The 97658-nt window shown below is 63.9% G+C and carries 90 protein-coding genes and 1 other RNA gene (1 of these 91 running past the window's edge); 24 read left to right on the top strand and 67 right to left on the bottom strand.

Features of this window, described 5'->3' with window-relative positions; all coding sequences use genetic code 11:
- From EN818_RS15220 to EN818_RS15210, 3 genes are all read right to left on the bottom strand, one after another.
- Positions 1 to 1656 (bottom strand): potassium transporter Kup (locus EN818_RS15220; protein WP_095808106.1); only part of this gene is annotated, 1656 nt, incomplete at its 3' end.
- A gap of 146 nt (positions 1657 to 1802) precedes the next feature.
- Complete coding sequence (locus EN818_RS15215) at positions 1803 to 3719, bottom strand: potassium transporter Kup (protein ID WP_095808107.1); 1917 nt, start codon at positions 3717 to 3719, stop codon at positions 1803 to 1805.
- Positions 3720 to 3811: 92 nt separating this feature from the next.
- Positions 3812 to 4552 (bottom strand): pyridoxine 5'-phosphate synthase, encoded by a 741-nt coding sequence (locus EN818_RS15210; protein ID WP_135904672.1) that lies wholly within the window; start codon positions 4550 to 4552, stop codon positions 3812 to 3814.
- Positions 4553 to 4755: 203 nt separating this feature from the next.
- Between EN818_RS15210 and EN818_RS15205 the strand changes: the two genes are divergently transcribed.
- A complete protein-coding gene (locus tag EN818_RS15205; RefSeq protein WP_095808109.1) occupies positions 4756 to 5157 on the top strand; it encodes an STAS/SEC14 domain-containing protein in 402 nt (133 codons plus the stop codon).
- A gap of 9 nt (positions 5158 to 5166) precedes the next feature.
- Here EN818_RS15205 and EN818_RS15200 read toward each other — a convergent pair whose 3' ends face one another.
- From EN818_RS15200 to EN818_RS15150, 11 genes are all read right to left on the bottom strand, one after another.
- A complete protein-coding gene (locus EN818_RS15200; RefSeq protein ID WP_095808110.1) occupies positions 5167 to 6294 on the bottom strand; it encodes an ATP-dependent RecD-like DNA helicase in 1128 nt (375 codons plus the stop codon).
- Positions 6295 to 6440: 146 nt separating this feature from the next.
- A complete protein-coding gene (locus EN818_RS15195; protein WP_095808111.1) occupies positions 6441 to 6791 on the bottom strand; it encodes a nitrile hydratase accessory protein in 351 nt (116 codons plus the stop codon).
- Entirely contained in the window at positions 6778 to 7437 is a 660-nt protein-coding gene (gene nthB / locus EN818_RS15190) for a nitrile hydratase subunit beta (RefSeq protein WP_095808112.1), read from the bottom strand. Before nthB ends, EN818_RS15195 begins: the two co-directional genes overlap by 14 nt.
- An 11-nt stretch (positions 7438 to 7448) precedes the next feature.
- The gene (nthA, locus tag EN818_RS15185) at positions 7449 to 8054 is read right to left on the bottom strand and encodes a nitrile hydratase subunit alpha (protein ID WP_095808113.1); all 606 of its coding nucleotides are present in this window, start codon (positions 8052 to 8054) and stop codon (positions 7449 to 7451) included.
- Positions 8055 to 8121: 67 nt separating this feature from the next.
- A complete protein-coding gene (locus EN818_RS15180; protein ID WP_095808114.1) occupies positions 8122 to 11286 on the bottom strand; it encodes an efflux RND transporter permease subunit in 3165 nt (1054 codons plus the stop codon).
- On the bottom strand, positions 11283 to 12545 hold the full coding sequence (locus EN818_RS15175; protein ID WP_095808115.1) for an efflux RND transporter periplasmic adaptor subunit: 1263 nt from the start codon (positions 12543 to 12545) through the stop codon (positions 11283 to 11285). The genes EN818_RS15180 and EN818_RS15175 overlap by 4 nt, the downstream gene beginning before the upstream one ends.
- A 262-nt stretch (positions 12546 to 12807) precedes the next feature.
- The gene (locus EN818_RS15170; protein ID WP_095808242.1) at positions 12808 to 13404 is read right to left on the bottom strand and encodes a LysE family translocator; all 597 of its coding nucleotides are present in this window, start codon (positions 13402 to 13404) and stop codon (positions 12808 to 12810) included.
- Between the two features lie 117 nt (positions 13405 to 13521).
- Positions 13522 to 14094 carry an acetolactate synthase small subunit gene (gene ilvN, locus EN818_RS15165; RefSeq protein WP_095808116.1) on the bottom strand — a complete coding sequence of 191 codons (573 nt, stop codon included), beginning with the start codon at positions 14092 to 14094 and terminating at the stop codon, positions 13522 to 13524.
- Positions 14095 to 14173: 79 nt separating this feature from the next.
- A complete protein-coding gene (locus EN818_RS15160) occupies positions 14174 to 15955 on the bottom strand; it encodes an acetolactate synthase 3 large subunit (protein WP_095808117.1) in 1782 nt (593 codons plus the stop codon).
- A 260-nt stretch (positions 15956 to 16215) separates the two neighbouring features.
- A complete protein-coding gene (locus EN818_RS15155) occupies positions 16216 to 16806 on the bottom strand; it encodes an HD domain-containing protein (protein ID WP_095808118.1) in 591 nt (196 codons plus the stop codon).
- Positions 16803 to 17954 (bottom strand): gamma-butyrobetaine dioxygenase, encoded by a 1152-nt coding sequence (locus EN818_RS15150; RefSeq protein WP_129553875.1) that lies wholly within the window; start codon positions 17952 to 17954, stop codon positions 16803 to 16805. Before EN818_RS15150 ends, EN818_RS15155 begins: the two co-directional genes overlap by 4 nt.
- Before the next feature lie 135 nt (positions 17955 to 18089).
- Here EN818_RS15150 and EN818_RS15145 point away from each other — a divergent pair, with 135 nt between their 5' ends.
- Entirely contained in the window at positions 18090 to 18944 is an 855-nt protein-coding gene (locus tag EN818_RS15145; protein WP_095808120.1) for a LysR family transcriptional regulator, read from the top strand.
- 138 nt (positions 18945 to 19082) lie between these two features.
- Positions 19083 to 20912, top strand: coding sequence for an ATP-binding protein (locus EN818_RS15140; RefSeq protein ID WP_095808121.1), 1830 nt, complete (start codon positions 19083 to 19085; stop codon positions 20910 to 20912).
- 187 nt (positions 20913 to 21099) lie between these two features.
- On the opposite strand, the gene EN818_RS15135 is transcribed toward EN818_RS15140, so the two are convergent.
- Positions 21100 to 21891, bottom strand: coding sequence for a GGDEF domain-containing protein (locus EN818_RS15135; RefSeq protein ID WP_095808122.1), 792 nt, complete (start codon positions 21889 to 21891; stop codon positions 21100 to 21102).
- A 122-nt stretch (positions 21892 to 22013) separates the two neighbouring features.
- Positions 22014 to 22955 (bottom strand): tRNA (adenosine(37)-N6)-dimethylallyltransferase MiaA, encoded by a 942-nt coding sequence (gene miaA / locus EN818_RS15130; RefSeq protein WP_095808244.1) that lies wholly within the window; start codon positions 22953 to 22955, stop codon positions 22014 to 22016.
- Here miaA and serB point away from each other — a divergent pair.
- Positions 22945 to 23832 (top strand): phosphoserine phosphatase SerB, encoded by an 888-nt coding sequence (gene serB, locus EN818_RS15125; RefSeq protein WP_095808243.1) that lies wholly within the window; start codon positions 22945 to 22947, stop codon positions 23830 to 23832. The genes miaA and serB overlap by 11 nt on opposite strands.
- On the top strand, positions 23829 to 24392 hold the full coding sequence (locus EN818_RS15120) for a GNAT family N-acetyltransferase (protein ID WP_095808123.1): 564 nt from the start codon (positions 23829 to 23831) through the stop codon (positions 24390 to 24392). Before serB ends, EN818_RS15120 begins: the two co-directional genes overlap by 4 nt.
- Here the strand turns inward: EN818_RS15120 and EN818_RS15115 are convergent, their stop codons facing one another.
- From EN818_RS15115 to EN818_RS15080, 8 genes are all read right to left on the bottom strand, one after another.
- On the bottom strand, positions 24393 to 24653 hold the full coding sequence (locus tag EN818_RS15115; protein ID WP_095808124.1) for a toxin-antitoxin system HicB family antitoxin: 261 nt from the start codon (positions 24651 to 24653) through the stop codon (positions 24393 to 24395).
- On the bottom strand, positions 24650 to 25075 hold the full coding sequence (locus EN818_RS15110; protein ID WP_095808125.1) for a putative toxin-antitoxin system toxin component, PIN family: 426 nt from the start codon (positions 25073 to 25075) through the stop codon (positions 24650 to 24652). Before EN818_RS15110 ends, EN818_RS15115 begins: the two co-directional genes overlap by 4 nt.
- Positions 25076 to 25130: 55 nt before the next feature.
- The gene (locus tag EN818_RS15105) at positions 25131 to 26642 is read right to left on the bottom strand and encodes a DegQ family serine endoprotease (protein WP_095808126.1); all 1512 of its coding nucleotides are present in this window, start codon (positions 26640 to 26642) and stop codon (positions 25131 to 25133) included.
- Between the two features lie 259 nt (positions 26643 to 26901).
- Positions 26902 to 27087 (bottom strand): DUF2065 family protein, encoded by a 186-nt coding sequence (locus tag EN818_RS15100; RefSeq protein ID WP_095808127.1) that lies wholly within the window; start codon positions 27085 to 27087, stop codon positions 26902 to 26904.
- Between the two features lie 5 nt (positions 27088 to 27092).
- Entirely contained in the window at positions 27093 to 28058 is a 966-nt protein-coding gene (locus EN818_RS15095) for a protease modulator HflC (RefSeq protein ID WP_095808128.1), read from the bottom strand.
- Positions 28058 to 29170: an FtsH protease activity modulator HflK gene (gene hflK, locus EN818_RS15090; protein WP_135904670.1), complete on the bottom strand. Its 1113-nt coding sequence runs from the start codon at positions 29168 to 29170 to the stop codon at positions 28058 to 28060. The genes EN818_RS15095 and hflK overlap by 1 nt, the downstream gene beginning before the upstream one ends.
- A gap of 246 nt (positions 29171 to 29416) precedes the next feature.
- Positions 29417 to 29935 carry a dihydrofolate reductase gene (locus EN818_RS15085; protein WP_095808130.1) on the bottom strand — a complete coding sequence of 173 codons (519 nt, stop codon included), beginning with the start codon at positions 29933 to 29935 and terminating at the stop codon, positions 29417 to 29419.
- On the bottom strand, positions 29935 to 30945 hold the full coding sequence (locus EN818_RS15080) for a DUF4424 domain-containing protein (protein ID WP_095808131.1): 1011 nt from the start codon (positions 30943 to 30945) through the stop codon (positions 29935 to 29937). The genes EN818_RS15085 and EN818_RS15080 overlap by 1 nt, the downstream gene beginning before the upstream one ends.
- Positions 30946 to 31076: 131 nt before the next feature.
- Here EN818_RS15080 and cobF point away from each other — a divergent pair, with 131 nt between their 5' ends.
- Positions 31077 to 31841 (top strand): precorrin-6A synthase (deacetylating), encoded by a 765-nt coding sequence (cobF, locus tag EN818_RS15075; protein WP_095808132.1) that lies wholly within the window; start codon positions 31077 to 31079, stop codon positions 31839 to 31841.
- A 124-nt stretch (positions 31842 to 31965) separates the two neighbouring features.
- On the opposite strand, the gene EN818_RS15070 is transcribed toward cobF, so the two are convergent.
- The 6 genes from EN818_RS15070 to EN818_RS15045 all read right to left on the bottom strand — a co-directional run bounded on the left by EN818_RS15070 (position 31966) and on the right by EN818_RS15045 (position 36649).
- On the bottom strand, positions 31966 to 32307 hold the full coding sequence (locus EN818_RS15070; protein WP_095808133.1) for a winged helix-turn-helix domain-containing protein: 342 nt from the start codon (positions 32305 to 32307) through the stop codon (positions 31966 to 31968).
- 76 nt (positions 32308 to 32383) lie between these two features.
- The gene (gene modC / locus EN818_RS15065; RefSeq protein ID WP_095808134.1) at positions 32384 to 33496 is read right to left on the bottom strand and encodes a molybdenum ABC transporter ATP-binding protein; all 1113 of its coding nucleotides are present in this window, start codon (positions 33494 to 33496) and stop codon (positions 32384 to 32386) included.
- The gene (modB, locus tag EN818_RS15060; RefSeq protein ID WP_095808135.1) at positions 33493 to 34197 is read right to left on the bottom strand and encodes a molybdate ABC transporter permease subunit; all 705 of its coding nucleotides are present in this window, start codon (positions 34195 to 34197) and stop codon (positions 33493 to 33495) included. Before modB ends, modC begins: the two co-directional genes overlap by 4 nt.
- A gap of 22 nt (positions 34198 to 34219) precedes the next feature.
- Positions 34220 to 35011 carry a molybdate ABC transporter substrate-binding protein gene (gene modA / locus EN818_RS15055; RefSeq protein ID WP_095808136.1) on the bottom strand — a complete coding sequence of 264 codons (792 nt, stop codon included), beginning with the start codon at positions 35009 to 35011 and terminating at the stop codon, positions 34220 to 34222.
- Between the two features lie 384 nt (positions 35012 to 35395).
- Positions 35396 to 36190 carry a thymidylate synthase gene (locus tag EN818_RS15050; protein WP_095808245.1) on the bottom strand — a complete coding sequence of 265 codons (795 nt, stop codon included), beginning with the start codon at positions 36188 to 36190 and terminating at the stop codon, positions 35396 to 35398.
- A 147-nt stretch (positions 36191 to 36337) separates the two neighbouring features.
- Positions 36338 to 36649 (bottom strand): DUF2853 family protein, encoded by a 312-nt coding sequence (locus EN818_RS15045; RefSeq protein ID WP_129553873.1) that lies wholly within the window; start codon positions 36647 to 36649, stop codon positions 36338 to 36340.
- 167 nt (positions 36650 to 36816) lie between these two features.
- Between EN818_RS15045 and ssrA the strand changes: the two genes are divergently transcribed.
- Positions 36817 to 37177: a transfer-messenger RNA gene (ssrA, locus tag EN818_RS15040) on the top strand.
- Between the two features lie 144 nt (positions 37178 to 37321).
- Here the strand turns inward: ssrA and EN818_RS15035 are convergent.
- Positions 37322 to 38527: a multidrug effflux MFS transporter gene (locus tag EN818_RS15035; RefSeq protein ID WP_095808138.1), complete on the bottom strand. Its 1206-nt coding sequence runs from the start codon at positions 38525 to 38527 to the stop codon at positions 37322 to 37324.
- A gap of 174 nt (positions 38528 to 38701) precedes the next feature.
- Between EN818_RS15035 and EN818_RS15030 the strand changes: the two genes are divergently transcribed.
- The 4 genes from EN818_RS15030 to EN818_RS15015 all read left to right on the top strand — a co-directional run bounded on the left by EN818_RS15030 (position 38702) and on the right by EN818_RS15015 (position 40484).
- The gene (locus EN818_RS15030; RefSeq protein WP_095808139.1) at positions 38702 to 39385 is read left to right on the top strand and encodes a TetR/AcrR family transcriptional regulator; all 684 of its coding nucleotides are present in this window, start codon (positions 38702 to 38704) and stop codon (positions 39383 to 39385) included.
- A gap of 117 nt (positions 39386 to 39502) precedes the next feature.
- Complete coding sequence (locus EN818_RS15025; protein WP_095808140.1) at positions 39503 to 40033, top strand: SspB family protein; 531 nt, start codon at positions 39503 to 39505, stop codon at positions 40031 to 40033.
- A gap of 16 nt (positions 40034 to 40049) precedes the next feature.
- Positions 40050 to 40247, top strand: a complete 198-nt coding sequence (locus EN818_RS15020) for a DUF4169 family protein (protein WP_095808141.1) — start codon at positions 40050 to 40052, stop codon at positions 40245 to 40247.
- 9 nt (positions 40248 to 40256) lie between these two features.
- A complete protein-coding gene (locus tag EN818_RS15015; RefSeq protein WP_095808142.1) occupies positions 40257 to 40484 on the top strand; it encodes a ribbon-helix-helix domain-containing protein in 228 nt (75 codons plus the stop codon).
- Positions 40485 to 40588: 104 nt separating this feature from the next.
- Here EN818_RS15015 and EN818_RS15010 read toward each other — a convergent pair whose 3' ends face one another.
- Entirely contained in the window at positions 40589 to 42391 is a 1803-nt protein-coding gene (locus EN818_RS15010) for a chloride channel protein (protein ID WP_095808143.1), read from the bottom strand.
- 187 nt (positions 42392 to 42578) lie between these two features.
- Here EN818_RS15010 and EN818_RS15005 point away from each other — a divergent pair, with 187 nt between their 5' ends.
- Positions 42579 to 43010 carry a helix-turn-helix domain-containing protein gene (locus EN818_RS15005; protein ID WP_095808144.1) on the top strand — a complete coding sequence of 144 codons (432 nt, stop codon included), beginning with the start codon at positions 42579 to 42581 and terminating at the stop codon, positions 43008 to 43010.
- A gap of 51 nt (positions 43011 to 43061) precedes the next feature.
- Here the strand turns inward: EN818_RS15005 and EN818_RS15000 are convergent, their stop codons facing one another.
- The 3 genes from EN818_RS15000 to EN818_RS14990 form a co-directional block, all read right to left on the bottom strand.
- A complete protein-coding gene (locus EN818_RS15000) occupies positions 43062 to 47111 on the bottom strand; it encodes an AsmA-like C-terminal region-containing protein (RefSeq protein ID WP_095808145.1) in 4050 nt (1349 codons plus the stop codon).
- Between the two features lie 198 nt (positions 47112 to 47309).
- Positions 47310 to 47867 (bottom strand): hypothetical protein, encoded by a 558-nt coding sequence (locus tag EN818_RS14995; RefSeq protein WP_095808146.1) that lies wholly within the window; start codon positions 47865 to 47867, stop codon positions 47310 to 47312.
- 2 nt (positions 47868 to 47869) lie between these two features.
- Positions 47870 to 49288: an FAD-linked oxidase C-terminal domain-containing protein gene (locus EN818_RS14990; protein ID WP_129553872.1), complete on the bottom strand. Its 1419-nt coding sequence runs from the start codon at positions 49286 to 49288 to the stop codon at positions 47870 to 47872.
- A 218-nt stretch (positions 49289 to 49506) separates the two neighbouring features.
- On the opposite strand from EN818_RS14990, the gene EN818_RS14985 reads away from it, so the two are divergent.
- Together EN818_RS14985 and EN818_RS14980 are read left to right on the top strand one after the other, a co-directional pair.
- Entirely contained in the window at positions 49507 to 49992 is a 486-nt protein-coding gene (locus EN818_RS14985) for a thioesterase family protein (protein WP_095808147.1), read from the top strand.
- A gap of 146 nt (positions 49993 to 50138) precedes the next feature.
- A complete protein-coding gene (locus EN818_RS14980; RefSeq protein ID WP_095808148.1) occupies positions 50139 to 50336 on the top strand; it encodes a hypothetical protein in 198 nt (65 codons plus the stop codon).
- 6 nt (positions 50337 to 50342) lie between these two features.
- Here EN818_RS14980 and EN818_RS14975 read toward each other — a convergent pair whose 3' ends face one another.
- Positions 50343 to 50819, bottom strand: a complete 477-nt coding sequence (locus tag EN818_RS14975) for an Lrp/AsnC family transcriptional regulator (RefSeq protein WP_095808247.1) — start codon at positions 50817 to 50819, stop codon at positions 50343 to 50345.
- Positions 50820 to 50997: 178 nt separating this feature from the next.
- On the opposite strand from EN818_RS14975, the gene EN818_RS14970 reads away from it, so the two are divergent.
- Positions 50998 to 51822 (top strand): DMT family transporter, encoded by an 825-nt coding sequence (locus EN818_RS14970; protein WP_095808248.1) that lies wholly within the window; start codon positions 50998 to 51000, stop codon positions 51820 to 51822.
- Between the two features lie 16 nt (positions 51823 to 51838).
- On the opposite strand, the gene EN818_RS14965 is transcribed toward EN818_RS14970, so the two are convergent.
- Complete coding sequence (locus tag EN818_RS14965) at positions 51839 to 52726, bottom strand: dienelactone hydrolase family protein (protein WP_095808149.1); 888 nt, start codon at positions 52724 to 52726, stop codon at positions 51839 to 51841.
- A 186-nt stretch (positions 52727 to 52912) separates the two neighbouring features.
- Here EN818_RS14965 and EN818_RS14960 point away from each other — a divergent pair, with 186 nt between their 5' ends.
- A complete protein-coding gene (locus EN818_RS14960; protein ID WP_095808249.1) occupies positions 52913 to 53347 on the top strand; it encodes a hypothetical protein in 435 nt (144 codons plus the stop codon).
- Between the two features lie 6 nt (positions 53348 to 53353).
- On the opposite strand, the gene EN818_RS14955 is transcribed toward EN818_RS14960, so the two are convergent.
- Positions 53354 to 55669, bottom strand: coding sequence for a glucose/quinate/shikimate family membrane-bound PQQ-dependent dehydrogenase (locus tag EN818_RS14955; protein ID WP_095808150.1), 2316 nt, complete (start codon positions 55667 to 55669; stop codon positions 53354 to 53356).
- 180 nt (positions 55670 to 55849) lie between these two features.
- Between EN818_RS14955 and EN818_RS14950 the strand changes: the two genes are divergently transcribed.
- Together EN818_RS14950 and EN818_RS14945 are read left to right on the top strand one after the other, a co-directional pair.
- On the top strand, positions 55850 to 58615 hold the full coding sequence (locus EN818_RS14950; RefSeq protein ID WP_095808151.1) for a UvrD-helicase domain-containing protein: 2766 nt from the start codon (positions 55850 to 55852) through the stop codon (positions 58613 to 58615).
- Between the two features lie 183 nt (positions 58616 to 58798).
- Positions 58799 to 60286, top strand: coding sequence for an esterase-like activity of phytase family protein (locus EN818_RS14945; protein ID WP_129553870.1), 1488 nt, complete (start codon positions 58799 to 58801; stop codon positions 60284 to 60286).
- Between the two features lie 126 nt (positions 60287 to 60412).
- Here the strand turns inward: EN818_RS14945 and EN818_RS14940 are convergent, their stop codons facing one another.
- Entirely contained in the window at positions 60413 to 61621 is a 1209-nt protein-coding gene (locus EN818_RS14940) for an MFS transporter (RefSeq protein WP_095808153.1), read from the bottom strand.
- Between the two features lie 139 nt (positions 61622 to 61760).
- Between EN818_RS14940 and EN818_RS14935 the strand changes: the two genes are divergently transcribed.
- Positions 61761 to 62342 (top strand): TMEM175 family protein, encoded by a 582-nt coding sequence (locus EN818_RS14935; RefSeq protein WP_095808154.1) that lies wholly within the window; start codon positions 61761 to 61763, stop codon positions 62340 to 62342.
- 58 nt (positions 62343 to 62400) lie between these two features.
- Here EN818_RS14935 and EN818_RS14930 read toward each other — a convergent pair whose 3' ends face one another.
- A complete protein-coding gene (locus tag EN818_RS14930; protein WP_095808155.1) occupies positions 62401 to 62682 on the bottom strand; it encodes a hypothetical protein in 282 nt (93 codons plus the stop codon).
- 201 nt (positions 62683 to 62883) lie between these two features.
- Between EN818_RS14930 and EN818_RS14925 the strand changes: the two genes are divergently transcribed.
- Positions 62884 to 63744: an SDR family NAD(P)-dependent oxidoreductase gene (locus EN818_RS14925; RefSeq protein ID WP_135904668.1), complete on the top strand. Its 861-nt coding sequence runs from the start codon at positions 62884 to 62886 to the stop codon at positions 63742 to 63744.
- 7 nt (positions 63745 to 63751) lie between these two features.
- Here EN818_RS14925 and EN818_RS14920 read toward each other — a convergent pair whose 3' ends face one another.
- The 4 genes from EN818_RS14920 to EN818_RS14905 form a co-directional block, all read right to left on the bottom strand.
- Complete coding sequence (locus EN818_RS14920; protein ID WP_095808157.1) at positions 63752 to 64246, bottom strand: low affinity iron permease family protein; 495 nt, start codon at positions 64244 to 64246, stop codon at positions 63752 to 63754.
- A 229-nt stretch (positions 64247 to 64475) separates the two neighbouring features.
- Entirely contained in the window at positions 64476 to 65114 is a 639-nt protein-coding gene (locus EN818_RS14915; RefSeq protein WP_095808158.1) for a DapH/DapD/GlmU-related protein, read from the bottom strand.
- A gap of 69 nt (positions 65115 to 65183) precedes the next feature.
- Positions 65184 to 65612, bottom strand: a complete 429-nt coding sequence (locus EN818_RS14910) for a CreA family protein (protein ID WP_095808250.1) — start codon at positions 65610 to 65612, stop codon at positions 65184 to 65186.
- Positions 65613 to 65749: 137 nt separating this feature from the next.
- Positions 65750 to 66256, bottom strand: a complete 507-nt coding sequence (locus EN818_RS14905; RefSeq protein WP_165350015.1) for a cytochrome b/b6 domain-containing protein — start codon at positions 66254 to 66256, stop codon at positions 65750 to 65752.
- A 219-nt stretch (positions 66257 to 66475) separates the two neighbouring features.
- On the opposite strand from EN818_RS14905, the gene EN818_RS14900 reads away from it, so the two are divergent.
- The 3 genes from EN818_RS14900 to EN818_RS14890 all read left to right on the top strand — a co-directional run bounded on the left by EN818_RS14900 (position 66476) and on the right by EN818_RS14890 (position 69930).
- On the top strand, positions 66476 to 67051 hold the full coding sequence (locus EN818_RS14900; RefSeq protein ID WP_095808160.1) for an SCO family protein: 576 nt from the start codon (positions 66476 to 66478) through the stop codon (positions 67049 to 67051).
- A gap of 64 nt (positions 67052 to 67115) precedes the next feature.
- On the top strand, positions 67116 to 67988 hold the full coding sequence (locus EN818_RS14895; RefSeq protein ID WP_135904666.1) for a 50S ribosomal protein L11 methyltransferase: 873 nt from the start codon (positions 67116 to 67118) through the stop codon (positions 67986 to 67988).
- Between the two features lie 97 nt (positions 67989 to 68085).
- Complete coding sequence (locus EN818_RS14890; protein WP_095808162.1) at positions 68086 to 69930, top strand: aminopeptidase P family protein; 1845 nt, start codon at positions 68086 to 68088, stop codon at positions 69928 to 69930.
- Positions 69931 to 69933: 3 nt separating this feature from the next.
- Here the strand turns inward: EN818_RS14890 and EN818_RS14885 are convergent, their stop codons facing one another.
- The 23 genes from EN818_RS14885 to mraZ all read right to left on the bottom strand — a co-directional run bounded on the left by EN818_RS14885 (position 69934) and on the right by mraZ (position 97084).
- Positions 69934 to 70230 (bottom strand): AzlD family protein, encoded by a 297-nt coding sequence (locus tag EN818_RS14885; RefSeq protein ID WP_095808163.1) that lies wholly within the window; start codon positions 70228 to 70230, stop codon positions 69934 to 69936.
- The gene (locus EN818_RS14880; protein ID WP_095808164.1) at positions 70227 to 70955 is read right to left on the bottom strand and encodes an AzlC family ABC transporter permease; all 729 of its coding nucleotides are present in this window, start codon (positions 70953 to 70955) and stop codon (positions 70227 to 70229) included. The genes EN818_RS14885 and EN818_RS14880 overlap by 4 nt, the downstream gene beginning before the upstream one ends.
- 105 nt (positions 70956 to 71060) lie before the next feature.
- Positions 71061 to 71747 carry a TIGR02453 family protein gene (locus EN818_RS14875; RefSeq protein ID WP_095808165.1) on the bottom strand — a complete coding sequence of 229 codons (687 nt, stop codon included), beginning with the start codon at positions 71745 to 71747 and terminating at the stop codon, positions 71061 to 71063.
- On the bottom strand, positions 71747 to 73954 hold the full coding sequence (gene ligA / locus EN818_RS14870) for an NAD-dependent DNA ligase LigA (protein ID WP_095808166.1): 2208 nt from the start codon (positions 73952 to 73954) through the stop codon (positions 71747 to 71749). Before ligA ends, EN818_RS14875 begins: the two co-directional genes overlap by 1 nt.
- A 131-nt stretch (positions 73955 to 74085) precedes the next feature.
- Positions 74086 to 75756 (bottom strand): DNA repair protein RecN, encoded by a 1671-nt coding sequence (recN, locus tag EN818_RS14865; RefSeq protein ID WP_095808167.1) that lies wholly within the window; start codon positions 75754 to 75756, stop codon positions 74086 to 74088.
- A gap of 8 nt (positions 75757 to 75764) precedes the next feature.
- Positions 75765 to 76634 (bottom strand): outer membrane protein assembly factor BamD, encoded by an 870-nt coding sequence (locus EN818_RS14860; RefSeq protein ID WP_095808251.1) that lies wholly within the window; start codon positions 76632 to 76634, stop codon positions 75765 to 75767.
- Between the two features lie 194 nt (positions 76635 to 76828).
- Positions 76829 to 77776 carry a UDP-3-O-acyl-N-acetylglucosamine deacetylase gene (gene lpxC / locus EN818_RS14855; protein ID WP_095808168.1) on the bottom strand — a complete coding sequence of 316 codons (948 nt, stop codon included), beginning with the start codon at positions 77774 to 77776 and terminating at the stop codon, positions 76829 to 76831.
- 334 nt (positions 77777 to 78110) lie between these two features.
- Positions 78111 to 79763: a cell division protein FtsZ gene (gene ftsZ / locus EN818_RS14850; RefSeq protein WP_095808169.1), complete on the bottom strand. Its 1653-nt coding sequence runs from the start codon at positions 79761 to 79763 to the stop codon at positions 78111 to 78113.
- A 67-nt stretch (positions 79764 to 79830) separates the two neighbouring features.
- Complete coding sequence (ftsA, locus tag EN818_RS14845) at positions 79831 to 81138, bottom strand: cell division protein FtsA (protein WP_095808170.1); 1308 nt, start codon at positions 81136 to 81138, stop codon at positions 79831 to 79833.
- A complete protein-coding gene (locus EN818_RS14840; protein ID WP_095808171.1) occupies positions 81135 to 82073 on the bottom strand; it encodes a cell division protein FtsQ/DivIB in 939 nt (312 codons plus the stop codon). The genes ftsA and EN818_RS14840 overlap by 4 nt, the downstream gene beginning before the upstream one ends.
- A complete protein-coding gene (locus EN818_RS14835; protein WP_095808172.1) occupies positions 82061 to 82987 on the bottom strand; it encodes a D-alanine--D-alanine ligase in 927 nt (308 codons plus the stop codon). Before EN818_RS14835 ends, EN818_RS14840 begins: the two co-directional genes overlap by 13 nt.
- 399 nt (positions 82988 to 83386) lie before the next feature.
- On the bottom strand, positions 83387 to 84352 hold the full coding sequence (murB, locus tag EN818_RS14830; protein ID WP_095808173.1) for a UDP-N-acetylmuramate dehydrogenase: 966 nt from the start codon (positions 84350 to 84352) through the stop codon (positions 83387 to 83389).
- Positions 84349 to 85755: a UDP-N-acetylmuramate--L-alanine ligase gene (murC, locus tag EN818_RS14825; protein ID WP_095808174.1), complete on the bottom strand. Its 1407-nt coding sequence runs from the start codon at positions 85753 to 85755 to the stop codon at positions 84349 to 84351. Before murC ends, murB begins: the two co-directional genes overlap by 4 nt.
- Positions 85752 to 86876 carry an undecaprenyldiphospho-muramoylpentapeptide beta-N-acetylglucosaminyltransferase gene (murG, locus tag EN818_RS14820; RefSeq protein WP_095808175.1) on the bottom strand — a complete coding sequence of 375 codons (1125 nt, stop codon included), beginning with the start codon at positions 86874 to 86876 and terminating at the stop codon, positions 85752 to 85754. Before murG ends, murC begins: the two co-directional genes overlap by 4 nt.
- A 6-nt stretch (positions 86877 to 86882) precedes the next feature.
- A complete protein-coding gene (ftsW, locus tag EN818_RS14815) occupies positions 86883 to 88034 on the bottom strand; it encodes a putative lipid II flippase FtsW (RefSeq protein WP_095808176.1) in 1152 nt (383 codons plus the stop codon).
- Positions 88034 to 89434: a UDP-N-acetylmuramoyl-L-alanine--D-glutamate ligase gene (murD, locus tag EN818_RS14810; protein ID WP_095808177.1), complete on the bottom strand. Its 1401-nt coding sequence runs from the start codon at positions 89432 to 89434 to the stop codon at positions 88034 to 88036. The genes ftsW and murD overlap by 1 nt, the downstream gene beginning before the upstream one ends.
- Before the next feature lie 9 nt (positions 89435 to 89443).
- On the bottom strand, positions 89444 to 90526 hold the full coding sequence (mraY, locus tag EN818_RS14805) for a phospho-N-acetylmuramoyl-pentapeptide-transferase (protein ID WP_135904664.1): 1083 nt from the start codon (positions 90524 to 90526) through the stop codon (positions 89444 to 89446).
- A gap of 26 nt (positions 90527 to 90552) precedes the next feature.
- Positions 90553 to 91986 (bottom strand): UDP-N-acetylmuramoylalanyl-D-glutamyl-2,6-diaminopimelate--D-alanyl-D-alanine ligase, encoded by a 1434-nt coding sequence (locus tag EN818_RS14800; RefSeq protein ID WP_095808179.1) that lies wholly within the window; start codon positions 91984 to 91986, stop codon positions 90553 to 90555.
- The gene (locus tag EN818_RS14795) at positions 91983 to 93437 is read right to left on the bottom strand and encodes a UDP-N-acetylmuramoyl-L-alanyl-D-glutamate--2,6-diaminopimelate ligase (RefSeq protein ID WP_095808180.1); all 1455 of its coding nucleotides are present in this window, start codon (positions 93435 to 93437) and stop codon (positions 91983 to 91985) included. The genes EN818_RS14800 and EN818_RS14795 overlap by 4 nt, the downstream gene beginning before the upstream one ends.
- 54 nt (positions 93438 to 93491) lie before the next feature.
- Positions 93492 to 95216 (bottom strand): penicillin-binding protein 2, encoded by a 1725-nt coding sequence (locus EN818_RS14790; RefSeq protein ID WP_095808181.1) that lies wholly within the window; start codon positions 95214 to 95216, stop codon positions 93492 to 93494.
- Positions 95213 to 95608, bottom strand: coding sequence for a hypothetical protein (locus tag EN818_RS14785; RefSeq protein ID WP_095808182.1), 396 nt, complete (start codon positions 95606 to 95608; stop codon positions 95213 to 95215). Before EN818_RS14785 ends, EN818_RS14790 begins: the two co-directional genes overlap by 4 nt.
- A 4-nt stretch (positions 95609 to 95612) precedes the next feature.
- Positions 95613 to 96629 carry a 16S rRNA (cytosine(1402)-N(4))-methyltransferase RsmH gene (gene rsmH / locus EN818_RS14780; RefSeq protein WP_095808183.1) on the bottom strand — a complete coding sequence of 339 codons (1017 nt, stop codon included), beginning with the start codon at positions 96627 to 96629 and terminating at the stop codon, positions 95613 to 95615.
- Positions 96626 to 97084, bottom strand: a complete 459-nt coding sequence (gene mraZ, locus EN818_RS14775; RefSeq protein WP_095808184.1) for a division/cell wall cluster transcriptional repressor MraZ — start codon at positions 97082 to 97084, stop codon at positions 96626 to 96628. Before mraZ ends, rsmH begins: the two co-directional genes overlap by 4 nt.
- Before the next feature lie 395 nt (positions 97085 to 97479).
- On the opposite strand from mraZ, the gene EN818_RS14770 reads away from it, so the two are divergent.
- Positions 97480 to 97658, top strand: the 5' portion of a protein-coding gene (locus tag EN818_RS14770; RefSeq protein ID WP_095808185.1) for a cystathionine gamma-lyase. 937 nt of this gene lie beyond the right edge of the window; the window shows 179 of its 1116 coding nt (coding positions 1-179); its start codon is at positions 97480 to 97482; the stop codon falls past the right edge of the window.

The following is a 97658-nucleotide window of genomic DNA, read 5'->3' as shown; positions in this document are numbered from 1 at the left end:
CACCCGCATGAACAGCTCGTTGACCGTCTCCATCTTGACGCGGTCGCTGTCCGGCACCACCGGCTGCGGCGCCGTCACCACCGACAGGATGACGTTCTGCTCGTGCAGCACCTTGTAGTGCTTGAGGCTGTGCATCAGCGCCGTTGGCGCGCTGAGCGGATCGCTGGTCAGGAACACCGCCGTGCCCGACACCAATTGTGGTTTTTTCTTCAGAAGGTTAGCCGCCAGCAAGTCGAGCGGGATCTCGTTGCGGCGGGTCTTGTCGAACAGGTAGCGGCTGCCGCGCACCCAGGTCCACATGCCGAGGATGATGGCGAAGGCCACCGCGAGCGAAGCCCAGCCGCCCTCGAACACCTTGACGATGTTGGAAGCAAAGAAGCCGATATCGATGAAGGCGAACAGCGCCGACAACGACGCAGCGACCCAGAACTGCCATTTCCAGATGCGGGTCATGACAACGAACAGCAGCACGGTCGTCACCAGCATGTTGCCGGTGACCGAGATGCCATAGGCCGAGGCGAGTTTGCTGGATTCGCCGAAGCCGACCACCAGCAGCATCACCACCAGCGCCAGCAGCATGTTGACGCGCGGCATATAGACCTGCCCGGACTGCTTTTCGGAAGTGTGCAGGATTTCCAGCCGCGGCAGCATGTTGAGCTGTACCGCCTGCCTGGTCAGCGAATAGGCGCCGGAGATGACAGCCTGGCTGGCGATCACGGTCGCCGCAGTGGCCAGCACCACCATGGGAATGAGCGCCCAGCCCTCGTTCATCTCGAAGAACGGGTGGCCAACGATGCCGTTCTTGGCGAGCACAAAGGCACCTTGCCCCGCATAGTTCAAGAGCAGGCAGGGAAACACGATCGCCAGCCAAGCCAACACGATCGGCTTGCGGCCGAAATGGCCGAGATCGGCATAAAGCGCCTCCGCACCGGTGACGGCCAGGAAGATGGCGCCGATGGTGACGAAGGCGACGTCCGGTGAGTGGATCAGGAAGGCGACAATGTAGTGCGGACTGATCGCCCACAGGATCTCGGGATCGGCAATGATGTGGTTCAGTCCGGAAAGACCGATAGCGAGGAACCAGACGGCCGTGATCGGACCGAAAATCAAGGCAACACCGCCCGTGCCAAACCGCTGCACGGCAAACAGGATGGCGAGGATCAGCAGCGTCAGCGGCACCACATAAGGCTGGAATGCCGGCGTCACCACATTCATGCCTTCGACCGCCGAAAGCACCGAGATGGCTGGCGTGATCACCGCATCGCCGAAGAAAAGCGATGCGCCGGCGATGCCGACGCCGAGAATGATCGCCGAGCGCGTCGCAAAACTGCTGCGTGCCAGTGCCATCAGCGACAGCACGCCGCCCTCGCCGCGGTTGTCGGCGCGCAGCACGAACATGATGTATTTGATCGTGACGATGATCGTCAGCGACCAGATGATCAGCGACAATACGCCCAGAATGTCGACACGATCCGCGACCTCGCCGCGTGAGGACGCCACAAGCGCCTCGCGAAATGCGTAGATCGGGCTGGTTCCGATGTCGCCATAGACCACACCGAGCGCGCCCAGCATCAGCACCTTGGTGCTGTGCTGCTCTATTTCCGGGTGGCCGGACGGATCGGCGGGTTCTGCCTCAGCACCGTTGGCAAGGGCCATGGACGACACTCCGATAAACGGGCGGTTCCTCTACGCTTGCTGCAGTGCAATATCAAGTGCCGTCACGTTAGGTCTCCCATGCCACCGGCGCAGGCCTCGCCGCATTTCAGCACGAGAAGAGGCGCATTGTCGGACGAACCGGGAGGTCAGATCGCCACCTGCGTGCCGATCTCGACGACGCGCCCCGTGGGGATCTGGAAGTACTCGGTCGCGTCCGCCGCGGTGCGCGCAAGGCCGATGAACAGCCTGTCCTGCCAGACCGGCATGCCGGAATTGGGCGAGGCTTTCAGCGAGCGCCGCGACAGGAAGAACGAGGTCGTCATGATGTCGAACTTCCAGCCCTGCTTGCGGCAGATCGCCAGCGCGCGCGGGATGTTAGGCTGTTCCATGTAGCCGAAGGTGAGAGAGACCCGCATGAACAGCTCGTTGACCGTCTCCATCTTGACGCGGTCGCTGTCCGGCACCACCGGCTGCGGCGCCGTCACCACCGACAGGATGACGTTCTGCTCGTGCAGCACCTTGTAGTGCTTGAGGCTGTGCATCAGCGCCGTTGGCGCGCTGAGCGGATCGCTGGTCAGGAACACCGCCGTGCCCGACACCAATTGTGGTTTTTTCTTCAGAAGGTTAGCCGCCAGGAAGTCGAGCGGGATCTCGTTGCGGCGGGTCTTGTCGAACAGGTAGCGGCTGCCCCTTATCCAGGTCGACATGATCAGTCCCATGACGCAGGCGACCGTGATCGAAACCCAGCCGCCCTCGACGATCTTGACCACGTTGGCGGAGAAGAAGCCCAAATCGATTGTGCCGAAGAGCAGCGCAAGCGCCAATGCGAGCGCAAGCTGCCATTTCCACAGCCAGCGCATCACCACGAATAGCAGGATCGTCGTCATCAGCATTTCGCCGGTCACGGAAATGCCATAGGCCGAGGCCAGCGCGCTGGAGCTGCCGAAGCCTACGACCAGCAGCATGACGCCCAGTGCGACCAGGAGATTGACGCGGGGCATGTAGATCTGTCCGCTTTGCATCTCGGACGTGTGCTGCACCTCGATGCGCGGCAACAGATTGAGCTGCACCGCCTGCCTGGTCAGCGAGAAGGCGCCGGAGATGACCGCCTGGCTGGCGATCACCGTCGCCGCAGTGGCCAGGCCGACCATCGGCATCAGCGCCCATTCAGGCAGCATCTGGAAGAATGGGTTGGTGGGCTTGCCCCCATGCGACAACACGTATGCGCCCTGACCGAAATAGTTGAGCAGCAGACAGGGGAAGACCACCGAAAACCAGGCCAGCACGATCGGCTTGCGGCCGAAATGGCCGAGGTCGACATAAAGGGCTTCGGCGCCGGTGACCGCCAGGAACACGGCACCGACCGTGACGAAGGCGCCCGTCGGCGTGGTGGCAAGATATGACACCGCATAATAGGGGTTGATCGCCAGGAACACGGAAAAGTCATCGACAATGTGGTAGAGGCCTGCAACGCCAATCGCCAGGAACCATATCGCGGTCACCGGTCCGAAAACGGCGGCCACCTTTCCGGTGCCGAAGCGCTGCACGGCAAAGAGCACCGCCAGGATCAGCAGCGTGATCGGAACGACATAGGCTTCGAGCGCCGGCGTGACGACCTTCAGGCCTTCGACAGCGGAGAGCACCGAGATGGCCGGCGTGATGATCGAATCGCCGAAAAACAGCGCGGCGCCGCAAAGCCCGATGCCCAGGATCAGCCGCGAGCCGTTGGGATAGGCGCTGCGGGCGAGCGCCATCAGCGACAGGGTGCCGCCCTCGCCCTTGTTGTCGGCCCTGAGCACGAAGGCGACATATTTGATGGTGACGATAATCGTCAGCGCCCATACGATCAGCGACAAGACGCCGAGCACATCTTCGCGGGCGACCAGTTCCCCGGAGGCGTGGAGCGCCTCGCGGAAAGCGTAGATCGGGCTGGTGCCGATGTCGCCATAAACGACACCGAGCGCGCCAAGCATCAGAACCTTGGTGCTGTGGTGGCGTTCGGTTTCAGCATGGTTCGACCGTTCGAGGGATTCTGCCTCGCTGCTGGCGTTGGCTAGTACCATGGACCCCACTTCAACACACGCGCCATCCCCCATGGTCGCCGCAATGAAAAGGACTCGCGAGAACCGCCGCAGCTACGCAAGGCTTGCTTGTCCTACCATCCACAGGCCTTCAAGAAACGCCCGACCGTACCGGCCATGCCATACTCCAGCGCATCGGCTGTCAACCCATGTCCGATCGATACTTCGGCCAATGCCGGAATGCGTTTGGCCAGCGCCGGCAGGTTGTTCGCCGTCAGATCGTGACCGGCATTGACATCGAGCCCGGCGGCAAGGGCGGCATCCGCGGTTTTTCCCAATCTTTCCAGCTCCTTCGCCGCCTTGGCGGAATCGGAATGGCAGCTGCCGTAGGGACCGGTATAGAGCTCGATCCGGTCGGCCCCGGTATTCAGTGCAGCAGTGACGCCAGCAGGATCAGCGTCGGAAAACAGCGACACGCGAAAACCACCCTTCTTCAGCCGTTTCACGATCGGAGTGAGGAACGCGGCCTGTGCGACGAAGTTCCAGCCGTGGTCCGATGTCGCCTGCGCCGGATCGTCGGGAACCAGCGTCACCTGCTCCGGCTGATGCTTTTCGACCAGGGCCAGGAAATCCTCGCTCGGATAGCCCTCGATGTTGAACTCCGCCCTGGGGAATTCGTCGTCGATGAGCGCCCTGATCTGCGGCAGGTCGGAATGCCTTGTATGCCGTTCGTCCGGCCGTGGATGCACCGTCAGCCCATGCGCGCCCGCGGCCAGCGCGATGCGGCCCAGCCCTGTGACGCTCGGCCATGGCAGGTCGCGTCGGTTGCGCAGCATGGCGACCGCGTTGAGATTGACCGAAAGCTTCGCGGGCATGATCCAGTGTCCAATTGAAGCAATTCAGGAAAAGGACTTTCCGTCCGGAATTGCGAAAGAACAAATACCAGAGCGGCTCAGCGGTTCTGTTGGAACGCTGAGCCCCTCTGCGTTCGCGCGCATCTATAGCGCCTTTGAAGGGAACAGATAGAGGGTTTCCGGTGTTCCAGATGACGAGATGGTGCCAACGCAAGGATTTGCCAGTGAATTTCCTCGAATCCGTGCCGGCGATACGCCGCATCGAGACCAATCGCGACGCGCTCTTTGCCATTGACGTGGTCGGCGATGTTTCGCCTGCCGACGCCGAGAACCTTTTCGGGCTGCTCCAGGCGGCCTATGCCCTCCACCCCAGGGTCGACGTGCTGGTGCGGCTGACCGACCAGGAAAGCGTCGATTGGGCGAACATTTCGCAGGAAACGCTCAAGCAGGGTGTGGCCGACGCCCTGGAACACGTCGTCCGCTGCGCGGCCGTCGGCGAACCCGACTGGGCATCCCTCGCCAGGGGCTTCCTCCCGAAGACTTTGCCTTTCGAATTCAGGCGTTTCGACGCTGAGGATGAAGAAGCCGCCTGGCGATGGCTGGGTGCCAGGCCGGCATCACAATGACGAATCGTTTCAACGCACGACAGTCAGCCGCTCGGCGGCACGCGTGATTGCAGTGTAGAGCCAGCGCTGCCTGGTTTCCTTGAACGCCCAGCTTTCGTCGAACAGCACGACGTTGTTCCACTGTGAGCCCTGCGCCTTGTGGACGGTCAGCGCGTAGCCGTAATCGAAATCGTCGAACCGCTTTTTCTGCTGCCAGGGGATTTCGGCGTCGGGATCTTCGAATGCCGCCTTGAGCAGCTTGATCTTCGCGACGCCGCGGTCGGGATCGTCCTCTTCCGGCGAGACCAGCAGGTTGATGCCGGGCTTTACCGTCTCGCGCGACGAGGTCATCACTTTCCACAGCGAGCCGTTGAGCAGCCCCTTGGCCGGGTCGTTGCGCAGGCAAACCAGCTTGTCGCCGGCCTGCGGATAGTCGGCATTGAACCCTTTGAGTTCGCGCAGCCGCTGGTTGTAGCGCCGCCGCGTGCGGTTGGTGCCGACCAGCACCTGGTCGGCCTTCATCACAAGCTCCTGGTTGACGCCTTCCCTGCCGATCACCTGCGCCGTGCCATAGTCGCCATGCATGAACTCGCGGCCCTCGCGGACGTCGAGGGCGAGGCGGATGATCGGATTGTCGCGCGCCTGGCGATGGATTTCCGTCAGCAGCACGTCCGGCTCGTGTTCGGTGAAGAAGCCGCCGCCAGAGATTGGCGGCAGTTGGGCTGGATCGCCCAGCACCAGGATCGGCGTGCCGAAGCTCATCAGGTCGCGGCCGAGCTGCTCGTCGACCATCGAGCATTCGTCGATGACGACCAGCTTGGCGCGAGCGATCGGGCTCTGCCGGTTGAGCGCGAAGGTCGGCGCGATCGACGTCTTGCCGGTCACCTCGTCCGCGACCGATTCCTCGCCCCTGGGCCTGTAGATCAGCGAATGGATGGTGCGGGCGTTGATTGCGCCCTTGGAGCGCAGCACCTGCGCTGCCTTGCCGGTGAAGGCGGCGAACTGCACCTGCCCGTCGACATGCTCGGCGAAATAGCGCGCCAGCGTCGTCTTGCCTGTGCCGGCATAGCCGAACAGGCGAAAGATCTGCGGCCGGCCCTCCTTCAGCCAGCGGCCGACCGCCTTCAAAGCTTCGTCCTGTTGGGGAGAGAACTCCATCAGCGCGACAGACCGGATTCGCGAGCGAAAGACAAGGTTGGAGCTCTCAACACAAGCATCGCCGACGGCGATCTCATTTCTTCAAGCGCGTGACGCTATCAGGCCATGACCAGAACGTAAAGTGAACACAAACTGAGTGAAGCGGCCTACCTGCCCAGCCCCGGATCATTCTCCAGCAGGATCGGCTTGCCGTGCGGCGTGGCGTGCGCGGCACGTTCCCAGGCCGCTGCAAGTACGTCGACCTCGCCCTTGCCGGCGACGCCCTTGGCCGAGAGCAGCCTTTCCAGCGCTGCCAGCCAATGCTCATAGTAATCATGGCCGTCTCCTGCGGCGCCGGGCTTCTTCACCTCGGCGGACAGGGCCTGCGCCCACTCGCTCCACGAGAACAGGCCCCTATCGTGCAGGGCCACGGTCATGGCAAAGGCCTGCGCCTGCCACGGCTCCGCGAAAACTGGATCGTCGAAACCCGTCGGCAGGTCGGCGTCATGCCGGCTCAAGATAGCTCTCCCAGGCATCGATAGAGACACTCAGCGTCGGATCGGCGCCCTCGCCCCAGATCTCCGTTCCGTCGAAGACAATCGTGTATACCCATTGCGGATTTTCGCCCTCGCCATGCGCATTGCTGTCGGGAAAGACGAAGCCGTCGCGCACGGCCTCGACGATTCCATTCTTGTCCCGTGCGTAACGTGGGAGGCGCGTATGGCTGATGGGATTGAAATTCTTCGTGCGCACGCGATCGCCCGTCCGGAAGCGTGCCGGCTTCGTGACCGGCCGATCGCACGGCCCACCTTTGGCGAGCACCGCCGGCACGTCCGCTGCTTTCAGCACTCTTTTGGGCGTCGCTGCCAGGTCCAGCGCCTTGCCGGCCTCAAGGTCGTTCTGCGTCACGAAACCGTGGCGCTCCAACAGAGTCTCCAGCGCCTTGATCCATATCTGATAGTAGCTCGAGCCGTAATAGTCGGCGGGGTGCAAGGATTCCCGCGCATGCCTGCTCTCATCAATGTTCCAGGCACCCATGGCACCGGCGGTCAGCGTGACGCCGAGCGCCCGCTTCTCCCACTCGGCATGGAAGTAGGGCTCGTCCGTTTCGGGCGCGACCGGGCCGAAACCCATCTGCCCACCGAGGTCCTGCGGCCCGTTCATTGAGGCTCCCTCTATTGCGGCTCTTTGGCCAGCGCGGTGCCGATCATCGCATCGCGGCTCACAAGCTCGGCCAGCCGCTCCGCGCTCCAGCCGTCGGTCCCCTTCGGCCGCATCGGCACCACAAGGTAGCGAAGCTCGGCCGTTGAATCCCAGACGCGGATCTTCTTGTCCTGCGGCAAAGTCAGTCCGAACTCCGCCAGCACGCCGCGCGGATCGATCACCGCTCGCGACCGGTAGGGCGGCGCCTTGTACCAGACCGGCGGCAGGCCGAGCACCGACCACGGATAGCAGGAGCACAGCGTGCAGACGACGAGGTTGTGCGTCTCCTCGGTGTTGAACACGGCCTGCATATGCTCGCCCTGACGGCCGGTGAAGCCGAGAGAGGCTATCGCCGCCGTGGCGTCGCGTTTCAGCCATTCGGCGTAGTCCGGATCGGTCCAGGCCTTCGCCACCACTCTGGCACCGTTGCGGGGACCGATCTTCGTTTCGTATGTGTCGACGATGGCGTCGATGGCCGCCGGATCGATCAGACCCTTCTCGGTCAGGATCGTCTCCAGCGCGCGCACACGCGCGGCGAACGGATCGAGCTCATTGTCGTGATCATGATCATGGGCCATGGCGCAAAACTAGAAGCGCGCGCTTTGCGCCGCAAGCATGTTACCTTGGGCCAACGGCGGCAGAAGGCTACTCGGCCGCCGCCTTTTGCAGTTCGACCACGCGATCGTCCTCCTGGTCGAACAGCGAGGGCTGCTCGCCGTTCTCGACGGCGTGCAGCGCCGGGCGGCTTTTCCTCGAGGAGAAGCTGAGCAGCCAGCCGGAGAAACGCTCGAAATAGACATAGATCACCGGCGTCACGAACAGGGTCAGCGCCTGCGAGGCGAGAAGACCCCCGACGACCGCCACACCGAGCGGCTGGCGCAACTCGGCGCTGGCGCCGGTGCCGAGCGCGATCGGGAAGGTGCCCATCAGCGCCGCCAGCGTCGTCATCATGATCGGCCGGAAACGCATCAGGCAGGCCTTATGGATGGAATCTACCGCCGACATGCCCTCGCGCCTGAGTTCCAGCGCCACGTCGACCATCATGATGCCGTTCTTCTTGACGATGCCGATCAGCATCAGGATGCCGATGACCGCGATGACGGAAAGGTCCATGCCGGCAAAGCGCAGCGCCACCACCGCGCCAAGCACCGCCGACGGCAGCCCGGTGAGGATGGTGAGCGGGTGGATGAAGCTCTCATAGAGCATGCCGAGCACGATGTAGATGGTCAGGATCGCGCCGCCGATCAGCAGGCCCTGGTTGGCGAGCGAATCCTGGAACGTCTTGGCGGTGCCGGCGAAGCTGGTGCCGATCGACCTCGGCATGCCGATCTGCTCCTTCAATTGGTCGATGCGGGCCACGCTGTCGCCGAGCGCCACGCCTTGCGGCAGGTTGTAGGAGATCGTCACCGCCGGAAGCTGGCCGAGCTGGTTGACGGTCAGCGCACCTGCGGTGCGGTCGACGCGTGCGAAACTGCCGAGCGGAACCAGGCTGCCGCTCGCGGTCCTGACCTGGATGGCGAGCATGCGCTCCGGCGACCATTCGATCCTGGGGTCGAGCTCCATGATCACTTCATAGCTGTCGGCCGAGCCGAAGATCGTCGAGACCTGGGCGGTGCCGAACCCTCCATAGAGGCTCGAGCGCAGCGTGTCGGTGTCGACGCCCAGCGTTGCCGCCTTGTCGCGATCGACGACCAGCGTCGCCTGCAGCGCGTTGTTCTGCAGATCGCTGGTGACGTCGGTGAAGTATTTATGGTCGGCGGCCATGGCGTCGTTCAGCTTCTGCGCCCAGACATCGGTCGCCCCGTTGTCGAGCCCTTGGACGACCAGCTGATAGGCGCTGGCGGAAGACCGCGAGCCGAGCCTCAGGTTCTGCACCGGCTGCATATAGGTTTCGATGCCCGCCACGTTGGACAGCTGCCGCCTCAGATCGGAGAGCACCTTCTCGATGTCGGGTCTCTGGTCCTTGTCCTTGAGCTGCACGTAAAGCTGGCCTTGATTGAGCGCATTGTTGCCGCTGCCGGCCGAATAGGCGACATGCGCCACGTAGGGCGAGTGCGAGAAGACGTTCGCCACCTGCCCCTGCAGCTTCGCCATGGCGTCGAAGGAAATGTCCTGGCGCGCGATGGTGGTCACCGAGATCTGGCCGATGTCCTCTTGCGGGAAGAAGCCTTTCGGCGAGACCTGGATCACCCAGACCGATGCCGCCGCGGTTCCGATGAAGAGGAGGAATACCAGGAAGGTATGACGCAGGCAGAAGCTGAGAACCCAGTCGTAGGCGCGCGTGAAAAGGTCATGCCTGTGACCGTCGCCATGCGCCTCGCGATCGGCCTTGGTGACCGACAGCAGCCGCGAGCACAGCATCGGCGTCAGCGTCAGCGAGACGAACATCGACGCCAGGATTGCCACGGTGACGACCACCGCGAATTCGTTGAAGATGCGGCCGATCACGCCGCCCATCAGAAGCACGGGGATGAACACCGCCACCAGCGAGATCGAAATCGAGATGATGGTGAAGCCGATCTCGCGCGCGCCCTTCAGCGCGGCATCGAATGCCGACAGCCCATCCTCCTCCATGTGCCGGAAGATGTTTTCCAGCATCACGATGGCGTCGTCGACGACGAGGCCGACCGCCAGCGTCAGCCCCATCAGCGAAATGTTGTCGACGGAGAAGCCGAACAGGAACATGGCCCCGAGCGTAGCGATCAGCGAGATCGGCACCGCCACGGCCGGGATGATGGTTGCCGTCACGCGGCGCAGGAACACGAAGATCACCATCACCACGAGGGCGATGGTCAAGAGCAGCGTGAACTGCACGTCGTCGACGGCTTGGCGGATCGATGTGGAGCGGTCGTTGAGCAGTTTGATGCTGGCGGCGGCAGGCATCTGCTCCTGGAAGGACGGCAGCATCGCCTTGACCTTGTCGACGACGTCGACGGTGTTTGCGTCGGGCTGTCGCTGCACCGCAAGGATGATCGCGCGCGTGCCGTCATACCAGCTCGCCGTGGTGGTGGTCTGAACCGAATCGACGACGCGGGTCACCTCGCCGAGCCGCACGGGATGTCCGTTCTTCGTGGCGATGATGATGTTGGAGAATTGCGCCGCGTTGTCGAGCTGCGTGTTGGCGGTGATGGTCAGCTGCTGCTTGTCATTCTGCAGCACTCCGACCGGTGTGTTGCTGTTGGCCGAAGCGATCGCCGTCTGCAATTGGTCGATCGAGATGCCGCGCGCGGCAAGCGCGGTTGGATCGATCTGGATGCGCACTGCATATTTCTGCTGACCGAAAATCGAGACCTGCGCCACGCCGTCGATCGTCGACAGTGACGGCGAGATTACGTTTTCGGCGAAGGCATCGAGATCGGTTAGCGGCACCGTGTCGCTGACCAGCGACATCAGAAGGATCGGCGCGTCGGCCGGATTGACCTTGCGATAGCTCGGCGGCGCCGTCATCTCCGGCGGCAGCGATTTCTGGGTGCGCGCGATCGCCGCCTGGACATCGGCCGCCGCGGCGTCGATGTCGCGATTGAGCACGAATTGAATGGCGATCGAGGTCTGGCCGAGCGAGTTGGTGGTCGAGATCGAGTCGATGCCGGCGATCGTGGCGAACTGCTTGATCAGCGGCGTCGCCACGGATGTCGCCATCGTCTCCGGTGAGGCGCCGGGCAACTGGGCCGAGACGTTGACCACCGGAAACTCGGCGCTCGGCAGCGCAGCCACCGGCAGGAACTTGTAGGCGAAGATGCCGCCCAGCACGAGCGCGAAGGACATCAGCAGGGTGGCGACGGGCCTGCGAATACAGAATTCGGAGATCATGGCCGCGCCTCGCCGCCCTTGTCGGCTTCCGCGAGCTTGGGAGCGGCCTGGCCGGTATCGTTGCTCGCCGCTTTGCCCTCATGCACGGCGGCGCCGTCCTTCAACCTTGTTTGGCCCTCGACGACGACCCTTTCACCGTTCTTCAGCCCCTGGCTGATGGCGCTGTTTTGACCTTCCGTCAGCGCCACCTGGACCGGCCGCATCTCGACCGTGTTGTCCGGCTTGACCACATAGACGAACGGCCCCTTCTGGCTGGGCTGCACCGCGACCGTCGGAACCGACGTCATTTGCGGCATCGTGCCGGCGTCGAGCACGACATTGACATACTGGCCCGGCCACAACGAAAGGCCGGGATTGGGAATGCTGGCCCTGGTCGCGATGGTGCCGGAAGCGGTGTCGACGCTGGAATCGACGAAATCGAGCGTGCCCTTGCCGATCGGCGTCGGATCGCCGTCCTTGGTCAGCGTCACGCCGCCCTCCTGCGGGTGAGCGAGCGCCTTGTGCAACAACGCAAGATTGCTTTCGGGCAGGGTGAAGTTCACCTGCAGCGGGTCCATTTGCGTGATGGTGACGAGCGGCGTTGCCGTGCTGTTGCCGTTGCTGGTGGTGACGAGGTCGCCGACGGAGACGTTGACGGCGCCGAGCCTGCCCGAAATCGGTGCCGAGATCGTCGCATAGCCCAACTGCACGGTGTCCGAATCGATCGTCGCCTTGTCGGCATCGATCGTCGCGGCCGCGGCCTTTTGCGCCGCCAATGCCTGATCGTAGGTCTGCTGCGTACCGGCCTGCTTGGCGACGAGGTCCTTGGCGCGCTGCAGATCCGCCGTAGCGCTGACCAGCATTGCCTGGTCCTTGACCAGCGCCGCCTGGTCTTTGGCCAGTTGCGCCTTCAACGCGCGGTCGTCGAGCGAGAATAGAAGATCGCCGGCCTTGACCATCTGGCCGTCCTTGACCGCAATCGACATGATCTGGCTGGAGACACGGGCATTTATGTTGACCACGGCGGGCGACGAGACAAAACCGATCGCGTAGCGGCGGATGGGGAAGTCCGCCGTCGTAGCCGTGGCGGCAACGATCGACGCGGAGCGCGCGCCGTTTCCGCCGGCCTTCTCGGACACCTTGGCCGGCTTGTCCGTCGCGGCGGCCGGTTGGCCTGAGATCAAGTGCTGGGCTTTGTCCCGCGCCGTGGGCGAAAGATACAGACCGGCTCCCGCAAGGCAGGCCACCGCAACCACTGCAAAGGCAATTTTTCCGCGCATCGACAACAAGCCCTCTCACCCGACACGCTGAATCCGGTGTCATATTTCAGCTCGTTCCGCGGCCATTTTCCCGCGAATTTCGCCGAATAGATAGGACACGGCTTTGGCGGAAAAGGGCCAAAGCGCGGCATTACGAAGATTTAATGTGCAGTGCACAATTGTTGTGCAGCCTGGATCAAGGCGATAAGGCCCGGCCCGCGGCGGCTGAAGGGAAGCGCAGGAACCACCATTTGCAGGCCCGCCCCACCTGAATATCGACGCACTAGCGAAGCATTGGCCACAGCGTCGCCGCGAGCAGTAAGCCCATGGCGATGTTGAACCATTTCAGCCGCGTCGGATCCGACAGGAACCCGCGCAGCGCCGTGCCGAAGCCTGCCCAGACGGAAACGCTGGGGAAGTTGACGATGGCGAAAGCGGCCGAGATCAGCACCACGGAGACGAACGGGTGATCGGGGTTGGTATAGACGGCCATGGCCGTAACGGCCATCACCCATGCCTTGGGGTTGACCCACTGGAAGGCGGCGGCATCGATGAAGCGCATGGGGCGCGAATTCGCCCCGCCACTGCCGTCCAAGGAGCGCGACCAGGCGATCTTCCAGGCCAGGTAAAGCAGGTAAGCGGCGCCAGCGACCTTGAGCGCGGTGTGCAGCGCCGGAAACGCAGTCAGCACCGCACCGAGTCCGAAGCCCACTGCCAGCAGCAGCAACAGAAAGCCGATGCTGATGCCCAGCATGTGTGGAACCGTCCTGACGAGGCCGAAATTGACTCCTGATGCCAGCAACATGAGGTTGTTCGGCCCCGGTGTGATTGATGTCACAAAGGCATAGACCAGCAGGGCAAGGAATGCGCTAAGTGACATCATATCCTCCCAGATATGTCAGCCTTATTGACCTTTCTTGCGGGACGCGCAAAGGCCACCACCGGGCGAGTGCCGGTCCAGAGAGGAGCAAAAGAGGCCGAGCGGCGATGGCCGCTATCACATGCCCTGCGGGCCGCGGTTCATCGCTGCGACGCCGGTGCGGCAGATCTCGACCAGTCCCAGCGGCTTCATGATGGCGATGAACTGATCGAGCTTGGAGCCCTTGCCGGTGATCTCGAAGATGAAATGCTCGACGTTGGCGTCGATGACGCTGGCGCGGAACGCATCCGCCAGCCTGAGCGCCTCGACGCGCGCCTCGCCGGTGCTGGCGACCTTGACCAGCGCCAATTCCCGCTCCAGCGGCCGCTCCTGGCCGAGTTCGTGCGCGCGAACGGTGAGGTCGACCACGCCGTGCACCGGCACGATGCGCTCCAGCTGATGCTTGATCTGCTCCAGCACATGCGGCGTGCCGCGCGTCACGATGGTGATGCGCGACAGGTGCTTCTCGTGCTCGGTCTCAGAGACGGTCAGGCTTTCGATGTTGTAGCCGCGCCCCGAGAACAGGCCGATGACGCGGGCAAGCACGCCCGGTTCGTTGTCGACCAGCACGGAAAGCGTGTGGTTTTCCGGCTTTTCGGTTTCCTTGGCGATGAAATAGGCCGAGCCGGTCGGTTGCAGCTGTGCGTTCATGACGTGAATCTCGATTTCAAACTCTTGATCTAAAGCTCTGTTTACAAACGGCTCCCCAGCCGCGGGTTCCGACCTTTGCCTACACCAATTCCCTGCCCTTGGCGTCGATGGCGTTGGCCACCGCCTCGTCGGTCGCCTCGTCCGGCAGGAGCATTTCATTATGCGCCTTGCCCGACGGGATCATGGGGAAGCAGTTGGCGAGCGTCGCGACGCGGCAGTCGAACAGCACCGGCTTCTTCACCGAGATCATTTCCTTGATCGCATCGTCCAGTTCATCTGGCTTGTCGCACCGTATGCCATGCGCGCCATAGGCTTCCGCCAGCTTGACGAAATCCGGCATCGCCTCGGTATAGGAATGCGACAGCCGGTTGCCGTGCAGCAGCTGCTGCCACTGCCGCACCATGCCCATGTATTGATTGTTGAGGATGAAGATCTTGATCGGCGCCTCATACTGCACCGCACAGCTCATCTCCTGCATCGTCATCTGCACCGATGCGTCGCCGGCGATGTCGATGACCAGTGCGTCGGGATGCGCGATCTGCACGCCGAGCGCTGCCGGCAAGCCATAGCCCATCGTGCCAAGGCCGCCCGAGGTCATCCAGCGGTTCGGCTTTTCGAAATGATAGTGCTGTGCCGCCCACATCTGATGCTGGCCGACTTCGGTGGTGATGTAGGTGTCGCGATCCTTGGTCAGCGCGTAGAGCCGCTGGATCGCATATTGCGGCATGATGACGTCGTTGTTCATCTTGAAGGCGAGCGAATCCCGCGCGCGCCATTTCGCGATCTGCTCCCACCATGGGTAGAGCGCCTTCTTGTCGGCCTTGGCGCTCGCCCGCCACAGCCGCACCAAATCCTCCAGCACGCGGCCGACATCGCCCAGGATCGGCACGTCGGCATGGACGTTCTTGTTGATCGAGGACGGGTCGATGTCGATATGGATCTTCTTCGAGTTCGGCGAGAACGCGGTGAGCCGGCCGGTGATGCGGTCGTCGAAGCGCGCCCCGATGCAGATCATCACATCGCAGTCGTGCATGGCCATGTTGGCTTCGTAGGTGCCGTGCATGCCGAGCATGCCGATCCAGTTCTTGCCCGAGGCCGGATAGGCGCCAAGCCCCATCAGCGTCGAGGTGATCGGGAAACCGGTGAGGTCGACCAGTTCGCGCAGCAGGTGGCTGGCTTCCGGGCCTGAGTTGATGACGCCGCCTCCCGAATAGATGATCGGGTTCTTTGCGCTCGCCATCAGTTCGACGGCGGCCTTGACCTTCTCGAGATCGCCCTGGATTTTCGGCTGATAGCTGGTGCGGGGCGCAGTCCGCGGCGGCACGTAGACGCCTTTGGCAAACTGCACGTCCTTCGGGATGTCGACCACGACCGGGCCCGGACGCCCGGTGGTCGCGACATGGAATGCTTCATGGATGGTGGCGGCGAGCTCGTTGACGTCCTTCACCAGCCAATTGTGCTTCGTGCATGGTCGCGTGATCCCGACCGTATCGCACTCCTGGAAGGCGTCGGACCCGATCAGCGAAGTCGGCACCTGTCCGGTCAGGCAGACCAGCGGGATGGAATCCATCAGCGCGTCCTGCAGCGGCGTCACCGCATTGGTGGCGCCGGGGCCGGAGGTCACGAGGAGAACGCCGGCCTTGCCGGTCGAACGGGCATAACCTTCCGCGGCATGGCCGGCGCCCTGCTCGTGCCTGACCAGAATGTGCTCGACCTCGTCCTGCTGGAAGATCTCGTCATAGATCGGAAGCACTGCGCCGCCCGGATAGCCGAAGACGTGCTTGACGCCGTTGTCCTTCAGCGCCTGCACCACCATTTCGGCGCCGGTCATCTCACGCCGTTCGTTCCGTTCGTTGCTCATCGGTCTGGTCCCGTACTGTTCGCTGTCTGGCGATTGCTGGTCGTTTAGTCGTGTTTCAGGCAATAAAAAAGGCCCCCCGGGGGAGCCTGTGTGATGCGCATGGGAGGTTTTCGCCCGGCGGTTACACCGCCTTGCCCACGCGCCTGCCTACGAGAATGAGTGCCGTTTTCATGGGCGCGGACAATAAGGGCGGTGGCGCGCCGCTGTCAACGGCCAAAGTTGACACATCGCGTGGACGCACCCAGCCTTCCTTCGGGACATTAGGCCGTCATTTCCTTCGCGAATTTTCGCACCACCCGTTCCAGCAGCGGCACGTAGTCGCGAAAGGCTCGCGTCTTCATGCCGGCTACCTTGCCGCCTTCGTCCCAGATGCGCACGCGCACCGCTTCCTCATGGAACGGGTTGCGGCGGAATTCGGCCACCTCCTCGGGGCTCATCGGCCCGCCTTGCAGCGACAGCGTATGGACCGAGGCCGGCGACAGCTTGCCGAAATAGGTCGGATCGGTGGCGCAGAGATAGCGTTTGGCCGAGACATGCAGCCTGACGCATTCGACGATGACCGGCGGGAAGAACGGCGCCAGCACCTCGCCGCCCGCCTCGTCGTGATGCTTGTCCTCGACGTCGTCCGGCGAGTAGGTGCCGAACTCGCTGGTGTAGTGGCCGATGTCATGGAGCAGCGCCGCCGCGACCAGTTCCTCCGGCGCGCCGTCCTGCTCGGCAAGCCAAGCGCCCTGCAGCATGTGCTCCGACATGGTGACGGGTTCGCCGAGATAGGATTCCGCCCCGCGGCGCTCGAAGATGTCGGCGATGAATTCGACGATGTTGCCGGCGTTCAGCTCGTTCGGGTTCATTCGGCTGCCTCGCTGAAGTTGTGCTCGATCGCCGCCAGGGTGGACAGCAGCCCGTCCTTGTCGGCGTAGCAACCCTGCAGCCAGCGTCTCCCGCTGCCCGAAAACGCCTTGCGCGCATGCATGACGCGGGTGTTGTCGACGATGAAGGACTGGCCCGCCTCCAGCTTGAAGGTCACCTCGAAGGCCGGATCCTCGATCAGCTCGGCGAACCGGCGGTAGGCGGCATAGTAGTGCTCCATGTCGGCGAATGGCACGTCGATCGCCGGTGCCAGCGAGCGGTTGTTGAAGCGGATGCAGATGAGCTCGCCATCGGGCCCGAGCTCGATCATCGGTCGTTTGGACTGGAGCCGCACTCCCGACGAGCCTGCATATTCGAAGCGTGCCGGATAGGAGGACAGCAGGCGAAAACCCTCGCGATCTTCGGCCTGCAGCGCGGCCGCCACTGCAAATCCGTCGACGACGCTGGATTCGCCGCCCTCGACCGTGTTCTCGATGCAAGCCAGTATCTGCAGCGTCGGCACCGGATCGCGGTAGGGATTGTCGGTATGCGCCTGCAGACCGAGATTGGTGTAGGCGAGATTGTTCGGGTTGACCTCGGCACGCACCTCGAACCAGCGCCCGTAATTGGTTTCGCGGATATAGCCGAAGAGGTCGGCCACCTTGCACAGCGCACCGGATTCCGCCGGCAGGCCGTCGATGACGGCGAAGCCGTAGGTCCGCACTGCCGCCAGCCATTGCCGCAGCGCGTTGCTGTCGCGGCTGACCTCCGCGTAAGAGGCGCGCGTGATGGAATTTTGCATCGAGGCCGAGGTCCAGCGCTTTATCGCGTCTTCGGTCCAGCCTGGCTGGCGATCCTCGCAACGATCATAGGCATGCGCGCGAAGCCAGCTTGCGGGGTAGCTGACCGTCTTGCCTTCCGGCAAAAACGTGACCTCGAGCGCCTCGCCTTTCATCGACGCTTCGCCGATGCGGGTCTCTGCCGGAATGTCGAGAATGGTGATCAGCCGCTGGCCGTTGCCGGTGCTGCGCGTCTTGCCGTCGAGCGCATTGTCGCGCAGCCACATGGCGTGGAAGCGGCTGCGTTTTCCGTCCTTCCAGGCAAGTTCGATCGTTCGCCCTCCGTCGCCAAGGGTTGCTGTCGTCAGCATGTCCGGAACCTCCAATCCCTAACCCGCCGTTGCGCGTGATTGCTTGCATGCTGGCGCCGACAGAGTCATAACTCAAATTATCGTTTTGTGGCCTATGACTCCGTATTTCTGATGGCTGCACCAGCTTTCGATAGAATGCCTCCACTTGACTGGCTGCGCAGCTTCGAGGCGGCCGCGCGCCTGTCGAACTTCACCGCCGCGGCCGCCGAACTTGGTCTGACGCAAGCCGCTGTCAGCCAGCACATCCGTCTTCTGGAAGGGCGTTTGAAGACGCGACTGTTCGCACGCTTGGCGCGCGGCGTGGCTCTGTCACCTGAGGGCGCCGCCTATCTCCCGCACATCCAGGCGGCATTCGCGACCATCGGCAACAGCACGTACGAACTGTTCGAGCCGCGCGCCGTGCAGACCGTCACCGTCCGTAATCCTATTTCCTTCGCCCTCTTGATGCTGGTCCCGGCTCTTCCCGATCTCGCGAAGGCGCTGCCGCTTGTCAGGCTCGATCTGGTGACCATCCACCGACCAACCGACTACGACCAGCCAGGCTCGGTGCTCGACATCCGCTTCGGCAATGGGTCTTTTCCCGGGCGCGAGGCGGCCCGGCTGACCGTCGAACGGCTTGTCCCGGTCGCCGCCCCAGACCTTGGTGGAAACAATGATTGGCTGTCGCTGCCCCTGCTTCTGGTCGCTGGCGCTCGCGAGATGTGGGCGGAATGGTTCGCAGCCGCGGGCCTTGTCGGACATCCCCGGCGCTCGCATCGCTTCGATAGTTTCGTCGCGGCAATGGAAGCGGCCAAGGCAGGCGCCGGAGCGCTGCTTGGCTCACGGCCTCTGATCGACGCTGCCCTCAAGGAGAAGACCCTTGTCAGCCTTTCGGATTTCGAGCTCTCGAGTCCATCGGGTCACTTCCTGACATGGCCCTTGTCATCCCGTCTCACCGGCGCTGAGCAGGATTTTCGCCGCTGGCTGCTTTCGCGCCTCGCCAAGGCCTAAAAATCGCACTGCCGCGAAAGAGCCTGTTCGATCGAATTTTCGCGACTGGCTTAACAGGCCTTACACCATTCGACCTCACCCGACTTTAACTCCAACCCGATAGGGTCGACCTTCAGGGGAATGGGATCAGAGTCACCGATGTTTGTCGAACGCGAAGCCTCCGTTGGGGAACCGACCTCGCAGGAGCGCCGCAACACTCAGCAGAACGACAAGCGCATCCTGGGCAATGTCGTCCAGTGCGACGGCGCGCGAGCGACGATCAGTGCCTATGCCGAGGATTCCGAAGGCACCGTCACCGGTCAGTGGACGGTCGGCAAGATGATATCGATCAATCTCGGCTCGACCCGTACGGTCGGCCTGGTCTACGCGATCGGCAAGTCGGATCGCGCGTGGAGCAGCGAGGGCCAGAACGCGATCGAGGTCAGCATCGAATTGATCGGTGAGGTGCGAGACGCCAGTGAACCGGGTGGCAAGCCGGTCTTCGACCGCGGTATCACCACCTATCCGCATATCGGCGCCATCGCCCACCGCATCAGGAGCCGCGACCTGCAGGCGGTCTACGATCTCGCCGGACGCCATTCGGTCACCATCGGCTCGCTGTCGCAGGATGAGGCGATCGACGCCAATATCGCCATCGACGACACGCTGGCGCGCCATTTCGCCATCGTCGGCACGACCGGCGTCGGCAAATCCACCGCTGTCTCGCTGCTCCTGCGCAAATCGATCGAGGCGCGGCCAGACCTGCGCGTGCTGATCCTGGATCCGCACAACGAGTTTGCCGCCTCGCTCCCCGAATATTGTGTGAAGGTCGATTCCAAGACGCTCGACCTGCCGTTCTGGATGTTCAGGCTCGAAGAATTCGCCGAGGTGCTGTTTCGCGGGCGCGAGACGGTGCCGGAGGAAGTGGACGTCCTGCGCGACCTGATTCCGGCCGCCAAGAACCTCTATCGCAATCCGAGCTCGGGCGCTTATGTGAGGCGCGGCAGCGATGCGCTGACAGCGGACACGCCGGTTCCCTACCGCGTCGCCGACCTGCTCAAGCAGATCGACGAGCGCATGGGCATGCTGGAAAGCAAGAACGACCGACCGACCTTGAAGTCGCTGCGCACGCGCATCGAATCGGCAGCGGCCGACCCGCGCTACCGCTTCATGTTCAACTCGCGGCTGATCGAGGACACCATCCACGAGACGATCGGCAACATCTTCCGGGTGCCCAACCACGGCCGTCCGGTGACGTGCTTCGAGATGGCGGGCATGCCGTCCGAGGTTGTCAATTCCGTCTGCTCCGTGCTCGCCCGCCTGGCCTTCGACCTTGCGCTCTGGAGCGAGGGCCGGCTGCGGCTGCTGTTGCTTTGCGAGGAAGCGCACCGCTACATGCCGGCCGATCCGCGCCTCGGCTTCGCACCGACCAGGCACGCTTTGTCGCGCATCGCCAAGGAAGGCCGCAAATATGGCTGTTACCTCGGCGTCGTCACCCAGCGCCCGGGCGAGCTCGATCCGACAATTCTCTCGCAGTGCTCGACTTTCTTCGCCATGCGGCTCGCCAATGAGCAGGACCAGGCGATCATCCGCTCGGCGATCGCCGATTCCTCGGCTTCGACCCTCGCCTTCCTGTCTTCGATGGGCCAGCGCGAGGCCATCGCCTTCGGCGAAGGCGTGGCCACGACCATGCGGCTCAAATTCGAGAAGCTGGCCCCGGAATTCATTCCGGGAACAGCCAAGCGCGAGCAGACGCAGCCCGCCGAAGCCGGCGACGACGTCGATCTCGCCGCAATCGTCGAGCGGTTGCGCAACGTCCCGAAACCGCAGCAGTCCATGGCCTTCGCCGAGGCGGTCGATACCGGCCGCCAGGCCGGCGACCCCGACTACCGCAAGCCGGCTGCGCCGCGTCCTCCACCCGACGAGGACTTCGACCTGCGCTACGGCCTTAGGCCCTCGACCTTCGGCATGCGCCAACAGAACGACTAAGCCTGCATCTTATGATGTCCCTGAAAAGGACGGACGAGATGCAGACAAATTCCGCAAGGGAATTCGACAGGCTGAGGCGGATGGCACCGTTTGCGAGAACCGGAGCGGAGCGGACATAAGTCCGTGAGCACCGGAAGGGCAGGCAACGGTGGCATACGGCCAGCCTCACGAATTCAGTGGCGGAATTTCAGGCGCAGACGCGGTTGCGGCCCTGCTTCTTCGCCTCATAGAGATGGCGGTCGGCGCGGCGGTAGAAATCCTCGGCGCTCTCCTTGCGATCCCAGACGGCAAGGCCGACGCTGGTGGTGACCTTCAGCCGCACATTGCCCGAGACGATCGTCAGGTTCGCGATCGCCTTACGGATGCGCTCGGCGAAGCGCGCGAGCAACTCTGAATCCATGTTCGGCGTGACCACGGCAAACTCCTCGCCGCCCAGCCGCGCCACCACGTCGTGGTAGCGGGTCATGCCCCGCACGCATTGCGCGACAGTCCGCAGCACCTCGTCGCCGACATCGTGCCCATGGGTATCGTTGACCTGCTTGAAATGATCGAGGTCGAGGATCATCAGTCCGACCGGTCTGTTGATGCGGCCGAACTCCTCGAGATATTCCCGCAGCGCATCGTCGAAATAGCGGCGGTTCTGCATGCCGGTCAGGGCATCGGTGAGTGCCGCCTGCTCAAGCGTCAGCGAACGGGCGCTCAGCGAGACCGTCATGGCGCGCAGCTTGCCCTCCTCCCGCACCTGGCCGCGGATCAGCGGGTAGATGAAGAAGATGCCAAAGAACAGAGCCGCCCCCAGCAACGCCCCGGTCACGAACAGCAGCCTGTTGAGATAGATGATGCGTTCGAGACGCGACGCGGTATCGAGATCGGTCGCAATGTCCTGCAACTGGCCATAGGCGTGGAAGGTCACCAGGCCGGCGGCCAGGATCACGAAAATAAAGACAAAGAATGCGGATTCCGCCTTGTGGAAACGCATCAATTCCCCGCGGGAACAAACCCCGTGACGTTATGGCATCGCGTGGCCTTACGGATCGTTAACCTGAGCAATTCTGTGCAGGCTCAATCGCCCTTCAGGTCCCGATTGAGATCGCGAGTTGGTCAATCCCGGATTGGCCCGTCGCCAGCGCGAAGCCGCTGCCATTCCGCGCCCAGTTGATGCCTGAACCAGGTCATCTGGCGCTTGGCATATTGGCGCGTCGCGATCTTGGCGCGCTCGATCGCTTCCGGATAGCTTATGTGTCCGGCCATCGCAGCTTGCAATTCGCGAACGCCGATCGCCTTCATCGCCGGCAGGTCCGGATCGAGATCGAGCGCCATCAACTGCCGGACCTCATCGAGCGCACCTTTGTCGAGCATCTGGTCGAAGCGCGCGTCGATGCGCGCAACCAGTTCGGCGCGATCCGGCTCGATCATCAGGAGGCGCGCGCTGTCGCGGTCGATCAGCGGTTGACCACGCCCCGCTTGCCATTCCAGGATCGATCGTCCCGATGCGTCGAGCACTTCGAGCGCCCGCACGATGCGCTGGCTGTCGGTCGGTTTGAGTTGCGTGGCGACCGCGGGGTCCTCACGCATCAGGACCCGATGCAGTTGCTCGGCGCCCTGTTCCTTGAGCTTGGAGCGCCAGCGCTCGCGCACCGACGGCGGAATGTCGGGCATGTCCGAGATACCCTCGCAAAGCCCGCGAAAATAGAGGCCGGTACCGCCCGCGAAAATGACCGGCTGCCCCGACAGGACACCGTCTGCGATCAGTTTGCTCACATCGCGCAGCCAGGCCCCGGTGGAATAGGCGCTCGAGGGATGCACATGGCCGTAGAGCAAATGCGGCACGCGCGCCATTTCGGTGGTGCTTGGCCGTGCCGTGAGCACGTCGAGCACCGAGTAGACCTGCATGGAATCGGCATTGACGATAACGCCACTGTTGCGTTCGGCAAGATCGAGCGCCAGTGCCGACTTGCCGCTGGCGGTCGGTCCCGCTATCAGGATCGCGTTCTTCACGCGACCCTCGTCTGCCTGCTTGCCGGAATTTTCGATGCCGCTGATTGCCACGCTTGTGTCCCGTCCCGAAGACCGCGCCGTGTCGGTCCCGCTTGCGAATATGGCTTCGCGGGCGGCCGGCGCAAGCGCCGTTCGCTGGCTGGCTGAAGGCGTTGCCTGCGATCTCGCTTTGCCGGAGGTGCCGGAGATCGGTGAAATGACGGCCAACCTGCGCGCCGCGCTCGCCTCCGAGCCGATCGACGTCATCGTCCAGCCGGCCGAAGGCAGGAGGAAGAAGATCCTGCTTGCCGATATGGATTCGACCATGATCGACCAGGAATGCATCGACGAGCTCGCCGATGAGATCGGCGTCAAGGAGCATGTCGCGGCAATCACCGCGCGATCGATGAACGGCGAGATCGCCTTCGAACCCGCCTTGCGCGAGCGCGTCGCATTGCTGAAAGGCCTCGACACCATGGTGGTCGACCGCATCATCGCGAACCGGCTTACGCTCGCCGACGGCGCTCGCGCGCTTGTGCAAACGATGCGCGCCAACGGCGCCTGGACGGCTCTGATCTCCGGCGGCTTCGATGTCTTCACCAGCCGCATCGCGGCAATGCTGGGCTTCCAGGAAAACCGCGCCAACCGGCTGATCGAGGACGGCGGCAGGTTCGTGGGCACGGTGGCGGAGCCGATCCTCGGCCGCGCCGCCAAGGCCGAGGCGCTGCTCGACATTGCGGCAAGGCTCGGTTTGACGACGCAGGATGCCGTCGCGGTGGGCGATGGCGCCAACGATCTCGACATGATCCGGCTCGCCGGCACTGGAGTGGCACTGCACGCAAAGCCGGCCGTGGCCGAGCAGGCAAGAATCCGCATCGATCACGGCGACCTCACCGCGCTGCTCTACCTCCAGGGCTATCGCCAGGACGAGTTCGTACAGTGAAGCCCATTCGCACCGAGCGCCTCATCCTGCGCAACTGGGAAGAACGCGACCGCGAACTCTTCCATCGCATCAACTCCGATGAGCGTGTGATGGAGTTTTTCCCGTTCCGCCGCGACCGCGCCGCGGCGGATGCCAAGATGGACGAGGTCCGCGCCTGGATCGATCGGGATGGCTATGGTTTCGCCGCGGCCGAGATTGCCGCCACGGGCCAGTGCATCGGCTTTGTCGGGATAACCGGAACAGAGGATGTGGACGTCCTGCCGGACGGCATCATCGAGATCGGTTGGCGGCTGGCGCCCGAATTCTGGGGCAAGGGTTATGTGACTGAGGCTGCCGAGGCCTGGCTGGCCTATGGCTTCGAAACGCTGAGGGTGGACGAAATCGTCTCTTTCGCCGTCGCTGAGAACCACCGCTCCCTCGCCGTCATGAAGCGGCTCGGCATGCGCGCCGATCCAACTGCGGACTTCGATCACCCTGCCGTGCCGGACAGCCATCCTCATTTGAAGCGGCATGTCCTCTACCGGCTGTCGCGGAACGGCTGGCAAAAGAGGCGGTGCTGATCAATGTTCTCTTGAGGGCCGTTCATCGCCAGGCTGCGGTGAATCGTCTGGGACTCGATCAAGAAGGCTCGCGAAATCCTGCCCAGACGCATTGCCGGCCCGTTGGCGCAAGAAATCTGCAGCGGTCTCCACAGCACCGATCTTTTGTGCGACCGCGGAGGCGATCCATTGATTGAGTGACACACCGTCCGCCTTTGCCAGGCGCGCTGCCGCTTCCTTAACCGAATGGGGCAGCTTCAGCGGATAAGTTGCTTTGCTCATGTTCGAAATCCTTCCAACAACTGAGCCGGGGTTGCGACAAGGACGTTGAAGCGACCAACTGCAACCGAGAAATCTCGGCGGTTGTGTGTGACCAACGCATCCGCTCTACCATTGACGGCGGCCTCCAATACCATTTCGTCCTTAGGGTCAGCCAATTGCGGGCGCCAGAGGAAGTGGGGTTCAACAGGCTCCGCTAAGGCAGCGAAACCGGCTAGCAACCGATCCAGTTCAACGGCAGCCATGCCATGAACGGCCATCTGCTCCGGCCGCGCCAGCACTGCTTCGTACTCGAGAAACAACGCTGTCGTTACCAAGGGACGAAGCTGCCTTGCAGCGACCAACCGCAAGATCGCGAAGGAGGCACCATTCCTGCTTCGCAGTCCTGCCGTCAGAACGTTGGTGTCAAGGACGATCCGCTTCACAAGTCAAAATAGTACATCCTATGGGATGTTTCAACATGCAATGGATCGGTGAATGCTAATCCATGCGGATCGTCACGAAGCGCAATTCGCCGGACTTCGAGGCCAGCATCAGCAACGCGTTCTTGCGGCCCTGGTCCTTAAGCGCGCCGATCCGGTCCATGACATCCTTCGGCGTGCCGACCGATTCCTGTGCAATCTCGGTGATCACCTCGCCGGGCTGAATGCCGCGCTCGGCGGCGGCCGAATCCTTGGCAACGTCGGTGATGACGACGCCTGAGACATCGGCCGCGATGCTGAATTTCTGCCGCGTCTGCTCGTTGAGCTCGCCGATCGTCATGCCGAGCACCGAAGCCGTGGACACCGGAGCCGCCTTGTCGCCATTGTCCTGATCGGTATTGCCTTTCTCGCCACTGGCCAGCTTCTCGCCGTCCTCGAGCCGGCCGAGCGTCACCTTGACCGTCTGCTCGACGCCCTTGCGCACGATCACCACGTCCACCGCCTTGCCGACAGGGCTTTCAGCGACGACGCGCGGCAAGTCGCGCATCTCGTGGATGTCCTTGCCGTCGAATTTGATGATGACGTCGCCGGCCTGAACCGAACCGTTGTCGACCGGACCGCCCTTGATGACGCCGGCCACCAGCGCCCCCTTGGCGGTTGCCATGCCGAGGCTTTCGGCGATGTCGTCGGTCACCGGCTGGATGCGCACGCCAAGCCAGCCGCGCCGCGTCTCGCCAAACTGGCGAAGCTGGTCGACCACGCCCGCGGCAAGCTGCGATGGGATCGAGAAGCCGATGCCGATAGAGCCGCCCGACGGCGATATGATCGCCGTGTTGATGCCGATGACCTCGCCGATGCTGTTGAACAGCGGGCCGCCGGAATTGCCGCGATTGATGGCGGCGTCCGTCTGGATGAAGTCGTCATAGGGGCCGGAATTGATGTCGCGGTTGCGCGCCGAGATGATGCCGACCGTCACCGTGCCTCCGAGGCCGAACGGATTGCCGATCGCCATCACCCAGTCGCCGACGCGCATCTTGGTGGAATCGCCGAACTTCACCGCCGTCAGCTTGTGGCCCTTGGGATCGACCTTCAGCACCGCGACGTCGGTCTTGGTGTCGGTGCCGACAAGCGTCGCCTTCAGCGTCACGCCGTCTGAGAAATTCACTTCGATGTCGTCGGCATCGGCGATGACGTGGTTGTTGGTCACCACGATGCCCTGCTCGGCGTCGATGACGAAGCCGGAACCCAGCGACTGCACCTTCTGCCCGCCGCCTTTGTCACCGCCACGGTTCTTGAAGAAGTCGTCGAAGAAATCCTGGAAGGGCGAGCCTTCGGGAAGCTGCGGCATCGGCACCGCGCCCGGACCTTCCGTGCCTTTGACCGTCTGCGAGGTCGAGATGTTGACCACCGCCCCGAGCAGATGCTCGGCGAGATCAGCGACCGAAGGCGGCCCGTCTGCAGCGATCGTGGGGGCCACGAAAGACGGGACGGCAACAATGCCGACGACGAATGCGGTGGCGCCGGCGAAAAGCGTACGCCGCGCCGCGCGCAACAGGGTGTCGGATATCATCGTGGCCTCCCGGTGTTTCTGAAAGGGAACAGCGCTTCCGCAAAGACGCCTGTCCGGTTCATGTTGGCAAGAAATAAGGCACGTTTGCGGCTATAGCTATCGGCGAACGATAAATCGTCAATCGCCGCGGCACCAGGGCGCTGCCGAAAAGTGTGAAGCGGTTTTCGGATGACCTCATGCCCTATTTCTTTGATCTGGAAACGGATTCGGATTCCAGGTGGGTTCGACCTGAAGGTCATCCGGCTCTAAGGAATTTTCATTAGCCGCGCACCAGCCAGACGATGCCGACGCCGACTGCGATCGCGGCCAGCCCGCCAAATCGCAGCGCGCTCTCCGGCATCGACAGCACCTCCGCGGCGAGCTTCCGGGCCAGGCCCGGAAAGCCTCCATAGACCAGGCCCTCGATGACGAGAACCAGGCCGACTGCCGCAAGAAAATCCTGCACCGCCGCTACTGGGCGGTGCTGGGCTGCGTCGCCGGCGCCGCAGGCTGCGCCGGTCCCGGTTGCGGTGCTGCTGCCCCCGGTCCAGGGACAGGCTTGCTTTCCGGATCGCGGAAGAAGCGGAAGAACTCGGAGTTGGGCGACAGCACCATGGTGGTCCCGGTGTTGTCCAACGCCGTGCCGTAAGCGTTCATCGAGCGATAGAAGTCGAAGAAGGCCGGATCGCGCTGGTAGGCTTCCGCGAAGGTGGCACTGCGTTGCGCCTCGCCCTCACCGCGCAGGATTTCGGATTCCTTCTGCGCCTCGGCGACGATCTCGACGACCTCGCGATCGGCCCTTGCCTTGATGCGCTGCGCCGCCTCGTTGCCGCGTGCGCGAAGCCGCTCCGCCTCTGCGAGGCGTTCGGCCTTCATGCGGTCGTAGGTCTGCTGCGAGACTTCGGCCGTCAGATCGGTCCGGCGAATGCGCACATCCTCGATGTCGAGGCCGAGCGACGTGGCGTCCGGGCGCAACTGATCGCGCACCTCGCGCATCATGACGGCGCGCTCCTCGGAAAGCGCCGCTTCGAAGTCGCGCAAGCCGTAGACTCGCCGCAGCGCCGCGTCGAGGCGGGTCTTCAGGCGGGCTTCGGCCAGTTCCACCTGCCCCGACACCGCGGCGCGGAAGGTGCGCGGATCCGAAATGCGGTAGGCGATGAAGGCGTCGACCTCGTAGAACTTGCCGCCGGACACCTGGACGCGAATGTTGTCGAGATCGAAACGCATCACGCGCTTCTCGACCATCTGCACGCTGTCGGCGTCGAAGAAGGCGAACGGCGCCTTGAAGTAGACGCCGGGCTCGCTCTTGACGTCGATGATCTCGCCGAACCTCAGCACGATCGCCTGCTGGCCCGCGCTGACCACGAACACTGACGAATAGAGCAGGAAAAGAAGCACAGCCGCGATGACGGCGATGATGGGAAGACGGTTGGCCATCACTGGTTACCTCCCGTCGTGCCGCCCAGGGGGGCCGACGCCGTCGGCGCCTTCGGCTGCAGTGCCGGCAGCGGCAGATAGGGCAGCACGCCTTGCCCGTTGCCCTGCTCGACGACGACCTTGTTCGAGTCCTTCAGGATCTTCTCCATCGTTTCCAGATAAAGGCGTTTGCGCGTCACATCGGGCGCCTTGGCATATTCGTCGTAGACGGAGATGAAGCGCTGCGCCTCACCTTCGGCCTCCTGCACGACGCGGTTCTTATAGGCGGCGGCGTCCTCGCGGATCTGCGCCGCCGCGCCGCGCGCCTGGCCGAGTTTCTGATTGGAATATTGGTTGGCCTGCTCGACGAACTTGTCTTCGTCCTGCTCGGCCCGCTGCACCTCGTCGAAGGCATCGGCCACTTCGCGCGGAGGCGCCGCGTCCTCGATCGAGATCGCGTTGACCTGCAGCCCGGCCTTATAGCCATCGAGCGTCGTCTGGATGATTTCGCGCACCGAGGCAGCAATACCCTGGCGATCGTCGCGGAAGATGTCCTGTGCCGGCCGCCGGCCGACGGCCTCGCGCATGGCGCTTTCGGCCACTTGCGTCAGCATGCCGTCGGGATCGGACACGTCGAACAGATAGGCCCTGGGGTCGGAGACCTGATAAGCGACCGAGAACTGCACATTGACGATGTTCTGGTCGCCGGAGAGCATCAGCCCGGAGCCGCTGCTCGATCCGCCACCGATGCTGACCAGCTGTTCGGAAATCTTGGCCGTCTCGACCGTCTCGATCGGCCACCAATGGAAATGCAGGCCAGGCTGCGAAAGTTCTGCTTTCGGCTTGCCGAAGCGCAATTCCACCGCAACTTCGTCGGGCTGCACCGTATAGATTGCCTTGAAGGCCCAAAGCACGACCAGTGCCAGCGCGATCAGGCCGAAGACTGCGGGGCTGGCGCCGCCGCCGCCCGGAAGCGCGCGCCGCAACCTGTCCTGGCCGCGGCGGATGATGTCCTCGAGGTCGGGGGGTGAACCTTGCGGTCCGCTTGGCCCTTTCGGCCCCTGCCCCCAGGGTCCCTGATTGCCGCCGCCGCCCCACGGGCCGCCGCCGCCGCTCTTGTCGTTCCAGGGCATGAAAGTCCTTTCGCTCCGGTTCCCTCGGCCTTGCGGCGCAATCCTAACGCATGCCCCTGAAAACCGGTATCGGTTTTCGGAAAGGAATCACGCGCCAAATCAAAGTTTTACAGCGTCCTTTTGCGCCTCCGGTTGCAGGTGCGGCGCTGTATTGTCGTACTTCTATAGGGACGCCGTGCCGCGCTTTCAACGCGGTCTCCCGCCCGCGCCGTCCGATTTTGAGCCGGCAGCGACCCGTTATCCTCATCACCGATGGTCGCTGCGGCGCTCGTAGACGGTGTAGCGCGTCGCATGGCTGTCCTTTTCGCCCGCCGGAAAATCCTCGGCCCGCACGATCCGCCAGATGGCCGGATCGATCGGCGGAAAATGTGCATCGCCATCGACCTCGGCCAGCACATGGGTGACGTGGAGCCGGTCGGCAAGCGGCAGCGCCTGGGCATAGATTTCGCCGCCGCCGACGACGCAGATCTCCTCGGCGCCCGCCATGCAGCGGCCGCGCACCTTGGCCAGCGTGACCGCCTCGTCGAGCGAATGCGCGACCTCTATGCCCTCGGCGCGCCAGGTCTTGTCTCGCGTCACCACGATGTTGAGCCTGCCGGGCAGCGGCCGGCCGATGCCTTCATAGGTCTTGCGGCCCATGATGATGGGCTTGCCCATCGTGTCGGACTTGAAGCGCTTGAGATCGCTGGACAGCCGCCATGGCAAGCCGCCCTCGCGTCCGATCACGCCATTTTCGGCAATGGCGACGTAAATCGCGATGTCCATCAGCCGCCGTTCCCGCCGTCAGAGGGCTCGAGCAATAGAATATCGATGTCGTGCTCGGGATAAAAATCCTTGGCTGTCATCTCGAACGTCGTGGGGCTCACCTTGCGGACATTGTGGCCGCAGAAGGAAACGAGATTGTTCGGGCTGCCCTTGTCGATCGTCAGCTTGAAATTGCCGATATTGCCTGATGCCCAATTGCCGCCGGTGGTCAGGATATAGGCGATCCGGTTCTCGAAATATTTCGGATAGCCGTCCGGGTCCGCCTTGGCCGCCTTTCGCACCGCGTTCTCGAACGCTTCGTCCATGCAGTAGCGGGTCTTGTAGGCGTCGTACTGACCCTGGAACTTGCCCTCATAATAGAAGTTGACCGAGGACGTGCCGCCAACGCTTGGCTTGTAGCTATGCGAGACATGGACGTCCTTGTTCGCGGGAAAAGTCGAGCCCCACCAATAGGTGGACCGCAACTGCCAGAACGGCGCGTAGGCGGTTTGCATCCCCGAGCCGTCATCGGCGGTGTCCTCGATGATGATGCCGCGGTTTTCCCAGTCCTCGGCGACATCCTTCGGCAGTTTCGCCAGCGCCGCCTTGGCGGCATCGCCGAACGGATAGAGCGGCACGTTCTGCGCCTTGAGATCGGCGGAGATGTCGATGCCCAGCGCAAACGCTCTTTGTTCAAGCTGCGGCTTTAAGTCCACGCCGTCGATCGTCACCTCGAAGCCGAGGAAATTGTCGCTCTGTGCTTCCGGGATGGCCGGCATCTCGTTTGGATCGCCCTCGATGTCGGGCATCGGGAAGGCGACGATGGCGTCGACATCCTTATCGGTGTTGTTGCGGAACACATAGTCGACCGTCACCTTATCCGGCGAGATGAAAAGGTCCTCGCTTTTCATGGCGACAGCGTCGCTGCGCGACAGGATCAGCCCTCCGGTGCCGAGTTCGGCGACGGAATCGTTGGCCAAGGCCGGCGCGGCCGAGAACATCAGGGCTGCGATGAGAATTGTGCGGAACATGGAATCCTTCTCGGCAAGACTGCCGGCGTCAGCCTAGCCGGTTCCACGCGGCGTTTCAAAGCCCTTCCGCGGCAGTCTGGGCAAGGGAGCCGTCTGGACACGCGAGGCCCGATCGGGCAGGAGAGCGCCTTATGCGCAAGCTTCTCGTCATCGGCATCGGCGCCGGCAATCCCGAACATCTGACGGTACAGGCCATCAACGGCCTGAACCGGGCCGACGTGCTGTTCATTCCCGACAAGGGCGCCAAAAAGAACGATCTCGCGGAGCTGCGTCGGCAGATCTGCGACCGCTTCGTCACCAACCCGCAGTCGCGACGGGTGGAGTTCGACGTGCCGGTGCGGGCCGAACCGACATCGTCCTACCGTGCGACCGTCGACGACTGGCACGAGGCGATCGCCGGGATCTACGAGACCCTGATCCGCGACGAGCTCGACGAAGACGGTTACGGCGCCTTCCTGATCTGGGGCGACCCTTCGCTCTATGACAGCGCGCTGCGCATCCTCGAGCGTGTGCGCGTCAGGGGCAATGTCGGTTTCGAGCTGGAGGTCATCCCCGGTATCACCGCCGTTCAAGCGCTCGCGTCAGCTCATGCGACGGCGCTGAACCGCATCGGCGATTCGATCCTGGTCACCACCGGCCGCCGCCTGACCGAGGAAGGCCTGCCGACCAATGCCGGTTCGACGGTAGTCATGCTCGACGGCAAATGCGCTTTCAATACGCTGGCCGACAAGGATGTGTTCATCCAATGGGGCGCTTATCTCGGCACGCCGGACCAGATCATCATCTCGGGGAGGCTCGGCGACGTTGGCGCCGAGATCGAAAGGGTCCGTGAGGAAGCCCGGCGCAAGCAAGGCTGGATTATGGACACGTATCTGCTGCGCAAGCCCGAGGAATAGGAATTAGGCAGTAGGGATTAGGCAGTAGGGCGATCGACAGTCGTCGATTCGCGCGCGTCGAGCAACTCGAGGACATCACTGCCCACTGCCTACTGCCTACTGCCTACTGCCTACTGCCTAATCCCTACCCTGCGTCGATTTCCGCCTGCAGGGCTTCCATATGCACGGCAGCCGCCGAGGTGGCAGCACGCTCTATGGCCCTGAAGCGGCTGACAACCGCAAGGCCGACTGCCGTCAACTGCGCGCCGCCGCCTTTCCTGCCGCCGGTCTGCGCCGCAACCAATGGCTTGCCGAACACCCGGTTCATGTCCTCCACAAGGTCCCAGGCGTGCTTGTAGGACATTTCCATGCCGCGCGCCGCGGCCGAGATCGAGCCGAAGGCCGCGATCTGCTCGAGAAGCTCGATCTTGCCGGGTCCAATTCGCCCATCTGGGTCTAGGTTTACGCGCAAACTCAGCGACGGCATCTCTTGTTCTCCGCGGTCATGCCGAGATTAACCCCTCTGCCGCCAAAGCGCTATTCCAATGCAACATAGCGATATTTCACCCATCGGCTTCGACCGGGAGCCCGGCCCCTGTCGTCGCGCTGTCGAAGCTCACCGTCTTGATGACGGCAAAGACCTTGCGGCCCAGCGCAAGGTTCAAGGTTCGTTTCGACTGGTCGGTGATGCGCGCCAGCACCGTCACGCCGTTGCAGTCGATGGCGATTTCCACCGTCGGTCCGATGCCTGGCCCGATCGCCGCGATCGTCCCCGCCAGTATGTTGAGCGCGCTGAGGCCCGCCGGATGCTCGGTTGCGATCATGACGTCGCGGGCACGGATCCGCAGCCGCACCGAAGCTCCTGCCAATTGCCCTAGGCGGGGCACGCGGATCTCGCCGGCAGGCGATCCCAGCACCGTCATGCCGAACGCCTCGTCATGACGCAGAACCTTGGTATCCAGCACCGCGCCGCCCTCGCCGCGCTCCTCCGCCGGCAAGAGATCCAGCCGCTGCATGATCGCTTCGGTCGCGCCGCAGGCTGCGACCTTTCCTTGCGCCAGCACCACGACGACGCTGGCCAGCCGTGCCACCTCGGCGATCGAATGGCTGACATAGACGATCGGGATCTTCGTCTCGTCGCGAAGCCGCTCGACATAGGGCAGTATCTCGGCCTTGCGCGCGTCGTCCAGCGAAGCGAGCGGCTCGTCCATCAGGAGCAGCCTAGGGCTGGCCAGCAGGGCACGACCGATCGCCACGCGCTGCTTCTCGCCGCCCGACAGTCTCGCTGGCCGCCGCTCGAGCAGATGGCCGATCCCGAGCAAGTCGACCACCGCATCCATATTGGCGTAGCGCTCGGCGGGCGGCGTGAACCAACGTCCATAGCGCAGATTTCCGGCGACGCTCATATGCGGGAAGAGCCGCGCATCCTGGAACACCATGCCGATGCGCCGCTTGTGCAGCGGCACGAAAACATCCGCAGCAGTGTCGACGAGTACGCGGTCGTCGGCCGCGATGCGCCCCTTGTCCGGTCGAATCAGGCCGGCAATCAGGTTGATCAGCGTCGACTTGCCCGAGCCCGACGGGCCGAACAGCGCCGTCAGCCGGCCCCCGCTTTCGAAATTCGCTTCGACGGCGAAATCGCCGAGGCGATGGCTGATGTCGACGGAGAGCGTCATTCGATATCCATCCGCCGGCCGACGCGTCGCGCCAGCACCTCCGAGGCGACCAGCGCCACCATCGAGATGAGGATGGAGATCAAAGTCAGTCGGAGTGCTCCGGCATCGCCCCCCGGCACCTGCGTAAAGGTGTAGATCGCCGAGGGCAGCGTCTGCGTCTCGTTGGGGATGTTGGAGACGAAGGTGATCGTGGCTCCGAACTCTCCCATGGCCTTGGCGAAGGAGAGGATCGCGCCGGCAATCAGGCCGGGCAGGATCAGCGGCAGCGTAATGGTGGCAAAGACCCAGAGCGGATTGGCGCCGAGCGTACCGGCCGCGGCCTCCATCTTGCGGTCGACGGCCTCGATCGACAGCCGGATCGCCCGCACCATCAGGGGAAAGCCCATGACGCCGCAGGCAAGGGCCGCGCCCGTCCAGCGGAACGAAAACACGATGCCGAAATGCTCGGCAAGGAAGGCGCCGGCGAGGCCCCGCTTACCGAAGGTGAGCAGCAGTAGATAGCCGGTCACCACCGGCGGCAAGATCAGCGGCAGGTGCACCAACCCATTGACAAGCGTCTTGCCCCAGAAACGGCCGCGAGCCAGCAGGAGCGCGATCAGGATGCCCGGTGGCAGGCTGGCGAACATCGCCACCGTTGCCACCTTGATCGACAGCCGGACCGCATTCCATTCTTCGGGAGTGAGGTCCAGCAGCCAATTCATGATTGCGTTTGCGAGGTCTTTCTCAGTTGCTCGGGCTGAGGATCGTGAAGCCCTGTTCCTTGAACAGCTCCGCAGCCTTGGCCGACTCGACGCACTTCAGGAAGGCAGCCGTATCCTTGTCCTTCGAATCCGCTGTCTGGGCAATCGGATAGATGATCGGCGGATGCGAATCTTCCGGGAAAGTGCCGACAATCTTCACGCCTTTTTCCGCATGCGCGTCAGTGGCGTAGACAATTCCGAGCGGGGCCTCGCCCGTCGACACCAGCTTCAGCGCGGCGCGCACGTTCTCGGCCTGCGCGACCTTGTCTTCGACCGAGGACCATATGCCCAGCGATTCCAGCGCCGCCTTGCCGTACTTGCCGGCCGGCACTGCCTTTATGTCGCCCATGGCGAGCCTGCCGCCGCCGATCAGCTTGGCGAGATCGAAGCCTTTGTCCACCTTGGCTTCGACCGTGGAATCCTTGGGCGCCACCAGCACGATCTGGTTGCCGAGCAGCTTCACTTCGGTGTCCTGCTTCGTCAGCTTCTTGTCTGAAAGATACTTCATCCAGTCGAGGTCGGCCGAGATGAAGACATCGGCGGGCGCGCCGCCTTCGATCTGCTTGGCCAGCGCCGAGCTTGCCGCGTAGGAAATGGTCGCCGCTTCGCCGACTTCGGGCTCGCACGCCTTGTTGACGGCATCAAGCGCGTTCTTGAGGCTTGCGGCGGCGAATACGATCACCTTGTCGCCGGCATGGGCAGGCGCCGACGCCATCAACGCCGCCGTCAGGCCGCCAATGGCGATCCTCTTCAATCCAAAACCGTTCCCCGTCATGAAACCTCCTGTTTGAAATTCGTCCGCCCAAAAGCCTTATCGATATATCCGGGAGAACATAACAATGAAAGCCTTTTTGCGCACAGTACCATTGAATGACGGGGCTTCCCAAGCCTCCGATAGACTCGAAACGATATAGCGGCGGCATCCGGGGTAGTTCGCTGCATGTCGCGCAAAAGTGTGCAGCGGTTTTGCGACCGAAAGCGCGTCGCCTGGATCCGTTTCAGCGCGGCGCGCTTTTTAATGGGCCTCGATTGCCAACGAAGCGGCCGCCGATCGGCAACTCGGAAAAAAGCAAGCTGGCTTCCGCGGTAAAGCTGCCGGGTCATGGGCGGCAGCACCTGCTGGCGGTCTTCTGCCGCGCCTGGAGCGGCCAATTTGGAGTCAGACCGCGATCGGCGCCTTGATGCTCGCGTCGGCAAAATAGTTCTCGAGGCGGAAATCCTCGAAGCGGAAGGCGAAAAGATCCTTCACCTCCGGGTTGATCCACATCGTCGGCAACGGCTTCGGCGTGCGCCGCATCTGCTCCCGCGCCTGCTCGAAATGATTCGAATAGAGATGCGCGTCGCCGAGCGTGTGGACGAAGTCGCCGGGCTTCAGCCCGGTCACCTGCGCCACCATCATGGTCAACAAGGCATAGGATGCGATGTTGAAGGGCACACCGAGGAAGATGTCGGCCGAGCGCTGATAGAGCTGGCAGGAAAGCCGGCCTTCCGAGACATAGAACTGAAACAGGCAGTGGCACGGCGGCAGCGCCATCGCCTCCACCTCGGCCGGGTTCCAGGCAGAGACGATCAGCCGGCGCGAATTGGGATTCTTGCGAATCTCCTTGAGGAGCCCCGCGATCTGGTCGATCTCGCCGCCATGCCCGTCCGGCCACGAACGCCATTGCTTGCCATAGACCGGACCGAGGTCGCCGTTTTCGTCGGCCCATTCGTCCCAGATGGTGACGCCGTTGTCGTTGAGATATTTGATGTTGGTGTCGCCCGCCAGGAACCACAGGAGTTCGTGGATGATCGACTTCAGGTGCAGCTTCTTGGTGGTGGTGACCGGGAAGCCGCGCGCAAGATCGAACCGCATCTGGTAGCCGAACACCGAACGCGTGCCGGTGCCGGTGCGGTCGCCGCGGTCGGCGCCGTTCTCCAGCACATGCTTCAGGAGGTCGAGATATTGGCGCATCGGCTCCGCCTCGATTCGGATGACAAGCAATCATAGCCGACTGGCCCACGGTAGAACACCGCAAAAGCCGGCCGCCAATATGAGCCCTGTAGCAGAGATCGACGGCGCCGGCACGATGTCGCCGTGCCGGCTGCCGAGGAACTTGCCTCAGAGGGCGCCGAGCTTGCCGAGATCCTTCGCCACAAGATAATAGAAAGTCACCCGGCTCTTGGTGTTGTCGGCGGCCATCGCCTTGCAGGCCTTCTCGATCGCACCGTCGGCCTTCTTGACGTCGGCGACGCCGAGCTTTTTGCCGACCCAGTTTTCCCGGACACGCTCGAGTTCCTTGGCGTCCGTGCAGGACACCAATGAGGAATCCCGATTCCTGAGCGCGATGCCCAGATGCTTGACGATCTTCTCGACCGCATCGGCGCTGGCGCCGGCGTCGTACTTCTTCACATCCGCAAGATAGTCGGCCATCAGATTTCCCCTGGTCGGCGCCACGGATCCGATCGATGAGGTTGTGGCGCGCCGCGCGACTTGTGCGCTAGGTCAGAAACTCCTCACCGGCAGCAGAGCTTCGATTGAGTGAACGCTCAAGTCAACCCTCGGCTGCACAGTTAGGCGAAGCGAACAAGTGCCGGTTTGGCCTTTCAATTTCCATCATCGATCCCTATATTCGCTTCGTCGGCTTGACCGACTATGGCGATAAACAGGCGATGAAATAAGCCGTTCGGACCCGGGGGCGGTACCCGGCGCCTCCACCAAAAACCGCTCTGGAGATCGGAGCGGCTTTTGCTGGGGGCGAAATAGGATCGACGAAGGTGTAAAGATCGTACTTTTGCCCGGCATTGTACCACCGTCATCGGGCTAAACTTATAGTTGCCAACGACAACTATGCGGAAGCTCGTCTCGCTGCTTAATGCAGTGCGAACGCTTCAAATCAAGTCCTAGAGGTTCGCACTTCTAGGCGGGGTTCGGAGGTACCTGGCAACAGAAACCTCCACCTTCTCTCTCTTCGCTCTCTTTCCAAATCCACCGAACGCTCGTACCGCGCGTATCCCGCCTTGGTGCTCGTGACATGGACGATGCGGCCAGTTCGTCACATGAAAAAGGCCGGTCTGCCCGGCCTTTTCATGTGACTGGCGGCTCTTACTCCGCAGGCGCTTCCACCGCTTCCCGCGCGCGGCCGAGCGTCACCTTGGCCAGGCTGAACGCGATGACCGCGCAGAGGGTGATTCCGGCAACCATCGGCAGCGGCGTGCCGTCGAAGAAGACGCCTGCGACGCCCATCGCCAGCGCGCCGATGGCGAAATGCAGCGTGCCCATCAGCGCCGAGGCCGTGCCGGCGATCTCGCCATGCTCTTCCATCGCCAGCACCGATGTGGTCGGAATGACGAGGCCGAGGAAACCGTAGCCGACGAAGAGCATCACCGCCATCACGTCGAGCCGGTCGACGCCCGAAGCCATGATCGCGAACAGCGCCACCATCACCGTGGCATAGCCGGTCACCGCGACCCAGACGACGCGCTTGAGGCCGAACCGATCCGCCAGCAATCCCGTCAGCTGCGACATGCCGATGAAGGCGACCGCGTTGATCGAGAAGAACACGCTGTAAACCGAAGGCGACAACCCGTAATGGTCGATCAGGATGAAGGACGAGCTCGACAGATAGACGAAGAAGCTCGCAATGCCGAAGCCGGCGATGGCCGTCAGCCCGAGGAAGTTGAGGTCGCCCAGCAGATAGCGGTAGGCCGAGAGCGCGGTTCCGAAGGACGAGCCGGCACGCTCCTCGACCGACCGCGTTTCCCTGAGCGAGGTGGCCAGTAGGATGGTAGCGAGCGCCGCAGCGCCGGTGACCGTCCAGAACACCGCGCGCCAGCCGAAGCTCTCGATGATCTGGCTGCCGGTCAGCGGCGCCAGAATGGGCGACACCGAGAACACCAGCATCAGCAGCGACATCAGCTTGGCTGCCTCGTTGCCGGTGTGCAGGTCGCGCACGATGGCGCGCGGCACTGCCATGCCGGCGCTGGCGCCGAGCCCCTGCAGGAAGCGGAACGCGATCAGCCATTCGATGGTCGGCGCCATCGCCGAGCCGACGCCGCCGACCATGAACAGTGCGAGACCGGCATAAAGCGGCAGCTTGCGCCCGACCATGTCCGAGATCGGACCGACGACGATCTGGCCGAAGCCCATCGACAGGAAGAAGATCAGCAGGCTCATCTGCACGGCGGCCGTGCCGGCGTGCAGATCCTGGCCGATCGACGGCAATGCGGGGAGATACATGTCGATCGCGAAGGGGCCGATTGCGGACAACAAGCCGAGCACGACCGCGATGCGGAGGAATTTGGGATTCATGATAGGGCTTCTTTCGGATCTGGTTGCCGCCGTGTTCCGGCGTCTACCCAAGGACGTTCCATCCCCGGAAAACCCGACATCCAAGAAACTCTCTGGTGAGCGGATTTCCCTTTATTGTGTCCACAAAATTAGACAGGCTTGTCCAATTCGTCAATCACCGCTATATAGATTTTTATGAAGCCGAGCGTTTCTCCTGACACTTTCCCGCCACGCAGCCACGAGGCCAAGCGCATATCGGTGGTCGGGGCTGCTGCTTCAGTTTTCTGCCGGGAAGGCTATGCCGGCGCCAATATCGACCTGATCGCGGCCGAGGCGGGCGTTTCGCGCCAGACCATTTATAATCATCATCGCGACAAGGAGAAGCTCTTCATGGCCGTGGTGCGCGACCTGACCGAGCGCTGCAACGCCGGCATCTTCGCCACCATCGCCACCTTCCCCGACCAGCCCGCCGATCTCGAGGCCGACCTGATCGCCTTCGCGGTGCGCATGAACCGCAACTGCATCTGCAACCGAGATGGCCGGTTCCTTCGCAAGTTGATTCAGGCCGAGGGCGAGCGCTATCCGGAACTCTTTGCCGAATGGCGAGAACAGGGGCCGGGCCGCACCTGGTCGGCGCTTGCCGCCCGCTTCGCCCGCCTTGCCTATGCCGGTCATCTCGCGATCGACGATCCCGACGTGGCGGCACGCCAATTCCTCGCGCTCGTCAATGCCGAATTGCAGATAACCTTCATGCTCGGGGGCACGCCGACGGACGACGAGGTGCTCCAATCCGCCACTCATGGCGTGCGCACGTTCCTCGCTGCCTTTGGCCTGCCGAAAGTGGCAGCCGTCAGGAAGGCCGCCCTCGCCCACGCTTGAGGGAATCAATTAACCGCGTCCCCCCTTGGCCTGAACGCTTCGCGCCTATATCCGGTTTACGCCGCGCCCAAGCTTGATTACAGCTATGGGGACGATTCAACGGAACCCGACCACCACATGGCCGACGACCACATCCGCTACGACATTCTCGCCCAGGAGGCATTGCGCGGCGTCATGCGTAAGGTTCTGGCGGAAGTCGCACGCACCGGCCTTCCGGGCAATCATCATTTCTTCATCACCTTCCTGACCGGCGCCCCTGGCGTGCGCATATCTTCGCGGTTGCGGGAGCGATATCCGGAGCAGATGACCATCGTCATTCAGTTCCAGTACTGGGATCTCAAAGTGACGGACACCGGCTTCGAGGTCGGCCTCTCCTTCTCCGACGTTCCGGAAAGGCTGGAGATTCCGTTTTCCGCCGTGCGCGGCTTCTATGATCCGTCGGTCAACTTCGAGCTTGAGTTTGACGTCAGGTCGGAAGGAAGCGCTGAGGACGAGGCTCCCACGCCGCCCGAGCCGGTCGCCGTGGTTGCTGAAAAGAAGCCGGAAACGAAGAAGAAGGCCGCCGAGGCCGAGAAGAAGACGGCCGTCGCCGATCCGGGCGGCAAGAGCGCCGACGTGGTTTCGCTCGACGCCTTTCGCAAGAAGTGAACGGACGGGCTGCGCAATGGGCGACGTCGTCAACCTTCGCCAAGCCCGCAAGCAGAAAGCGCGGATCGAGAAAGAACGCCAAGCCGGCCGGAACAGGACGCTGCATGGCCGCTCCAAGGCCGAGCGCGAACGTGACCGGCTGACTTCAGACAGAGTCGAAAAGTTCATGGACGGCCATCGCCGCGAAAAGCCCGGCGATCCCGGCGAACGCTGAGCACCTCGAATGGCTGCGGTCGAAAAACGCTCGGTGACGATCCGAGGCCACCGCACCAGCTTCTCTCTGGAGCAGCCGTTCTACGACGATCTTGTCGCCATCGCGGGGGCGCGTTCGATCTCGCTGGCAGCGCTTGTAGCCGAAATCGACGAAACGAGAACGCGCGACGCCAATCTCTCCTCCGCGCTGCGGCTTTATGTGCTGGCCTGGGCAAAGCGCGGGGGCAAGCCGCCTTGAGCAGCTCTAACATGTCTCCCGAAAGAGGGAACGGTTTCGGGACAAAGAGATGCGTAGAATCAAAAACCTAAAGCGCATGGAGCGAATCTGAAAGATCGTGCGCCTTAGACTGGATCGCCGGCGCTCTGTCGCGCCTTGCGCTTGGCTCCGAAGCTGAGCAACGCTGAGCGCTCGCGCTCTTCAGCCTGCTTCTTCGAGCGCACCCGCATGAGGTCCTTCCAGCCGACATAGCCGACCAGCCGCTGCTCATCGCGCGAGACGACCGGCAGATGCGAGACATTGGCCAGGAGCAGCTTGTCGGACAATCCTTCGAGATATTCGTCGGGATAAGCGAGCGTGACCTTGCTGCCGGTAAGCAGTTCGCCGAGGGTCGTCTTGCGGTGCTTGCCGGCGCGGCGCCAGCGCAGGATCGCCGGCGGGTCGATGAGGCCGAGCACATGCCCGTCCTGGTTGATGACCGGGAAGCTCGGGTGCCTGGTGTGCGGCGCGGTCAGGAACGCCGCCGCGCCATGCAGCGTCATGGTCGACGGCACGCTCTCGACCTCGGTCGTCATCACTTCGCGCACCCTGGTCAGCGCGAAAGGATCGACCCGATACTCGCGGACGAGGTGATGCCCGCGCCGCGCCACCTTTTCGGTTAGGATCGAGCGCTTCATCAGCAGAACGGTGACGGCATGGGCGGTCGCGCAAGCCGCGATCAGCGGCACCAGCATATGAGTGTTGCCGGTGAGTTCGACCGCGAAGAACGTCGCGGTGAGGGGCGCGCGCATGGTGCCGCCCATGGTCGCTGCCATCGCGAGCAGCGGCCAGAAGCCCGGCGTCGCTTCCGGCAGGATGCCGGCAAGCACTGCTCCCATCGCGCCGCCCATGATCAGCAGCGGCGCCAGCACGCCGCCCGATGTTCCAGAACCCAATGCCACCGACCAGATGATGGCCTTCACCACGAGCAGCAGGAGTGCGGCGCCCGCGACGATACGGCCATCCAGCATGTTGACGATGTTGTCGTAGCCGACGCCGAGCGCCTGCGGTTCGATCAGCCCGCCGATGCCGACCACCAGGCCGCCGATCATCGGCCACCACATCCAGTGGATCGGCAGTTTTTGAAACGCATCCTCGCAGGCATAGACCATCTGCGTCAGCAAGCCCGAAAGAAGGCCGGCGGCGATGCCGATCAGCACCCAGCCGCCCAACCCGGCGACCGAAGCTTCCATGCTGCCCGCAAACGGAAAAATCGGCCCCGGCAGGTGCAGCAAGGTGCGCTCTACTTCTGCGATGATCGCCGCCACGGCGACAGGAATAAAACTGCGCGGCGTCCATTCGAACAGGAGCAGTTCGACGGCGAGCATGATGGCGGCGATCGGCGTCCCGAACACGGTCGTCATGCCGGCTGCAGCACCCGCCACCAGCAGCGTCTTGCGCTCATTGTCGCTGACCGGGAGCATCTGCGCGATCAGCGAACCGATGGCGCCACCGGTCATGATGATCGGGCCCTCGGCGCCGAACGGTCCACCCGAGCCGATCGAGATCGCCGACGACAGCGGCTTCAGCACCGCCACCTTGGCATCGAGACGAGAGCGGCCGAGCAGGATTGCCTCGATGGCTTCGGGAATGCCATGGCCGCGGATCTTCTCGCTGCCGAAACGAGCCATCAACCCGATAATCAGCGCGCCGATCACCGGGACGATCACGGCGCCATAGCCGAGCGGGGTGTCCTCAAGCCTGAGTTCGGCCAGACTGAACTGGCCGAAATAGGCAATGTTTGTGGAGAGCCGGATGAGCTTCAACAGCACGATGCCGGCGAACAGCCCGGCGGTCGCGACCACGACCGCTATGGCGGCGATGACGAGCACCCGCGCATCGGTGGTGAAGTCGCGAAGATGGCCGTTTCCGGCGTGAGACGTTTTCATTTCGGGAGCCTGAGCTTTCTGGCGGCGCAAGTGCCGTCCGGTTGTCGGCCGGCTTCATATCGTAATACGATATAATTCTTCAAGGCTGTTTTCGACCATCGCTCCGCGTCATTTTGGACATGGATCGCGCCAGGCCCTGGCCTTCATAAGAGTTGAGCTTTGGCGCAAAAGAGCCATAAGTCGGGGTATGACGCATTCGCAAAAGCCGCGCCCCTCGATCAGCCAGGCCGAATACCAGCGGCTGTCGGAGTTCCGCTATCTAATCCGCCGCTTTCTGGAATTCAGCCAGCTTCAGGCGAATGAGGCCGGGCTCACGCCCCGCCAGCACCAGGCGCTGCTGGCGATCAAGGGTTACCCCAGTGGCGGGCCGGTGACGGTCGGCGATCTGGCCGAGCGGTTGCGCATCCGCCATCACAGTGCGGTCGAACTGGTCAACCGGCTTTGCGAGGCCGGTCTTGTTACGCGCGATCAGGACAAGGCCGACAATCGCCGCGTGCTGTTGCAGCTCACCCCCCTTGCCGACGACCGTCTTGCCGATTTGTCGGCCGCGCATCTCGACGAGCTTTCGCGCATCGAGCCCATGTTGCGGCGCCTGCTCTCTCGCCGGGAGCAGCCCTGAGCGCCATGGCCGGGAGGCGGCGAACGCCGCAGCCGTCCGAAGCGACCGCCGTCATCCGCCGTCCAGCGACTTCAGCAGATTCTCGATCGTGAATGGATTGGCATTGGGTTTCGGGAGCACTGGAGCGGAATCGTCGTTGACGCCGGGAAGCGAGCGGTCGACCTTCGGCTTCTGCTCAGCGGCCTTGCGCTCGGCTTCAAGCCTGGCCTGCTCGGCCTTCTTGCGATCCGCCGCGGCCTGGGCTTTCGCGGCCTCGTCGGCGGCCCCCTTGGCCTTCGCTTCTTCCTCCGCTCTGGCTTTGGCTTCGGCTTCTGCCTTTGCCTGCGCCTCGGCCTGAGCCTTGGCTTCAGCTTCTGCCTTGGCCCTCGCCTCTTCCTCCGCCCTGGCTTTGGCTTCGGCTTCTGCCCTTGCCTGCGCCTCCGCCTCTGCTTGAGCCTTGGCTTCAGCCTCCGCCCTGGCCCTCGCTTCTTGCTCGGCCTTGGCTTGCGCTTCGGCTTCTGCCTTTGCCTGCGCCTCGGCCTCGGCCTTGGCCTTGGCTTCAGCCTCGGCCTTCTGCCGCGCCTCTTCTTCCTGCCGGCGCAGTTCCTCCGCCGCCCGCTCGCGCTCGGTTTGCAGTGCCGCGTAATAGCGCGCCTCGCGCCGCAGCCTCTGCTTCTCGAGCAGCGACGCCTGCATTGCCTCGACGCGCTGCTGTTCCTTCTCCAGAGCACGCTGCGTCAGGAACTGCGCCAGCGGCTCGCTGTCGAACTGACGCGCCGTTGCGCCCAGCGGTCCGGCAACGCTGAAATTCATCGACGGCTCTGATCCCACCATCGCCTCGTCGCCGGCCCGGTAGTGGATCGTGCCGTTGGCTGTGACACTGCCGCCAACGAGGTCGGCGGTAACGTCGGCCGACAACGTTGCAGCCGGATTGTCGAGGCTGATCGGCGGCGCTCGCAGAACACCGCCGGCTACGGTGAAAGCGATCTCCGCGTCGCCTGCGGCGAAATTGCCGTCCCCGACGATCTGCGGCGCGAAACCGGCGGTCCTGGCCGCGTCCATGTCGCGGCCGATGACGTCGGCCTTGGCGATGATGGCGGCAAAGGCATCGGGATTGATGCCGGCGATGTGCAGCCCTTTCAGCGCTGCGGTGCCCGACCCGGACAAGGCGGCGATCATCGCATCGACCGACTTGCCGCTGGTCGACAGCGAGGCCGAAATGTCGGCGGCTCCGTTGATCCCGGTCTCAGGCAAGACCGCGGAGAGATCACCGCCGGCGAGTTTCATCTGCCCCGAAAACAGCCCGGTCCCGTCGGTGTTCTTCAGTTCGAACAGGCCGGTCAGTTCGCCGCCATAGAGTTTGGCCTTAAGATCCGAGACACGGATGCCTTCGCTGTCGAGCTTGAGGGTCAATGAGGCGTCGCGGGCCATGGCGAACGGTCCGGCGGCAAGGGCTGCCGTGTCGAGATCGAGATCGGCGCTGAACGGCAGGCTGGACTTCTGGCTGAAAGGCGCTGCCGGCCAGCCGCCCTTGGCGGCCATGAAAGACTGATCGCCGAACAGGGAAACCGCCAGAGGATCGAGATCAAGCTCATCGAGCGCCAGAGCGCCAGCCAGATGCGGCAACCCGTCCTTGACGTCGACATTCACATCGCCGGAAACCGCCGACTTGTTGATGGAGCCGTTGAGGCTGCTCAGCACCAGCAGCCCGTTGGCGAAATCGGCATCGGCCGCAAGCGATGTCGAGGTTCCGGTCCCCATGCCGGGCAGGCCGATGCCGGTCGTCATCAGCCAAGGCTCGATATCGGCGGCGTCAAGGCTGACCTTGCCCTTGGCGATTGCGCCTTGCGGCGGGTCCGCGATAGTGCCCAGGAAGCCGACCCTGAAGTCGTCGGCCGTCAGGCTGAAGCTGGTCGCCAGGCCACCGCCCAGCGTGCCCTTCGCCGACAAATCGGTGGTTGCCTGGCCGAGCATGCCGAGCGGCAGCGCCGGCAGGCCGTAGAGCGCCAGCAACGTCGTGGCGTTCGCATTCCTGGCGTTGAAAGTGAGCGCGACCGGCGCATCGAGCAGCCGGTCCGCGGTTCCCTTGCCGGACAACGAAGCCGAAAAGGCGGACCCGCCGGCCTTGCCTTGTGCGCTCAAGGCCAGCCCGGTCGTGCCATCGCCATTGTCGGCGGCGCTCGTCAGCAGATCGATACGGGCATCCTGGAACAGTTCGGGGTAGGCCGCCGCCCTGGCCGCCAGGCCCTTCAGCACTGCATTGCCGGGATAGTGTTGCGCCGCTACGTCGATCAGCGGCTTCAGGTCCACCGCCACAACCGAAGCGTCGAGCTTCCCGGTGGGGCTTTCCGGAAAATCCTTGACCCGGCCGGTGGCGCTGATCGATGCCCCGGCAAGCCCGCCGACCGAAAGCCTGTCGATCTCGAGCAGCCCTTGGCGCAGCCGCAGCGCCGTATCCACGGTGTCGGCCGTCAGCCCGCCGGCGCTGACCGGGCCCGCCCTGATCTGGAAATCGAGGTCGCGGTCCGAGAAGCGGTTGGCCCCCTTGTCGCTGACGAAGATCGAGGCGAAGGCCGCCAGCCCGTCGACGTCCAGGTCGCCGCCTTCCAGCCGCATCAGCACAGAGGGCCTTGCACCGTCGGGCTGGCTGGAATCGATGCTGCCCGAGAATCTCGCCTTGCCGAGAACCAGTTCGAGATCGCTGAAGGTCTGCCGGTTTTCGCTGAGGTCGACTTTGGCATGGAACCCCGCCGCCGGCAGCCGCCGGATCGCATCGTCAACGTCCTTCGACAGCCAGGCGGCAAAGCCGGACGGTTGCCCGACGGCAAGCAGCAGCGAGCCCTCAAAGCCAAAATGATCCTCGACGCTCAGCATGCCGTCCGCCTCCAGCGTCGCCCGGCCCGGCAGCGTCGCCGCAAGCGACTTCACCGACCAGCCACCCTCGACCGGCTCGGCCGACAGCCGCACATCGCGGACCGTGGTGTCGCCCGCCACCACCGCCGGCAGCCTGACCTCGACGGTGCCGGGTATGGTCGGCTTCGGCATGTGCAGCAGCGTTTGCTCGAGGCCCGCCATGCGCTGGTCGAGCGTCAGCCCGGTTCCGGCCGCTGCCCCCACCGCCTCGTCGAACTGGACCTGCGCGCCGCTCGCCTCAATCGAAAAGCGCGGCTTTGGACCAAGATCGACGGAAGCCTTGCCGTCGGCGGTATAGGGATTGTCGAGCGGACCGGTTTCGAAACGGAATTCGTCGATTCCGAGCTTTTGGTGATTGAGCGCGAATTTGCCGTTGATGCGAAAGCCCGGGTCCGGCTTGCCGGCGCTGACCTTGACCGGCTCGCCATCGGTGCCGCGTAGTTCGGCCGTGTTGCCGTCGGTGCCAGTGTTGTCGGAACTCGTGATCTTGAACTGGCCGGAATAGGCCGCCGCGCCCTTGACGATGCCGGCATTGCCATCGCTCTCGACGACCATCGGGTAGCCAGCTGGGTTGGCCTTCAGCCGCAGTCGCATCCGGCCGTCTGCCTCCACCTTGCCGGTGGAGGCGCTGACTTGCGCGCCCAATCCGTCGAAGCGCAGCGAGCCGTCCATTCGCCATGGCCCGGCAAGCGACTTCGCCGAAACGGCCGCGTTGATCTCGGAGATCAGATGACTGCGTCCGCCGGCGGCATGGCGCAGCTCGATCTGCCCTTCGGTCACCGTCAGCTTCTCGATCGCGATCTGGCCGGGATCGAAAGGCGTCGAGGGCCGTATCGCCCAGTCGACCGTGCCGTCGGCGGCGACATCTATGGTCCCTTTCGGATGCACCAGCCGCATGTCGAAGATCAGCAGCTCGCCGCGCAGAAACGGCGCGAGCTCGGCATCCATCGAGAAGGTCTCGACCGTCATGGCCGGCTGGCCCCCAGGACCGCCGGCAACCTCGACATTGGAAAACGTCACCGAAGGGAATGGCAGAAGCCGAGCCGTCGCGTCGCCTTTCACCGTCACCTTGCGGCCGAGAATGACGCTCGCCTCGCGCTCGAAATCGGCGCGGTAGCTGGTCCAGTCGATGAAATAAGGCACCACCAGCGCCGCGCACAGCACCAGCACGAAAAGTCCACCGAAGATCACGAACAGACGAGCGAGCATCGGCTCCAATGCGTCGGGTTAAGTCAGCCGCACTCTACCTGCATCCGCGTGTCGATAAAGAGGCAATTCGGCGGGGTCGGCGGGCAAACCGTGGGCGTCCCTGTGGCGGTCCAGAAGATATTGCAGCGATGCGTCTAGCGGGTCGCCGAACGCTTGCGACCAAACGGCAGCGCGATGAAGCACAAGCGAAACCGCTGATCAACCGCGTCGCAGAAGCCGTGTGAAAAATCCAGTTGGTTTGACGCGGTCCGCCGAAACATTGTGACCGATGATCTCCATCAAGGCCGTCAGTATCGCCCCCCTGCGAAGGCTCACCGCGAAATCTTTGGCGACAAATTCAAGCGTTGAATCGTGAAATGTCAGGATGAAATGCCGGTAGCCTGAGAACAGCTCAGGCATGTGCGACGGGTGAACCCGGTTTGCTTTTTCGAGGGATCCTATCCACGAGGAATTTCGGACTTCGAACGCGGAATACGGCTGCAGCCCAAGTCCGTAGAGACGATGACCGCTCAAGGCTTCGTCATTCGGCGGCCCGAATTGAACGGCGAGATAGGGATCTGCCGTCAGGATCGCGACGGACTGACCGCGGGTCGAAGGCGAAACAGAACGCGCATTCGTGCCGTCGAATCCCCGATCTGGGACGCTGACGATATAGGCGATCAACAGCCGCCCTTCAACCGCGAAAACATGCGGCAATGGAGCGCCTGCCGAGGATAGCGGCAGGTCGATCGGCGCCAGATTTTCCGCCTCTGACATCTCTATTGACGGGCTCCCGGCAATATCTTGCCCGGGTTCATGATGTTGAACGGGTCGAGCGCCTGCTTGATCGTGCGCATGACGTCGACGCCATGGCCGAGTTCGTGGCGCAGGAAGCCGATCTTGCCCTGGCCGACGCCGTGCTCGCCGGTGCAGGTCCCTTCCATGGCGATCGCCCGCATGTTCAGCCTGGCGACGAATTTTTCCGCCAGCGCGATTTCTTCCGGGCTGTCGGTATCCATCAGCACCAGCACATGGAAATTGCCGTCGCCGGCATGGCCGACGATCGGCGCGATCAGGCCCATTTCGGCAATGTCGGCTTCGGTCTCGGTCACGCATTCGGCCAGCCGCGAGATCGGCACGCAGACATCCGTCGACAGCCCCTTGGCGCCGGGACGCAGCGTCAGCGATGACCAGTAGGCATCGTGCCGCGCCTTCCACAGCTTCGTCCGCTCCTCGGCGACGCTGGTCCACAAGAACGATCCGCCGCCTTGCTCTTCGGCGATCATGCCGAATGTTTCGGCCTGCTCGGCAACCCCGGCGTCGCTGCCGTGGAACTCCACGAACAGGCACGGGCTTTCTGGATAGTCGAGCTTCGAATAGGCCTTCATGGCACGCATCTGCAGCGCATTGACCAGCTCGATGCGCGCCACCGGAATGCCCATCTGGATGGTCGCGATCACCGTGTTACAGGCCGCCTCCAGGCTTGGGAACGGACAGACGCCGCCGGAGATCGCCTGCGGAATGCCCTGCAGCCGAAGCGTGAGCGAGGTGATGATGCCGAGCGTGCCTTCGGAGCCGACCAGAAGCCGCGTCAAATCATAGCCCGCCGAGCTTTTCTTCGCCCGCTTGCCTGTGGTCACCGCCTCGCCGTCGGCCATGACGGCGGTCAGCGACAGAACGTTCTCGCGCATCGTGCCGTAACGCACGGCGTTGGTGCCGGAGGCGCGCGTCGCCGCCATGCCGCCAAGGGAAGCGTTGGCGCCAGGATCTATGGGAAAGAACAGGCCGGTGTCGCGCAAATGCCGGTTGAGATCCTCGCGCGTCACGCCGGGCTCGACCGTGCAGTCGAGGTCCTGCGGATTGACCGCGAGGATGCGGTTCATGCGCGAGGTATCGACCGAGACGCCGCCGCCCGGCGCATTGGTGTGGCCCTCGAGCGACGAACCGATGCCGAAGGGGATGACCGGCACGCGATGCGCCGCGCAGGCGCGCACGATTTCCTGCACCTCCGGAGTCGTCTCGACGAAGACCACTCCGTCCGGCGCCTGGGTCGGGATATAGGTCGTGGTGTGAGCATGCTGGCTGCGGATCGCCTCCCCGGTCTGAAAGCGCTCGCCGAACTGCTGCTTCAGGATGCCGAGCACCGCGGCGATGCCCTCCTCATTGCGCTCGACAGGATTGAGGTCGCTCAAAGCCATGGATTCCTCCGCGAATGGACCAGTGCCAACGCTTGTCATGAAGCTATGGATGATGCCTAAAGCAATTCCAGGAAAAGTGTGAAGCGGTTTTCCGTCCGGAATTGCCGCATAACAACGCAACTCAAGGAAAAGTGTGAAGCGGTTTCCGTGCGGAATTGCGCAGAACGACGAGAACCTCACCAGTTAGGCCCTGTCCAGCGACAATCAAGGAAGACCAGATGACGATCCCTGCCCCGTTCATTTCGCGAGCCATGGACATCGAGAAGGACTGGATCGACTACAACGGCCATCTCAACATGGCCTATTACAACGTGCTGTTCGACCGCTGCTCGGACGAGGCCTTCGAATTGATGGGCATGGGGCCGAATTACGCCAAGGAGCGCCGCCTCACCATCTACACCGCGGAGGTCCATGTCTGCTACGTGCAGGAGTTGCATCTCGACCACAAGGTCAAGGTCTCGTTCCAGCTCATCGACCACGACGAGAAGCGGTTGCGGGCCTATCAGGAAATCCGCCATGTCGACGGCTGGCTGGCCGCAACGTCCGAATCGCTCTCGCTGCATGTCGACATGTCGGGGCCGAAAGTCGCTCCCTTCCCGGCCGACGTGCTCGCCCGGATCGAAGCCATGCGCGCAGCCCATGCGGCGCTGCCGATGCCGGAGCGGGCCGGCCGCTCGATCGGCATCAAACGCAAGAGCGCTTGAAGGCCCCCGGCGCCCGCGTTAACCTTACCAAGGTTTTAACGTGAACAAGCCGATCGGGGCGTTGAGCGACTCAGCGGGGCGTTCGAGAAGGGACCTGATCGGGTTTGCGCGGGCGGCAGGGCGGAAATGCGGTTCGAGGAAAGTGCATGAAAACCGACATCAAGGTCGAGGTGGAGCGGCTGGCGGCCGATCCGCGCATCACCGACTATGATTTCTGGCGATCGCTCAAGAACGTCAACAACGAGATCTTCCACATTGCCAACAACAACGAGCCGATTCCCTTCGAGATGATCCGCTGGCGTGCGATCCTGAAACAGGCCCGCATGAAGCGCGGTCACGCCTGAATTCTTTTAACCCTCCTTCAGAATGCCCAGCGGCGAGCGCGGCTCGACCGGCGACGACTGTATGATCGCGGTGTTAGTCATCGCATAGGGAATGATCCTGTCGATCACCCGCTCGAGGTCCGTGACCGAGCCGACATGCGCCAGCGCGATGAAGCAGTCCTCGCCGGCCACCCGGTCGCATTGCGCGATTTCCGGCAGCTCGCGGATGATCTCCGTCACGATCGAGAGCTGCCCCGGTACCGGCCTGATCCTGAGCCAGGCCGAGAGCTTCATGCCGAGCGCCGCCGGATTGATCCTTACCGTATAGGCTTCGATCACGCCGCTCTCCTGGAGCTTGCGGATGCGCTCGGCCACGCTCGGCGCCGAGAGCCCCACGGCCCGCGCCAACTCGGCCGTGCTGGTCCGTGCATCCTTTTCCAGGAGCCGCAGGATCTTCAGATCCGCGCGGTCCAGATCGGTGTTTTCATTTCGAAGGCGTTTCAGGAAAACTAACTTTCTTCGATGCAGGATTAGGGTGGAGGAGCCTTTCATGACCCATATGATCGGCAGTTCTACCTGCGATAATGATCGCATGAAACCGCAAGGGCAAGTGCCCGCCGCAAACGTTATCACCCGCGAGGGGGATGCCCCGCGTCCCGCCCGCAGCGGTTGGTCCGATGCGCTGCCGCCGCATGTCTGGTTCTGCGTCAGTGCCGTGTTCCACTATCTCGGGCCGGCCTTCGCCGTGCTGCTTTTCGCCCAGGTCGGCGTGCTCGGCATGGCTTGGCTGCGCATAGCCACTGCCGCGCTCGTTTTCATGCCGTTGACGAAGCCATGGAGAGTGTTCGCTCACGCCGACCGCTCAGCACGCCTCCTCCTGCTGGCCTTCGGCGCCTGCCTGGCGGTGATGAACTGCTCCTTCTATCTGGCGCTCGACCGCTTGCCGATCTCGCTGGTCGCCGCGATCGAATTCGTCGGCACGATCGGTGTGGCGCTTGTCGGGTTGAGAAGCCAACGCAACTTTCTGGCACTCACCATCGCCGTCGCCGGAACCTTGCTGCTGATCGACGTCAAATGGTCGAGCGATCCGGTCGGCCTGTTTTGGGCCTTCCTCAACGGCGCACTCTTTGTCGCCTACATCGTCATCGGCCATCGCCTCGCCCAGACCGGTACCGGCATCGCCGGCCTCGGCGCGGCCATGGCAATCGCTTTCCTGGTCGTGTTCCCCATCGGGTTCAGCGAGGCGCTGCCGGCCTTCTCGGCCCCGCAGTTGCTGTTCGCCGCCGTTGGCGTCGGCGTCTGCTCCTCGGTCATCCCCTATATCTGCGACCAGCTCGCCATGGCGCAGCTGCCGCGGGCGAGCTTCGCGCTCATGCTCTCGCTGTTGCCGCTCACCGCGACCCTGATCGGCGTTCTCGTGCTCAGGCAGGTTCCCAGCCTCATCGAGTGTCTGGGCATCATGCTGGTGGTGACAGGCGTCGCCGTTCACAAACCATTGCAGGCGTAGTTCGCCGGCTTGCCCGTCAGGCGAGCTTCTCCTTCAGGAAGGCGATCGTGCGCGCCCAGGCCAGGTCCGCCGCCTTCTTGTCATAGCGCGCGGCCGAGGTATCGTTGTTGAAAGCGTGATTGACGCCTTCATAGACATGGAGCGTGTATTCGACATGCGCGGCATCGAGCGCCTTCTTATAGGCGTCGATGCCGGCGTCGATGCGCTCGTCCAGTCCGGCATAATGCAGGAGCAGCGCCGCCTTTATCTTGGGCACATCCTCGGCCTTGGGCTGCATGCCATAATAGGCGACGCCGGCGCTGAGGTCCGGCGCATTGACGGCCAGCGCATTCACCGCGCCGCCGCCCCAGCAAAAGCCGATCGCGCCGACCTTGCCGTTGCCGTCTTTGTCGCCCTTCAGATAGGCGACGGTCGCAACGCCATCGGCCGTTACCTGCTTGGCGTCGAGCTTGGTGAACAAGTCGCGGGCCTTGTCCTCGTCGGCAGGCGTGCCGCCAAGCGGCGACAGGAAATCCGGCGCCAGCGCGACGAAACCTTCCAACGCCACGCGCCGTGCGACATCGCGCATATGCGGATTGAGGCCACGGTTCTCGTGGACGACGATGACCGTGCCCAGCCTTCCAGACTGGCCCGCCGGCTTGACCAGATATCCCTTCATCTCGCCGCTGCTGCCGGGATAGGTGATGTCCTGCCCCTTAACGCGCGGATCGTTGTCCGCCACGATCGCCGCCTGCGCCGAATTCGCTGCCAGCATCGGCGCGATCGCGGCGGCCGCCGCGCCCGACCCCGCCAGCTTCGTCAGTTGCTCCATGAAACGGCGCCGGTCGAGCGTCAGATGGGTGTATTCGTCATAGGCGTCGATCATGGCCTGGGTGATGACGGGCTTGGCGACGGGTTCGGTCATGGCTCTCCTCGGCTTTTGCACGGCTTCGTGCGCAAGATAGGGTCGACGCACGCATGGTCCAGACGATGATGAGCATGCTGGGGCTCATCACGTTTTGGTCATTTCCGAAAGCCTTGTTGGTGCTGTCACAATGGGACGGGAAGCTGCCACATGCGCGGTCCGATCGGCGACGAAAGGAGAAGCTCCATGAACGTCCAGGACATCGTCAACACGGTTTCACAAAAGGCAGGCCTCGACCAGGCGACTACGGAAAAGGTCGTGGGCACTATTTTTTCCGTTCTCGAATACGAAGCCGAAGGCACCAGCGTTTCGTCTTTCTTCGACAAGATCCCTGGCGCCGGCGCGCTGGCGCAGCAATATGATGTGATGGCCGCTGGTGCGGCCGGTTCGGGCGGCGGCCTGCTGTCGTCGCTGCAGGGCGCGCTTGGCGGCGTGCTCGGCGAAAAGGCCGGTGCGCTCATCAACGGCGTCGCCGCGCTCAAGGCATCCGGGCTCGACATGGCGCAGATCCGCCAGGCCGGCGAAACATTGATCAAGCAGGCCGAAGCAGCCGCCGGACCCGATCTCACCAACCAGGTCCTCGGCCAGGTGCCCAGCCTCAGGGGCCATCTCGGCCTCTGATGTAGCCTACTGCGGCAGTGAATAAGCCATCACGTAGTCGCCAGGCTTGGTGCCGACCGAGCCGTGGCCGCCGGCGACGATGACGACGAACTGGCGACCGTCGGCGACCGTGTAGGTCATCGGCGTCGACTGCCCGCCCGCCGGCAACCTTGCCTTCCAGAGCTGTCGCCCGCTGGTGAGGTCATAGGCGCGCAGGAAATCGTCGACCGTTGCGCCTAGGAAAGCGACGCCGCCGGCGGTGATCATAGGTCCGCCAATGCCCGGCACGCCGACCTTGAACGGCAGTGGCAGCGGCGTCATGTCGTAGACGGTGCCGTTGCGATGCTTGTAGGCGATGTTTCCGGTCCTCAGGTCGACGCCGGCGACGTAGCCCCAGGGCGGCGCCTGGCACGGAATGCCGAGCGGCGACAGGAACGGCCCCATGACCACGGCGTAAGGCGCACCCTCGTTGCGGTTGAGCCCCTGTTCGCTGCCCTTGGCGTTGTCGCCCGGCGGGGGGACCTCCGCGCGCGGAATGAGCTTCGAGGTGAAGGCGAGATAGGTCGGCATGCCGAACATCACCTGCCGCAGCGGATCCACCGCGACACCGCCCCAGTTGAAGACGCCGAAATTGCCGGGATAGACCAGCGAGCCTTGCAGCGAGGGCGGCGTGTAGCGCCCCTCGTAGCGCAATTTCTTGAGCTCGATCCGGCACGCCAGCTGGTCGAACATGGTGATGCCCCACATGTCGGCCCCTGTCAGCGCCTTCGGGTTGAAGGAGAGATCGGATGCAGGCTGCGTCGGGGAGGTGTGGTCGCCCTCGATCGCACCGCCCGGCGCCGGCACTTCCTTTACCGGCACGATCGGCTCGCCGCTGCGCCGGTCGAGCACATAGATGTCGCCCTGCTTGGTCGGCCCGACCAGTGCCGGCACCTCGCCGCTCTGCGTCGTGATGTCGACCAGTATCGGCTGCGCCGGAACGTCCATGTCCCACAAATCGTGATGCACGGTCTGCCGCACCCAGCGCAATTGTCCTGTGTTGAGGTCGAGCGCCGTGATCGAGGAGGAGAATTTCTCGACATTGGCGCTGCGGCCCATGCCGAGCTGGTCGGGAGTCTGGTTGCCGAGCGGCACGTAGAGCAGGCCGAGCTTCTCGTCGGCACTCGGCGTCGACCACATGTTGGGCGAGTTGTTGGTGTAGTCTTGCCCTGCCGGCAGCGGGGCCGTCTGGTCCGGGTTGCCGGAATCCCAGTTCCACAGCAAAGCGCCGGTGCCGGCGTCATAGGCGCGGATGACGCCCGACGGCTCCTCCGTCGAATAATTGTCATTGACCGCGCCGCCGACGATGATCTTGCCGGCGACAATCAGCGGCGCCGATGTCGAATAGTAGTAGCCCGACTTCGGATAGGGCATGTTGGCCATCAGATTCAGCGTGCCGCCTTCGGCGAAGGACGGGCACACCTGGCCGTTCGCCGCGTCGAGCGCGATCAGCCGCGCATCGGACGTCGGCAGATAGATACGGCTTGCGCAAGGCTGCCCCGCCGCGATCTTGGGGTCGGCGTAGTAGGATACGCCGCGGCAGGTCTGGTGCTGCCGGTTGGGATCGAGCTTGATCTTCGGATCGTAGCGCCATTTCTCCTTGCCGGTCGCCGCATCGACGGCGATGGCGAAATTGTGCGGCGTGCAGATGAACAGCACATCGCCGATCTTGAGCGGCGTCACCTGGTAGGTCGTTTCGCCGATGTCGTCGGGACCTTTCACATCGCCGGTGCGATAGGTCCAGGCCGGCTGCAGCCTGGCGACGTTGTCAGGCGTGATCTGGTCGAGCGGCGAATAGCGCTGGCCGAACGGCGTGCGCCCGTAGAAGTGCCATTCGCCCGCCGGCATATCGCCGCCGAGATTGGCCGTCGGCGTCACCTTGTCTGTGCCGAGCGTTCCGCCGATATCCTTGGGGTCGGCGGTCATCGAATAGCCGGCAACCGCCAGCGATGCGAGCACCGCCAGGATGAGCGGCGCGCGTCCGTCCGGACCGGTGAAGCCCCGTCTTGCCCAAGGCGTCAGCAGCCACAGCGCGATGAGGACGATGACGCCGCCGCGCGGGCCGAGCTGCCACCAGTCGAAACCGGTTTCCCACACCGCCCAGCAAAGCGTGGCGAGCACGATCGCCGCGTAGAGCCACAGCCCTGCCGAGCTGCGCCGGAAAATGAGCCAGGCGGTGACCACGAAGGCGAGCCCGGCGATCAGGTAATACCAGCTGCCGCCCAGCGTCACGAGCCAAATGCCGCCACCGCCAACCGCCAGGCCGATGAGGAGAAGGACGACGGAGGTGAAGGTGACAGCCAAGATGATACTCCTTCGACTGTTTGCGCGCCTGCGGCGGCACGCCAGCAACGGCGCCGTCCCTGCCCAGCCGGCAGCTTTCTCTCGCAAGCTACGGCTGTCAAGCTGGCGTGGGACAAGGAGAAATAGAACAAAACGGAGACACTTCTAGCCTTTCGCTCCCGAATCACTACATTCGGGGTGATGCCCGGCTTTTCGGAAGATATGCCCTTCTTCGACGAACCGAATGCGCGGCCCGCGGCCCCGTCCGGCATTGCCGCGCGCGCCATGGCCGCCCGCAGCGCGCAGAATCGCGCGCCCGACTATCTCAACGGCCTCAATCCCGAGCAGCGGCTGGCGGTCGAAACCACCGAAGGTCCCGTGCTGGTGCTGGCCGGCGCCGGCACCGGCAAGACGCGCGTCCTGACCACGCGCATCGCCCACATTCTCAACACCAAAAAGGCCTGGCCCTCAGAAATTCTGGCCGTCACCTTCACCAACAAGGCCGCCCGCGAGATGAAGCAGCGCATTGGACTGCTGATCGGCGACGAGAATGTCGAGGGCATGCCCTGGCTCGGCACTTTCCACTCGATCGGCGTCAAGCTGCTGCGCCGCCATGCCGAGCTTGCCGGGCTGAAGTCCGATTTCACCATCCTCGACACCGACGACGTGGTGCGGTTGATCAAGCAGATCATCCAGGCCGAAGGGCTGGACGACAAGCGCTGGCCGGCCAAGCAGTTCGCCCAGATGATCGACAACTGGAAGAACAAGGGTCTCGGCCCCGACGAGATTGCGGAAGGCGATGCACGCAGCTTCGGCAACGGCAAGGGCCGCCAGCTCTACAGGGCCTATCAGGAACGGCTGCAGACGCTGAATTCCTGCGACTTCGGCGATCTGCTCTATCACCCGATCCGCATCTTCCGCGCCTATCCGGACGTGCTGAAGGACTATCACCGCAAGTTCAAATACATCCTGGTCGACGAGTACCAGGACACCAACACCGCGCAGTACATGTGGCTGCGCCTGCTGGCGCAAAGGCCAGGAACTTCGAGAAATGGGACTCCGGGCGGCCGCACACCGGGCGCTACGAAGTCGACTATCGATAGAACAGAGGGCGGTCACTACAGACCACCCGTTCCCGAAGAGGAACCGTTAGCCCGCAGCGATGAGTGGGATATTTCGGCCGAAGGCCGCAAGCCCGACCGGGCGTCCGAGCCGTTGCGAGGCCCCCGCAGAGGGCCCGCGCCGGCAGGCGCGGAACAGCCCGTGAGCGTAAATATCTGCTGCGTCGGCGACGACGACCAGTCGATCTATGGCTGGCGCGGCGCCGAGGTTGACAACATCCTGCGCTTCGACAAGGATTTCCCTGGCGCCACCATCATCCGGCTGGAGCGCAACTACCGCTCGACCGCGCACATACTGGGCGCCGCCTCCCACCTCATCGCCCACAATGAGGGCCGCTTCGGCAAGACGCTGTTCACCGACCGCAACGATCCCGAGGACGACAAGGTCCATGTCCATGCGGCCTGGGATTCGGAGGAAGAGGCGCGTGCCATCGGCGAGACCATCGAGGCCTATCAGCGCCCCGATAGAGAAGGCAATCGGCACAACCTCAACGACATGGCGATCCTGGTCCGCGCGTCCTTCCAGATGCGCGCCTTCGAAGAGCGCTTCATCACGCTCGGCTTGAGCTACCGCGTCATCGGCGGCCCGCGCTTCTACGAGCGCCTGGAAATCCGCGATGCGCTGGCCTTCTTCCGCGTCGTCGCCAACAGCGGTGACGACCTCGCCTTCGAGCGCATCGTCAACGTCCCGAAGCGCGGCCTCGGCGAGGCCACCATCCGCCAGATCCACGACACGGCGCGTGCCATGCGCATCCCGATGCTGGAGGCGGCCGCAACACTCGCCGAAAGCGACGAGCTGAAGCCGAAGCCGCGTGCGGCGCTGCGTGAGGTCGCAGCCAATTTCGAGCGCTGGCAAAAGGCGCTGGAAACGACGCCGCATACCGAACTCGCCGAGACCATCCTCGAGGAGAGCGGCTACACCGACATGTGGAAGAACGACCGCTCGGCCGAGGCGCCCGGGCGGCTGGAAAACCTCAAGGAGCTGATCCGCTCCATGGAGGAGTACGAGTCGCTGCGCGCCTTCCTCGAGCATGTCGCGCTGGTGATGGAGGCTGAGCAGGGCGAGTCGCTCGATGCGGTGTCGATCATGACGCTGCATTCGGCCAAGGGCCTCGAATTCGAGACCGTCTTCCTCCCCGGCTGGGAGGAAGGCCTGTTTCCGCACCAGCGCGCGCTGGACGAGGGCGGCCGCTCCGGGCTGGAGGAAGAACGGCGGCTTGCCTATGTCGGCCTGACGCGGGCGAAGAAGAACCTGCACATCTGGTTCGTCTCCAACCGCTTGATCCATGGGCTGTGGCAATCGACGATCCCGTCGCGCTTTCTCGACGAATTGCCGGAAACCCATGTCGATGTCGCCGACAGCGGCAGCAGCTACGGCGGTTATGGCAACCCTTACGGCGGCGGCTCTTTCGCCTCCGGCCGCGGCGGCGGCCGGCAAAATCCCTATGGCGCCTCGCGTTTCGACAATATCGGCACCGAGAAATCGGGCAGCTTCTCCAACACTTATGCGACCCCCGGCTGGCAGCGCGCGCAGGCGAACCGCACCGAGGCGACCGACCGCAACTGGGGCACGCGCTCCGGCCACCAGGTCGAACGCATCGGCTATGGCGAAACAGACTCCGGCTATGGCGCCGGCCGCACCAGCGTCAAGGGCCGCACCATCGAGGGCGAACTGGTGGCCAAATCGGTGGCCGACACCCCGTCCCCTTTCAAGCTCGGTGACCGCGTCTTCCACCAGAAATTCGGCAACGGCAACATCGCGGCCATCGACGGCAACAAGCTGACCATCGACTTCGACAAAGCCGGCCAGAAACGCGTGCTGGACGGTTTCGTCACCGGGGTCTGAGCTGCCCTGCCGCGCAAGTATCCGCCGACACCCGTCGCCTTCCATTAACATCAGCAACCCGCAGCCTCTGTCACGCAACCATCATGTTGGCGTCCTACACCGCTAGTCCTGGGTCTTCAGCGGCCCTCGAAGGCGGGCTCCACCTGCCCTTCAAACCAACCGTTATTGAAGGGGACATGAATCATGAAGACCCTGCGTCCGTCTGGGTATTGGCTGATCGCCGCAACGCTCGCTGCTTCCGCTGTTTCACATCCCGCGCTCGCCGACGGCACCGCTTACGTCAACAAGGGCCTCGTCGGCGTCGGCCGCATTCCGGCCAGCCAGAAGGATAAGTTCGGCGAGACCTTCGGCTCCGGCTCCGGCATGGCGATCGACACCAGGTCCTGGACGCGTGATGGCGCGACCTACAAAGGCTCGCTCTGGCTGCTGCCGGACCGCGGTTACAACGTCGTCGGCACCACCGACTACCGGCCGCGCCTCAACACGATCTCGATCGAGCTTGCCCCGACCGCGTCGGGCGCGGCACCCGCGGCTGGACAAGAACAGTCGGGCGTCAAGCCGACGGTCGCCGACACCATCCTCCTGACCGACGACAAGGGAGTGGACGCCACCGGCCTCGATCCGTTGAACGGCGTGCGTGCAGCCGCGGGCGACATGCCGATGCTGCCGCAGGCCGACAACGGCAAACTGGCCCTGGACGACGAGGCGATCGTGCGGCTGCCCGACGGCACCATGTTCATCTCCGACGAGTACGGTCCCAACATCTACCGCTTCTCGGCCGACGGCCACCTGATGTCGGCGACGCAACCGCCGGCCGCCCTGGTGCCGACGCGCCATGGCAAGCCGAACTTCGCTTCCGACAATCCTGGCGCGGGCGCCGCCGAGCCTGACCCGAAGGACCCCGACACCGGCCGCCAGAACAACCAGGGCCTCGAAGGCATGTCGATGACACCCGATGGCAAGTTCCTGATCGCCGTGCTGCAATCGGCGACCCGCCAGGATGGCGGCGATTCCGGCTCGACCCGCCAGAACACCCGTGCGCTGGTCTATGATACTTCCGACCTCGCCCACCTCAAGCTGGCGCACGAATATGTCGTGCCGCTGCCGGTGTTCAAGGACGCCAAAGGCAAGACCAAGGTGGCCGCGCAGAGCGAGATCGTGGCGCTGTCCGACAACAGCTTCCTGATGCTGGCGCGCGACAGCGGCAACGGCCAGGGCGTGAAGGGCGACGAGTCGATCTATCGCAAGATCGACATTGTCGATCTATCGGGAGCGACCGACATCGCCAACGGCCCGTTCGATGCCGCCGACAAGCCGGTGGCTGCGAAGGGCGTGCTCGATCCGTCGGTGACACCGGCCAAGCTCACCACATTTATTGACATCAATGACAAGGCCGAACTCGGCCGTTTCGGCCTGCATAATGGTGCGCCGAACGACAGGAACAACCTCTCGGAGAAGTGGGAGGCGATGTCGCTGGTCAGCGTGCTCGATCCGAAGCTGCCCGACGATTATTTCCTGTTCGTCGCCAATGACAACGACTTCCTGACCCAGGACGGTTTCCAGGTCGGCGCGGCCTACAAGGCCGAGGATGGCGCCGATGTCGACACCACTTTCCTGGTCTATCAGGTCACCCTGCCCGGCCTGTCGGGAAACAGCCTCGCCGCGAACTGACCCAATGGGGTATCATTTGGCCCAGCCCTGCGAGAAATTCATGGATGTCAGGCCTGCGATAGCATCGCGGGCCTGATCCATTTTGGGTGCCCTCGGCTTTCGCCGAAACGCCGAACCGGCTGATCGTTACTTTGCGTATTTGGCGCCGAACCCCAGTGCCACCATCGAGAAGATCGTGATCATGCCGGCAAAGGCGAGGCTCGCCGCGGTGGCGCTCGCCAAGCTCGACAGGATACCGATGCCGATGACCGGCAGCGCGTTGCCGCAGAAACAGCAGATGAAGAAGGCCGAGACCACTTCGGCGCGGCGGTTGCCTGGCGCGATCTGGTTCACCACCTGCAGGCCGCCTCGATAGCCGAGCGCCGCCGCCACGCCGCAGAGCGCGGTGGCAACGATCATAATCGCCATCGAGGCGAAGACCTGTGCCGCGACGATCAGCGCCACGGTCGGAATCATCAGGACGAGCGCGGCGAGCATGGTGAAGCGGCTGGGCAGCCGCGCCGTGACCAGGATCGTCGCCGCGGCCACGATCGACAGTTCGAAGAACAATCCGCCGGCCTCCGCGTGACTGGTCGCATTGAGTTGCTGCGCCAGGATGCTCGGCGCCAGCGCCGCATAGAAGCCGACCAGCGCCATCGCGCCGAAGCCGGTCACCGCAGGCGCCACGAACTGCGCGCGGATGCTGTCGGGAACCGAAAGCCGAGGTCGCATCGAGACATCGGAAATTCGCCCCGGCCTGGAGACCGTCTCTTGCGTGCGCCAGATCAGCAGGGTGATCAGCGCCAGCACGACAAGGTAGACGCCGAATGTCAGCCTCAACGGCCAGGGCGCATATTGGGCTAGCACCCCCGATAAGAGCGCGCCGACGCCCAGGCCGATGAAGTTGGTGCTGGTGGCGATAATGGCGGCGCGCGATTTGTCCTCACCTTCGATCAGTTCGGCAAGCCAGGCTGTCCCGGTTCCCGCGCCGACACCTATGCCAAGGCCGCTCAGGATGCGGGCGATGTCCAGCCATGCGAGATTTTCGGCGAAGAGAAAGAACAAGGCGCTTACGACGGCTACAGCCATCGCCGCCAGCGCGGCCGGACGGCGGCCGACAACATCCGACAGCCGGCCGAAGAACAGCAGCGCCGCCAGATTGCCGACCACATAGACGGCGTAGACCAGCGTCAACGTGATCTGCGAAAAGCCGAAGGCCTGCTTATAGATGACGTAGAGCGGCGTCAGCGCGGTGCTGCCGGCAAACAGCGCGGCGATCATTGCCGCGACGGCAGCCGTTCCGGCGCGGCCGCCGATTTCATTGTCGCGCGGCATGGTTTGGGTGTAGCTGGTCATGGCGACCTCCGGGAGTTGCAAGCCCAATCGCCTATATGGTGGCGCCGTTCCGCTTTCCCAACGCGCTGCTGACAATCCTGACAGTATGGTCTTATGCGGCGCCATTTCGTAATCTCGGACGATCCGCCAGGGAGGAACCATGGGCAAGGGACGGGTCGAAGCATTCACTGATGGCGTCGTCGCCATCATCATCACCATCATGGTGCTCGAATTGAAGGTGCCGCATGGCGAGGACCTCGCGGCACTGGCGCCGCTCTGGCCGATCTTCTTCTGCTATGTGCTGTCCTTCATCAATGTCGGCATCTACTGGAACAATCTGCACAACATGTTCCACACCGTGCAGCGCGTCGACGGACGCGTGCTGTGGGCCAACCTCAATCTTCTGTTCTGGCTGTCGCTGGTGCCGGTGACGACTGCGTATATGGGCGAGAACCACTTCGCGCCTGTGCCGGTCGCCGTCTATGGCATCGACCTTGTGCTCTGCGCCGTTGCCTACACCATCCTGGTCGTCAAGCTGGGCCATCTGCACGGCGCCGACACGACCTTCGCCAGAGCCATCGGCCACGACAAGAAGGGCAAGATCTCGCTGGTGCTCTACATTGCGGCCGTTCTGCTGACCTTGCTCAGCCAGTGGATCAGCGTGACGATCTACGTCCTGGTCGCCATCATCTGGTTTGTGCCTGACAAGCGGTTCGAACGCCTGATCGAAAGAAGCAGCTAGCGCCACTCCAGGAAAACTGCGCAGCGGTTTTCCGTCCGCAAAATGCGAAAAACAATGATTACTCCCGCATCGCCTTCAGCCTCTCGGCGACCGAGGCGGCAAGGTCGGCATAGCGCTCCTCCAGCCTTTCGGCCGCCTTGATGACCCGAAAATCATGGCCGAACTTCTCCAGTGCCATGCGTAGCTTCTCGGCGAAATCCGCCTGCTTCTCCAGTGCCGAAAACAACGTCTTGACCTGCGTCTCGCTGATATCGGGATTGCCAAGCATCTTGGGCACCTCGCGGCCCATCTGGTCGCCGGTGGCGGTCTGTTCCTTCAGGATGCCGATCCAGTCGGTCAATCGTCGAACTCCTCTTTGCCGGCAGAATGCGCGGCGCGCGCGGTCGCGGTCAACCCGTTGCCGCACATTGCGGGCAATCCGTTGCCGCCATTGCGGTCAATTCGTTGCCGCACATTGCGGTCAACCTATTGGGTCGAACCAGGCTTGTCTCGGCGCTGACCGGCGTTAAGTTCGGCCCGACTGAAAGCAAGGACCTCAATCATGACCAGCGATGCCGAAATCCAGTCTGCCCTGCCCGCCTTTGCCTCCGGCAACGTCGCCGTCATTACCGGCGGCGCCAGCGGCATCGGACTCGCCGCCGCGAAGCGCTTTGCGGCCATGGGCATGAAGACGGTGATTGCCGATCTCGGCGGCCCGCGTCTCGACCAGGCCCGGCAGGCGATCGCCGACTTCGGCGGCGATGTTCTCGCGCTCGCCACGGATGTTTCCAGGGCCGACGAGGTCGATCGGCTGGCCGAAACTGCCCATAACGCCTTCGGTGCGGTCTCGGTGCTGATGAACAACGCGGGCGTCGGCAACAACCCTGGCAAGCCATGGGAAAATCGAGATGCCTGGAAGCGACTTTTTGACATCAATTTCTGGGGTGTTGCGCATGGCGTCGAGGCTTTCGCGCCGCGCATGCTGGCGTCGGGAAAGCCCGCCCTGATCATCAACACCGGTTCCAAGCAAGGCATCACCACTCCACCCGGCAATCTCGCCTACAACGTCTCCAAGGCCGGCGTGAAGACCTTCACCGAGGGACTGGCACATGCGCTCCGCAACGAACCCGGCTCGAAGCTCGCGGCGCATTTGCTCATTCCCGGCTTCACCTATACCGGCCTGACCGAAGGCGCGACGGAGAAACCAGCCGGCGCCTGGACGGGCGAGCAGGTGATCGATTTCATGCTGGCGTCGCTCAAACGCGGCGATTTCTACATCCTGTGCCCCGACAACGAGGTCGCGCGGCCGACGGACGAAAAGCGCATGGCCTGGGCGATCGGCGACATCATCGAGAACCGCCCGGCCCTGTCGCGCTGGCATCCGGATCATAAGGATGCGTTTGCGGCTTTCATGGACCGCTGACGGACTCTCAGGCCGCCGCTTTCTTCTTGGAGCCGTTCTTCTTCGCCACGGCCTTCTTTGCGGCTGCGTCAGCGATCTTGCGGTCGTGGCTGGCCGCGGCCCTCCCAGCCACGGCTTTCTTGGCTGCTGTTTCGGCGATCTTGCGGTCGTGCCGCTTTGCCGCCGCTTCGCATTTGGAACGGATCTCCTCGACCTCGGATTCGGTCAGGTGCTCGATGCCGATGAAATGATTGTGAGCCTGGCTGACGCGGATCAGTTCGTCGAGCTTGGTCTGAATCGCGGCCCCATCACGGTTCTGTGTGTTCTGGATGAGAAACACCATCAGAAAGGTGACGATGGTGGTGCCGGTATTGATGACCAGTTGCCAGGTATCCGAGAAGCCGAAGAGCGGGCCACTGATCGCCCAGATCAACACGATCAGCACGCAGACGGCGAAGGTCGGCGGCGTGCCGGCCAGGTGAGCCACCCAATTGGCGACCCTGGTAAAATGTTTTTCGAGCATCCGATCCTCGTGAAACGCGGCGTTTCGGAAGAAACAGGCTCCAGCCCTCCCGGTTCCCAAGGAACATGTTTTCAATTTCCGCGCGTCTGCAACCGCGAAAGGCACTGAGGGATGAAAAGCAACCCGCCGGCGCCGGCTGGAAGACCTGCTCTCTCCGCTCAAAGCGGCTTATCCACTCCCTGCCGCTGGGCCGCATATCGAAACCACCATGGGCCGGAACAACCAGTGTTCAGGGTTGGCGTTCCCAGCGATCGAGGAAGGCCTCGATGGACATGGCTTGCACGTCGGGAATTGCCCTCGCCAGTTTGTCGGGCGTCCAGTCCCACCAGGCGAGGTGTTCGATGCGCGCAGCGATGTCGTCAGCGAAACGCTGGCGCAGCGGCTTCGCTGGAACACCGGTCACGATCGCATAGGCCGGCACGTCTCGCGTCACCACGGCATTGGCGCCGATGACCGCGCCGTTGCCGATAGACACATCGGGCATGACAACCGCGCCATGCCCGATCCAGACATCGTGACCGATGGCAACCGACTTGGCCTGCCGCCGCTCGCGAAACGCCGCATCGACGCCGAGCCAGCGGAAATATTCGTTCGGCCGGTAGCTGACCTTGTGCTGGGTCAGCCGCTCGATCGGGTGCTCCAGCGCATTGATGCGGCTGTTGGCAGCAATCGAGCAGAACTTGCCGATCGTCGTATAGATCGCCTCCGAATGGCGTTCGAAGTAAGAGAAGTCGCCCACCGTCACGTCGCGCAGGATCACCCGCTCGCCGATCGAGGCATAGCGGCCGAGTTTGCATCCCTTCAGCTCCGCGGTCGGATGGATGCGCGGCTCAGGATCCTTCAGGACGAGGTTTTCGGGGCGGTCCATGGCGCGGCTTTACGCCCCGGCGGCTGGTCCCGCAAGCCGGAGCCGATCGCCATCAGCCTTGGCCGGTCTCTATTGCGGCTTGCCCTTCGTCCACACCACGTTCTGGCCGTAGAGCGGAACGGTGGTGACGGACATCTTCGCCGAGCCGTTCTGCACCTGGCGCGAATGCGACAGGTAGATCAGCGTCTCGTTTTTCTTATCGTAGATGCGGTTCACCACCTGCTTTTTCCAGATCAGGCTGAGGCCTTGCTTGAACACCTCCTCGCCGCTTTCGCTGGTGTCGATGTCGCCGATGCTGATCGGACCGGTTTGGCGGCAGGAGATCGAGGAATCCGACGGATCCTCGAACCAGTTGCCCTTATGCAGCCGGTCGATGACACTGCGATCGAAATAGGCGACGTGGCAGGTGACCCCTTCGACTTTCGGGTCCTTGATCGCATCGATCATGATGTCGTTGCCGACCCAGTCGACACCGACCTTGCCGACCTCGTCCGCCATGGCAACACCGGCGCTCAGGGCAAGGAAGGCGGCGAAGACGCCGATCAGTTTTCGCAAGGAAGCCTCCTGGGTTCTCGTTTGCCGCAGTCAGGTGGGATAGGACCGTCGCATTTGCAAGCCGGTCGAGTCGAGGCACTCTAAGCTTGGCGGAATGCCAGCATCTGGCGCAGCACATCCGTCTTCAGGACGAAGTGCTGGACCAGCGCGCCCGCAATGTGCAGCAGCACCAGGTAGAGCAGGACGTTCTTGCCGACGACATGCACCAGGCCCGCTCCCGGCAACTGCAGGAACCAGGCGGCGGCGCCCGAGATCGGAACGACGAAGATGAGTGCGTAGATCGCGAAATGCGTTGCCTGGGCGAGCAGCCGCAGCGCCGGATGCTCCAGGCCCGAAACCGGTGGGACACCGCGCGTCCCCCGCAGCCAGAGCCGCCACGTTGCCAGGGCCAGCACCGCAAGACCAAGCACGACATGCATGTAGGCTAATGGCCAATCGCCGGCCGCAGCCTCTTGTCCCCGACGCAGTGAACGCCAGACATGCTCCATGCCGTCATGGGCAAGGAACTGGACCAGGATCAGCGCCGCGATGCTCCAGTGGAGCCATATCTGGGTCTTCGAATAGGATGCCACCGGCGAATCGGCCATCGTGCTGCTCCGTGAGGAAGAAGTCTTGCAACGCAGTCTGGAGGCGAAGTCGGTCAAAATAAGATCGGGCCGGCCGCGCATGGGCGGCCCTCCGATCCTGGCCGATTGCGGCAACGCGACATCTTGGCGCCGGCGGTCTCGAACCGTTAAGACTGTCGGCCAAAAGCACGTCAACTGAGCCGGAGCGGACGGCATGACAATCACGACGGACACTCCCTCATGATGCGTTCAATCCTGATCGGCATTCTTGTCCTGATGGCAGCGGGCATCGGCTGGCTCACCTTCGACTGGTACCGCAGTCACTATAGCGGCCAGCCGTTCGGCGCGCCCTTCACGCTGGTCGACCAGAAAGGCGCTCCGATCACCGAGGCCGCGTTCAGAGGTCATCCGAGCGCGGTCTTCTTCGGCTTCACGCATTGCCCGGAAGTGTGCCCGACGACGCTGTTCGAGCTGGCCGGCTGGCTGAAGACGCTTGGCGACGACGGCAAGAACCTGCACGCCTATTTCGTCACCGTCGACCCGGAGCGGGACACGCCGGAAGCCATCAACGCCTATGTCAGCAATTTCTCCGATCGTATCACCGGCATCACCGGAGAGCCTGACAAGGTGCATGCCATGGCCAAGGCCTTCAGCATCTACTGGAAGAAGGTGGACACCGGGAACGGCGACTACACGATGGACCACACCGCCTCGGTGCTGCTGCTCAATTCCAAGGGTGAGTTCTCCGGCACCATCGCCTATGGCGAAAGCGCCGACACCGCCATTGCCAAGCTGAAGCGGCTCGCGGCGGGCTAAGCATGATCCCAAAAAGTGGAACCCGGTTTCTGGAAAAGATCATGCTCGAGCAAGAGTCGACCTGATGCCGCAGACCAGGCTGCATCTCAACGCGACCAAGTCAGAGGCCGACCGCATCTTCGCAGCCCTTGCCGACGCCTTCGAAGATGACGGCCTGCCGATCGCAGTACTGGAGGTCGACGACGACAAGGACATCCACGAAGTGTCGCTCTATGCCGATGGCGAGATCGATTCTGTCGAAGCGCGGATGAAGGACGTTCTCGCGGGCCTTGGCTTGCCGAAACCGGTGGAACGCGAAACGCTTCCCGAGATAGACTGGGTGGCACGCTCGCTGGAAGGGCTGAGGCCGGTGCGCGCCGGGCGTTTCCTCGTCCATGGTGCGCATGACCGCGGCAAGCGCCACAGCGGCGACATCGCCATCGAGATCGAAGCGGGGCTTGCCTTCGGCACCGGCCACCACGGCACCACCGCCGGCTGCCTCGAGACGCTGGAAAAGGTCGTGCGGCGCGAACATCCGCGCAATGCGCTCGATCTCGGCACCGGCAGCGCCGTGCTGGCGATTGCCTTGGCCAAGCTCGCGCATATCCCGGTGCTGGCGACCGACATCGACCCGGTCGCAGTCCGTGTGGCCGCCGCCAATGCGCGCCTAAACCGGGTCAAAGCACTCGTCGAGACGGTGACGGCGCCGGGTTTCCATCATCCGATCTTTCGCAAGCGCGCTCCCTTCGACCTGATCGTCGCCAACATATTGGCGCGGCCGCTGATGCGGCTGGCGCCGCAGATGGCCAGGCACATCACGCTCGGCGGCTCGCTGGTGCTCTCCGGCATTCTTGACCGGCAGCGCGAGGCGGTGATCTCGGCCTATGTCGGCCAGAGCTTCCGTCACGTGCGCACCTTGCACCGCGAAGGCTGGGTGACGATCCATCTCAAGCGTTGAACTGGACCAATCCTCACCCTCCGCGCGCGATCGAAAATCGATTCCGGTTTTTAGGACCATGCGCTACGGTTGTGGCAAGCATCGAGGAGAGGCCGTCATGTTCCAGACCTTTGATTCCGCTGGTGATCCGGCCGTGGGCAAGCCGCGCGTGGCGTTGCTGCGCCAGTGGCTGGCGGAGAACGGACTCGACGGCTTTATGGTGCCGCGCGCCGACGAGCATCAGGGCGAATATGTCGCCGACCGCTCGGCACGGCTGAAATGGCTTACCGGTTTCAGCGGCTCGGCCGGTGTTGCCGTCATTCTGCGCGACCGCGCCTTCATCTTCGTCGACGGCCGCTACACGCTGCAGGTGCGCAACGAGGTCGACCTCGGGATCTTCACCATCGAGAGCCTTGTCGACAACCCGCCGGCCACCTGGATCAAGGAAAATCTCGGCAAGGGCGCGCAGCTCGGTTTCGACCCATGGCTGCACACGATCGGCGAGGTCAAGGCGCTGAAGGCCTCGGCCGAACAGTCCGGCGCAACCTTGGTGCCGCTCGACGAGAACCCGATCGATATCGTCTGGAAGGACCAGCCCGGGCCGCCGCAGGCGCCGGTCGAGCTTCACCCGCTCAACTTTGCCGGCGAGCTCGCCAAGGACAAGCTGGCGCGGCTGGCGAGCGCGCTCCAAAGGGACGGCGCCACCCACGCCGTGCTCACCGACCCCTCTTCCATCGCGTGGGCGTTCAACATCCGCGGTGGCGACGTGCCGCATACGCCGCTGGCTCTGGGCTTCGCCGTGCTTGCAGCCGACGGCAAGCATCAGCTGTTCATGGACCAGCGGAAATTCTCACGCATGGTGGCCGCCTATCTCACCCAGCTTGCCGACCTGCACGATCCAGGTGAGTTCGAAACCGCCGTCGCTGCCCTGGCCGGGGACGGCGCCAGGGTCGCGCTCGATCCGGTGCTGGCGGCGGAAAAGCTGAAGATGCTGGTCGAGGACAATGGCGGCACGGTTGTTTCCGCGCCCGATCCGGCCCGCATTCCGCGCGCCACAAAAAACCAGGCCGAGATCAACGGCAGCCGCGCCGCGCACCGCCGCGACGGCGCAGCGGTCGCCAAGCTGCTCTGCTGGCTCGACCGCCAGGAGCCAGGCACGCTCGACGAGATTGCCGTCGTCACCAGACTCGAGGAGGTGCGCCGGCAGACCGGTGAGGAAACGCAGATGCCGCTGCGAGACATTTCCTTCGACACGATTTCCGGCGCCGGTCCGAACGGCGCCATCATGCACTATCGGGTATCGCGCGCCACCAGCCGCAAGCTTCAGAGCGGCGAGCTGTTCCTGCTCGATTCCGGCGCCCAGTACCAGGACGGCACCACCGACATCACCCGCACCGTGCCCGTCGGCCAGCCGACAGAGGAGATGCGCGAGCGCTTCACATTGGTGCTGAAGGGCATGATCGGCATATCGATGCTACGCTTTCCGGCCGGCACGCGCGGCTCGGAAATCGACGCCGTCGCGCGCATCGCGCTTTGGAGACATGGCTGCGATTTCGCCCATGGCACCGGCCACGGCGTCGGCTCCTACCTCGCCGTGCACGAGGGACCGCAGCGCATCGCCCGCACCGGCACCGAGAAGCTGCTCGCCGGCATGATGCTCTCCAACGAGCCGGGCTACTACAAGGAAGGCTCCTACGGCATCCGCATCGAGAACCTGGTCTTGGTAACGCCGGCCGAACAGATCGAAGGCGGCGACATCGCCATGCATGGCTTCGAGACGTTGACGCTGGCGCCTATCGACAAGCGCCTGGTCCGCACCGATCTGTTGACCCGCGACGAGTTGCACTGGCTCGACCAGTATCACGCACGTGTGCTGGCCGAGATCGGGCCCATGGTGGACGGCGAGACATTGGCGTGGCTGGAGAAGGCGACCGCGCCGCTGCCGCACGACACCAAGATCTGATTCTTATCCCACGAACTGGCGCGCAAGAATCAGAACTGCAGCGCCGGCCAGGAACATCGCCATCAGACCGCCACGCAAGGAGACGATGGCGGTGACAATCAGAGCAGCCCATTCGGCCGGGCCGGCGCTGAGTGCGGCGGGCGCGACCAGCGTCGTCAGCACCGCAGCCGGCACGGCGTTCAACCCAGCTTCGACGCGCGGATGAACGCTCTCGAAGCGCGAGATGACGAGGTGGCCACCGACACGGGTCAGATAGGTGGCGATCGCGCCGGCGATGATGATCCAGAATGTGGTGCTCATGGCCGCTCTCCCACGCCACTGTGATGGGGCGGCAGGATCACCGCCAGAAGCACGCCTGCAACAGCTCCGATGGAGACATGCCAGGGGGAGCCGACCGTCTTGTAGGCGATGATGGAGGCGATCGCGCTGGCGACGACCACGGGCGCCCAGAGCGGCCGCTTGCGGAAACCCAGGACTAGGCCGAGGAAGTAGATCGGCAGCAGGAAGTCGATGCCGAGCGCCTGGGTGTCGGGGATGAGCTTGCCGAACACCGCGCCCAGACCGCTTTCGATTACCCAGAGCACATAGACCGGCAGGCCGAGGCCCAGATACCAGGCAAAGCCGACCGTCTGTCCAGATGCGGCTCTCGCCTCGGCCACGGCATATTGCGGATCGGTCATGATGAAATAGCCGAGCGCCTGCTGCAGCACCGGCCAATGCGCGATGCGGCGGCCAAGGCCGGCGGAATAGAGCACGTGGCGAAAGTTCACCGCGAAGATCGACAGGACGATCAGCCACGGCGCCACATGCTGCCCGAACAGCTCGATCCCGACCATCTGGCTGGCGCCGCCGAAGATCAGCGCGCTCATCAGAAAGGCCTCGAGCACCGAAAATCCATTGTCGACGGCAAGCGCGCCGAACAGCATCGCGAACGGAGCCGCCGCGACAACGACGGGCATCGACAGCCGCACGCCATCCCAGAAATCGCTTCTGGCACTGCTATCGGAAATCGCTTCCGCCGACATCGACCGCTCCCTTGAGGCGTTTCATGTAGGGAGCGCGGGCTTCCTTGTCACACCAATTCGCTTGAGCCAACAATCAGCGGAACTGATCCCTGTGAGATGCGATCCCTAAACGGCGGTGCCCTGGATCGCCCTGCCCCAGTCGAGCAACGGCTTGGCGCGCAAGGTGAAGCCGACGAGGTCGTCGACCAGCGCCGGCGAATGGATCATGGTGGGATCGATGTCGTGTCGGACCACGAAATGCCGGTTGCGGACGGCTTGGGCAAGGTCGGCTTCGGCTACCTCTTCAAAACCGCGCGGCGCGCGTTTGAGGCAATCCTCGGGGTCGAGTGCGAGGCCGTTCTTCTTCAGCGACGTCACCATGGCGCGGAAGGCGGCCGGCTTGGTGACGATCGCCTTGCGCATCGCCTGCAGCAGTTCCGGGCTCGGTTGCCACCAGGCGACGCCGGCGAAACAGCTTTCGAGCCCGATATGGACGTAGAAAACGCCTTGCTCCATCTTGGTGCCGTCAGGCGACAGGATGGCCGACAGATGCCGGTTGTAGGGCCGCTTGTCCTTGGAGAAGCGCACGTCGCGGTTGATGCGGAACAGCGACTTCTTGCGATCTCCGCGCAGACCGAGCTTTGCCGCAGAAAAACGATCGCTGAGCGTCTCGACCAGAGCGCAGAACGGCTCGTGCAGTTCGCTCTCGTAGAGGTCGCGGTTCTCCTGGAACCACTCACGGCTCTGGTGAAAGTCCAGCGCCTTCAGGAACGGAATGGCTTTTTGCCCAAAACCCTTGAACACGCCGGCCATTAACCACCCCTGCCGATCCGCTGCAGCCAAGTGTCCTCGTCGATCACCTCGATGCCGAGGTCGGTCGCGGTCTTGAGCTTGGACCCGGCGCCTGGCCCCGCCACCACCAGATCGGTCTTGGCCGAGACCGAGCCCGCAACCTTGGCGCCCAGGCGTTCGGCCATCGCCTTGGCTTCCGAGCGCGTCATCTTCTCCAGCGTTCCGGTGAACACCACAGTCTTGCCGGAGACCTCGCTGCCGGCCGAAATCTCGACGACATATGGCTTCGGATGCACCTGAGCCAGCAGCGCGTCGATCACGTCGTCGTTGCGCTCGTTGCCGAAGAAGTCGCGCAACGCATTGATCACCGTATCGCCGATGCCGTTGATCGACGGGAAAACGTCATGCGGATCGTCAGCCTTTGCCGTCTCCTTCCCGACGCGGATCAGTTCTTCGATCGTTGAGAACTGCCGCGCAAGCACCGCCGCCGTCGTCTCGCCGATATGGCGGATGCCGAGCGCAAAGATGAAGCGGTCGAGCTCCGGCTCGCGCCGCGCATCGATCGCCGCAAAAAGCTTGTCGAGGCCTTCATAGTTTCGTTCCTCGACGCTGCGCACATTCTTGCGCGTCTTGCCGGACGCCTCTTCGCGCAGTCTCGCCTGCTCCTCTCGCCGCTCGGCCAGTGCCCTGGTAACGGCGGGGCGACGGTCCTTGAGCGTGAAGATGTCGGCGGCCGTCTTGATCAGGCCGGCATTGAAGAACAGGTCGATGTTCTCCGCGCCCAGGCCCTCGATATCCATTGCGCCGCGCGAGACGAAATGGCGCAATCCCTCCACGGCCTGCGCGGCGCAGATCAGCTCGCCGGTGCAGCGACGGCGCGAATCCTCCTTCCCGGTCTTCTCGTTGATCTCGCGCGTCGCCGGCGAGCCGCAGATCGGACAGGTGTGCGGGAATTGGTAGGGCACCGCGTCGGCCGGCCGCTTGTCGATGACGACGCTGACGATCTGCGGAATGACATCCCCTGCCCGCTGGATGACCACCGTATCGCCGATGCGCACGTCGATGCCGTCGCGGATCGGCTGGCCGTTGCTGTCGAAGCCTTTGATGTAATCCTCGTTATGCAGCGTGACGTTTTCGACGACGACGCCGCCGACCGTTACCGGTGCCAGCCGCGCAACCGGCGCCAGCGTGCCGGTGCGGCCAACCTGGATGTCGATCTTCTGCACGGTCGTCATCGCCTGCTCGGCCGGGAACTTGTGGGCGACCGCCCAGCGCGGCTCGCCGGTGACAAAGCCCCAGCGGCGCTGCAGCTCCAACTGGTCGACCTTGTACACGACCCCGTCGATGTCGTAGCCCAGCGCCGAGCGTTGCTCCTCGATCCGATGGTAGTGTTCGATCAGATTCTCGACCGATTTCGCCCGCACCATCAGCGGGCTGATCTTGAACCCCCACTCCGCGAACTTCTGCACCGAATCATATTGCGTCGGAGCGGGATCCGCAGTCGTGTAGCCCCAGGCATAGGCGAAGAATTTGAGATTGCGGCTGGCGGTGACGGCGGGATCCTTCTGGCGCAGCGAGCCGGCGGCCGTGTTGCGAGGGTTGACATAGTCCTGACCTCCGGCCGCGGTCGAGCGTTGCTTCAGCGCCTCGAACTCCGCGTAGGTCATGTAGACCTCGCCACGGATCTCGATGACCTCCGGCCAGCCCGAGCCCTTCAGTGTCTTGGGGATGTCGCCGATCGTCTTCAGATTGGCGGTGATGTCCTCGCCAACGGCGCCGTCGCCGCGTGTCGCGCCCTGCACGAACACGCCGTTTTCATAGCGTAGCGATGCCGACAGCCCATCGATCTTCGGCTCGGCGGTGAAGGCGATGTCGAGGTCCTTGTCGCGGTCGAAGAAGCGCCGCCCGCGCTCGATGAAATCGGCGACATCCTGGTCGGTGTAAGCCTTCGCCAGGCTGAGCATCGGCACCGCGTGGCGGACCTTGGCAAAACCTTCCGCCGGCGGCGCGCCGACCCGCCGCGACGGCGAATCCTCGCGCACGAGATCGGGAAATCGCTCTTCGATGGCGAGGTTGCGCCGCGCCAGCGCATCATACTCGGCGTCGGAGATCGTCGGCGCATCCTCGGCATGGTAGCGCCGGTCGTGCTCGGCGATCTCCCCGGCCAGACGCTTCAGCTCCTCCGCGGCCTCGCTTTCGCTCAGCGAGTCGACTGGTTTTTCCGACATGCGATGCTGTCCTCGACTTATGGCGCGCCACTATAAATCAGGATTCGCAGGCAGGGAGTCGACTTGCACAAAAATCATTCCTGAACAGCAGGATGCAGCCATCTGCTGACTCATCAAGGGAATCCGGCTTTCTACGCCGCCGTGATGTTCTCGCGCAGCAACCGCTCCGCCGCCGCGCGTGCCTCCTCGGTGATCGTGGCGCCGGCAAGCATGCGCGCGATCTCTTCCTGGCGCGCGGCGCGATCCATCTCGGCAATGCCGGTGGCGACACGATCCTTGCCGGATTTGGAAATCAGGAAATGCGTTGCGGCACGCGCTGCCACCTGCGGAGCGTGGGTGACGGAAAGCACCTGCACCCGTTTCGACAGCCGCGCCAGCCGCTGGCCGATGGCATCGGCCACCGCCCCGCCGACACCGGTGTCGATCTCGTCGAAGACCAGGGTCGGCGCCGAGCCGCGATCGGCGAGCGCCACTTTCAACGCTAGAAGGAAGCGCGAGAGCTCGCCGCCCGAGGCCACCTTCATCATCGGCCCCGGCCTCGTGCCTGGATTGGTGCGCACCCAGAATTCGATCTGGTCGATGCCTTCTTCCATCCTGCTTTCGGCATCGCTCGCCAACTCGACGATGAACTCGGCGCGCTCGAGCTTGAGCGCCGGCAATTCCGCCATAACCGCCTTGGTCAGGCCGGCTGCCGCGCCATGGCGCAGCGACGACAGCTGGGTTGCCGAAATATCGTAGGCCTCGCGTGCGGCGGCCGCCTGCTTCTCCAGCCCCTGCAGGCGCTCCTCGCCCGCATCCAGGTCGGCAAGGTCGGCTGCCATCGTATCGCGCAACTGCGCCAGATCGTCGACGGCGACATTGTGCTTGCGCGAGGCGGCGCGCAGCGAGAACAGGCGCTCCTCCGCCTTTTCCAGGCGTTGCGGATCATATTCGGTGGCGCGCAGCGCTGCCTGCACGCCCGATTGCGCCGCATCGAGCGAGATCATCGCCTCGTCGAGGGACTTCAGCACATCCTCGAGCAGGCCCGGCGCCTCCCCCGCCTTGCGCTGCAGCCGCCGCAACAGGCTGGCAAGCTGCGGCAGCGGCGAGGACGGTCCCGACAGCACATCCTGGGCATCATGGATTTCGCCGGCGATCTTCTCGGCCCGCATCATCTGGGCGCGCAGTTCGGCAAGCTCGGTCTCCTCGCCCGGCTGCGGATCGAGCTTGGCCAGTTCGGCAACAGAGGCGCGCAGGTAGTCGGCCTCGCGCGCCGCCGCCTCGACCTTGGCGCGGTGCCTGGAGAGCTCCTGCTCGCAATTGCGCCAGTAGCGCCAAGCCTCGGCCGTTCCACGGACCGCGCCGAGATGGCCGCCGAAGCTGTCCAGCAATTCGCGGTGCGCGCCGGGATCGACGAGCGCGCGCTCGTCATGCTGGCCGTGGATCTCGACCAGCGCGCGACCGACATCGCGCATCAACGTCACGCTGGACGGCTGGTCGTTGACGAAAACGCGAGTGCGGCCGTCGGCCGTCTGCACGCGGCGCAGGATGATGTCGCCGTCGTCCTCGATATCGTTGTCGGCAAGCAGCAGGCGGGCGGGATGATTGCGCGGCACGTCGAACACCGCGATGACCTGTCCCTGCGCCGCTCCGTGACGGACCAGCGAAGCGTCCCCGCGCGCGCCGAGTGCGAGCGAGAGCGCATCGAGCAGGATGGATTTGCCGGCCCCCGTCTCGCCGGTCAGCACCGAAAGGCCGGGCAGAAAGTCGATGTCCAGCTTCTCGATCAGGACGATATCGCGGATCGAAAGTCTGGACAGCATCAGAAATGTCAGGCGCCGGTGATCAGCTTCCCGGCCTTGGATATCCACGATCCGGCATTCTCACGGGGCTGAAGCCCGTTGCTCTGCAGGAGCTTGTAGGAATCCTTATACCACTGGCTGTCCGGATAGTTGTTGCCGAGCACCGCCGCGGCCGTCTGGGCCTCCGAGGTCAGTCCCATCGCATAGTAGGCTTCGGTCAGGCGTGCGAGCGCCTCCTCGACATGGCGCGTGTTGGAGTAGGTCTCGACCACGGTGCGGAACCGCTTGACGGCGGCGATATATTCGCGGCGCTCGAGATAGTAGCGGCCGATCTGCATTTCCTTGCCGGCAAGCTGGTCGGTGGCAAAGCGGATCTTGTCCTTGGCGTCGTCGACATATTCGGAGGTCGGCCAGCGCGTCACCAGATCCTGCATGGTCTGAATGGTTTGGCGCGCTTCCTTCTGATCCTGGGTGACGTCCTTGATCTGGCGGTAATAGCTGAGACCGATGATGTACTGCGCATAGGCGGCCTCGTCGGTCGAGGGGTAGAGCGTCAGATAGCGCTTGGCGGTACCGATCGCCTCGTCGTAATTGCCGGCCCGATAGTCGGCGAAAGCCCCCATCACCATCGATTTGCGCGCGAATTCCGAATAGGGGTGCTGCCGGTCGACGGCATCGAACTTCTTGCTCGCCTCGTCGAGGCGGCCTGCGTTCAGATTGGCCAGGCCCTGATTGTAGAGAACGTCCGCCGGCTCGGTGTGATCGACATAGGTCGAGAGGTCGACATCCTTTTCGGACGACATGCAGGCCGACAGTACCAGCGAAGGGGCGATCAACGAAAACGCCAGGAAAACAGCCCGATGCGGCGCCTTCGATTGACCAACTCGCTTAAAGAACATGATTGGATTCCGCCCTTTCGGCGTCATTTCAGTCTGGGGCAGCAGCCATAAACCATAACTGCCTAATGCGGCAACGCTATCTGCGGCCAATCGCACATTTTTGTGGCGGCCCGGCGCGCTCCCCGAAGCTCAGCGATTTCACGGACTTGTGATGCAGCATTGCAACAGAGCCTGCCAGCCACGAGGCCGGAAAATCAGATCACCCAGGGCGCGTAGACCGGCCTGCTGACGGCAATCATCTCCGCGCTGCGGCCGCGCTCGCGCCGCGTCGTCTCGACGATTTCGAACGCCGCGCGATCCGAGAGCAGGCGCCGCAGCGCCGCCGCATTCATCCGGTGACCGCCGCGGTAGGAGCGGAAGCAGCCGATGAAGCGGGCGCCCGCCAGGGCCAGGTCGCCCATGGCGTCCAGTGTCTTGTGGCGCGCGAACTCGTTGGGGTAGCGCAGGCCGCCGACATTGATGACGCGGTTGTCGTCGCCGATAACCAGCGAATTCTCGAGCGACGAGCCGAGCGCGTAGCCGGCGGCCCATAGCCGCTCGACGTCCTTCATGAAGCCGAAGGTGCGAGCCCGCGCAAGGTCGCGGCGGAAGATGTCGGGATTGATGTCGGAAGCAAACAGCTGCCGGCCGATCGCCGGACTTTCGAAATCGATCTCGACCTCGAAGCGTGTGCCGTCATAGGGGCGGAACTCCGCCCAGGAGGCGCCGGCTTCGACGCGGACCGGTTTCACCACACGGATGTAGCGGCGCTTCACCGCCAAGATGTCGATGCCTGCATGGTCGATAGCCTCGACGAAGGCCATCGCGCTGCCGTCGAGGATTGGAACCTCCGGGCCATCGATCTCGATGACGAGGTTGTCGATACCAAGCCCGAACACCGTCGCCATCAGATGCTCGACCGTGCCGATGTGCGCGCCCGCTGGGTCGCCAAGCATGGTGCAGAGATCGGTAGCGCCGACTTCGGAGACCAGCGCGCGAAACTCGCGGCCTTCGCCCCCATTCAAGAGATGGAAGACTATGCCCGTGTCGGCATCGGCTGGCAGGAAATGAACCGTGACCGGCTTGCCGCTGTGCACGCCGGTGCCGGTCAGCGTCGCGCGCGATTTAACCGTGGTCTGATAGTCCTGCAAGACAAACCCCATAAGCCCTGATGCCCGTCCGCTTTGTCAGCCTGTTGAGCGTTTTGCAGCCAAATGGGAACAGATGGCGTCCGCGCGCTGCGGCAAAATGAACAAGGCTTGCGGCTCTGTATGATCGGCAGGCAGGGCCAACTCCCCGAATCCCGGCAAACCGACTTTAGTCCGGCGCGAAGATAGTCGCGCGTCCGGGAGACTCCAAATCACGCTTTCTTACCCCGTGTAACTGCTGCCCGGAGCGAGGAAACGCGCCTAACGATTTGATTTGTAAGGCATTTAAATGTCAACAGGCAGACGATTTCTCGTCTGCCTGTTAACAAGCGTTATATATCGTTAACGATCAGTTAGCCTGACGGCGCAGGAACGCAGGAATCTCCAGCTGATCGTCGTCCTGCACGGTGCGGCTCTGCGGCGTCAGCCGGCCCTGGTCGTCCAGTTGGCCGCGACGCGGCGCGTAGAGCTGCGGATCCTGGCTGGCGAGGCGACGCATCTCGGGTGCCGCCTGGCGCAGTTTCGGCTCGCGCGGCTGCGCCGGCTGCAGCCGTGCCGGCTCCTCCTCGCGGCGGGTCAGGCCGTTCGTCAGGCGCTTGATCAGCCCCATCGGCCCGCTGTTCTCATGATCGGCGGGGCGGCTCTTGGCTTCCACCTCGGCCTTCACCACCGGGGGAAAATCCTCGACACGCGGCATGCGCTGGGGCGCCGCGGCCATCGGCTGCGGCATCTCGCGCTGCGGCGCGGGCTGCACGACCTGCTGCTGCACTACTGGCTGCGGCGGCGCCGGCGGGGCCTGGAAGATCTTGCTCTGCGGCCGGAAGTCGTCGACCGGCGCCGGACGCGGCTGCGCCATCGCGGCCGCGTTTGCCTCGGCAAGCTGGATCGCTTCGGCGACCGGATCTACAGCGCGCGGCTCGTATGCGGCCTGCTGCTGAACCGGCGCAGGACGGCTTTCCTGGGCGGGCACCGCCGGGCGGTTCACCGGCTTCTGCGGCGCGCGGATCGAGATCGGCGCTGCGGCGATTTCGGCCGCCGACTTGTCGATGCCGGTGGCGACAACCGAGACGCGGATCACGCCTTCCAGTTCCTCGTCGAAGGTAGCGCCGAGGATGATGTTGGCGTCCTGGTCGACCTCCTCGCGGATGCGGGTGGCAGCTTCGTCGACCTCGAACAGGGTGAGGTCGCGACCGCCGGTGATCGAGATCAGCAGGCCCTTGGCGCCCTTCATCGAGGTCTCGTCGAGCAGCGGGTTGGCGATCGCTGCTTCGGCGGCGGCCATCGCGCGGCCCTCGCCCGAGGCCTCGCCCGTGCCCATCATCGCCTTGCCCATCTCGCGCATAACCGAGCGGACGTCGGCGAAGTCGAGGTTGATCAGGCCTTCCTTGACCATCAGGTCGGTGATGCAGGCGACACCGGAGTAGAGCACCTGGTCGGCCATGGCGAAGGCATCGGCGAAGGTGGTCTTGTCATTGGCCAGCCGGAACAGGTTCTGGTTCGGGATGACGATCAGGGTGTCGACGCATTTCTGCAGTTCCTCGATGCCCAGGTCGGCCGTCTTCATGCGGCGCTGGCCTTCGAAATGGAACGGCTTGGTGACGACGCCGACGGTGAGGATGCCCTTCTCGCGCGCGGCGCGGGCGACGACCGGAGCAGCGCCAGTGCCGGTGCCGCCGCCCATGCCGGCGGTAACGAAGCACATATGCGTGTTGGAGAGATGATCGATGATCTCGTCGATGCACTCCTCGGCGGCGGCGCGGCCGACTTCCGGCTGCGATCCTGCGCCGAGTCCCTCGGTGACATGCGCGCCGAGCTGGATCAGCCGCTCCGACTTCGACATGGTCAGCGCCTGCGCATCGGTGTTGGCCACCACGAATTCGACGCCGCGCAAGCCGGCGGTGATCATGTTGTTGACGGCATTGCCGCCGCCGCCGCCGACACCGAACACGGTGATGCGTGGCTTCAGCTCGGTGATGTCCGGCTTTTGCAGATTGATGGTCATTGTCTCCGTCCTTTGCCTTTCCCGCCGCTTCGCCGCTGCGGCCGCCTATGGGGCTGTCCCCGTCAAATTAAAAACTGTCTCTCAACCACTGACTCATGCGATGCAGTTTTCCGCCTGTTCCGGTCATCCTGAAACCGGAAAGTCCTTTCGCCGTATGGCTCTCGAAGCTCGCCATCTGCGGATAGATCAGCAGTCCGACCGGGGTCGAGAACGCCGGTCCCTTGGCCGCCTCGGGCAGGCCCGCCACGCCGAGCGGCCGGCCGATGCGCACGTTGCGTCCGAGGATGCGCCGCGCCGCTTCCGGCAGCCCCGCCAGCTGGCTGGCGCCGCCGGTGAGCACGACGCGTTTGCCGACGGCATTGCCGTAGCCCGACTTGTTCAGCCGGTCGCGCAACAGCTCCAGCGTCTCGTCGATGCGCGCGCGCACGATCCGCGTCATCACCGAGCGCGGTATCTGCAGCGGCACCTCGCCTTCCTCGCCGATCGGCTGGATCGATACCAGATCGCGGTCGTCGGCGCTGCCGGGCAGTGCCGAGCCGTGCATCACTTTCAGCCGCTCGGCGGCGTCGAGCGAGGTCGACAGGCCCTTGGCCATGTCGAGCGTGACATGGTTGCCGCCGATGGCGATCGCATCGCCATGCACGAACTTGCCTTCGGAGAACACCGAAATCGTCGTGGTGCCGCCGCCCATATCGATGCAGGCTGCGCCCATTTCGAGCTCGTCGTCGACGAGCGCCGCAAGCCCGCTGGCATAGGGCGTCGCCACCATCCGTTCGACCGACAGGTGCGAACGGTTGATGCAGAGTTCCAGATTGCGCATCGGCGCGGCATCGCCGGTCAGCACATGCATGTCGACGCCGAGCGCGTCGCCGACCATGCCGCGCGGGTCGCGAACGCCGCGTTCGGCATCAAGCGAGAACCCCACGGGAAGCGAGTGGATCACCTCGCGTTCGGCTTTCAGCGCCTGCTTGGCGCCCGCGGCGAGCACGCGCTTGATGTCGGCTTCCTCGGCCTCATGGCCGCCGAGATTGATGGTCGCCGAGAAGGCTTCGCTCTTCAGGCGCCCGGCCGTCATATTGACGATCAAGGAGTCCACGGTGAGCCCCGCCATGCGCTCGGCGGCGTCGACGGCAAGCCGGACGGCATGTTCGGCGCGGTCGAGGTCGACAACGACGCCGGACTTCACCCCTTGCGACTTCTGGTGGCCTATGCCGATCACCTGGATGCGGTGCGAGCGACCGCGCAGGAGCTTGCCGTCCTCGTTCGGCTTCAGCTTGGCCACCACACAGCAAACCTTGCTCGAGCCGACATCGAGCACCGTAAGCGTGCCCGACCGGCGCGAAGAAGCGTCACCGCTGCCGCCAAGCCAGCTCATATCTTCGTCTCCGGCTTGCGCTTGGTCAGGCTCTTCGGCTTTTCGCTGAGCGCAGCTTCGCGCTGCGTCGCCGCCTCCGGCGACAGCTCCACGACCAGCCGGTCGGACAGGCGCATGTCGACCGCGGCGATGTCGCGCGTCAAAAGCCCGTTGTCACGATCGAGCTTGACGAGTTCGGCGAGCGCCTGGTCCTCGCCGTCCTCCGGCAACTTGACCGTGATGCCGTTCTCCAGCTTCAGGTCCCAGCGCCGCTCGCCGACGCGGATATAGCCTTTGACCCGCGCGGCGAGTTCCGGGTAGCGCTTGACCTTGTCCACAAAACCAGGGGCAGCCGCCGGAGCGCCCGTGCCGACGATCAGCGGCAGCATCGCCTGCTTGCCGCCAGAGAAGGGCGCGATCACCTCGCCCGACCGCTCGATCACGGAAAGCGAATTGCCCTGCTGCCACAGGGCGAAAGCCTCACGCTCTTCGACGCGCACCTCCAGCGTGTGCGGATAGATCTTGCGCACCGCCGCGACCTCGACCCAGGGCAGCGTGGCGATGCGCTCACGCGCAGCCTCGGCGTCGAAGCCGATCAGCGACGTCCAGCCGTCGAGGCCGAGCCGGTCCAGGATGTCGATCTCCGACGTCTGGAGATTGCCGACGACCTTGATCTGATCGACGGCGAAGCCGGTGCGGGCCGTGACGCCCTGGACCACGACATCCGTGTAACCGCCGAGATAGGCGCCATAGGCGCCGCTCGAGCAGAGCAGCGCGGCCGAGAGGATCGCAGCCGAGAAGCGCGGCGGTTCGTATTCGCCGCTGCAGAGGCGCGCGAGCACCCGCATCGGCCGGCGAAGCTGACGCGGCAACACGAAATGATCGAACGGCAGCGGGATGCCAAACAGCACCGGACCGGCCCCGCCCTTGCCCTGTCCCCACCTCAACGCAGACACGAAGCGTCCTCCACCATCCAACTCAACAGATCGCCGAACGAATGTCCCGCGTGCGCGGCGATTTCAGGCACCAGAGACGTCGGCGTCATGCCCGGCTGGGTGTTGATCTCGAGCCAGACAACCTCGCCGTTTTCGGAGTGGCGGTCGTCGTAACGGAAGTCCGACCGGGAAACGCCCCGGCAGCCGATAGCAAGATGAGCCTTGAGGGCCAGTGTCTGTATTTTTTGGTAAATATTCGGTGAAATTTTAGCAGGGGTTTCGTGTTTTGATCCGCCGGCGACGTATTTTGAATCGTAGTCGTAGAAGGAATGACCCGTCGGGATGATCTCGCAGACCCCGAGCGCCACATCGCCCATCACCGCGCAGGTCAGCTCCCGCCCGTGGATGTAGCGCTCCACCATGACGGTCTCGCCGTACTTCCACTCGGGCGAGCCGATCACCTGCGGCGGATGCGACTGCCCTTCATGCACGATGACGACGCCGAAGCTCGAGCCCTCGTTGACCGGCTTCACCACATAAGGCGGCCTCATCGGATGCTTGCTCCGGATGGCGAAGCGGCTGGTCACCTTCGATTCCGCGACCGGAATGCCCGCCGCCTTGGCGATCTTCTTGGCCTGCTGCTTGTTCATGGCCAGCGCCGAAGCGAGCACACCCGAATGGGTGTAGGGGATCGCGAGATATTCGAGAATTCCCTGAATGGTGCCATCCTCGCCGAACGGGCCATGCAGCGCATTGAAGGCGACGTCGGGCTTAAGTTCGGCAAGCTCGGCTCCGACGTCGCGCGAAACGTCGACTCGAGTGACCTGATAGCCTTCCTTCTCGAGCGCATCGGCACACGCCTTCCCCGACGACAGAGACACGGGCCGCTCCGAGGAGAATCCTCCGAGGAGCACAGCCACATGCTTCTTCTTCATTCCCGTCATTCCCTCTCACGCCGGGCTGCAACCACCAGTTCCGCACCACATTCCCGAACATTGAGTCCGAGTCTTCCGGCAGGTTGCCCCCCAGACGGAAAACGCGACTTCACGCGTCGAACGACTCAAATCAGGAAACGCTTTAGAGCAGAGAATCAGAGAGTTGATTCCCTGGCAAGTGCTTATGATTCCGAGCGATTCACTTTCCGCGAAAACCGGCGCAAAAACCGTGTTGTGAGTCTTTGCGGCAACGGTCTTCAGGCCATTGCACCGCCTGAAGTTCAACCATCACTTGAACATCGCAAGGCGCTAATGCATGTTGCGCAGAAGCGCGCCGCGGTTCGGGGACATCGACACGCACCAAAGGCGTTCGCCTGAATGCGTTGCGGCGGGATGCGCCTAGAGCAGCTGTCCGAGGAATTCCTGGACGGCATGGCCCGGCCGGAAATTGCCGAGCCGCTTGATTTCCCAATGCAGCCGGATGCCCGAATTCTCGAGCACCCGCGCGCGCACCGTCTCGCCGAGATATTCGAGGTCGTAGCCGGTTGCGGTGCCGGTATTGATCATGAAGTTGCAGTGCATCGGCGACATCTGCGCGCCGCCGATCATCAGCCCACGACAGCCGGCCTTGTCGATCTCCTTCCAGGCCGATGTGCCATCGGGATTCTGGAAAGTCGAGCCGCCGGTCTTCTCGCGGATCGGCTGCACCGTCTCGCGATGGTTCTGCACGGCCTCCATCGCCGCCTTGATCGCGGCCTTGTCTTCCGGAAACCCCTCGAAGATGGCGGAGGTGAAGATCAGCCCTGCAGGCGCAGACGAGTGGCGGTAGGCATAGCCCATGTCGGCATTGCTCAGCGTATGGAGATTGCCCTTGCGGTCGAGCGCCCGCACCTCGACGACGCGCTCGCGCGTCTCCGTGCCATTGGCGCCGGCATTCATCCTCAGCGCACCGCCGACGGCGCCGGGAATGCCATGATAGAAATGGAATCCACCAATGCCCGCTTCATACGCGACAGCCGCGACGCGTTTGTCCGGCGTTGCCGCGCCCGCCTTGATTGTCGTGGGTCCGGTGACTTCGGCTTCGCCAAAGCCCTTGGCCGACAGTCTGATGACGAAACCCGAGATGCCGCCGTCACGCACCAGTAAGTTGGACCCGACGCCGACGACTGTAAGCGGGATCTCTTCCGGCACAGCGCTCAGGAAAGCGGCGAGATCCTCCTCGTCAGCCGGCTGGAACAGCGCCTCAGCCAGGCCGCCGGCGCGGAACCAGGTGATCTTGTCCATCTCGGCGTTGGGCGTGATGCGACCGCGCAGGCCGGCAAGCCGGTCGCCGAGTTTGTCGATCAATTCCTGCCCGCGCATCATGAGGGCGTCCCGCCGAGTTCCTTGGGCAGCGCATAGGCCCATTGCGTGATGTTGCCGGCGCCGAGGAAGACGACGAAGTCTCCAGGCTTGGCCAGATCGCGAATGGCCGGCGCGATTGCCGCGGCACCGTCGATATGGCGCGCGTCGCGATGGCCGCCGGCGCGGATCCGCGACACCAGCGCGTCGGAGGTCGCGCCTTCGATGGGCTCCTCTCCGGCCGGATAGACCGGTGCCACCATCACCGTGTCGGCGTCATTGAAGCAGACGGAGAATTCCTCGAACAGGTCGCGCAGCCGGGTGAAGCGGTGCGGCTGCGCGATGGCGATGACGCGCCCAGTGGTGGCGCTGCGGGCGGCCTTCAGCACGGCCGCGATCTCGACCGGGTGATGGCCGTAGTCGTCGAAGACCTCGACCCCGTTCCAGGAGCCGGTATGGGTGAAGCGTCGCTTGACGCCGGCGAAGGACGACAGGCCCTTCTTGATCGCCTCTGGCGAAAGGCCCAGCTCATGCGCCACGGCGATCGCCGCCGTCGCGTTGGCGACATTGTGCCGGCCCGGCATCGGCAACCGCAGTCCCTCGATCATCGTTGAGCCGCGCCCCTTGCGGTCGCGGATCACCACGTCGAACACCGACGTCGCCCCTTCAATGCGGTGATTGGTGAAGCGCACATCGGCCTGCGCGTTCTCGCCATAGGTGATGACGCGCCGGTCCTCGATCCGGCCGACCAGCGCCTGCACCTCCGGATGGTCGGTGCACATCACGCCGAAGCCGTAGAATGGCACGTTCTCGACGAATTGGCGGAACGCCTCGCGCACTTTGTCGAAGCTGCCATAGTGGTCGAGATGCTCGGGATCGATATTCGTCACCACGGCGATGTCGGCCGGCAGCTTCAGGAAGGTGCCGTCGCTCTCGTCGGCCTCGACCACCATCCATTCGCCGTCGCCCATGCGGGCATTGGTGCCATAGGCGTTGATGATGCCCCCGTTGATGACGGTCGGGTCGAGCCCCCCGGCCTCGAGCAGTGTCGCCACCATCGAGGTCGTCGTCGTCTTGCCGTGCGTGCCGCCGATCGCCACCGCCTGGCGGAAGCGCATCAGTTCGGCGAGCATCTCGGCACGGCGGACAACCGGAAGCAATTTTTCCCGCGCGGCCCTCAGCTCCGGGTTGGTCTTCTTGATGGCGGTCGAAACGACCACGACTTCGGCCTCGCCTAGGTTCTCCGCCTTGTGGCCGACGAAGCATTCGATGCCCTTGTCGCGCAGACGCTGCACATTGGCGCCGTCCGCCTGATCGGAGCCTTGCACTTTGTAGCCGAGGTTGTGCAGCACCTCGGCAATGCCGCTCATGCCGATGCCGCCGATGCCGATGAAATGCACGAGGCCAATCGTCTGCGGCATCTTCATGCGCGCGTCCTCCTGAAGTCCGAAACCGTTTTGCCGGACGCAATAGCCTCTGTCAGATCGGCGAGCAACCGCGCCGCGTCGGGTTTTCCGGCCGAACGGGCGGCCGCCGCCATGCCCGCCAGCCTGCTGGGGTCGTTCATGAGCCCTCCCACCAGCGCGGCGATCCGCTCGGCCGAAAGCGTCGACTGCGGGTGGAGCTCGGCACCGCCGGCGGCGGCGAGCGCCGCAGCATTCGCCGCCTGATCATGGTCCAGCGCGTGTGGATAAGGAACCAGCAGCGCCGGCCGGCCGATGACCGAGATCTCGGACACCGTCGAAGCGCCGGAGCGCGACATCACCAGATGCGCCGCAGCCATCCGTGCCGCCATGTCGGTGAAGAACGGCGAGACCTGCGCGTCGACCGCAAGCTCGGCATAGACGGCCTTCACCCGCCCGACATCTTCGGCGCGCGCCTGCTGTGTGATCAATAGCCGCTTGCGCTGCGCCTCGGGCAACAATGCGATCGCCGCCGGCACGGCATCGGAAAAGAACTGGGCTCCCTGGCTGCCGCCAAACACCAGAAAGCGGAACGGTTCGCCGTCCTTGGACGGCACATAGGGCGTTTTTGCCGCCTCCAGAACCTGCGGCCTGACCGGATTGCCGGTGGTCACCGTCTTGGCGCCGGCGGCACTCGCGCCTTCAGGCAGGAAGCCGCCGGCAATCGCATCGACACGGCCGGCCAGGGCTTTGTTCGCCCGGCCCATGACGGCGTTCTGCTCATGGATCAGCGTCGGCACCTTGCGCCGTGTCGCCGCATAGAGCGGCGGCAGCGTCGGATAGCCGCCGAAGCCGACCACGGCCTCGGGCTTGATCCTGGCCATGACCTCCCCCGCCTGCCGCACCCCTTGCCATATCCTCCAGAAGGACGAGAGCACAGCGATAGGATTCCTGGAGCCCAGAGTCGCCGATGCGATGGAGTGGACGGCGACGGCAGGGAACTGGCCGGAATAGCGCTCGGCGCGATGGTCGGTGGCGAGATGCACCTTCCAGCCGCGCTCGATCAGCTCATGCGCCAGCGCTTCGGCCGGAAACAGATGTCCGCCGGTTCCGCCAGCCGCAAGCAGGATGACACCCTTCGACATCCAGCCTCATTCCGCCGGCATGGCGCGTTGCGCGAAGACGAAGCCCATCTGCTTGCGCTTTTCAGGCCGCCTGCGCGTCAGCGCCAGCACCATGCCCATTGAGATGGCGATGGCGATCTGTGACGAGCCGCCATAGGAGATGAAGGGCAGCGTCATTCCCTTGGCGGGCATCAGCTGCAGGTTCACGCACATGTTGATCACCGACTGCAGGCCGAAGACGGTGACCAGGCCGCCGACCGCATAGCGCGTGAAGTCGTCATGTTCCTTGAGCGCCGTGTTGAGCCCGCGCAGCACGATGAAGGCAAAAATCGACATGATGAAGAAGCACATGATCAGCCCGAACTCCTCGCCCGCGACCGAGAAGACGAAGTCGGCATGACTGTCCGGAATCACCCGCTTGACGGTTCCCTCGCCAGGGCCGACGCCGAACCAGCCGCCATTGATCAGCGCCTCGCGGCCCATGTCGACCTGGAACGTGTCGCCCTCCCCGGTCAGGAACTTGTCGATGCGCGCGGCGACGTGCGGGAACACCGTGTAGGCGGCAAACAGCCCGGTCGCGCCGGTTATGCCGAGCGCCATGATCCACAGCCACGGCAGGCCGGCCATGAAGAACATGACGCCCCAGGTGCCGGTCACCAGCATGGTCTGGCCGAGGTCGGGCTGGGCAACCAGAAGCGAAACCACGAGGACGAGAAGCAGCAGGGCAAAGAGATTGCCGGGAATGTCCGGCTGGCGCTTGTGCTCGGCAAACAGCCAGGCGCAGATGATGACGAAAGCCGGCTTGAGGAATTCCGAGGGCTGGATGGAGAGGCCGGCGAGCGACACCCAGCGCCGCGCGCCCTTCACTTCGACGCCGACATAGAGCACCGCCACCATCAGCACCAGCATGATGGACAGGATCAGCAACGCCATTCGCCGGATCTGCCGCGATTCGAGAAACGAGACAGCCAGCATCACGCCAAGCGCCGGGATGGTGAAGATGATCTGCCTGGTGGCGAAATGGAAGCTGTCGAGACCGATGCGCTCGGCCACCGCCGGGCTGGCGGCGAAGGACAAAACGATGCCAAGGCCCATGAGCGACAGGAATGCCGCCAGGAACCAGCGATCGATTGTCCACCACCAGGTTGCGACCGGACTTTTGTCGAGACGGCTTTGCATCAACGTGGCCCTCCGATGGGTTTCACCCCATCAATAGCAGTCGCAGCTTGCCTGAAGGCTTCGCCGCGAACCTCGAAATTCTTGAACTGGTCGAAACTGGCGCAGGCGGGCGAAAGCAGCACCACAGCCTCGCCACCGCTATCGTTCGCGGCGTCGCGCGCGGCATGCTCGACCGCAGCGGCCAGCGTGCCGGAGATCTCGTAGGGCACCGCCTCACCGAGCGTTGCGGAAAAGACCGGCGCCGCTTCGCCGATCAGATAGGCCTTGGCGATGCGCGGGAAGAAGCCGCGCAAAGGCTCGATGCCGCCCTCCTTGGGCAGGCCCCCGGCTATCCAGTAGACGCGGCTGAAGCTGGATAGCGCCGGGGCCGCGGCGTCCGCATTGGTCGCCTTGGAATCGTTGATGAACAGCACATGATCCTTGCGGCCGACCTGCTCCATGCGGTGCGCGAGCCCCGGAAAGCTTTCGAGCCCCGCCTGGATCTCGCCGAGTTCCAGCCCGACTCTCAGGCAGGCAGCGACGGCGGCCAACGCGTTCTGCGCGTTGTGCTGGCCGCGCAGCGAACCGATGCCTTCCAGGAAGCCGACGCGGCTGTAGCGGCCATGTACGGCTTCCATCAGGTTGGTGCCGTCGGCGAAGTAGCCGTCGGTCAGCGGCAGACGCTTGGAAATGCGGATGACTTGCTTGCCGGCCCGCTCCAGCCGGTCGGCGATCTGGGCGCACCAGGAATCGTCGACGCCGATGATGGCGGTCTCGCTGCCGGCGACCAGCCTTTCCTTGATCGAGGCGTAATGCGCCATCGTGCCGTGGCGGTCGAGATGGTCGGGCGTCAGGTTGAGCAGGACACCTGCGGTCGGGTTGATCGAGGGCGCCAGATCGATCTGATAGGAGGAGCACTCGACGACATAGTGCCGGTCCGCCTTCGGCGGATCGAGCGTCATGATGGCGCGGCCGATATTGCCGCCCATCTGCGTGTCGCGCCCGGCTGATTTCAATATGTGGGAGGTCAGCGCCGTCGTCGTCGACTTGCCGTTGGTACCGGTAATCGCGATGAACGGCGCCGCCGGCGCCAGTTGGATGCGCTCGCGGCAGAAAAGTTCGATGTCGCCGATCACCTCTACGCCGGCGCCGCGCGCCAGTTCCACCGTCCAATGCGGCTTCGGGTGCGTGAGCGGCACCCCGGGCGACAGCACGAAGGCCGCGAAGCGCGACCAGTCGGCCGCGCGCAGGTCACCGGTTGCGATCCCCGCGGCGGCAGCCTTGGCAACGCTGTCCGGATTGTCGTCCCAGGCAAGGATTTCGGCGCCGCCCTCGATCAGCGAATGCGCGGTGGCAATCCCGGAACCGCCGAGCCCGAAGAGCGAAACGCGCTTGCCTGAGAAGGATGCGGCGGGGATCAACTGGTGTCCTTACCTGAGCTTGAGTGTGGAGAGGCCGACCAGGGCCAGGATGACGGCGATGATCCAGAAGCGGATCACCACCTGGCTTTCGGTCCAGCCGAGCTTTTCGAAATGATGATGGATCGGCGCCATCAGGAACACGCGCTTGCCGGTCATCTTGAAGTAGCCGACCTGGATGATGACCGAAAGGATCTCGACCACGAACAGGCCGCCGACGATGACGAGCACGATCTCGTGCTTGGTGGCGACCGCGATGGTGCCGATCAGGCCGCCCATTGCCAGCGAGCCGGTATCGCCCATGAAGATCGCGGCCGGCGGCGCGTTGAACCACAGGAAGCCGAGGCCGGCGCCGATCACAGCGCCGAGCACGACGGCGAGTTCGCCGGTGCCCGGCACGAAATGGATCTGCAGATATTCGGCGAACACCGCATTGCCCGATAGATAGGCGATGACGCCGAAGGACGCGGCCGCGATCATGATCGGCACGATCGCCAGCCCGTCGAGGCCGTCGGTCAGGTTCACCGCATTGCCGGCGCCGACGATGACGAAGCAAGAGAACGGCACGAAGAACCAGCCGAGATTGATGATGAATTCCTTGGCGAAGGGAAAGGTCAGCGACGAGGAGAACGGCGCCTGGCCGTTGTGCATGATCACCCAGGCGGCGATGCCGGCGATGACGAATTCGATCGCCAGCCGCGCCTTGCCGGAGAAGCCCAGATGCGACTGCTTGGTGACCTTGAAATAGTCGTCATAGAAGCCGATCGAGCCGAAGCCGACGGTGACCAAAAGCACCACCCAGACATAGATGCTGGAGAGGTTGGCCCACAGAAGCGAGGAGCCGATGATGCCGGACAGGATCATCAGGCCGCCCATCGTGGGCGTCCCCGCCTTCTTGAAATGCGTCTGCGGCCCGTCGGCGCGGATGGGCTGGCCCTTGCCTTGGCGCAGCCGCAGCGAATTGATGATCGTCGGTCCGAAGATGAAGACGATGAGCGCCGAGGTGATCAAGGCGCCGCCGGTGCGAAAGGTGATGTAGCGGAAGACATTGAAGGCCGAGATCTTGTCCGCGAAATCAACAAGTAAAGTGAGCATACGCTTCCGTCCCCCGGAGCCCGACCTCAGGTCGGTTCAATGGTTGTGGCTTCCGCCGGAAATTTGCCGAGCAAAGCCTCGACCAGCTTTGAAAATCCGATGCCCTTCGACGACTTGACCATCACCACGTCGCCGGGCTTGAGCGCCGACAGCAGGACCGGCTTCAGCTCTTCCGCTCCGGAGCGGTATTCCGTCTCGACGTCGGCCGGCAGAACCTCGGCCAGCGCACGCATCTCCGGGCCGCCGAGATAGACGTTGCGTGTTCCGGTGCCGATGATGAGCTCGGCGAGCGCTGCATGAAGTTTTGCCGAGTGGCTGCCGAGTTCCAGCATATCGCCGAGCACCGCGATGCGCCGTCCCTCGCCCCATACCGGCGTGGCGTTGAGCAGCGCCATGGCTGCCGCCATCGACGCCGGGTTGGCGTTGTAGCTTTCATCGATCAATGTGATCGGCCCCCTCGGATGGCGCAGTATGTGGCGCCTGCCGCGCCCGCGTTCGGCCGCGAGATCTGCGAGCGCCGCCACCACCTTGTCGAGATCGGCGCCGACCAGTTGCGCAGCGCCCAGCACCGCCAGCACGTTCTGCACGATATGGCGGCCGGGGGCGCCGACGCGAGCAGTCACCTCCCGCTTGCCGATCTTCGCGACGATGTCGGAATGATCGGCATGAAGCTCGCAATTGGTGAGCCGGAAAGTCGAGCGTGCGTTTTCGCCAAAGCCGAAGACATGCTCGATGCCGGCCTCTTTCGCCATTCTGTCGAGCAGCTTCCAGCGCGTGTCGTCGCGGTTGAGTAGCGCGGCGCCGCCGGACTCCACCCCCTCGAAAATCTCGGCCTTGGCATGCGCGATCTCGTCGAGGTTCCTGAAAAAGCCGAGATGGGCGGCAGCAATCAGCGTCACGATCGCGACATGCGGCCTGACCATCTTGACCAACGGCCGGATCTCGCCGGGATGGTTCATGCCGATCTCGAAGATCGCGTAGTCGCAATCGTCTGGCATCCGCGCGAGCGTCAGCGGCACGCCCCAGTGATTGTTGAACGACTGCGCCGAGGCGTGCACCTTCCCGACCGCCGACAGCACATGCCGCAGCGCTTCCTTGGTCGTCGTCTTGCCGGCGGAGCCGGTCACCGCGATGACCTTCGCCCGCGAGCGAGCGCGGGCGGCAACGCCGAGCTTCTCGAGCGCTGCAAGCACATCCTGCACCACGATCATCGGCGCCGTCAGCCTGCCGAGCGAGGGCAGCTTGCCTTCTGCGACCACCAGCACGGCCGCTCCGGCCTTGACCGCCGCGGTCGCGAAATCATGGCCGTCCATCGTCTCGCCCTTGATGGCGAAGAAGGCATTGCCGGGCTCGAGGCTGCGACTGTCGATGGAAATGCCGGTGATTCCTTCCGGCAGCGAGCCAATCGGCCTGCCGCCCATGGCTTCGACCAGCGCGTGCGACGTCCAGAGCAAGCTCATGCGGCGCGCTCCTTCAAGGCCTCGCGCACTTCCTCGTGGTCGGAGAAGTGGAAGGTTTCGGAGCCGATTGTCTGGCCTTCCTCATGCCCCTTGCCGGCGACGATCAGCGTGTCGCCCGCGTGAAGCATGGCCACCGCCTCACGTATGGCCTTGCGCCGGTCGCCGATCTCGATGGCGCCTGGCGCCGCCGCAAGGATTGCGGCGCGGATCGTTTCAGGGACTTCCGTGCGCGGATTGTCGTCGGTTACGATGACGACATCGGCAAGCCGGCTAGCGATCTCGCCCATGATTGGCCGCTTGCCGCGATCGCGATCGCCGCCACAGCCGAACACGACGACGACGCGGCTCGTGGTGAAAGGACGAACCGAGGCCAGCACGTTTTCCAGCGCGTCGGGCTTGTGCGCGTAGTCGACATAGACGGGAGCGCCGGCGGCGGTCGTACCGACGAGATCGAGCCGGCCCGGCGCCCCCTTCAATTTTTCCAGTGCAGCCAAGGCTTTGTCGACGGAAGTTCCAGTCGAGATGGCAAGGCCGGCCGAAACCAGCGCGTTGGCGATCTGGAAATCGCCGGCCAGCGGCAAGTCGATCTCATGCAGAACGCCGTCCACTTCGACCTCGGCGCGCTGGCGATGGCGCTCGTGCTCGACCCGCTTCAACATAAGGAAATCGCCATGGCGGCCGACCGTACGCACGGCCAATCCCGCCGCCCGCGCGGCATGAGCCGTCGGCTCAGACCATGGATCGTCGGCAAAGATGATGGCCGGCGCCCCCCTCGGCAGCAGCGTGTCGAACAGGCGCAGCTTGGCGCGGTGATAGTCCTCGACCGTCGGATGATAGTCCATGTGGTCGCGGCCGAGATTGGTGAAGCCGCCGGCGGCGAGTTTCACGCCGTCGAGGCGACGCTGGTCGAGACCGTGGCTCGAGGCCTCCATCGAGGCGCGGGTGACGCCGGCCTCCGCCAGTTCCTTGAGCAGCTTGTGAAGCGCCACCGGATCAGGCGTGGTCAGCGAGCCATATTCGTTGCGACCAGGGGCCACCACGCCGGTCGTGCCGATCGATGCGGCCGCCAATCCCGCCTGCTCCCAGATCTGGCGGGTGAATGCGGCGACCGACGTCTTGCCGCTGGTGCCGGTGACGGCGACCATGGTTTCAGGTTGTCGGTCGAAGAAACGCGCTGCGCTGAGCGCCAGCGCCAGGCGCGGGTCGTCCACCGCAAGAACCGGGATCGAAAGACCGGAGATTGTGCTGCCTTTGGCCGCCACGATTGCGGCAGCCCCGCGACGAGTGGCGTCCGCGGCATAACTCGCGCCATCCGCCTTGCTGCCCGCAAGCGCGAAGAAGACGACCCCCGGCTTAACCTGGCGAGAATCCGAGGAGAGACCGGTAACCTCCAGAGCGCGGGAAGCTGTTCCCTCGACAGGCAGGATACCGGCTAGATCTTTCAGATGCATCGAGTTCCGTTCACCGCAACAAAATAGCGCGCAGTTGCCGGCGCGCCCCAAGAATCACTGATAGGAAACCAGCGTTGCACCATTTTCATGGCTGAAATCTGGCTTAACGCCAAGCATGGAAGCCGCGCGCCTGATGATGTTTCCCGCCATGATGCCGGCGTTCGAGGCGGCGGTGGCCCCCATGCCGGGCTTTTCCGGCTTCGGTTCGTCGGCGATCGTCAGCACGATGTATTGCGGATCATCCATTGGAAAGGCCGCCACGAAGGCATTGAAATTCTTCTCTTTCGAGTAGCGGCCATTGACCACCTTCTCGGCCGTGCCGGTCTTGCCGCCGACGCGGAAACCCGGAACCCTGGCGCTCTTGCCGGAGCCCTTCTCGGCGTTGAGCGCATAGAGATAGCGCATCCCTTCCACGGTCTTGTCGCTGACCACTTGCTTGGCGACCTCCATCGCCTGCTCCGCGGTGCGCGGCAGGAAGGTCGGCTCGATCAGGTAGCCGCTCATCAGCGCCGCACAGCCAACAGCAGTCTGCAGCGGCGTCGTCGACACGCCGTGGCCGAAGGCGATGGTGATCGAATTGACCTGTTTCCAGACCTTCGGTTCGGTCGGGCGCGCCACTTCCGGCAATTCGGTCTGCATCTTCTCCAGCACGCCGAGGCGATGCAGGAATTCGCGGTGCCCCTCGATGCCCACCGCCTCCGCTTCCTTCGCGGAACCGATGTTGGACGAATAGATGAACACTTCCGGCACCGACAGCACGCGGCCCTTGCTGTGGAAGTCATGGATGGTCTGACGGCCGATGCGGATCGGCCGCGACGCGTCGAAGCGGCTCTCCAGCGTGACCTTGCCGGAATCGAGCGCCATGGCGGTGGTGAAGCTCTTGAAGGTCGAGCCCATCTCGTAGAGGCCGGCCGACATGCGGTTCAGCCGGTCCTTGTCCTGGGCATTGTAGGGATTGTTGGGATCGAAATCCGGGGCCGAGGCCATGGCCAGCACTTCGCCCGTCTTGATGTTGAGCACCACACCGCCCGCCGCGATCGCGTGGAACCGCTCCATGCCGGTGGCCACCTCATCGCGAACCACGTGCTGGACGCGCAGGTCGATCGACAGCTTTACCGGTTTCAAGTCCCTGGCGACGGCCAGTCCCGACGCCTGCAGATCGGTCAGGCCCTGGTCGTCGATATATTTCTCCATGCCGGAGATGCCCTGATTGTCGATATTGGTGAGCCCGACAATGTAGGAGGAGGTCTCGCCGCTCGGATAGAAGCGGCGTTTCTCGGTTCGGAAGCCCAGACCGGGGACGCCGAGCGCCATGATGTCGGCCTGCTGCTTCGGCGTCAGTTGCCGCTGCAGCCAGACGAAGCCGGCGCCGCTTTTCAGCTTGTGATAGGTCTGCTCGTAATCGATCTCGGGGAGCACCGTCGCCAGCTTTTCGATCGCCTCGTCGGCATCGACGATGCGGCGCGGCTCGGCGAACAGCGACGCCGTCTTGATGTCGGTCGCCAGCACCTCGCCATTGCGGTCGACGATGTCGGGCCGCGAAGCCGTAACCCTGCTCTGTGGGCCGCCTGACATGTCCGGGTTCTGCAGGCCAAGATAGACCAACCGGCCGGCGATGGTCGAATAGATGGTGAAGAATACCGCCATCGTCATGACGATACGTGTCTTGGCCTTGCCGCCGGTCGCCTTGCGGGCGGCGTCGACGACGATCGATCCGTCCTCGGTGGGCTTCTTGCGGCGCCTCAGCAGTTCACCGACCTTTGGAAGTCTGCCGATCATTGCGCGGTGCTCCCGGTAACGACCGGATCCTTGCCGGCCGAAGGACCCTTGCCGGAATTCTCGGCCATGGCGCCGGGCTCTTGCGACAAAAGATCCTGGATGTTGACCGGCTTCACCGGCACATCGTCGAGACCACCGATCTGGCGGGCGCTGACCGGCTCGAGCCCGAGCTGCGACTTGTAGGTTTCGGCAAGTTTCTGCAGCCGCGCCGGCTGCGTGAGCAGGCTCCAGTCGGCTTTCAGCAGATCGATCGTGTCTTCCTCATACCGGATCTGCGCCTGCAGCTTCTGCACCGACGCCAGCTGTTCCTCGGCCTCGCGCTTGGTCTTGTAGGTCAACGCCGCCGCCGAGACCATGACGGCGATCAGGACTATGTCGCTGGTACGAAACACGTGCTTACCTCTCCCCCGGCCGCTCGACGGCGGGAAGCTTTGGAAGGCCGAAGATCGAAAAGTCGCCTGCGCGCGCCGGCGCATCGGTGCGGATGGCCGCGCGCAGCCTGGCCGAGCGCGCCCGCGGATTGGCCTCGATCTCGGCTTCGCCTGGGGTGACGCCGCCACCGGATTTGCGGAAGGTCGCCAGCCGGGCCGGCGCGTCGGGCAGGTGGCGCGAGCCGGCCGCCGCATCGGCACGATCGGCGATGAAGCGCTTGACGATGCGGTCCTCCAGCGAATGGAAGGTGACGACGGCAAGCCGGCCGCCGGGCTTGAGTACGCGCTCCGCGGCGAACAATGCCCGAGCCAGCTCGCCAAGCTCGTCATTGACGAAGATGCGCAGCGCCTGGAAGACACGGGTGGCCGGATGGATCTTGTCCTTCGGCGCCCTGCCGATATGGGTGGCAATGGCGTCGGCCAGTTCGAGCGTGCGCTCGAAAGGGCGCTTCTCGCGCCGGCTCTCGATCATGCGCGCGATGCGGCCGGCATGACGCTCCTCGCCGAGGAAGCCGAAGATGCGGGCAAGATCGCCAGCCTTGAAGGTGTTGACGACATCGGCGGCGCTGAGCCCGGCCTGCGCCATGCGCATGTCGAGCGGTCCGTCGGCACGAAACGAAAAGCCGCGCTCCGCCTGATCGAGCTGCATGGAAGAAACGCCGATATCGAGCACGACGCCGTCGGCGCTCTCGACCTGTTCGTCCAGCGTCGAAAACGGCGCCTGCACGAGTCTCAGCCTGCCCGCGGCCTGTTCTTCCAGGGCCCGGCCCGCAGCGATGGCGTCCGGATCGCGGTCGATGGCGACGACCGAAGCGCCGCGCCCAAGAATGGCGGCCGTATAGCCGCCGGCGCCGAACGTTCCATCGACGATTGTCTCTCCTGGCTTGGGCGTCAGCGCCTCCAGCACCTCGGCAAGGAGGACCGGAATGTGGCGAGCCAGTCCGCCAACGGCGTGGGGATCATCGCCGCGGCCAGCCATCATTCCGGTCGCTCCCCGGGCTTCGTCCCCTGCCGAAGCTGCAACAGCCTGGCGCGTGCCTGCGCCCCATAGGCGGCAAGCCGGCCCGGCTCCCAGATCTGGAAGAAATTGCCGCGGCCGACAAAGGCCACCTCCGCCGAGATGCCCGTGTGCTCGCGGATGAAGTCGGTCATGCCGATGCGGCCGTCCTGATCGAGCTTCAGGAACATCCCGTCGCCATGGCAGAAGAACGACATGTCGTCCGCTGTCTGCAGGAAGGGATCCTCGAGCGCTATGCGTTGCTCGTAGCGGTCGAGCAGGTCGAGACCGCCGACGTCCATCGCAGGACGGTCGAGACAGCGCAGCGCATAGAGTTCCGAATAACCGCGCTTCTGCACGACCGAACGGAAATGCGCCGGAACGGACACCCGCCCCTTCGCATCGATCCTGTTGATTGCGTTCGACAGAAATCGGTCCACTACGCGTTACAGCCGCCGTCGCCGCTGTACCCCTTTCCATCTCTATACCCGCGCCGCCGCAGCGCGGTCCCTGCCCTGAACCCACCTTCGCAAGGGCAAAACCCGGCAAACGGGTGGCCGCTGCGGCTGCCCGATTGGCGTACGCTCCACCCTGACACGAAACGAAGGCTTGAGTATCGATATGGGATATCATGGGGCACTATGGGCGTCAACGGGAAGAGGCATCACAAACGCGTTCGACAACCAGGAAGGGCAGGCTACCGGCAAGTCTCGTCTTTATCGTCTATTAAGCCTAACGAAGCGTTTAGAGCCGTCTGGCCCAAAAGGACGCAGCTTGCCGCGGACTGCCGGCGCGCATAGCGTCGAGAGCTTCTGTTCAGCGAAGGATCGAGCCCATGTCGGAAACCGCGAACTCACGCGCTGCGGCACTTGTCCATCTGCGCAGCGGCGACTTCGCCAAGGGCGACCCCATCCCGTTGCCGCTGATCATGGCGTCCATCTTCCACTCGCCGGGTGACGCGACGGGATTCCACCAATATGGCCGTTTCAGCAATCCGACCTGGCATGCTGTCGA

The sequence above is a fragment of the Mesorhizobium sp. M3A.F.Ca.ET.175.01.1.1 genome, from assembly GCF_004791945.1.
Classification (GTDB): Bacteria; Pseudomonadota; Alphaproteobacteria; order Rhizobiales; family Rhizobiaceae; genus Mesorhizobium.
Note: the sequence above shows the minus strand (reverse complement) of the source record. Positions and strands in the feature narration are given on the sequence as shown.

Bases quoted from the DNA above. Each gene is read 5' to 3' on its own strand.
- EN818_RS15215 (WP_095808107.1), bottom strand. From the start codon at position 3,719: ATGGTACTAGCCAACGCCAGCAGCGAGGCAGAATCCCTCGAACGGTCG.
- EN818_RS15210 (WP_135904672.1), bottom strand. From the start codon at position 4,552: ATGCCCGCGAAGCTTTCGGTCAATCTCAACGCGGTCGCCATGCTGCGC.
- EN818_RS15200 (WP_095808110.1), bottom strand. From the start codon at position 6,294: ATGGAGTTCTCTCCCCAACAGGACGAAGCTTTGAAGGCGGTCGGCCGC.
- nthB (WP_095808112.1), bottom strand. From the start codon at position 7,437: ATGAACGGGCCGCAGGACCTCGGTGGGCAGATGGGTTTCGGCCCGGTC.
- nthA (WP_095808113.1), bottom strand. From the start codon at position 8,054: ATGGCCCATGATCATGATCACGACAATGAGCTCGATCCGTTCGCCGCG.
- EN818_RS15180 (WP_095808114.1), bottom strand. From the start codon at position 11,286: ATGATCTCCGAATTCTGTATTCGCAGGCCCGTCGCCACCCTGCTGATG.
- EN818_RS15175 (WP_095808115.1), bottom strand. From the start codon at position 12,545: ATGCGCGGAAAAATTGCCTTTGCAGTGGTTGCGGTGGCCTGCCTTGCG.
- EN818_RS15170 (WP_095808242.1), bottom strand. From the start codon at position 13,404: ATGTCACTTAGCGCATTCCTTGCCCTGCTGGTCTATGCCTTTGTGACA.
- ilvN (WP_095808116.1), bottom strand. From the start codon at position 14,094: ATGAACGCACAGCTGCAACCGACCGGCTCGGCCTATTTCATCGCCAAG.
- EN818_RS15160 (WP_095808117.1), bottom strand. From the start codon at position 15,955: ATGAGCAACGAACGGAACGAACGGCGTGAGATGACCGGCGCCGAAATG.
- EN818_RS15155 (WP_095808118.1), bottom strand. From the start codon at position 16,806: ATGAACCCGAACGAGCTGAACGCCGGCAACATCGTCGAATTCATCGCC.
- EN818_RS15150 (WP_129553875.1), bottom strand. From the start codon at position 17,954: ATGCTGACGACAGCAACCCTTGGCGACGGAGGGCGAACGATCGAACTT.
- EN818_RS15145 (WP_095808120.1), top strand. From the start codon at position 18,090: ATGCCTCCACTTGACTGGCTGCGCAGCTTCGAGGCGGCCGCGCGCCTG.
- EN818_RS15140 (WP_095808121.1), top strand. From the start codon at position 19,083: ATGTTTGTCGAACGCGAAGCCTCCGTTGGGGAACCGACCTCGCAGGAG.
- EN818_RS15135 (WP_095808122.1), bottom strand. From the start codon at position 21,891: ATGCGTTTCCACAAGGCGGAATCCGCATTCTTTGTCTTTATTTTCGTG.
- serB (WP_095808243.1), top strand. From the start codon at position 22,945: ATGCCGCTGATTGCCACGCTTGTGTCCCGTCCCGAAGACCGCGCCGTG.
- EN818_RS15115 (WP_095808124.1), bottom strand. From the start codon at position 24,653: ATGAGCAAAGCAACTTATCCGCTGAAGCTGCCCCATTCGGTTAAGGAA.
- EN818_RS15105 (WP_095808126.1), bottom strand. From the start codon at position 26,642: ATGATATCCGACACCCTGTTGCGCGCGGCGCGGCGTACGCTTTTCGCC.
- EN818_RS15095 (WP_095808128.1), bottom strand. From the start codon at position 28,058: ATGGCCAACCGTCTTCCCATCATCGCCGTCATCGCGGCTGTGCTTCTT.
- hflK (WP_135904670.1), bottom strand. From the start codon at position 29,170: ATGCCCTGGAACGACAAGAGCGGCGGCGGCGGCCCGTGGGGCGGCGGC.
- EN818_RS15085 (WP_095808130.1), bottom strand. From the start codon at position 29,935: ATGGACATCGCGATTTACGTCGCCATTGCCGAAAATGGCGTGATCGGA.
- EN818_RS15080 (WP_095808131.1), bottom strand. From the start codon at position 30,945: ATGTTCCGCACAATTCTCATCGCAGCCCTGATGTTCTCGGCCGCGCCG.
- cobF (WP_095808132.1), top strand. From the start codon at position 31,077: ATGCGCAAGCTTCTCGTCATCGGCATCGGCGCCGGCAATCCCGAACAT.
- EN818_RS15070 (WP_095808133.1), bottom strand. From the start codon at position 32,307: ATGCCGTCGCTGAGTTTGCGCGTAAACCTAGACCCAGATGGGCGAATT.
- modC (WP_095808134.1), bottom strand. From the start codon at position 33,496: ATGACGCTCTCCGTCGACATCAGCCATCGCCTCGGCGATTTCGCCGTC.
- modB (WP_095808135.1), bottom strand. From the start codon at position 34,197: ATGAATTGGCTGCTGGACCTCACTCCCGAAGAATGGAATGCGGTCCGG.
- modA (WP_095808136.1), bottom strand. From the start codon at position 35,011: ATGACGGGGAACGGTTTTGGATTGAAGAGGATCGCCATTGGCGGCCTG.
- EN818_RS15050 (WP_095808245.1), bottom strand. From the start codon at position 36,190: ATGCGCCAATATCTCGACCTCCTGAAGCATGTGCTGGAGAACGGCGCC.
- EN818_RS15045 (WP_129553873.1), bottom strand. From the start codon at position 36,649: ATGGCCGACTATCTTGCGGATGTGAAGAAGTACGACGCCGGCGCCAGC.
- EN818_RS15035 (WP_095808138.1), bottom strand. From the start codon at position 38,527: ATGAATCCCAAATTCCTCCGCATCGCGGTCGTGCTCGGCTTGTTGTCC.
- EN818_RS15030 (WP_095808139.1), top strand. From the start codon at position 38,702: ATGAAGCCGAGCGTTTCTCCTGACACTTTCCCGCCACGCAGCCACGAG.
- EN818_RS15025 (WP_095808140.1), top strand. From the start codon at position 39,503: ATGGCCGACGACCACATCCGCTACGACATTCTCGCCCAGGAGGCATTG.
- EN818_RS15020 (WP_095808141.1), top strand. From the start codon at position 40,050: ATGGGCGACGTCGTCAACCTTCGCCAAGCCCGCAAGCAGAAAGCGCGG.
- EN818_RS15015 (WP_095808142.1), top strand. From the start codon at position 40,257: ATGGCTGCGGTCGAAAAACGCTCGGTGACGATCCGAGGCCACCGCACC.
- EN818_RS15010 (WP_095808143.1), bottom strand. From the start codon at position 42,391: ATGAAAACGTCTCACGCCGGAAACGGCCATCTTCGCGACTTCACCACC.
- EN818_RS15005 (WP_095808144.1), top strand. From the start codon at position 42,579: ATGACGCATTCGCAAAAGCCGCGCCCCTCGATCAGCCAGGCCGAATAC.
- EN818_RS15000 (WP_095808145.1), bottom strand. From the start codon at position 47,111: ATGCTCGCTCGTCTGTTCGTGATCTTCGGTGGACTTTTCGTGCTGGTG.
- EN818_RS14995 (WP_095808146.1), bottom strand. From the start codon at position 47,867: ATGTCAGAGGCGGAAAATCTGGCGCCGATCGACCTGCCGCTATCCTCG.
- EN818_RS14990 (WP_129553872.1), bottom strand. From the start codon at position 49,288: ATGGCTTTGAGCGACCTCAATCCTGTCGAGCGCAATGAGGAGGGCATC.
- EN818_RS14985 (WP_095808147.1), top strand. From the start codon at position 49,507: ATGACGATCCCTGCCCCGTTCATTTCGCGAGCCATGGACATCGAGAAG.
- EN818_RS14980 (WP_095808148.1), top strand. From the start codon at position 50,139: ATGAAAACCGACATCAAGGTCGAGGTGGAGCGGCTGGCGGCCGATCCG.
- EN818_RS14965 (WP_095808149.1), bottom strand. From the start codon at position 52,726: ATGACCGAACCCGTCGCCAAGCCCGTCATCACCCAGGCCATGATCGAC.
- EN818_RS14960 (WP_095808249.1), top strand. From the start codon at position 52,913: ATGAACGTCCAGGACATCGTCAACACGGTTTCACAAAAGGCAGGCCTC.
- EN818_RS14950 (WP_095808151.1), top strand. From the start codon at position 55,850: ATGCCCGGCTTTTCGGAAGATATGCCCTTCTTCGACGAACCGAATGCG.
- EN818_RS14945 (WP_129553870.1), top strand. From the start codon at position 58,799: ATGAAGACCCTGCGTCCGTCTGGGTATTGGCTGATCGCCGCAACGCTC.
- EN818_RS14940 (WP_095808153.1), bottom strand. From the start codon at position 61,621: ATGACCAGCTACACCCAAACCATGCCGCGCGACAATGAAATCGGCGGC.
- EN818_RS14935 (WP_095808154.1), top strand. From the start codon at position 61,761: ATGGGCAAGGGACGGGTCGAAGCATTCACTGATGGCGTCGTCGCCATC.
- EN818_RS14925 (WP_135904668.1), top strand. From the start codon at position 62,884: ATGACCAGCGATGCCGAAATCCAGTCTGCCCTGCCCGCCTTTGCCTCC.
- EN818_RS14920 (WP_095808157.1), bottom strand. From the start codon at position 64,246: ATGCTCGAAAAACATTTTACCAGGGTCGCCAATTGGGTGGCTCACCTG.
- EN818_RS14915 (WP_095808158.1), bottom strand. From the start codon at position 65,114: ATGGACCGCCCCGAAAACCTCGTCCTGAAGGATCCTGAGCCGCGCATC.
- EN818_RS14910 (WP_095808250.1), bottom strand. From the start codon at position 65,612: ATGGCGGACGAGGTCGGCAAGGTCGGTGTCGACTGGGTCGGCAACGAC.
- EN818_RS14905 (WP_165350015.1), bottom strand. From the start codon at position 66,256: ATGGCCGATTCGCCGGTGGCATCCTATTCGAAGACCCAGATATGGCTC.
- EN818_RS14900 (WP_095808160.1), top strand. From the start codon at position 66,476: ATGATGCGTTCAATCCTGATCGGCATTCTTGTCCTGATGGCAGCGGGC.
- EN818_RS14895 (WP_135904666.1), top strand. From the start codon at position 67,116: ATGCCGCAGACCAGGCTGCATCTCAACGCGACCAAGTCAGAGGCCGAC.
- EN818_RS14890 (WP_095808162.1), top strand. From the start codon at position 68,086: ATGTTCCAGACCTTTGATTCCGCTGGTGATCCGGCCGTGGGCAAGCCG.
- EN818_RS14885 (WP_095808163.1), bottom strand. From the start codon at position 70,230: ATGAGCACCACATTCTGGATCATCATCGCCGGCGCGATCGCCACCTAT.
- EN818_RS14880 (WP_095808164.1), bottom strand. From the start codon at position 70,955: ATGTCGGCGGAAGCGATTTCCGATAGCAGTGCCAGAAGCGATTTCTGG.
- EN818_RS14875 (WP_095808165.1), bottom strand. From the start codon at position 71,747: ATGGCCGGCGTGTTCAAGGGTTTTGGGCAAAAAGCCATTCCGTTCCTG.
- ligA (WP_095808166.1), bottom strand. From the start codon at position 73,954: ATGTCGGAAAAACCAGTCGACTCGCTGAGCGAAAGCGAGGCCGCGGAG.
- recN (WP_095808167.1), bottom strand. From the start codon at position 75,756: ATGCTGTCCAGACTTTCGATCCGCGATATCGTCCTGATCGAGAAGCTG.
- EN818_RS14860 (WP_095808251.1), bottom strand. From the start codon at position 76,634: ATGTTCTTTAAGCGAGTTGGTCAATCGAAGGCGCCGCATCGGGCTGTT.
- lpxC (WP_095808168.1), bottom strand. From the start codon at position 77,776: ATGGGGTTTGTCTTGCAGGACTATCAGACCACGGTTAAATCGCGCGCG.
- ftsZ (WP_095808169.1), bottom strand. From the start codon at position 79,763: ATGACCATCAATCTGCAAAAGCCGGACATCACCGAGCTGAAGCCACGC.
- ftsA (WP_095808170.1), bottom strand. From the start codon at position 81,138: ATGAGCTGGCTTGGCGGCAGCGGTGACGCTTCTTCGCGCCGGTCGGGC.
- EN818_RS14835 (WP_095808172.1), bottom strand. From the start codon at position 82,987: ATGAAGAAGAAGCATGTGGCTGTGCTCCTCGGAGGATTCTCCTCGGAG.
- murB (WP_095808173.1), bottom strand. From the start codon at position 84,352: ATGATGCGCGGGCAGGAATTGATCGACAAACTCGGCGACCGGCTTGCC.
- murC (WP_095808174.1), bottom strand. From the start codon at position 85,755: ATGAAGATGCCGCAGACGATTGGCCTCGTGCATTTCATCGGCATCGGC.
- murG (WP_095808175.1), bottom strand. From the start codon at position 86,876: ATGTCGAAGGGTGTCATCCTGCTTGCGGCTGGCGGAACCGGCGGACAT.
- ftsW (WP_095808176.1), bottom strand. From the start codon at position 88,034: ATGCAAAGCCGTCTCGACAAAAGTCCGGTCGCAACCTGGTGGTGGACA.
- mraY (WP_135904664.1), bottom strand. From the start codon at position 90,526: ATGCTCACTTTACTTGTTGATTTCGCGGACAAGATCTCGGCCTTCAAT.
- EN818_RS14800 (WP_095808179.1), bottom strand. From the start codon at position 91,986: ATGAGCTTGCTCTGGACGTCGCACGCGCTGGTCGAAGCCATGGGCGGC.
- EN818_RS14795 (WP_095808180.1), bottom strand. From the start codon at position 93,437: ATGCATCTGAAAGATCTAGCCGGTATCCTGCCTGTCGAGGGAACAGCT.
- EN818_RS14790 (WP_095808181.1), bottom strand. From the start codon at position 95,216: ATGATCGGCAGACTTCCAAAGGTCGGTGAACTGCTGAGGCGCCGCAAG.
- rsmH (WP_095808183.1), bottom strand. From the start codon at position 96,629: ATGATGGCTGGCCGCGGCGATGATCCCCACGCCGTTGGCGGACTGGCT.